At 66.6% G+C, this 106,903-nt stretch carries 99 protein-coding genes, 1 tRNA gene, 1 other RNA gene and 2 pseudogenes; 51 read left to right on the top strand and 52 right to left on the bottom strand.

Annotated elements, in window-relative coordinates; translation table 11 throughout:
* On the top strand, nucleotides 1–1,615 hold a 1,615-nt coding region (locus EIP75_RS18450; RefSeq protein ID WP_233584940.1), incomplete at its 5' end, for a cadherin-like domain-containing protein.
* 20 nt (nucleotides 1,616–1,635) lie between these two features.
* On the opposite strand, the gene EIP75_RS18455 is transcribed toward EIP75_RS18450, so the two are convergent.
* Nucleotides 1,636–2,799, bottom strand: coding sequence for a PA0069 family radical SAM protein (locus EIP75_RS18455; RefSeq protein ID WP_125244765.1), 1,164 nt, complete (start codon nucleotides 2,797–2,799; stop codon nucleotides 1,636–1,638).
* Nucleotides 2,800–3,016: 217 nt separating this feature from the next.
* On the opposite strand from EIP75_RS18455, the gene EIP75_RS18460 reads away from it, so the two are divergent.
* Nucleotides 3,017–4,951 carry a metallophosphoesterase family protein gene (locus tag EIP75_RS18460; RefSeq protein ID WP_125244766.1) on the top strand — a complete coding sequence of 645 codons (1,935 nt, stop codon included), beginning with the start codon at nucleotides 3,017–3,019 and terminating at the stop codon, nucleotides 4,949–4,951.
* Between the two features lie 51 nt (nucleotides 4,952–5,002).
* Here EIP75_RS18460 and dnaE read toward each other — a convergent pair whose 3' ends face one another.
* From dnaE to EIP75_RS18475, 3 genes are read right to left on the bottom strand one after another with little or no spacing between them, the layout of a single operon-like run.
* On the bottom strand, nucleotides 5,003–8,545 hold the full coding sequence (gene dnaE / locus EIP75_RS18465; RefSeq protein WP_125244767.1) for a DNA polymerase III subunit alpha: 3,543 nt from the start codon (nucleotides 8,543–8,545) through the stop codon (nucleotides 5,003–5,005).
* A gap of 54 nt (nucleotides 8,546–8,599) precedes the next feature.
* Nucleotides 8,600–9,955, bottom strand: coding sequence for a DUF1501 domain-containing protein (locus EIP75_RS18470; protein WP_158622906.1), 1,356 nt, complete (start codon nucleotides 9,953–9,955; stop codon nucleotides 8,600–8,602).
* A gap of 14 nt (nucleotides 9,956–9,969) precedes the next feature.
* Nucleotides 9,970–11,919 (bottom strand): DUF1800 domain-containing protein, encoded by a 1,950-nt coding sequence (locus EIP75_RS18475; protein ID WP_125244769.1) that lies wholly within the window; start codon nucleotides 11,917–11,919, stop codon nucleotides 9,970–9,972.
* 183 nt (nucleotides 11,920–12,102) lie between these two features.
* On the opposite strand from EIP75_RS18475, the gene EIP75_RS18480 reads away from it, so the two are divergent.
* Nucleotides 12,103–12,867 carry a sulfurtransferase gene (locus EIP75_RS18480; RefSeq protein ID WP_125244770.1) on the top strand — a complete coding sequence of 255 codons (765 nt, stop codon included), beginning with the start codon at nucleotides 12,103–12,105 and terminating at the stop codon, nucleotides 12,865–12,867.
* Between the two features lie 23 nt (nucleotides 12,868–12,890).
* Here EIP75_RS18480 and EIP75_RS18485 read toward each other — a convergent pair whose 3' ends face one another.
* Nucleotides 12,891–13,547: a TetR/AcrR family transcriptional regulator gene (locus EIP75_RS18485; RefSeq protein WP_158622907.1), complete on the bottom strand. Its 657-nt coding sequence runs from the start codon at nucleotides 13,545–13,547 to the stop codon at nucleotides 12,891–12,893.
* 103 nt (nucleotides 13,548–13,650) lie between these two features.
* Here EIP75_RS18485 and EIP75_RS18490 point away from each other — a divergent pair, with 103 nt between their 5' ends.
* The 5 genes from EIP75_RS18490 to EIP75_RS18510 are packed head-to-tail and all read left to right on the top strand — an operon-like array spanning nucleotide 13,651 to nucleotide 18,796.
* Nucleotides 13,651–15,162 carry a flavin-containing monooxygenase gene (locus EIP75_RS18490; RefSeq protein ID WP_125244772.1) on the top strand — a complete coding sequence of 504 codons (1,512 nt, stop codon included), beginning with the start codon at nucleotides 13,651–13,653 and terminating at the stop codon, nucleotides 15,160–15,162.
* Nucleotides 15,163–15,187: 25 nt separating this feature from the next.
* The gene (locus EIP75_RS18495) at nucleotides 15,188–16,114 is read left to right on the top strand and encodes an alpha/beta hydrolase (protein ID WP_158622908.1); all 927 of its coding nucleotides are present in this window, start codon (nucleotides 15,188–15,190) and stop codon (nucleotides 16,112–16,114) included.
* Nucleotides 16,115–16,137: 23 nt separating this feature from the next.
* On the top strand, nucleotides 16,138–17,013 hold the full coding sequence (locus EIP75_RS18500; protein WP_125244774.1) for an SDR family NAD(P)-dependent oxidoreductase: 876 nt from the start codon (nucleotides 16,138–16,140) through the stop codon (nucleotides 17,011–17,013).
* 56 nt (nucleotides 17,014–17,069) lie between these two features.
* A complete protein-coding gene (locus EIP75_RS18505) occupies nucleotides 17,070–18,017 on the top strand; it encodes an alpha/beta fold hydrolase (RefSeq protein ID WP_125244775.1) in 948 nt (315 codons plus the stop codon).
* Nucleotides 18,014–18,796, top strand: coding sequence for a 4'-phosphopantetheinyl transferase family protein (locus tag EIP75_RS18510; RefSeq protein WP_125244776.1), 783 nt, complete (start codon nucleotides 18,014–18,016; stop codon nucleotides 18,794–18,796). The genes EIP75_RS18505 and EIP75_RS18510 overlap by 4 nt, the downstream gene beginning before the upstream one ends.
* A 19-nt stretch (nucleotides 18,797–18,815) precedes the next feature.
* Here the strand turns inward: EIP75_RS18510 and EIP75_RS18515 are convergent, their stop codons facing one another.
* On the bottom strand, nucleotides 18,816–19,430 hold the full coding sequence (locus EIP75_RS18515; RefSeq protein ID WP_125244777.1) for an NADPH-dependent FMN reductase: 615 nt from the start codon (nucleotides 19,428–19,430) through the stop codon (nucleotides 18,816–18,818).
* Nucleotides 19,431–19,531: 101 nt separating this feature from the next.
* Here EIP75_RS18515 and EIP75_RS18520 point away from each other — a divergent pair, with 101 nt between their 5' ends.
* Complete coding sequence (locus EIP75_RS18520; RefSeq protein WP_125244778.1) at nucleotides 19,532–20,386, top strand: 23S rRNA (adenine(2030)-N(6))-methyltransferase RlmJ; 855 nt, start codon at nucleotides 19,532–19,534, stop codon at nucleotides 20,384–20,386.
* Here EIP75_RS18520 and EIP75_RS18525 read toward each other — a convergent pair.
* Nucleotides 20,359–21,087: a pirin family protein gene (locus tag EIP75_RS18525; RefSeq protein WP_125244779.1), complete on the bottom strand. Its 729-nt coding sequence runs from the start codon at nucleotides 21,085–21,087 to the stop codon at nucleotides 20,359–20,361. The genes EIP75_RS18520 and EIP75_RS18525 overlap by 28 nt on opposite strands.
* A 125-nt stretch (nucleotides 21,088–21,212) precedes the next feature.
* On the opposite strand from EIP75_RS18525, the gene EIP75_RS18530 reads away from it, so the two are divergent.
* A complete protein-coding gene (locus tag EIP75_RS18530) occupies nucleotides 21,213–22,151 on the top strand; it encodes a LysR family transcriptional regulator (protein ID WP_125244780.1) in 939 nt (312 codons plus the stop codon).
* Nucleotides 22,152–22,155: 4 nt separating this feature from the next.
* A complete protein-coding gene (gene gluQRS / locus EIP75_RS18535; protein WP_125244781.1) occupies nucleotides 22,156–23,073 on the top strand; it encodes a tRNA glutamyl-Q(34) synthetase GluQRS in 918 nt (305 codons plus the stop codon).
* 64 nt (nucleotides 23,074–23,137) lie between these two features.
* Here the strand turns inward: gluQRS and EIP75_RS18540 are convergent, their stop codons facing one another.
* On the bottom strand, nucleotides 23,138–23,563 hold the full coding sequence (locus tag EIP75_RS18540) for a cupin domain-containing protein (RefSeq protein WP_125244782.1): 426 nt from the start codon (nucleotides 23,561–23,563) through the stop codon (nucleotides 23,138–23,140).
* A 118-nt stretch (nucleotides 23,564–23,681) separates the two neighbouring features.
* Here EIP75_RS18540 and EIP75_RS18545 point away from each other — a divergent pair, with 118 nt between their 5' ends.
* On the top strand, nucleotides 23,682–24,431 hold the full coding sequence (locus EIP75_RS18545) for a response regulator transcription factor (RefSeq protein WP_233584941.1): 750 nt from the start codon (nucleotides 23,682–23,684) through the stop codon (nucleotides 24,429–24,431).
* Nucleotides 24,403–25,803, top strand: a complete 1,401-nt coding sequence (locus tag EIP75_RS18550; RefSeq protein ID WP_125244783.1) for a sensor histidine kinase — start codon at nucleotides 24,403–24,405, stop codon at nucleotides 25,801–25,803. Before EIP75_RS18545 ends, EIP75_RS18550 begins: the two co-directional genes overlap by 29 nt.
* Nucleotides 25,804–25,816: 13 nt before the next feature.
* Here EIP75_RS18550 and orn read toward each other — a convergent pair whose 3' ends face one another.
* Nucleotides 25,817–26,389 carry an oligoribonuclease gene (orn, locus tag EIP75_RS18555; protein WP_125244784.1) on the bottom strand — a complete coding sequence of 191 codons (573 nt, stop codon included), beginning with the start codon at nucleotides 26,387–26,389 and terminating at the stop codon, nucleotides 25,817–25,819.
* Between the two features lie 74 nt (nucleotides 26,390–26,463).
* Here orn and EIP75_RS18560 point away from each other — a divergent pair, with 74 nt between their 5' ends.
* The 4 genes from EIP75_RS18560 to EIP75_RS18575 are packed head-to-tail and all read left to right on the top strand — an operon-like array spanning nucleotide 26,464 to nucleotide 29,369.
* Nucleotides 26,464–27,750, top strand: coding sequence for a M48 family metallopeptidase (locus EIP75_RS18560; protein ID WP_125244785.1), 1,287 nt, complete (start codon nucleotides 26,464–26,466; stop codon nucleotides 27,748–27,750).
* 29 nt (nucleotides 27,751–27,779) lie between these two features.
* Nucleotides 27,780–28,103 carry a 4a-hydroxytetrahydrobiopterin dehydratase gene (locus tag EIP75_RS18565; protein ID WP_125244786.1) on the top strand — a complete coding sequence of 108 codons (324 nt, stop codon included), beginning with the start codon at nucleotides 27,780–27,782 and terminating at the stop codon, nucleotides 28,101–28,103.
* Nucleotides 28,100–29,062, top strand: a complete 963-nt coding sequence (gene rsgA / locus EIP75_RS18570) for a ribosome small subunit-dependent GTPase A (protein ID WP_125244787.1) — start codon at nucleotides 28,100–28,102, stop codon at nucleotides 29,060–29,062. Before EIP75_RS18565 ends, rsgA begins: the two co-directional genes overlap by 4 nt.
* Nucleotides 29,063–29,096: 34 nt before the next feature.
* Nucleotides 29,097–29,369 (top strand): hypothetical protein, encoded by a 273-nt coding sequence (locus EIP75_RS18575; RefSeq protein WP_125244788.1) that lies wholly within the window; start codon nucleotides 29,097–29,099, stop codon nucleotides 29,367–29,369.
* Nucleotides 29,370–29,988: 619 nt separating this feature from the next.
* Here EIP75_RS18575 and EIP75_RS18580 read toward each other — a convergent pair.
* Nucleotides 29,989–30,606, bottom strand: a complete 618-nt coding sequence (locus tag EIP75_RS18580; protein WP_233584942.1) for a TetR/AcrR family transcriptional regulator — start codon at nucleotides 30,604–30,606, stop codon at nucleotides 29,989–29,991.
* Nucleotides 30,607–30,754: 148 nt separating this feature from the next.
* On the opposite strand from EIP75_RS18580, the gene EIP75_RS18585 reads away from it, so the two are divergent.
* Both EIP75_RS18585 and EIP75_RS18590 read left to right on the top strand, forming a co-directional pair.
* Nucleotides 30,755–31,195, top strand: coding sequence for a hotdog fold domain-containing protein (locus EIP75_RS18585; protein ID WP_125244790.1), 441 nt, complete (start codon nucleotides 30,755–30,757; stop codon nucleotides 31,193–31,195).
* Nucleotides 31,196–31,225: 30 nt separating this feature from the next.
* Nucleotides 31,226–31,636 carry a PaaI family thioesterase gene (locus EIP75_RS18590; protein WP_233584943.1) on the top strand — a complete coding sequence of 137 codons (411 nt, stop codon included), beginning with the start codon at nucleotides 31,226–31,228 and terminating at the stop codon, nucleotides 31,634–31,636.
* Nucleotides 31,637–31,654: 18 nt separating this feature from the next.
* Here EIP75_RS18590 and EIP75_RS18595 read toward each other — a convergent pair whose 3' ends face one another.
* The 6 genes from EIP75_RS18595 to rpsP form a co-directional block, all read right to left on the bottom strand.
* The gene (locus EIP75_RS18595; RefSeq protein WP_125244791.1) at nucleotides 31,655–32,644 is read right to left on the bottom strand and encodes a CobD/CbiB family protein; all 990 of its coding nucleotides are present in this window, start codon (nucleotides 32,642–32,644) and stop codon (nucleotides 31,655–31,657) included.
* A gap of 35 nt (nucleotides 32,645–32,679) precedes the next feature.
* A complete protein-coding gene (locus EIP75_RS18600; RefSeq protein ID WP_125244792.1) occupies nucleotides 32,680–33,399 on the bottom strand; it encodes a CoA pyrophosphatase in 720 nt (239 codons plus the stop codon).
* 205 nt (nucleotides 33,400–33,604) lie between these two features.
* Entirely contained in the window at nucleotides 33,605–33,958 is a 354-nt protein-coding gene (rplS, locus tag EIP75_RS18605; protein WP_125244793.1) for a 50S ribosomal protein L19, read from the bottom strand.
* A 67-nt stretch (nucleotides 33,959–34,025) separates the two neighbouring features.
* Nucleotides 34,026–34,805 carry a tRNA (guanosine(37)-N1)-methyltransferase TrmD gene (trmD, locus tag EIP75_RS18610; RefSeq protein ID WP_125244794.1) on the bottom strand — a complete coding sequence of 260 codons (780 nt, stop codon included), beginning with the start codon at nucleotides 34,803–34,805 and terminating at the stop codon, nucleotides 34,026–34,028.
* A gap of 22 nt (nucleotides 34,806–34,827) precedes the next feature.
* Nucleotides 34,828–35,532: a ribosome maturation factor RimM gene (gene rimM, locus EIP75_RS18615; protein ID WP_125244795.1), complete on the bottom strand. Its 705-nt coding sequence runs from the start codon at nucleotides 35,530–35,532 to the stop codon at nucleotides 34,828–34,830.
* A 16-nt stretch (nucleotides 35,533–35,548) separates the two neighbouring features.
* Nucleotides 35,549–35,812, bottom strand: coding sequence for a 30S ribosomal protein S16 (rpsP, locus tag EIP75_RS18620; RefSeq protein ID WP_125244796.1), 264 nt, complete (start codon nucleotides 35,810–35,812; stop codon nucleotides 35,549–35,551).
* A gap of 217 nt (nucleotides 35,813–36,029) precedes the next feature.
* Between rpsP and EIP75_RS18625 the strand changes: the two genes are divergently transcribed.
* The gene (locus tag EIP75_RS18625; RefSeq protein ID WP_125244797.1) at nucleotides 36,030–36,539 is read left to right on the top strand and encodes a hypothetical protein; all 510 of its coding nucleotides are present in this window, start codon (nucleotides 36,030–36,032) and stop codon (nucleotides 36,537–36,539) included.
* Here EIP75_RS18625 and EIP75_RS18630 read toward each other — a convergent pair whose 3' ends face one another.
* Entirely contained in the window at nucleotides 36,540–36,905 is a 366-nt protein-coding gene (locus tag EIP75_RS18630; protein ID WP_199758649.1) for a DMT family protein, read from the bottom strand.
* Between the two features lie 104 nt (nucleotides 36,906–37,009).
* Here EIP75_RS18630 and EIP75_RS18635 point away from each other — a divergent pair, with 104 nt between their 5' ends.
* The 5 genes from EIP75_RS18635 to aroB all read left to right on the top strand — a co-directional run bounded on the left by EIP75_RS18635 (nucleotide 37,010) and on the right by aroB (nucleotide 42,150).
* A complete protein-coding gene (locus EIP75_RS18635; RefSeq protein WP_125244798.1) occupies nucleotides 37,010–38,134 on the top strand; it encodes an AIR synthase-related protein in 1,125 nt (374 codons plus the stop codon).
* Between the two features lie 257 nt (nucleotides 38,135–38,391).
* On the top strand, nucleotides 38,392–39,957 hold the full coding sequence (locus tag EIP75_RS24900) for a methyl-accepting chemotaxis protein (RefSeq protein WP_125244799.1): 1,566 nt from the start codon (nucleotides 38,392–38,394) through the stop codon (nucleotides 39,955–39,957).
* A 180-nt stretch (nucleotides 39,958–40,137) separates the two neighbouring features.
* Nucleotides 40,138–40,722 (top strand): chalcone isomerase family protein, encoded by a 585-nt coding sequence (locus EIP75_RS18645; RefSeq protein WP_125244800.1) that lies wholly within the window; start codon nucleotides 40,138–40,140, stop codon nucleotides 40,720–40,722.
* A 104-nt stretch (nucleotides 40,723–40,826) separates the two neighbouring features.
* An RNA gene (gene ffs / locus EIP75_RS18650) (signal recognition particle sRNA small type) lies at nucleotides 40,827–40,924 on the top strand.
* Between the two features lie 101 nt (nucleotides 40,925–41,025).
* Nucleotides 41,026–42,150, top strand: a complete 1,125-nt coding sequence (gene aroB / locus EIP75_RS18655; RefSeq protein ID WP_125244801.1) for a 3-dehydroquinate synthase — start codon at nucleotides 41,026–41,028, stop codon at nucleotides 42,148–42,150.
* 6 nt (nucleotides 42,151–42,156) lie between these two features.
* On the opposite strand, the gene EIP75_RS18660 is transcribed toward aroB, so the two are convergent.
* From EIP75_RS18660 to EIP75_RS18680, 5 genes are all read right to left on the bottom strand, one after another.
* The gene (locus tag EIP75_RS18660; protein ID WP_125244802.1) at nucleotides 42,157–43,368 is read right to left on the bottom strand and encodes a lipase family protein; all 1,212 of its coding nucleotides are present in this window, start codon (nucleotides 43,366–43,368) and stop codon (nucleotides 42,157–42,159) included.
* Nucleotides 43,369–43,482: 114 nt separating this feature from the next.
* Nucleotides 43,483–44,514, bottom strand: coding sequence for an ACR3 family arsenite efflux transporter (gene arsB, locus EIP75_RS18665; RefSeq protein WP_125244856.1), 1,032 nt, complete (start codon nucleotides 44,512–44,514; stop codon nucleotides 43,483–43,485).
* Between the two features lie 34 nt (nucleotides 44,515–44,548).
* Nucleotides 44,549–45,052, bottom strand: a complete 504-nt coding sequence (locus tag EIP75_RS18670) for an arsenate reductase ArsC (protein ID WP_125244803.1) — start codon at nucleotides 45,050–45,052, stop codon at nucleotides 44,549–44,551.
* Nucleotides 45,053–45,059: 7 nt separating this feature from the next.
* Complete coding sequence (locus tag EIP75_RS18675; RefSeq protein WP_125244804.1) at nucleotides 45,060–45,566, bottom strand: ArsI/CadI family heavy metal resistance metalloenzyme; 507 nt, start codon at nucleotides 45,564–45,566, stop codon at nucleotides 45,060–45,062.
* Between the two features lie 11 nt (nucleotides 45,567–45,577).
* A complete protein-coding gene (locus EIP75_RS18680; RefSeq protein WP_125244805.1) occupies nucleotides 45,578–45,922 on the bottom strand; it encodes an ArsR/SmtB family transcription factor in 345 nt (114 codons plus the stop codon).
* Between the two features lie 181 nt (nucleotides 45,923–46,103).
* On the opposite strand from EIP75_RS18680, the gene EIP75_RS18685 reads away from it, so the two are divergent.
* Complete coding sequence (locus EIP75_RS18685; RefSeq protein WP_125244806.1) at nucleotides 46,104–47,231, top strand: deoxyguanosinetriphosphate triphosphohydrolase; 1,128 nt, start codon at nucleotides 46,104–46,106, stop codon at nucleotides 47,229–47,231.
* 23 nt (nucleotides 47,232–47,254) lie between these two features.
* On the opposite strand, the gene EIP75_RS18690 is transcribed toward EIP75_RS18685, so the two are convergent.
* Nucleotides 47,255–48,748, bottom strand: a complete 1,494-nt coding sequence (locus tag EIP75_RS18690) for a glycosyltransferase (RefSeq protein WP_125244807.1) — start codon at nucleotides 48,746–48,748, stop codon at nucleotides 47,255–47,257.
* Nucleotides 48,749–48,850: 102 nt separating this feature from the next.
* Here EIP75_RS18690 and EIP75_RS18695 point away from each other — a divergent pair, with 102 nt between their 5' ends.
* The 13 genes from EIP75_RS18695 to EIP75_RS18755 all read left to right on the top strand — a co-directional run bounded on the left by EIP75_RS18695 (nucleotide 48,851) and on the right by EIP75_RS18755 (nucleotide 60,972).
* Nucleotides 48,851–49,915 carry a tetratricopeptide repeat-containing glycosyltransferase family 2 protein gene (locus EIP75_RS18695; RefSeq protein ID WP_125244808.1) on the top strand — a complete coding sequence of 355 codons (1,065 nt, stop codon included), beginning with the start codon at nucleotides 48,851–48,853 and terminating at the stop codon, nucleotides 49,913–49,915.
* Nucleotides 49,916–50,260: 345 nt separating this feature from the next.
* Nucleotides 50,261–51,262, top strand: coding sequence for a flagellin N-terminal helical domain-containing protein (locus EIP75_RS18700; RefSeq protein WP_125244809.1), 1,002 nt, complete (start codon nucleotides 50,261–50,263; stop codon nucleotides 51,260–51,262).
* 282 nt (nucleotides 51,263–51,544) lie between these two features.
* Nucleotides 51,545–52,513, top strand: a complete 969-nt coding sequence (locus EIP75_RS18705; RefSeq protein ID WP_125244810.1) for a flagellin N-terminal helical domain-containing protein — start codon at nucleotides 51,545–51,547, stop codon at nucleotides 52,511–52,513.
* Between the two features lie 129 nt (nucleotides 52,514–52,642).
* Nucleotides 52,643–54,112, top strand: a complete 1,470-nt coding sequence (gene fliD, locus EIP75_RS18710) for a flagellar filament capping protein FliD (RefSeq protein WP_125244811.1) — start codon at nucleotides 52,643–52,645, stop codon at nucleotides 54,110–54,112.
* Between the two features lie 95 nt (nucleotides 54,113–54,207).
* Nucleotides 54,208–54,693 (top strand): flagellar export chaperone FliS, encoded by a 486-nt coding sequence (gene fliS / locus EIP75_RS18715; protein ID WP_233584944.1) that lies wholly within the window; start codon nucleotides 54,208–54,210, stop codon nucleotides 54,691–54,693.
* The gene (locus EIP75_RS18720; RefSeq protein WP_125244812.1) at nucleotides 54,690–55,037 is read left to right on the top strand and encodes a flagellar protein FliT; all 348 of its coding nucleotides are present in this window, start codon (nucleotides 54,690–54,692) and stop codon (nucleotides 55,035–55,037) included. Before fliS ends, EIP75_RS18720 begins: the two co-directional genes overlap by 4 nt.
* Before the next feature lie 21 nt (nucleotides 55,038–55,058).
* On the top strand, nucleotides 55,059–55,793 hold the full coding sequence (locus EIP75_RS18725; protein ID WP_233584945.1) for a flagellar brake protein: 735 nt from the start codon (nucleotides 55,059–55,061) through the stop codon (nucleotides 55,791–55,793).
* A gap of 45 nt (nucleotides 55,794–55,838) precedes the next feature.
* The gene (gene hemC, locus EIP75_RS18730; protein ID WP_125244813.1) at nucleotides 55,839–56,777 is read left to right on the top strand and encodes a hydroxymethylbilane synthase; all 939 of its coding nucleotides are present in this window, start codon (nucleotides 55,839–55,841) and stop codon (nucleotides 56,775–56,777) included.
* 28 nt (nucleotides 56,778–56,805) lie between these two features.
* Nucleotides 56,806–57,606 (top strand): uroporphyrinogen-III synthase, encoded by an 801-nt coding sequence (locus EIP75_RS18735; RefSeq protein WP_125244814.1) that lies wholly within the window; start codon nucleotides 56,806–56,808, stop codon nucleotides 57,604–57,606.
* Nucleotides 57,607–57,653: 47 nt separating this feature from the next.
* A complete protein-coding gene (locus EIP75_RS18740) occupies nucleotides 57,654–58,793 on the top strand; it encodes a uroporphyrinogen-III C-methyltransferase (protein WP_233584946.1) in 1,140 nt (379 codons plus the stop codon).
* Between the two features lie 5 nt (nucleotides 58,794–58,798).
* Nucleotides 58,799–60,052: a heme biosynthesis HemY N-terminal domain-containing protein gene (locus EIP75_RS18745; protein WP_125244815.1), complete on the top strand. Its 1,254-nt coding sequence runs from the start codon at nucleotides 58,799–58,801 to the stop codon at nucleotides 60,050–60,052.
* A gap of 74 nt (nucleotides 60,053–60,126) precedes the next feature.
* Nucleotides 60,127–60,203 (top strand) — tRNA-Arg (locus EIP75_RS18750).
* A gap of 208 nt (nucleotides 60,204–60,411) precedes the next feature.
* Nucleotides 60,412–60,972, top strand: a complete 561-nt coding sequence (locus EIP75_RS18755; protein WP_125244816.1) for a DUF632 domain-containing protein — start codon at nucleotides 60,412–60,414, stop codon at nucleotides 60,970–60,972.
* Nucleotides 60,973–60,991: 19 nt separating this feature from the next.
* Here EIP75_RS18755 and EIP75_RS18760 read toward each other — a convergent pair whose 3' ends face one another.
* Both EIP75_RS18760 and EIP75_RS18765 read right to left on the bottom strand, forming a co-directional pair.
* Nucleotides 60,992–61,255 (bottom strand): DUF2024 family protein, encoded by a 264-nt coding sequence (locus EIP75_RS18760; RefSeq protein WP_125244817.1) that lies wholly within the window; start codon nucleotides 61,253–61,255, stop codon nucleotides 60,992–60,994.
* A 23-nt stretch (nucleotides 61,256–61,278) separates the two neighbouring features.
* A complete protein-coding gene (locus EIP75_RS18765) occupies nucleotides 61,279–62,049 on the bottom strand; it encodes a hypothetical protein (protein WP_125244818.1) in 771 nt (256 codons plus the stop codon).
* A 107-nt stretch (nucleotides 62,050–62,156) separates the two neighbouring features.
* Here EIP75_RS18765 and EIP75_RS18770 point away from each other — a divergent pair, with 107 nt between their 5' ends.
* A complete protein-coding gene (locus EIP75_RS18770) occupies nucleotides 62,157–63,029 on the top strand; it encodes an AraC family transcriptional regulator (RefSeq protein WP_125244819.1) in 873 nt (290 codons plus the stop codon).
* Here the strand turns inward: EIP75_RS18770 and EIP75_RS18775 are convergent.
* From EIP75_RS18775 to EIP75_RS18785, 3 genes are read right to left on the bottom strand one after another with little or no spacing between them, the layout of a single operon-like run.
* Nucleotides 63,010–63,258: a hypothetical protein gene (locus tag EIP75_RS18775; protein WP_125244820.1), complete on the bottom strand. Its 249-nt coding sequence runs from the start codon at nucleotides 63,256–63,258 to the stop codon at nucleotides 63,010–63,012. The two genes, EIP75_RS18770 and EIP75_RS18775, sit on opposite strands and share 20 nt — an antisense overlap.
* Before the next feature lie 38 nt (nucleotides 63,259–63,296).
* Nucleotides 63,297–64,664: an ATP-binding protein gene (locus tag EIP75_RS18780; protein ID WP_125244821.1), complete on the bottom strand. Its 1,368-nt coding sequence runs from the start codon at nucleotides 64,662–64,664 to the stop codon at nucleotides 63,297–63,299.
* Nucleotides 64,664–65,323 (bottom strand): response regulator, encoded by a 660-nt coding sequence (locus EIP75_RS18785; RefSeq protein WP_125244822.1) that lies wholly within the window; start codon nucleotides 65,321–65,323, stop codon nucleotides 64,664–64,666. Before EIP75_RS18785 ends, EIP75_RS18780 begins: the two co-directional genes overlap by 1 nt.
* A 286-nt stretch (nucleotides 65,324–65,609) precedes the next feature.
* Here EIP75_RS18785 and EIP75_RS18790 point away from each other — a divergent pair, with 286 nt between their 5' ends.
* Both EIP75_RS18790 and EIP75_RS18795 read left to right on the top strand, forming a co-directional pair.
* Complete coding sequence (locus EIP75_RS18790) at nucleotides 65,610–66,548, top strand: glycosyltransferase family 2 protein (protein WP_199758651.1); 939 nt, start codon at nucleotides 65,610–65,612, stop codon at nucleotides 66,546–66,548.
* Nucleotides 66,545–68,110: an ArnT family glycosyltransferase gene (locus tag EIP75_RS18795; protein WP_125244824.1), complete on the top strand. Its 1,566-nt coding sequence runs from the start codon at nucleotides 66,545–66,547 to the stop codon at nucleotides 68,108–68,110. The genes EIP75_RS18790 and EIP75_RS18795 overlap by 4 nt, the downstream gene beginning before the upstream one ends.
* Here EIP75_RS18795 and EIP75_RS18800 read toward each other — a convergent pair.
* Nucleotides 68,067–68,444, bottom strand: a complete 378-nt coding sequence (locus EIP75_RS18800; RefSeq protein ID WP_233584947.1) for a GtrA family protein — start codon at nucleotides 68,442–68,444, stop codon at nucleotides 68,067–68,069. The two genes, EIP75_RS18795 and EIP75_RS18800, sit on opposite strands and share 44 nt — an antisense overlap.
* 59 nt (nucleotides 68,445–68,503) lie before the next feature.
* Here EIP75_RS18800 and EIP75_RS18805 point away from each other — a divergent pair, with 59 nt between their 5' ends.
* Complete coding sequence (locus tag EIP75_RS18805) at nucleotides 68,504–69,367, top strand: ChbG/HpnK family deacetylase (RefSeq protein WP_158622909.1); 864 nt, start codon at nucleotides 68,504–68,506, stop codon at nucleotides 69,365–69,367.
* Here EIP75_RS18805 and EIP75_RS18810 read toward each other — a convergent pair.
* The 11 genes from EIP75_RS18810 to EIP75_RS18860 all read right to left on the bottom strand — a co-directional run bounded on the left by EIP75_RS18810 (nucleotide 69,329) and on the right by EIP75_RS18860 (nucleotide 80,924).
* On the bottom strand, nucleotides 69,329–69,787 hold the full coding sequence (locus tag EIP75_RS18810) for a phosphatase PAP2 family protein (RefSeq protein ID WP_158622910.1): 459 nt from the start codon (nucleotides 69,785–69,787) through the stop codon (nucleotides 69,329–69,331). The genes EIP75_RS18805 and EIP75_RS18810 overlap by 39 nt on opposite strands.
* Nucleotides 69,788–69,982: 195 nt before the next feature.
* A complete protein-coding gene (locus EIP75_RS18815) occupies nucleotides 69,983–70,543 on the bottom strand; it encodes a cytochrome b/b6 domain-containing protein (RefSeq protein ID WP_233584948.1) in 561 nt (186 codons plus the stop codon).
* Complete coding sequence (locus EIP75_RS18820) at nucleotides 70,530–70,802, bottom strand: PepSY domain-containing protein (RefSeq protein WP_125244829.1); 273 nt, start codon at nucleotides 70,800–70,802, stop codon at nucleotides 70,530–70,532. Before EIP75_RS18820 ends, EIP75_RS18815 begins: the two co-directional genes overlap by 14 nt.
* A gap of 30 nt (nucleotides 70,803–70,832) precedes the next feature.
* Nucleotides 70,833–71,516 (bottom strand): Fe2+-dependent dioxygenase, encoded by a 684-nt coding sequence (locus EIP75_RS18825; protein ID WP_125244830.1) that lies wholly within the window; start codon nucleotides 71,514–71,516, stop codon nucleotides 70,833–70,835.
* Entirely contained in the window at nucleotides 71,500–72,678 is a 1,179-nt protein-coding gene (locus tag EIP75_RS18830) for an alpha-hydroxy acid oxidase (RefSeq protein WP_233584949.1), read from the bottom strand. Before EIP75_RS18830 ends, EIP75_RS18825 begins: the two co-directional genes overlap by 17 nt.
* A gap of 64 nt (nucleotides 72,679–72,742) precedes the next feature.
* Nucleotides 72,743–75,157 carry a TonB-dependent receptor gene (locus tag EIP75_RS18835; RefSeq protein ID WP_233584950.1) on the bottom strand — a complete coding sequence of 805 codons (2,415 nt, stop codon included), beginning with the start codon at nucleotides 75,155–75,157 and terminating at the stop codon, nucleotides 72,743–72,745.
* A gap of 223 nt (nucleotides 75,158–75,380) precedes the next feature.
* A complete protein-coding gene (locus EIP75_RS18840; RefSeq protein WP_125244831.1) occupies nucleotides 75,381–77,771 on the bottom strand; it encodes a TonB-dependent siderophore receptor in 2,391 nt (796 codons plus the stop codon).
* Between the two features lie 16 nt (nucleotides 77,772–77,787).
* A complete protein-coding gene (locus tag EIP75_RS18845; protein ID WP_199758650.1) occupies nucleotides 77,788–78,750 on the bottom strand; it encodes a FecR domain-containing protein in 963 nt (320 codons plus the stop codon).
* A gap of 9 nt (nucleotides 78,751–78,759) precedes the next feature.
* Nucleotides 78,760–79,263 carry a sigma-70 family RNA polymerase sigma factor gene (locus EIP75_RS18850; RefSeq protein WP_125244832.1) on the bottom strand — a complete coding sequence of 168 codons (504 nt, stop codon included), beginning with the start codon at nucleotides 79,261–79,263 and terminating at the stop codon, nucleotides 78,760–78,762.
* 161 nt (nucleotides 79,264–79,424) lie between these two features.
* Complete coding sequence (locus EIP75_RS18855; protein ID WP_125244833.1) at nucleotides 79,425–80,117, bottom strand: TVP38/TMEM64 family protein; 693 nt, start codon at nucleotides 80,115–80,117, stop codon at nucleotides 79,425–79,427.
* A 159-nt stretch (nucleotides 80,118–80,276) separates the two neighbouring features.
* Complete coding sequence (locus EIP75_RS18860) at nucleotides 80,277–80,924, bottom strand: excisionase family DNA-binding protein (RefSeq protein ID WP_233584951.1); 648 nt, start codon at nucleotides 80,922–80,924, stop codon at nucleotides 80,277–80,279.
* Between the two features lie 191 nt (nucleotides 80,925–81,115).
* On the opposite strand from EIP75_RS18860, the gene greB reads away from it, so the two are divergent.
* Nucleotides 81,116–81,688 (top strand): transcription elongation factor GreB, encoded by a 573-nt coding sequence (greB, locus tag EIP75_RS18865; RefSeq protein ID WP_125244835.1) that lies wholly within the window; start codon nucleotides 81,116–81,118, stop codon nucleotides 81,686–81,688.
* Nucleotides 81,689–81,697: 9 nt separating this feature from the next.
* On the opposite strand, the gene EIP75_RS18870 is transcribed toward greB, so the two are convergent.
* From EIP75_RS18870 to EIP75_RS18920, 11 genes and pseudogenes are all read right to left on the bottom strand, one after another.
* Nucleotides 81,698–83,908, bottom strand: coding sequence for a RelA/SpoT family protein (locus EIP75_RS18870; protein ID WP_125244836.1), 2,211 nt, complete (start codon nucleotides 83,906–83,908; stop codon nucleotides 81,698–81,700).
* Nucleotides 83,909–84,064: 156 nt separating this feature from the next.
* Entirely contained in the window at nucleotides 84,065–84,268 is a 204-nt protein-coding gene (rpoZ, locus tag EIP75_RS18875; RefSeq protein WP_125244837.1) for a DNA-directed RNA polymerase subunit omega, read from the bottom strand.
* Nucleotides 84,269–84,322: 54 nt separating this feature from the next.
* Nucleotides 84,323–84,943 carry a guanylate kinase gene (gene gmk, locus EIP75_RS18880; RefSeq protein ID WP_125244838.1) on the bottom strand — a complete coding sequence of 207 codons (621 nt, stop codon included), beginning with the start codon at nucleotides 84,941–84,943 and terminating at the stop codon, nucleotides 84,323–84,325.
* A 101-nt stretch (nucleotides 84,944–85,044) separates the two neighbouring features.
* A complete protein-coding gene (locus tag EIP75_RS18885; RefSeq protein ID WP_125244839.1) occupies nucleotides 85,045–86,469 on the bottom strand; it encodes an efflux transporter outer membrane subunit in 1,425 nt (474 codons plus the stop codon).
* Nucleotides 86,466–89,672: an efflux RND transporter permease subunit gene (locus EIP75_RS18890; RefSeq protein ID WP_125244840.1), complete on the bottom strand. Its 3,207-nt coding sequence runs from the start codon at nucleotides 89,670–89,672 to the stop codon at nucleotides 86,466–86,468. The genes EIP75_RS18885 and EIP75_RS18890 overlap by 4 nt, the downstream gene beginning before the upstream one ends.
* 3 nt (nucleotides 89,673–89,675) lie before the next feature.
* Nucleotides 89,676–92,829: pseudogene (locus EIP75_RS18895) on the bottom strand (efflux RND transporter permease subunit).
* Nucleotides 92,830–92,855: 26 nt separating this feature from the next.
* Nucleotides 92,856–94,001 carry an efflux RND transporter periplasmic adaptor subunit gene (locus EIP75_RS18900; RefSeq protein WP_125244841.1) on the bottom strand — a complete coding sequence of 382 codons (1,146 nt, stop codon included), beginning with the start codon at nucleotides 93,999–94,001 and terminating at the stop codon, nucleotides 92,856–92,858.
* On the bottom strand, nucleotides 94,001–94,639 hold the full coding sequence (locus EIP75_RS18905) for a DUF4198 domain-containing protein (protein ID WP_125244842.1): 639 nt from the start codon (nucleotides 94,637–94,639) through the stop codon (nucleotides 94,001–94,003). Before EIP75_RS18905 ends, EIP75_RS18900 begins: the two co-directional genes overlap by 1 nt.
* Before the next feature lie 133 nt (nucleotides 94,640–94,772).
* Entirely contained in the window at nucleotides 94,773–97,295 is a 2,523-nt protein-coding gene (locus EIP75_RS18910; protein WP_125244843.1) for a TonB-dependent siderophore receptor, read from the bottom strand.
* A 118-nt stretch (nucleotides 97,296–97,413) separates the two neighbouring features.
* Nucleotides 97,414–98,421, bottom strand: coding sequence for a FecR domain-containing protein (locus EIP75_RS18915; protein ID WP_125244844.1), 1,008 nt, complete (start codon nucleotides 98,419–98,421; stop codon nucleotides 97,414–97,416).
* A gap of 2 nt (nucleotides 98,422–98,423) precedes the next feature.
* The gene (locus EIP75_RS18920) at nucleotides 98,424–98,924 is read right to left on the bottom strand and encodes a sigma-70 family RNA polymerase sigma factor (protein WP_125244845.1); all 501 of its coding nucleotides are present in this window, start codon (nucleotides 98,922–98,924) and stop codon (nucleotides 98,424–98,426) included.
* Nucleotides 98,925–99,139: 215 nt separating this feature from the next.
* Here EIP75_RS18920 and EIP75_RS18925 point away from each other — a divergent pair, with 215 nt between their 5' ends.
* Nucleotides 99,140–100,273 (top strand): J domain-containing protein, encoded by a 1,134-nt coding sequence (locus EIP75_RS18925; protein WP_125244846.1) that lies wholly within the window; start codon nucleotides 99,140–99,142, stop codon nucleotides 100,271–100,273.
* Nucleotides 100,274–100,282: 9 nt separating this feature from the next.
* Here the strand turns inward: EIP75_RS18925 and EIP75_RS18930 are convergent, their stop codons facing one another.
* Nucleotides 100,283–101,206, bottom strand: coding sequence for a YicC/YloC family endoribonuclease (locus EIP75_RS18930; protein ID WP_420797179.1), 924 nt, complete (start codon nucleotides 101,204–101,206; stop codon nucleotides 100,283–100,285).
* A 45-nt stretch (nucleotides 101,207–101,251) separates the two neighbouring features.
* On the opposite strand from EIP75_RS18930, the gene EIP75_RS18935 reads away from it, so the two are divergent.
* From EIP75_RS18935 to EIP75_RS18960, 6 genes and pseudogenes are all read left to right on the top strand, one after another.
* Entirely contained in the window at nucleotides 101,252–102,220 is a 969-nt protein-coding gene (locus EIP75_RS18935) for a serine/threonine protein kinase (RefSeq protein WP_125244848.1), read from the top strand.
* The gene (locus tag EIP75_RS18940; protein WP_125244849.1) at nucleotides 102,217–103,152 is read left to right on the top strand and encodes a PP2C family protein-serine/threonine phosphatase; all 936 of its coding nucleotides are present in this window, start codon (nucleotides 102,217–102,219) and stop codon (nucleotides 103,150–103,152) included. The genes EIP75_RS18935 and EIP75_RS18940 overlap by 4 nt, the downstream gene beginning before the upstream one ends.
* A gap of 96 nt (nucleotides 103,153–103,248) precedes the next feature.
* Nucleotides 103,249–103,986 (top strand): ribonuclease PH, encoded by a 738-nt coding sequence (gene rph / locus EIP75_RS18945; protein ID WP_125244850.1) that lies wholly within the window; start codon nucleotides 103,249–103,251, stop codon nucleotides 103,984–103,986.
* 31 nt (nucleotides 103,987–104,017) lie between these two features.
* Nucleotides 104,018–104,659: an RdgB/HAM1 family non-canonical purine NTP pyrophosphatase gene (gene rdgB / locus EIP75_RS18950; RefSeq protein WP_125244851.1), complete on the top strand. Its 642-nt coding sequence runs from the start codon at nucleotides 104,018–104,020 to the stop codon at nucleotides 104,657–104,659.
* Nucleotides 104,656–105,960, top strand: coding sequence for a radical SAM family heme chaperone HemW (gene hemW, locus EIP75_RS18955; RefSeq protein WP_338014944.1), 1,305 nt, complete (start codon nucleotides 104,656–104,658; stop codon nucleotides 105,958–105,960). Before rdgB ends, hemW begins: the two co-directional genes overlap by 4 nt.
* A gap of 112 nt (nucleotides 105,961–106,072) precedes the next feature.
* Nucleotides 106,073–106,903 (top strand): annotated as a pseudogene (locus EIP75_RS18960) (hypothetical protein); the annotation flags it as partial.

Here is a 106,903-nt window from a genome sequence, read left to right on the forward strand (position 1 = left end):
CACCTACCACTGGCTGCGCGACGGCGCAGACACCGGTGCGACGGGCAGCACCTACACGCTGACCCAGAACGATGTCGGCGCAGTGATCAGCGTGCGGGCCACCTACACCGATGGCCAGGGCACGGCAGAGGCCGTGGACAGCGCGGGCACGGCACCGGTGGCAGATGTCAACTTTCCGCCGGTGCTGGCGGTCAATGCCGGACTCACGGTGAACGAAGCAGGCCAGGCCATCCTGTCCACCGCCACCCTGCTGGCCACCGACCCGGACCATGGCGCGGCCCAGATCACCTACACCGTGAGCAACCCGCCCGTCCATGGGCGGCTGGAACTGGCTGGAGCCCCCGGTACCGCCATCAACAGCTTCACCCAGGCCCAGGTGGACGCAGGGCTGGTGCGCTATGTGCACGACGGCTCCGAGACCACCGCCGACAGCCTGGTGTTCACCGTCAGCGATGCGGCAGGTGCCGCCACCAGCGCCGCCACCTTGAACATCACCGTGACCCCGGTGAACGATGCCCCCACCCTGAGCGGCCCGGGCAGCTGGACCCTGCCTTTCGGCCAATCCCTGGCACTGCAAGGCAACGGCACCTGGCAGCTCGCCGATGTCGACGCGGGCAGCCAGATCCTCACGGCCACGCTGCAGTTGCAGTTCGGCACCTTGACCGGCAATGCAGGCAGCACCGCCGTGGGCATCACGGGCTCCGGCACCGGCACCGTGGTGCTGAGCGGCACCCTGGCCCAGCTCAATGCCTTCATGTCTGGCCAGCAGGGCGCCCGGCTCGTGTACGTCGGTGTGGGTCAGCAGTTGGGCGACCGCATGAGCGTGACGCTGAGCGATGGCCAGCCTGGCGGCAGTGCGACGCTGCAATCGAGCATCACACAGATCGTGTCGAACACCGACACCGGCCCCGAACTGCCGGACACGCCGGAGGCACCAGCCCCAGCGCCCAGCCCGGCGCCCGCTCCGCCCCCCGCACCTGCGCCGGTGCCGACCACCTCCGTTACCCCGCCGCCCGCCCCGGCAGAACCTTCGCCTGCGCCGGCACCCATCGTCGAGGCCGCCTCCCTGGTGATCCCACCAGCCTTCGACACAGGCCGCCCAGCCGACCATCTGAATTTCAGACCCACCGCCACGGCTTCGGCCAACGCCGATGCGCGCGACGGCGATGGCGGCTCGCTGGTCAGCCTGCTGGGCAACGCCGGAAACGTGAACGCATCGCTGATGACGGGCCTCGTGCCGATCAATGTCAGCGTCTCCCCCGGTGACGTGAGCCTGGGCAGGAGCGCAGCCACCCTTCCTTTGGGTGGTGTGGCAGACAACACCAAGCTGTTCAACATGGTGTCGGCCGAGACGATGCAGATGAGCGGCATGGCACTTTCGGTCGGTGCGGTGTGGTGGATCTCGCGCAGCGCCACCTTGCTGACCAGCCTGCTGATCAGCACCCCCGTGTGGCGCCAACTGGACCCGCTGCCGGTGTTCAACTCGGCAGACGATGATGAGGGTGGCGAGAAGGATGGGGACGGCGACAGCGCTCTGCCCGACCGCGATGCCATGCGCCGGGCCGAGGATCTGTTCGCGCCAGCCCGTCGCGCAGAGGCCTCCGAGATCAGCTGACGCCCGCGTCTGCCTCAGGCTCAGAACAGCTCAGCCTGCCCGTCCCCCGCACCCGCGGCACGCTGCCTTGGCTGCGCGGGAAAGGGCCTGAAAGCACTGCTGTCCAGCACCGGGCCCAGGCCCGTGATGCCCGCACGCTGCCGGGCGGCATTCACACGCTGGCGGATCAGGTCGGCCCAGACGCCTTGGCCCTTCATGCGCACGCCGAACTCGGCGCGGTAGTCGGCCCCGCCCCGCATGTCGCGGATGCGGGCCATGATGCGGTCGGCCCGTTCGGGCACATGGTGGCCCAGCCACTCCTGGAACAGCGGGTTCACCTCCCAGGGCAGGCGAACGATGGTGTAGTGCACGCTGCGCGCCCCGGCCTCGGCCGCTGCCGCCACGATGCGCTCGATCTCCGGCTCGTTGAGGAAGGGGATGATCGGCGCCACGTTCACGCCCACCGGCACGCCGGCCTCGCTCAGGCGCTTGACCGTCTGCAGCCGCCGGTGTGGCGCCGCAGCACGAGGCTCCAGCTTGCGGCTGAGCGATGAATCCAGTGAGGTGATGCTGATGAACACGGCCGCCTGCCGCCGCTGCGCCGCGAGCGCCAGCAAATCAAGATCGCGCTCGACACCACTGGACTTGGTGACGATGGTGAAAGGATGTTGGCATTCGGTCAGCACCTCCAGTACGCCCCGCGTGACGCGCAGTTCCCGCTCGATGGGCTGGTAGGCATCGGTGGCCGAGCCCACGTTGACGGGGCTGGGCTCATGCGAGGCACGCGACAGCTCCTTGCGCAGCAGCTCGGCGGCGTTGACCTTGGCCACCAGCTTGGTCTCGAAATCCAACCCGGGCGACAGGTTGAGGTAGCTGTGCGTGGGGCGGGCATAGCAGTAGATGCAGCCATGCTCACATCCCCGGTAGGGATTGATGGACCACATGAAAGGGATGTCGGGCGAATCGTTGCGCGACAGGATGCTGCGCGCCTGCTCATGGACCACGCTGGTGACAGGCACACCTTCGATGGCGAACTCGTCATCTCCAGCATGGTGGACGGGAGTGTTGTCGAGCTCTGATGCGCGCTGGGTGGATTCGAAGCGGTGGGCCAGGCGGGTCGCGGTGCCACGGCCTTTCAAGGGCACGGCACGGTGGCGATCGTCTGGCGTGGGCGAGAAAGGATCGTCCGGGGCAGGGTCGTCCATGGTCGGCTTCTCCTCATGTGATCGCGTGGTCCTCACGTCATTTTACTGTATATAAATACAGTATCTGAAAACAACAGGGTGCATCCATCAGGCCAGGCCTTGTCCGAAAACCTCGTTGCTGAGGGCTGCGCACAAGACCACACGACGTCACGTCAGTGTCATGCCCGCCGACAACACTGCGCGCTTGTTGTAACTGAACGGAAGTCGGAGAGCGAAGATGTCGAGAAGTACAAGGCGCTTTGGGGTCACATGCGGGCTGAGCCTGCTGGCGGCGGTGGCGATGACCGCCTGTGGCGGTGGCGGCGGAGGTGACAACCCCGCCCCTCTGGAGCCGCCCACGCAGGTGGCCACGCCCAAGACACTGAAGGTGGGCGTGCTGCCCGACACGCAGGGCGGCAACGAACTGGTGGCAGAGCACCCGATGCGCGCCTTGCTCGATCTCTATAAAGAGCAGGGCGTGAAGGTGGTGCTGGTGGTGGGCGACCTAGGCGAGAACGGCACCGCCGCCGAGCACCAGCAATGGCGGGCCGTGGCCGAGCCCTACCTGAAGGACATGACTTTCCTGCCGATCATGGGCAACCACGACAACAAGGGCAAGGACCAGGATTGGCACGACTGGATCGGCACGCTGATCCCGGTCGATGCCGAGCACATGGCCGGTGCGCGCAACAAGAACTACGCCGTGGTGCGGGGCAACGTGCTGCTGCTCAACATCTCCTACGGCTGGATGCCCTTCTCGTACGACTTCATCGAGCGAACCATCGCCAAGCACCGCGACAAGGTCGATCACGTTCTGCTGCAGACGCACAACTCCTTCGTCGGCAACAAGTACGGCTTGCTGCGCGAGCGCATCGTCGAAGGCTACACGTCCGAAGAAGGCGATGTCGCCTTCCAGGCCGTGTACGACAAGTACCGCCGCCTCTTCGCGGCCAACGATGTCATCTACATCTCGGGCCACGAGCACATGTACGCCCGCAGCGCGCTGCGCGATGACACCTATCGCCAGTTCACGCAGATCGTCTCGGGCAGTGCCTCGTACAAGGGTTATGAAAACCGTTACGGCGAGCATGAACAGGTGCAGAACACGCTGATGCTCAAGGCACGGGTCGAGTCCACCGGCACGCTGGACGTCAACGCCTCGATCTTCGACATCAGCGACGACCGGATCGACTTCAAGGCCTGGTACGCGGAGCACTCGGCGATGAACAACAGCAGCGGCGCGAAAGAACTGGCCACGCCCAACTGGCATTTGTTCGACCGCTTCACACGCAGCGCGACACGTTGCGAGAAGATCGTTTACCCATCGAGCATCCCGGCCGGCATCCAGTTCAACAACGCCTACGATTCGTCGTACCGCACCAGCGCCTGCGCCTCACCCAGTGGCGGCAGCGCGCGCATCCTCGATGGCGAGAACCGCACCTTCAACCGCCATGACACGCGCACGCGCACCATGGCGTTCGAGCCCGGCAAGACGGTGGCCACCAGCAACCGCGACATGCTGTCCATGATGTACCGCTTCATGTTCATCGAGAACGCCAGCTGGCGCCCGAACCTGAACAATAGCCAGCGTGCACGCCTTGTCAACGAGGGCACGTCGGATGAAGAAGTCGAGGTCCGCGCCACCACGATCGACCTGAAGAAGCAGGTGGTGCTGGCCTGGGAAGGCAAGACATCAGCCACCCTCTCCGACCGTCTGCACGTGAGCGGCATCGCGGCGCAGGGCGGCACCTACATCGATCCTTACGGCACCGTCAAGAACATCGAAACCGACACGGGGCTGCCGGGATCCCGCGGTGACAGCAGCGAAGCTGGCAAGGCACCGGTCGTGCTGCCCACCTGGGCATCGCGCAGCTGGACCTTGGACCCGGTGGCGCCGAATGACCCGTATGTGCTTGAGTTCAAGCTGCCGGCGGGCACCACCGCGGCCAGGGCCACCCTGGCGCGCTGGAATGCCGCCACCGGCACCTGGGAGCCTCTGGTCGCCAGCAACTGCCTGAGCCAGCAGGCCTACGTCGCCAGCCACCTCACCACCGCACCATCAGACCTGAGCGGCGCTTGTGTCGGCGATGTGGCTGTCGGCTTCGATGCCGCGCGCTCGGCCTTCTGGGCCCGCCTGCGCCAGGACGGTCAGTTCGCCATCGTGTCGCGCTGATCTAGTCTGATCGAAATGGACAAGGGCCGGCCGAACAGAAAGGCCGTGCCCTCATCCCTCGCCGTAAACGATCTCAGGCAATCCAGCAGGCATCAACTCCTTGATCCGGACCAGCGCCTGGTCACTCGGGAAGAACCGCGCCCCATCCCCCAGTTCCAGCTCGGCCCGCGCCGACACATCCGCCGCAACACGCTCCACCACCACCCGGATCGGCAAGCCCTGCACGGTCTCCGGCAGATCAGGCTGCGGCGCCGGCACCCGCCGCGCCGGGAACTCCCGCAGCACATCGGCCACCGGGCATTGCTGATCCTTCACCTTCACGCGCAGGAAGCGCGCAAACCGGCAACGCGCCGCCCCCAGGCTCCAGATCTGCTGCACGTTCAGCCGCAGCCCGCCCGAGAACCGGTCAGGCTGCACCTTGCCCTGGATCACCAGCAGCTCGTCGTCCTTGAGCAGATCGCGGTTGGCATCGAGCAGTTCCTCGTTGGCCACCGCCTCGATCACATCGCTCTTGTCGTCCAGCTTGAAGAGGGCCACGCGCCCGCGCACCCCGTTGATCACGCGCAGCTCGGTCACGATGCCCGCCGTCATCTGCGGATCGCGGGCATCCTGCAGATCACCCACGCGCTTGGCGAAGCGGCGCACTTCCTTCTCGGCCTCGTCGAACAGATGGCCCGACAGGTAGAAGCCGATGGCGGTCTTCTCCAGGCTGAGCTGCTCTTTCAGCGACCAGGGCTCGGCATGCACCAGCTCGGGCTCGTTGGTCGAGGCCGCATGGCTGTCGCCGAAGTCGAACAGGCCGCCTTGGTCGGCATTGGCCGCCAGGCTGTCGGCGTAGTCGAAGGCCAGCGGCACGCTGGCCAGCAGCCCTGCCCGGTGCGGCTCCAGTGCATCGAAGGCACCGCCCTTGATCAAGGCCTCGACCACGCGCTTGTTGACCGACTTGCGGTCCACCCGCGCACAGAACTCGAAGAAGCTCTTGAAGGGCCCATTGGCCGTGCGCTCGCGCACGATGGCCTCGATGGCGCCCTGCCCCGTGCCCTTGACCGCGCCCAGCGCGTAGCACACGGTCTTGTCGTCCACCGGCTCGAAGCGCCAGGCGCCCAGGTTCACATTGGGTGGCAGGAAGGTGATGCCGAAGTTCTGCGTGGCATCGTCGTGGAAGATCTTGAGCTTGTCCGTGTCGTCACTCGACACGCTCATGTTCCCCGCGAAGAACTCGGCCGTGTAGTGCACCTTCAGCCAGGCCGTGTGGTAGGCCAGCAGGGCATAGGCCGCGGCGTGCGACTTGTTGAAGCCGTAGCCCGCGAACTTCTCCATCAGGTCGAAGATCTCGTTGGCCAGGTCGGGCTTGATGTCGTTCTTGGCCGCGCCTTCGGCGAAGGTGGCTCGGTGGGCCACCATCTCCTCGAGCTTCTTCTTGCCCATGGCGCGGCGCAGCATGTCGGCACCGCCGAGCGAGTAGCCGCCCACGCGCTGGGCCACCTGCATCACCTGCTCCTGGTAGACCATGATGCCGTAGGTCTCCTCCAGCACCTCGGCCATCAGGGGGTGCAGATACTCCACCTCTTCCTTGCCGTGCTTGCGGGCGCAGAAGCTGGGGATCAGGTCCATCGGGCCAGGGCGGTACAGCGACACCAGCGCGATGATGTCCTCGAAGACGCTGGGCTTGGCATCTTTCAGCATGCCCTGCATGCCGCGGGATTCCAGCTGGAACACGGCCACCGTCTTGCCTTCGGACAGCAGCCGGTAGGTGGCTGCATCGTCGAGCTTGATCTTGGCGAAATCGAAGTCCTTCTGGTCCGGGTGCCGGGCCATGATGAACTCCTTGGCCGTCTCCAGGATGGTCAGCGTGGCCAGGCCCAGGAAGTCGAACTTCACCAGGCCGATGGCTTCGACATCGTCCTTGTCGTACTGGCTCACGGCGCTGTCGCTGCCGGGCTGCATGTACAGCGGGCAGAAGTCGGTGATCTTGCCCGGCGCGATCAGCACGCCCCCGGCGTGCATGCCGATGTTGCGCACCATGCCTTCGACGCGCTCGGCCAGGGCCAGCAGCGAGGCCACTTCTTCTTCGGCGGCTTCGCGCTGCTCCAGCTCGGGCGCCTCCTTGCGGGCATAGATCACGCCCGGGTCGGGGTTCTCGGGCACCTTGGCCAGCGTCACGGATTTGCCCGGCGGCGCAGGGATCAGCTTGGCAATGCTGTCCACATGACCATAGCCCATGCCCAGCACGCGGCCCACATCGCGCAGCGCGGCCTTGGCTGCCATGGTGCCGAAGGTGGCGATCTGGCTGACGGCGGAGCGGCCGTACTTGTCCTTCACGTAGTCGATGACGCGGTCGCGGTTGCCCTGGCAGAAGTCGATGTCGAAGTCGGGCATCGAGACCCGCTCGGGGTTCAGGAAACGCTCGAACAGCAGGTTGTATTCCAGCGGGTCCAGGTCGGTGATCTTCAGCGCATAGGCCACGAGCGAGCCGGCGCCCGAGCCCCGGCCCGGGCCCACCGGGCAGCCGTTGTTCTTGGCCCAGTTGATGAAGTCCGCCACGATCAGGAAGTAGCCGGGGAAGCCCATCTTCAGGATCGTGTTGATCTCGAATTCCAGGCGGCTCACGTACTCCGGCCGCCTGGCATCGCGCACGGCCCGGTCTGGGAAAAGGTGCGCCAGGCGCTCTTCCAGGCCCTCGAAGGACAGCTGGCGGAAGTAGTCCGCCATGGGCATGGGCTTGCCCGCGTCCGGTCCGTCCTGCAGGATGGGGGTGGGGAAATCAGGCAGCTGCGGCTTGCCCAGCACCAGCGTGAGCGCGCAGCGCCGGGCGATGGCCACCGTGTTGGCCACGGCCGAGGGGATGTCTGCGAACAGGGCCTCCATCTGCGCCTGGGTCTTGAAGTACTGCTCGCGGGTGAAGCGCTTGATGCGCCGCGGGTTGCCCAGCGTCTCGCCCTCGGCGATGCAGGTGCGGGCCTCGTGCGCTTCGAAGTCGTCGGGCGTGGAGAACTGGATCGGGTGCGTGGCCACCACGGGCAGGCCGATCTTCGCGGCCAGCGGCACGGCGGCGCGGATGTGCGCCTCGTTGGTCGGGTGACCGGCGCGTTGCAACTCGATGTAGAAGCGCCCCGGGAAGATGCCGGCCAGGCGCCGGGCCAGGGCCTCGGCACGGCCCGCATCGCCGTTCATCAGGGCCTGGCCCACGCAGCCCATCTCGGCGCCCGCGAGCGCGATCAGGCCTTCGGAGCGCTGCGCCAGCGATTCCCAGAACACCGAAGCGTGGGTGCGTTGGCCGGGCGCCGTCCAGGCTTCTCCCAGCAATTCGGACAGGTGCAGGTAGCCCTTGCGGTTCTGGATCAGCAACAACAGGCGCGACACGGGGCGGCCCGGCTCGTCGGCCTCCAGCCAGACATCGGCGCCGATGAGCGGCTGAACGCCTTTTTTGCGCGCCGATGAGTACAGTTTGATCGCGCCAAACAGGTTGCTCAGGTCAGTGACAGCCACGGCCGGCTGGCCATCCTTGGCGGCGGCCTTGACCAGGTCGTCGATGCGGACGGTGCCATCGACGACGGAGAATTCGGTGTGGGAGCGCAGGTGAACGAAAGCCATCCCGGGATTATCCCGCGAGCGCCCGGGCGGGCGCTGTCCGCGGCGACCTGGCGCTCAGGCTTTCATCAGGCCGAGCCCGGCGTCGAACTGCGCCCGGCGCGGGAAGATCTCGTCCAACGCGCTGTCGCCCGCGCCGAACCACCGCCCCAGGTCCGCACCGAACTGGTCCAGCGCCATGGTCGGGACCCAGTTGCCGCCGCCGATGTCGTCTGCCCCGCCGATCACATGGCTGGGGAAGCGGCCCAGCACCTGCCCGCCGTTCACGGCCCCGCCGACCACCAGGTGGTGGCTTCCCCAGCCGTGGTCCGAGCCCTGGCCGTTGGAGACCAAGGTGCGGCCGAAATCCGAGGCCGTGAACAGCGTGACCTGGTCCTGCAGGCCCATGCCCTGCAGCGCCGCGTGGAAACCGGCCACCGCCGCGTCGATCTCGGCGAACTTGTCGCGCTGCGTGGTGAGCTGGTCGGCACCGTGCGTGTCGAAACCGCCGATGGAGCAGAAGAAGCACTGGCGCTGCAGGCCCATCGTGTCCCGCGCCTGGATCAGCTTGGCGACCATGGCCAGTTGTTGGCCCAGCTCGGTGTTGGCCGGGATGCTGGCCGGCGCCGAGGCGCCTCCCAGCGCCTGCGTCAGCACGCGCTGGTTGTCCATCGAACGGCCCAGTGATTGCAGCCAGGCCGCCTCGAAGGGGTCACTGCGCGTCTGGCGCACCAGGCTGTCGAGCGCATAGGACAGGGCATCCTGCGAATCGGGCGTGTAGCCCTCGAAGCCGAAGGCGCCCGACACCGGCACCCGGTAGGGCTGCAGCGTGCCATCACCGGCGCCCCACAGCGCTCCACCCGACAACGACACGCAGGCATAGCCCCGGTGCGCCGCGCCGCCATCGACCAGGCGTTCGAGCAGGCGCCCGCCCCAGCCGCCTTTCAGGGAGGCGCTGAAGCTGTCCGTCTGCCAGGCGGCCTGCTGGTCGGCGTGCGAAAACAGGTTGGCCGGCAAGGCCACCAGGCCACGCTGGTAATCCACCTTGGTGGTGGGCACCACCAGCGGGCCCACATTGGCCAGCACCGCGGCCTGGCCGCCGTCGAACAGGCCTTGCAGGCGGGTGAACGAGGGGTGCAGCGCGAAACGCCGCCCCGCCGTGTTGGTGGGGGCCACGGGCAGTACACGCTCACGCGCCAGCCCCAGCACGCCGCGCGCCTGGCTGTAGAGGGCGTATTCATCGGGTTCATAGGGCAGCAGCAGGTTGTTGCCGTCGTTGCCACCATGCAGGAACACGCAGACCAGGGCCTTGTAGCCGCTGGCGCCGCTGGACGCATCGGCCAGCGCGTTCAGCTGCAGCCAAGGGTTGAAGGCAGCGCCGGCCACGCCAGCGGCCGCGGCCGATTTCAGGAAGAGACGTCGAGAGGGGTTCATGGGCACACCGGGTTTCATTTCTGGATCACGAAGTCGGGCGAGACCGCCGCGAAGATCAAGGCCTTGCGGATGCGCACATTCACACCCCAGTCGTTGCGGGGGCCAGGCGCGATCAGGCCGATCAAGGTGGTGCGGGTCGCCTCGCTCATCTGCGCGTTGAACAGCAGCACGTTCAGCCGGTCCACACAGGCTTCGGGGCTGGCCAGGGCCAGGGTCTCCCAGCTCTTGATGTCGAGGTTGATGCGGCCGCCCCCATCGCCGGTGCCTTCGTCCCAGCCATGGCCACTCCAGTTGACCAGGTGGGTGAAGGTGTTGAACAGCCCCACCACGGTGGCCTCGGTGGTGGCCTGGAACTCGGGCGCCACCAAGCCTGCCTGGGCCAGCACGCCGCCATGCCGGTAGTTGGGCGAGAAGAAGTTGAACACCGAGGGGGCCAGCAGCGGGCTCTGGCCCAGCAGGTCGCCGCCCTGGTCCGTGCGGTTCAGGTCGGTGCGGCCACAGGGGCTGGCGGTGCTGGCGCCCAGCGCGCGCAGCAGGTTGGTGAAGCGGATCACCGGCTCGCGCTGCTTGCCGAAACGCTCGCGCGTGGCGGCGTCGTCGCCCCGCGCCTCCGGGTCGAGCAGGATGGCCTGCAACACGGCGCGCAGGTCACCCCGCAGGCCCTGGCCGTTGTCGTTGAACACGGCCGTGATGCGCGCAATGTAAGCCGGGCTCGGGTTGCTGGTCACCAGGCGCTGGATGAGCTGGCGGCCGATGAAGGGCCCCACGTTGGGATGGGCCGCGATGGCATCGAGCGCATCGTCCAGGTCCTTCTCGGTCGACTGGCCGCCGGACAGCACGGCGCCATCGAGCAGTGGCTTGGGGCCGGGCTCGTGCATGGCCGCGAAGGGCAGCATCGGCGTGGTCCAGTTGGCCTCCAGGTCGATGCGGGCCCCATCGAAAAGCGAGGAGCTGGCGTTGCCCTGCCCGCCGAAGCTCCAACCCGTGAAGGCGCGCGCGAAACCCTTGACCACGCTCTCGTCGTAAGTAGGCAGCGGCTGGCCATCGGCGCCCAGACGCGTGCTGCCATCGGCGTTGAGCTTCACCAGGCCGATCGAGAACAGCTGCAGCACCTCGCGGGCGTAGTTCTCGTTGGGGTGCGTGCCGGCGTCCGGATCGGCCTTGCGGCTGCGCAGCATGTTCAGGTAGTAGCCCATGGCCGGGTGCAGCGTCACGGCGCCCAGCAGCGCGCGGAAGGTGCCGAAGGCCTGGCGGTTGAGCGTGTCCATGTAGGACGACAGCGCATACGCCGGCAGCGAGCCTGCCGCGTTCGAGATCACCATGATCTGCGACAGCGCGAAGGCCACGCGGGCACGCAGTTGGCCGTCTTCGAACAGCCATTGGCGCCACACGGCCTCATAGCTCATGAAGTCGAAGGCGCGGTTCCAGTAATCACGTTTGCGCTGCAGATCCAGGTAGGAGGTGTGCAGTGCGTAAGGCATCGCGAACTGCCGCCACAGCCAGTGCTCGGCACCTTCGGACATCAGGTCATCGACCTCGGCCGGCGTGCGGATGCCGAAGCTGGCCTGGGTGAGCAGGCGTGCCGCATCTCGCCGGCTCATGGGCGCGCGCTCAGGCTCCGTGGGGCGCGACGTCAGTTCGCCAAGCGCTATGCGCAACCCAGCAGACAGGGCCACAGAGGCCGGGATGACGGATGCGCCAGACGCTTGGGCCTGGGCTTGCGCCGTGCCAGCGGCAGAGCCTTCGGCCACGCTGTCGCCGCCTCCCCCACCACCGCCGCACGCGGCCAGCGCCAAGGGTGAAACCAGCGCAGCCAGCTTGGCAGCAGGAGCTGGGAGATCTGAAGCGAGTGTCTTGCTTGCGAGAGGATGGGGGGGCTGGGGGAGGTGCGTGCCGGTGTCGGCCACGCGTGTCGTTGGCGTGCCGTCCAGGCGGGAAGCCTTGACGGTCTGTTCGCTGATCATGGTTACCACCTTCAATTGCCCGAGGAGTCGGGTTCACTGCTGGCGGCTTGGGTGTGTGTGAAGGCTCTGCTTGTCGCGGGCTCGTGTCGGCCCGTCGTTGTGATGGCATCTTAGGAAGGGGTTTCTTGCGCGGGCGCAAGCAAAGGTAAGAACCAGCAGGCGCCTGTTTTCTACAATGGCGCCATGCGTGACGTACTCAACATTTCCGCCTACCGTTTCGTGACATTGCAGGATGCGCAAGATCTGCGCGAGCGCCTGCATGCCCATGCGCAGGCATTGAATCTCAAAGGCACCGTGCTGCTGGCGGAAGAAGGCATCAACCTGTTCCTGGCCGGCCCGGCAGACGCGGTGCGCGAATGGGTGCGCGAGCTGCGCCAGGATCCACGCTTCGCGCCGATCGAGCCCAAGGAGAGCTGGTCCGAAGAGGTGCCCTTCAAGAAGCTGCTGGTCAAGGTCAAGGGCGAGATCATCCGCATGAACCACCCGGCCATCCGCCCCGATGCACTGGGCGACGAAGGCCGTGCGCCGGCCGTGTCACCCGACACGCTCAAGCGCTGGCTCACCCAGGGGCATGACGACGAAGGCCGCCCCGTGGTCACGCTGGACACGCGCAACGCCTTCGAGGTGGACTACGGCACCTTCGACAACGCCATCGACTGGCGCATCGACAAGTTCAGCGAGTTCCCTGAGCAGGTGCTGGCCCACCGGGACGAGTTCAAGGGCAAGACCGTGGTGAGCTTCTGCACCGGGGGCATCCGCTGCGAGAAGGCGGCGCTGGTGATGAGCGAGGCCGGCATCGACCACGTCTACCAGCTCGACGGTGGCATCCTCAAGTACCTGGAGCTCACCGACGGCACGCACTGGCACGGCGAGTGTTTCGTGTTCGATGGCCGGGAGTCGGTGGACAACGGACTGGAGCCCGGCCAGGGGCCAAGCCGCCGCGCTTGATGCGCGCGCGGCCAGGGCCGGACTCAAGACGCCTGCACCAGCGAGATCATGCCCATGTAGGGCAGCATGTTGGTGCGCACCACCTTGTCGATCGGGGTGGTGAAGTCCTCCTGCATCCAGCGCGACGCCAGCAGGATGTTCAGGCCGATCATGCCCTCGGCCAGCAGGTCGATGTCGATCTCCTGCAGCATGTGCTCGGGCACCAACGTGACCAGGTGGGCACGCAGCAGGCCTGAGTAATCACGCGCGGTCTCGCCGCTGATGCGGGCCATCTCGCCGTCCACGCCCAGTGAATCGACCAGCATGATGCGGCCACGGCGCGGGTCGTCGCGGATGAACTCCAGGAAAGTGCGAAGCCCCGGGTCCAGCAACTCCAGCGGCGTGGGATTGGCCTGGCGCAACGCCAGCAGCGTCTTGTCCATCAACTGCTCGCGCAGGTGGCTGTACACGGCAATGAACAGCTCGGACAGGCTCTTGAAGGATTCGTAGAAGTAGCGCTCGGTCAGGTGCGCGGCCAGGCACACCTCGCGCACCGTGGTGCCGTGGAAGCCCTTGGTGCCGAACACCTCGATGCCGCCCTCGACCAGCTTGTCGCGGCGCTGTCGCTGGCGTTCTTCCGGCAGCACACCGCCATAGCGGCGCCGGTTCGGGGGGGAGGCGGCGGAATTCGTGCTGTCCATAGGGATGTCTATATTGACATGAACCATTGTCAAAGATATTCTGACATGAATTCTTGTCACAAATCAAATTGCATCCAGCCGTCACCACAGGAGCGCCAGTGCCATGAAACCCCAGGAATTCAGCCAGCCCCGCACCGGCCAGCCCGGCGGCTCGGGCATTGAACGTGCGCGCGTGATCGTCGTGGGCACGGGCTTTTCAGGCCTGTGCATGGGCGTCAAGCTGCGCGAGATGGGCGAGGACGACTTCCTGATGCTGGAACGCGCCAATGACGTGGGCGGCACCTGGCGCGACAACACCTACCCCGGCTGCGCCTGCGACGTACCCTCGCACCTGTACAGCTTCTCGTTCGAGGCCAACCCCGAGTGGTCGCGCATGTACGCGCCCCAGCCCGAGATCTACGCCTACCTGCGCAACTGCGCGAAAAAATACGACCTGCTGCGCCATGTGCGTTTCAACACCAACCTGGTCGGCGCCCGTTATGACGAAGCCCGCGCCAAGTGGGTGGTTCAGTCCGAAGACGGCCGCACCTTTGAATGCGATGTGCTGGTGTCCGGCATGGGTGGCCTGAGCAACCCCATGGTGCCCAACATCCCCGGCCTGGAGCGCTTCGAAGGCAGCACCTTCCACTCCGCCAACTGGAACCATGGCTACGACTTCACCGGCAAGCGCGTGGCCGTGATCGGCAGCGGCGCCAGCGCCATCCAGTTCGTGCCGCAGATCGCTCCGCTGGTCGACCAGCTCGACTACTACCAGCGCACGCCCGCCTGGGTCGTGCCCAAGGACGACCGGCCGCTGAGCGACAAGGAGAAAGCCGATTTCAAGGCCAACCCCTGGCGCCAGCGCATGCAGCGCACCAAGCAGTACTGGATGATGGAGGCGCGCTTCCTGGCCTTCAAGTTCAAGCCCGAGTGGATGAAGCTGGTGGCCAAGGTGGCCAAGCACAAGATCGCCCGCGCCATCACCGACCCGGCCGTGCGCGCCAAGATCACGCCCGACTACACACCCGGCTGCAAGCGCCTGCTGATCTCCAACGACTACTACCCCGCCCTGGGCCGCACCAATGTCGACGTGATCACCGAAGGCATCCAGGCCGTCACGCCGCGCGGTGTGATCACGCAGGATGGCGTGGAGCGCCCGGCCGATGCCATCGTGTTCGGCACCGGCTTCAAGGTGCAGGATCCGATCCCGCCGCGCACGGTGTTCGGCCGTGGCGGGCAGGATCTGTCCGTGGTGTGGAAGGACGGGCCCGAGGCCTACAAGGGCATCGCGGTGGCCGGCTTCCCGAATTTCTTCATCCTGATGGGCCCCAACACCGGCCTGGGCCACAATTCGATGGTGTTCATGATCGAGTCGCAGGTGCACTACGTGATCGAAGCGCTCAAGACCATGAAGGAACACCGCCTCAAGGCCCTGGACGTCAAGCCCCAGGCCCAGCAGCAGTTCATCGACAAGATCCAGGAAGATTTGAAGTCCACCGTTTGGAGTTCCGGCTGCAAGAGCTGGTACCTCAACGACAAGGGCCGCAATGTCTCGCTGTGGCCCAGTTTCACCTTCTCCTACCGTCTTCGCACGCGGTCTTTCGACCTCGCCAAATACAACGCGGAGCGTGCATGAACGCCCGCACCGCCAAGGCCCAACCATGAGCATCCAGTCCACTCTCACCAACCTCGTGCTGCGCTGGCAGTTCAAGAACGGCAGCAAGGGCCCGCTGAACGTCGGCGCCGCCCGCCACAAGGTGGACAAGCTGGCCCAGCGCTACCCGGCGCCGCCCAAGGACATCACGCACACGCCCCTGCCCGCCAACCCGGCCAAGGGCCTGTGCCCGGCCGAATGGCTGAGCGTGGCCAAGCCGCAGCGCACGGTGCTGTACTTCCATGGCGGCGGCTACTTCTTCTGCAGCCTCACCACGCACCGCCCCACCTGCGCGTACCTGGCCCGCACGGCCCAGGCCCGCGTGCTGTCGGTCGACTACCGCATGGCGCCCGAGAACCCCTTCCCCGCCGCCGTGGACGATGCCGTGGCCTGGTGGAAGGAGCTGCTGGCACAGGGCACCAACCCCGCTGACGTGGTGTTCGCAGGCGATTCGGCCGGCGGCGGCCTGGCCCTGGCCTGCCTGCTGGCCTCGCGCGACCAGGGCCTGCCACTGCCGGCCGGCGCCCTGCTGTTCTCGCCCTGGGCCGACCTGACCTGCAGCGGCGAAACCATGAAGTCCAAGGCCAAGGACGACGTGATGTTCAACCCGCACCTGCTGCCCGAGGCTGCCGCCTTGTACCTCAAGGGCCATTCGGCGCAGGATCCGCTGGTCTCGCCCGTGTTCGGCAACCTCGCCGGCCTGCCAGAGCTGTTCATCTTCGCCAGCGAGCACGAGATCCTGCTGTCGGATTCCACCCGTCTGCACGACAAGGCCCGCCAGCAGGGCGTCAAGAGCACGCTGACCCTGCACCCGCGCCTGCCGCACGTGTGGCCCACCATGCTGATGCTGCCGGAAGCCCGCCGTGACCTGAAGGTCTCGGGCGACTTCATCGCCCGCGTCACGTCCCGCGCCCCGCAGGCCCGCGCCGCCTGAGCACCCAACCGCACCAAACCACCATGAAGAACTTCAAGAACCAAGTGGCCGCCATCACCGGCGCCGCCTCCGGCATGGGCCGCACCCTGGCCGTTGAACTGGCCAGGCGTGGCTGCCACCTGGCGCTCAGCGACGTCAACGAGCTGGAACTGGCCAAGACCGCCGAGCTGGCTGGCCGCCATGGCGTGCGCGTCACCCTCACCCGCCTGGACGTGTCCGACCGCGCCGCCGTCTTCGCCTGGGCCGACCAGGTCGTGCAGGACCACGGCAAGGTCAACCTGATCTTCAACAACGCCGGCGTGGCCCTCAGCGTGAACGCCGAGCACGTCAAGCAGTCCGATTTCGAGTGGATCATGGGCATCAACTTCTGGGGCGTGGTCTACGGCACCCAGGCCTTCCTGCCCCACCTCAAGGCCTCGGGCGACGGCCACATCATCAACACCTCCAGCCTGTTCGGGCTGATGGCCGTGCCCACGCAAGGCACCTACAACGCCAGCAAGTTCGCAGTGCGCGGCTACACCGAAGCCCTGCGCATGGAGCTGGAGCTGGAAGGCGCGCCCGTCAGCGCCACCTGCGTGCACCCGGGCGGCATCGCCACCAACATCGCGATGGCCGGCAAGATCGACCCATCGCTTGAAAAACTCACCGGCGTCAACGCCGAAACGCAAAAGCGCCGCGCCAACAAGCTGATCAACGTGACCACGGCCGAATCCGCGGCGCTGCAGATCCTCACCGCCGTCGAGAAGAACGCCCGCCGTGTGCTGGTGGGCCCCGATGCCCGCATGCTCGACAAGATGGTGCGCCTGCTGGGCTCGTGGTACCAGCCACTGGTGATGCGCCAGCTCAAGCGCATGAACGCCAAGTCGCGCCAGCGCGACAACTCCACCGCCCGCGCCTGAAGGGGTAGGAGAGAATCCGGCGGATCCTCTCCTACTTTCTCGAGACCTGTCTACACATGAAATGGCTCAAGCGCCTGTGGTGGAGCGCCGTGCTGATGGTGGTCGGCCTGGCGCTGGCCGTGTGGGCCACCTGGGAGCCAGACCGCCAGCTCGGTGACCTGGTGGCCCGCTGGGCCCCGCCGCCGTCCATGTTCGTCGAACTCGACGGCATGCAGGTGCATGTGCGCGACACCGGCCCGCGTGACGACCCACTGCCCATCGTGCTGCTGCACGGCATGGCCTCCAGCCTGCACACCTGGGAGGGCTGGCGCCTGGCCTTGGAGAAAGACCGCCGAGTCATCTCCGTCGACCTGCCGGGCTTCGGCCTGACCGGCCCCAGCCCCCAGGGCGAATACCACATCGAGGGCTACACCCGCTTCGTGCTGCGCCTGCTGGACAACCTGGGTGTCAAGCGCGTGGTGCTGGTGGGCAACGCCCTGGGCGGCGAGATCGCCTGGCAGACCGCGCTGCTGGCCCCTGACCGGGTGCGCAAGCTGGTGTTGATCGATTCTGACGGCTACCAGCTGTCGCCCATGTCGCAGCCCATCGCGTTCCAGATCGCGGGCGCCCGCAGCATGCGCTGGGTGGCCGAGCGCATCCTGCCGCGCAGCGTGATCGAATCCAGCGTGCGCAATGTGTTCGGGCACCCGGAGAAGGTCACGCAGGACCGAGTCGACCGCTACTTCGAACTCAGCCTGCGCGTGGGCAACCGCCGTGCGCTGTTCCAGCGCATGGACCAGAGCGAATCCGGCGCCAAGGAACACCAGATCCGCCTGATCAAACAGCCCACGCTGGTGCTCTGGGGTGAGCGCGACGGCATGGTGCCGGTGGCCTTCGCTGATCGCTTCTGCGGCGACATCGCCGTGTGCCGCAAGGTGGTGTTCCCGGACCTGGGCCACATCCCGCAGGAAGAGGCGCCCGCACAGACGCTGGCGCCATTGATGCACTTTTTGTCCACGCCATGACGCCCCACGAGGCGCAGCTGTGGTGCTTCTTCTATGAAGACGCCTGGGCGGCTGATGCCTCGATCGCCGCAGCCTATGACGCCCTGATCACGCCCGACGAACGCCAGCGCGTGCAATCCTTCCGCTTCGAGAAGCACCAGCGGCAATGCCTGGCCGCACGGGCACTGCTGCGCACCGTGCTGTCGCTCCACGCCCCGGTGGCCCCTGCCGACTGGCGCTTCGACACGGGCCGCAACGGCAAGCCCTTCATCGCCTCGCCCGCCGCTCACCAGGCGCTGCATTTCAACCTGGCCCACACGCAAGGCCTGGTGGTCTGCGCCGTCAGCTGGACGCATGCGCGCCTGGGGGTGGATGTGGAGACCTTCGACCGCGGCGCCAGCGCCGCCGAGATCGCCGACAGCCATTTCAGCGCCGATGAGAACGCGCTGCTCAAGCGCGTGCCCCCGGAGCACCACCACCATGCCTTCATGCGGCTGTGGACGCTGAAGGAATCCTTCATCAAGGCCACGGGCGAAGGCCTGAGCACCCCGCTGAACCAGTTCGGCTTCGAGATCGACACGGCCCCCGTGGAAGGGCCGGGCGCCGTGCCCGTGCGGTTTCACGCGCCCCTGCAGGAGCGGGCCACGCAGTGGCGCTTTGTGCAATGGGCGCTGCGCGGGCGGTTCGCCGTGGCGCTGGGGGCCGACACCGGCGGAGCACCTCTGCACTGCCGCGTGTTCGACACCGTGCCCCTGCGAGGTCACTCAGAGCGACCCGACCAGGCCTTCACCACCGCCTGAGCGGCGTTGCGCGCGCAGCTCAGCCGGCGGCGCGCGCGTCCCGCAGCCAGGCCGCCTGGCGCATCACCGACACCACCAGCTTGCCCAGCACGGCATCCAGCTCGGGCTTGAGCAAGGCGCCTTCGGCATCGAAGGCCTTGTCGGCCGCCGGCAGCCCCAGCTGCTCAGGCACCACCACCATCGCGAAGTTGGTGCTCAGGAAAGTGCGCACGATGGGCAGTGCGCGCAGGCCCCCGAGGGCACCGGGCGACGCGGCCATCAGCCCTGCCGGCTTGCCCGCCGTGGCGCCCGTGCCGCCCGGCAGCCCATCGGCCGCCGGCATGACGGACAGCCAGTCGAAGGCATTGACGAACATCGGCGTGGGCAAGGCGTTGTACTCGGGGCTGGACAGCAGCAGGCCATCGTGGGCGGCGAACAGTTCGCGCAACTTCAGGGCTCCCGGCGGGTGGCCCTGCGCGGCGTGATGGTCGGCATCGAACACCGGCAGGTCCAGGCTGCGCAAGTTCACGTGGGTGACCTGGGCGCCCAGCGCCTCGGCCTTGCGGGCGGCCAGGGCCAGCAGCTGCTGGTTGTGGGAGCCATCGCGGGCGCTGCCAGAAATGGCCAGCAGCTTGACGGGAACTTGGGAAGACATCTGGGTACCTCTTGGTGAAATCAGCGAATCATTGAACAGGGATTGTCCTGCCTGAGCCTGCAAAAAGGCCGTCGGGCCCAATTCGCGGTTACCCTTGCGGCATGTTCAGTTATCGACACGGATTCCACGCCGGCAACCATGCCGACGTGCTCAAGCACACGGTGCTGGTGCAGCTCCTGGAGCACCTCACCCAGAAAGACCGGGCCTTCTGGGTGTTCGACACCCATGCGGGCGGGGGCCTGTACGACCTGGCCGCCGCCTATGCCGCCAAGAGCGGCGAGGCGGAGGGCGGCATCCACAAGGTGTGGGCGGCCCGCAAGGACCCGGCCCTGCCGCAAGGCCTGCAGGACCTGCTCGAGCAGATCGAGGTCTGCAACACCGGCGACGTGCTGCGCTGGTACCCGGGATCGCCGCAACTGGCGGCGCAGATGCTGCGCCCCGGCGACCACCTGCGCCTGTACGAGCTGCACCCCACCGAAAGCCGCGCCCTGAAGGCGCACTTCGCCGACGTGAAGCGCGGCGTCAGCATCGAGGTGGCCGACGGCTTCAACGGCCTCAAGGGCAGCCTGCCCCCCCCGCCCAAGCGCGGGCTGGTGCACATCGACCCGCCTTATGAGCTCAAGGAAGACTACCGCCGCGTCACGGCCAGCCTGAAGGAGGCGCTGGCGCGTTTCCCAACCGGCGTGTACGCGGTGTGGTATCCCATCGTGGCCCGCCGCGAAGCCGATCTGCTGCCCGACCAGCTCAAGCGCCTGGCGCCGGGCAAGTGGCTGCACGCCAGCCTGCGCGTGAAGGCCAACACCCGCGATGGCCTGGGCCTCAACGGCAGCGGCATGTTCATCGTCAACCCGCCGTGGACGCTTTACCAGACCCTGGCCGACGCCCTGCCCTGGATGGTCGAGAACATCGGTGTGGACGACCACGCTGGCTACGTGCTGGAAACCGACGTGCCCTGATCCGGGCCCAGGTCGAACACCAGCACCTCGGCGCCCTGCCCTTCCGACAGGCTCAGCAGGGGCTCGCTTTCCAGCATCAGCGCATCGCCCTGGTCCAGCACCTGGCCGTTGGCCGTGATGCGGCCACGCGCCACCTGCACATAGGCCTTGCGCTGCGGCGCCAGCGCCAGCCGCGCGGTCTCGTCGCCCTCGAACAGGCCGGCGTACAGGCGGGCATCGGCGCGCATCGACACCGAGCCTTGTGCGCCATCGGGCGACGCCACCAGGCGCAGGCGGCCGCGCTTGTCTTCAGCGCCGAAGTGCTTCTGCTCATAGCCCGGCGCAATGCCCAGCTCGCTCGGCAGGATCCAGATCTGCAGGAGGTGCAGCTCGTCGTACAGGCTGGGGTTGATCTCGCTGTGCTGGATGCCGGTGCCCGCGCTCATGCGCTGCACGTCGCCGGGGTGGATGGTGGTGCCGTGGCCCAGGCTGTCCTTGTGCGCCAGTTGCCCTTCCAGCACGTAGGTCAGGATCTCCATGTCGCGGTGGCCGTGCATGCCGAAGCCCCGGCCGGGCGCGAAGCGGTCCTCGTTGATCACCCGCAGCGGGCCGAAGCCCATGTGCTGGGGATCGCGGTATTCGGCGAACGAGAAGCTGTGCTGGGCAAACAGCCAGCCGTGGTCGGCCTGGCCCCGGTCGTCGCTGCGTCGCAAGGTCTTCATCGCGGCTCCTCATCGTCTTGATTCAATCCTGATGCGGTCACTGTAGAAGCCAGCGCCTGCCCGGCCATCGCACGGCGCTGATGGCATCATTCGATTTATTTGAACCCGCAGAAGGACAAGGGCCCATGAGCGATCGACGCCACGTGCTGACCCCCGAGGCCCTGGAGATGATGGACACCATCGAGCGCACCGGCAGCTTCGCCGCGGCCGCGCGCGAACTGGGCAAGGTGCCCTCGGCCCTCACCTACAGCGTGCGCCAGTTGGAGGATGCGCTGGACGTGCTGCTGTTCGACCGCCGCTCGCGCCAGGCCCAGTTCACGGCCGCCGGCCAGGAGCTGCTCAACGAAGGGCGCCGCCTGCTGGCCCAGATCGATGCCGTCGCCAACCGCGTGCAGCGCGTGGCCTCTGGCTGGGAGACGCAGCTCACCATCGCGGTGGACGGCATCGTCAGCCACGGCCCGCTGCTCGACCTGGTCCAGGCCTTCCACGAGACCTCGCCGCCCACCCGCCTGAAGATCCGCGACGAGGTGCTCACCGGCACCTGGGAAGCCCTGGCCGCCGGCCATGCCGACCTGGCCCTGGGCATCAGCGCCGGCCGCCCGGGCATCAGCGACATCCACATGGACACGCTGGGCGATGTCGAGTTCGTGTTCGTGGTCGCGCCCTTCCACCCGCTGGCCGCGCAGACCGAGCCGCTCAGCGCGGCCGAGCTCACCGCGCACCGCATCATCGCCGTGGCCGACACCACGCGCCGCACCGAGAGCGCCACCGTCGGCATCCTGCCCGGCCAGGACGTGCTGACGCTGTCCACCATGGGCGACAAGCTCGAAGCCCTGCGGCGCGGCCTGGGCTGCGGCTTCCTGCCGGAATACATGGTGCGCAACGACGTGGAGGCCGGCCGCCTGCTGCGCAAGGAAGTGGCGCAACCGCCGCGCATCACCCGCGCCCACTACGCATGGCGTCAGGTAGGGCCCCAGCCCGGCAAGGCCCTGGCCTGGTGGCTGGCGCAGCTGAGCAGCCCTACCACGCGCGAGGCCCTGCTGAGCGTGCCCTGCCTGGGTTGAGCGCATGGCACCCTGCATCGGCCGCTTCGCCCCATCGCCCACCGGCCCGCTGCATGCCGGCTCGCTGGTGGCCGCGCTGGCCAGTTGGCTGGATGCGCGCGCCCAGGGCGGCCAGTGGCTGGTGCGCATTGAGGATGTGGACCTGCCCCGCTGCCAGCCCGGCGCCGACCAGACCATCCTGGCGCAGCTGGCCGACTGTGGCCTGCACCCCGATGGCGAGGTGCTCTACCAAAGTCGGCGCGGGACCACTTACCAGCGTGCGCTGGATCAGTTGGTGGCCGCAGGCCACGCCTACCCCTGCGCCTGCACCCGCGCCGAGATCGCCGCCGAGCACGCGCGCCTGGGCCTGATCAAACCCCGCCATGGCGAGCTGGTCTATCCCGGCACCTGCCGCCCCACCGCTCCCGGCCAGGACGGGCTGCACGGCCGCCCCGCCCGTGCCTGGCGTGTGGCGGTGCCTCAGGGCCCGCAGGCGAATTGGCACTGGCACGACCGCCGCCTGGGTGAGCAGCAGCAGGCGCTGGACACCGAGGTCGGCGATTTCGTCGTTCGGCGCGCCGATGGCTTGTGGGCCTACCAACTGGCCGTGGTGGTGGACGATGCCGACCAGGGCATCACCGACATCGTGCGAGGCGAAGACCTCGCCGACAACACGCCGCGCCAGCAGTGGCTGCAGCAACTGCTGGGGGCGCCCACGCCACGCTATCTGCACACGCCCCTGGTGCTGGACGCCCGGGGTGAAAAGCTGTCCAAGCAGCACGGCGCACCGGCACTGGACACCGGTTCAGCGGCGCACGTGCTGCAGGCCTTGCGAGACGCCGGTGCAGCGCTCGGCCTGCCCGCGCTGCCTGGACCCACCGCGAAAGACTGGCTGGCCCAGGCGGTGAACGCCTGGCCTTGGAGAAGCCTGAACACGGGCTGACAAAGCCCCTTCATCCGTTCAGCCTCGTTCAGGTGATCGGGCCTTGCCCTGGCCCGATGGCAGCTCAGCGCTCGACCACCACGAAGTGCTTGCGCACCGGTTCCAGCACCTCGAACGCCCCCTCGAAACCGGCCGGGATCACCGCCCCCTGCCCGGCCACCACCTCGGTCACGCCGCCCTCGGCATCGTGCAGGCGCAGGCGCCCTTGCAGCACGAAGAAATACTCGTGCTTACTGGGAGAAAAGGCGATTCGCCAGCGCCCGACCTCGCACGTCCAGAGGCCGGCGGACACCCCATCGGGGCCTGATTCGTACAGCATCCAGGTCTCGCGCCTGGGGCACCCCACCTCGCGCCGATCCTCGCGCGGATGGTCGATGGCCGGTGGCGTGTCGGGCGCGTCGAATCTCACGATGCGCGACGCCTCGCGCACCGCAGGTGCCTGTGTCAGCGGATCGCCGCCCTGCGGCGTTGTCTTCGATAGGGAACTCATTGCACACCCGTCCACACCAAACCGACATGAGCCCAGCCCAGGCCCACCCCGGCGCAAAACCGCGCACTCTAGCAGCCCACCTCTGCCTCATGCCGCAACACCCTGGTGTGAACAGGGCATGAACAAACACCCCCTCGAAGTGATGACAATCCCCACCACGGGCCCCGCCAGCGCCCCTCAAACGCTGAGCCGCACGCAAGCCACTCCCATGCACCTGCTTCTGCTCGAAGACGACATCGACCTCGGCCAGGCCGTGGCCGAACACCTCGAGGCCCAGGGCCACACCGTCAGCTGGCTCAAGACCTGCGAACAGGCCGACCGCGCCATGGCCCAGCCCGACATCGAGCTGGCCCTGCTGGACCTGCGCCTGCCCGATGGCGACGGCATCGAGCTGCTCAAGAACTGGCGCGCCCGTGGCGACCGCCGCCCCGTGCTGATGCTCACCGCCCGCGACCAGATCAGCGACCGCATCAAGGGCCTGCAGGCCGGCGCCGACGACTACCTGGTCAAGCCCTTCGACCTGGACGAGATGGTCGCCCGCATGGAGGCCGTCAGCCGCCGCGTCGGCCTGAGCCAGGCACCGGTGCTGCGCACCAACCGCGTCGCGCTCGATTTCGACAACAAGGTGGCCCGCCTGGACGGCCACCAGGTCACGCTCACGGCCATGGAATGGTCGCTGCTGTCCTGCCTGGCCGCGCGCCCCGGCCACACGCTGTCGCGCCAGCAGATCCGCACCGCGCTGTTCCAGCCCGGCCGCATCGAGGCAGAGAGCAACTCCATGGAAGTCATCATCAGCCGCCTGCGCCGCAAGCTGGGAACCGAACTCATCAGCACGCACCGTGGCCTGGGCTACCGACTGGACCTCTGAGGGCTGGAGCCTCGAGCGGCGGCTTCGAAACCGCCTGCTCGCCGCCATGACCGGGCTGTGGCTGCTGGGCTCCGGCCTGGCCCTGTACGCCCAGTGGCGGGAGACCAACCGCGTGCTGGACACGGCCCAGGAAGAGATCGCCACCACCCTGCTGCGCTTGCCCACGCCGCCGTCGACCGACAGCACCACCATCGTGCTGCCGCATCCGCCCACGCACGACCAGGCCATGCTGATGCAGGTCTACACCAAGGACGGCCGCCTGATCTGGCGCACGCAGCAGGCCCCGACCACGCCGCTGGCCGTGCTGGACAAGCACCTTTCGATCAGCGAAGGCGACTGGCACATCGTCGTGCTGCCAGCCCCTCACCTGGACCGCGTGGCGGTGGTGGCCGCGCCCATGCACGACCGCCGCGAGGCTCTGCTCAGCGGCGCCCAGGCGCTGCTGCTGCCGCTGCTCGCCCTGCTGCCATTGACTGCGCTCACGCTCACGTGGATGCTGCGCCGGGTCTTCCGCCGCCTCGATGACCTGAACCAGGACCTGCGCGCCCGCGACCGCGGCGAGCTCGACCCGGTGGCCGTGACCGGCCTGCCCCGCGAACTCACCCCGCTGGCCGAAGGCCTGAACCAGCTCTTCGAACGCCTCACCCAGGTGCGCCAGGCCGAACGAGCCTTCGCCGCCAACAGCGCCCACGAGCTGCGCACGCCCATCGCAGCCGCGCAGGCCCAGTTGCAGCGACTGATGCACGAGTTCTCCAACAGCGCCACCATGCAGGGAGAAGAGCGCACCGCCATGCTGCAGCGCATCGACGCCCTGGCGCGCCAGCTCACCCGCCTGCACCACCTGTGCGTCAAGCTGCTGCAACTGTCGCGGGCCGATGCGGGCCTGGGCCAGCACACCGAACCCGTCGACCTGGTCGATGTGGCCCAGCTGGTGCTCGAAGAATTCAACCAGCCAGAACAACAGGCGCGCCTGCACCTTGAACTGCCGACCTCCGTGGTCGACGACGCCGGCACCGATGCGATCACCAGCGACAGCGTGATGGTTCAGGGCGATCTGGATGCCCTGGGCATCGCCCTGCGCAACCTGATCGAGAATGCGCTGCTGCACAGCGGGCCGTCACAACGGGTCACGGTGCGCATCACACCCCAGCCCTCCATCGACGTGATCGACGAGGGCCCGGGCATCCCGCCAGACCGCCTGGACACCGTGCGCCAGCCCTTCGAGCGGGGCGAAAGCCCCTCACCCGGCCACGGCCTGGGCCTGGCCATCGTGAGCGCTGTGGCCCGGCAGATGGGCGGCACCCTGCAACTGATCAGCCCGCACACCGAGGGGCACGGACTGCACGCCAGGCTGATGCTCCGACCAGCCTGAGAGGCGCGCGGGGTCACTTCACCAGGAAGTGCTCGCGGTAGTACACCAGCTCTTCGATCGACTCGTGGATGTCGGCCAGCGCGGTGTGCTTTTGCGCCTTCTTGAAGCCTTCGCTCAGGCCCGGCTTCCAGCGGCGCGCCAGCTCTTTCAGCGTGCTGACATCCAGGTTGCGGTAGTGGAAAAAGGCTTCCAGCTTGGGCATGTAGTTGGCCAGGAAGCGGCGGTCCTGGCAGATCGAATTGCCGCACATGGGCGACTTGTTGGCGCCAATGTACTTCTTGAGGAAGTCGATCACCTGCTGCTCGGCTTCGGCTTCGGCCACGGTGGACGCCTTGACCCGGTCGATCAGGCCGCTCTTGCCGTGGGTGCCCTTGTTCCAGGCGTCCATCTTGTCCAGCGTCTCGTTGCTCTGGTGCACCGCGAGCACGGGGCCTTCCACGCGCACGTTCAGGTGCGGGTCGGTCACCACCACGGCGATCTCGATGATGCGGTCGCTCTCAGGCTTGAGCCCCGTCATTTCCAGATCGATCCAGATCAGGTTGTGCTCGCTTGGGGCCAGGGTGGCGGTGGGATTGGGAGTGCTCATGAAACCTCGGTATTGACTAGCCTACCCCCGATTGTGGCGCAGGCGATCCAGGGCTGAACGTACACTTCGGCCCTATGAACACCCCTATTGTTCCCGCTGAAGGCGTCACCCTGGCATTGGCCCTGTTGCTGGTGGCCTCTTTGCTGGTCAAGTTCTGGCTGGCCAGCCGCCAGGTGCGCCACGTGGCGCTGCACCGCGGCCAGGTGCCGGCCCCCTTCGCCGACACCATCACTCTGGAGAGCCACCAGCGCGCCGCCGACTACACCATCGCCAAGCTGCGCCTGGGCATGGTGTCCAACGCCGTGGGCGCCGTTGTGCTGCTGGGCTGGACCCTGCTGGGCGGGCTCGATGCCCTCAACACCTGGCTGGTCGACGCCTGGCTGCCCACGCTGGGCCCGCTGGGTTACCAGTTGGCCCTGCTGGCGGCGTTTTCCGTCATCGGCGCCGTGATCGAGCTGCCGCTGGAGCTGTGGAACACCTTCCGCCTGGAGCAACGCCACGGCTTCAACCGCATGACATTCAAGCTCTGGCTGGGCGACCAGCTCAAGGGCACGCTGCTGGGCGTGGCCATCGGCGGGCCCATCGCCGCGCTGATCCTGTGGCTGATGGGCGCGGCCGGCAGCCTGTGGTGGCTGTGGGCCTGGTGCGCCTGGACGGGCTTCTCCCTCTTGATGATGGTGATCTTCCCCACCCTCATCGCCCCGCTGTTCAACAAGTTCCAGCCCCTGCAGGACGAGGCCCTCAAGGCCCGTGTCGAGGGCCTGATGCAGCGCTGCGGCTTTGCCTCCAAGGGCCTGTTCGTGATGGACGGCAGCCGCCGATCCGCCCACGGCAACGCCTACTTCACCGGGCTGGGCGCGGCCAAGCGCGTGGTCTTCTTCGACACCTTGCTGGCACGCCTGAACCCCGGCGAGGTCGAGGCCGTGCTGGCGCACGAGCTGGGCCACTTCAAGCACAAGCACGTGCTCAAGCGCATGATCGCGCTGTTCGCCATCAGCCTGGGCGCTTTTGCGCTGCTGGGCTGGCTGTCTCAGCAACTGGGCTTCTATGTGGGCCTGGGCGTGCGCCCCAACCTGGATGCGCCCAACGATGCGCTGGCCCTGCTGCTGTTCATGATGGTCGTGCCCCTGGTGGCCTTCTTCGCCGCACCGCTGATGGCCATCACCTCGCGCCGCGACGAATTCCAGGCCGACGCCTACGCCTGCGCACACGCCCAGGGCAGTGATCTGGCCCGTGCCCTGGTCAAGCTGTACGATGACAATGCCTCCACCCTGACGCCCGACCCGTTGTACGTGCGCTTCTACTACTCGCACCCCCCGGCTTCCGAGCGACTGGCCGCCCTGCGCACGCAGCCTGCCTGATCTTTCCTGACGATGTTGTTGCCTACGCCATGAGCCCCCCCCTGCACCTTCAGCGCTGCCAGCACCAGGCCGGCCCGGCCCTGGGCCCGGCCGAACAGGCCGCCCTGCTGCCGCAGGTGCCGGGCTGGACCATCGCCGACGGCCTGCTGCAGCGCCGTTTCAAATTCCCCGATTTCCACCACACCATGGCCTTCGTCAATGCCGTGGCCTGGATCGCCCACGAACAGGACCACCACCCCGACATGGCTGTGAGCTACAACCACTGCACCCTGCGCTGGAACACCCATTCCGCCGGCGGGCTGTCGATCAACGATTTCATCTGCGCCGCCCGCGTGGACGCCCTCGCCTCATGAAGCGCGCCAGCGCAGCAGGCCGCGGTGGCCGGGCAAGGCCCAACAAGAGCGCGAGCGATGCCGGTGAAGGTGGGCTGGTCGTGGCCACGCACGGCCGGCACGTCGTGGTCGAGACCGACGAAGGCCAGCGCCTGATCTGCCACCCCCGCGGCAAGAAGAGCGAAGCCGTGGTCGGCGACCGTGTGCGCTGGGAACACACGCTGGAAGGCGGTGACGAGGGCGTCATCATCAACGTGGCCGAGCGCAAGAACCTGCTCTACCGCCAGGACGAATGGCGCAGCAAGTCCTTCGCGGCCAACCTCGACCAGTTGCTGATGTGGATCGCGGTGGAGCCCGTGTTCAGCGAGGCGCAGCTCACCCGGGCCCTGATCGCCGCCCGTTCGGCCGACATCCCTGCCACCATCGTGCTCAACAAGACCGACCTGCCCGGCACGCCCACCGCGCGTGAGCGCCTGGCGCCCTACGTCGCCATGGGCTACCCGGTCGTCGAGATCTCGCTCAAGCAGGACACCGAGGCCGCACGTGCCCAGATGGAGCCGCTGCTGGGCGGCCGCGCCACACTGGTGCTGGGCCCCTCGGGCGCCGGCAAGAGCACCCTGATCAACACCTTGCTGCCCAACGCACGCGCCGAGGTGGGCGAGATCTCACAGGCACTCAACTCCGGTCGGCACACCACCACGTCCAGCCTCTGGTACTGGCTCGATGACACCCGCCAGGGCGCCGTGATCGATTCGCCGGGCTTTCAGGAGTTCGGTCTGCACCACATCGCGCCGACCGAGCTGCAGCGCCTGATGCCCGACATCGCCGCGCACATGAACGATTGCCGCTTCCACAACTGCACCCACCGGCAGGAGCCGGGCTGTGCGGTGCAGGCGGCCGTGGCGAAGGGCGAGATCAGCGAGATGCGGCTGAGCCTGTACACCGCCCTGTTCGACGAACTCAGCCAGCCACGCTGGTGACCATGCCCATCCTTGCCGCCCTCAGGACCAGCCCATGAGCGACCACCTTTCCGCCCTGGAACCCACGCTTGACGACGCAGCCCAGGGCCGCCTGAGCATGCAGGAGCTGGCCAGCCAGTGGCGCGATGCGGCCAAGCAGCACCAGCCCTCGCTGCCGCCACGTTATCTCGATGTGCTGGACCGGGTGCTGAGCCAGCTGGAATCCAGTGCCTTGTTCACTGAAGAGAGTTGCTCTTTCAGCCAGGCGGACATGCTGGGGGCTTTGCGGGATTGGCTGCACAAGGCTCGGGCTTTGGGAGCGCATTGAACAGTGTGTTGTCCTTTGTCTGGCCCGCTCTGGCGTATGGCCGCCTGGGTTGGCAGGCCCTGTCAGGCAGAGCCTGCAGGAAGCCCAAATCGCTGCATGCCCTCTCTGCGCATGCCACCAGCGGGGCAAAAAAGGGATGTGGGGGCAGACGGCCGGACGCCTTGTTGGCGCTGAGCAGCGCAGTGGCGAGGTGGGCATGTGCGCAGCACATGCTTCGTGAACTGACTGGCCGCCCTTGTTTGAACGGAGCGCCCACAGGGCGCGTAGTGAGTTGGGCGGCGCCACCTCGCCGCGAGCAGCGCAAGGCAGTCACGCCGCAGGCGTGACCGGCAACATTGAAGCCCGGACGGCTGCCACCACATCCCGTGCCCCGCGCTGCCACGACAAAACGCTCAACACCAGAATGCCGCCAGGAAACGGCGGCGGCAAGCGTTCANCCCACAGGGCGCGTAGTGAGTCGGGCGGCGCCACCTCGCCGCGAGCAGCGCAAGGCAGGCACGCCGCCGGCGTGACCGGCAACATTGAAGCCCGGCCGGCTGCCACCACATCCCGTGCCCCGCGCTGCCACGACAAAACGCTCAACACCAGAATGCCGCCAGGAAACGGCGGCGGCAAGCGTTCAAATTCCAGGCCGAGCCACCGAACTCCAGGCCGCCTCAGCCAGCATCTCCCGATACTGCCCCGGCGACGACTTCACCCGCCCCGACAACCAGGCCCGGCAGTAGTTCTCCGCCTGCCCGATGATCAGCGAAGGAAACAGCTCAGCCGGCCAATCACGCAACTGCGCCAAACGCTCCGGCTGCGTGAACCAGGCCATCAGCGCCTTGCCCAGCACCCGGTTGCGCTGCAGCAACTCCGGCCCATGCGGCCCCTTGGCCACAGCCGATCGTGCCTGGAACACATAGCGCGCCAGCTCCGGCTGCGCCACCACCCAGTCCACATAGCTGTAGACCAGCGCCGCCACGCCTTCCCGGAGGTCTTGCGCCTGCGCCATGCGCTCATCACGCAATACCGTCTGGTCGTCCATCGCGGCAAAGAACAGTGCCGCCACCAGCCCCTCCTTGCTGCCGAAGTGGTGGTACAGGTTGCCCACGCTGGCATCGCAGCGCTCCTTGAGCATCTCGATCGTGGTCGGCTCGATGCCTTGCTCGTTGAAGCAGGCCAGCGCCCCGGCCAGGATGCGCCGCTTGAGTTGCGCGCGTGCCCCCGGGTAGGCGCGCTCCAAGACGGCGGACACACCGGAATTCATCGACGACTCCTCGCACACGAACGGTTCATGGGTGCATATTTGACACCGAATAATATTCCAGAATATTATTCTGTTCAGATGCCGACCCTGCACAGCCCAGGCATCCCACCGTCCACCCACCTTCCTTGGAAAGCCCATGAGCCAACTTCTCGCCCTCTACAACAGCGCCGGCCCCGACCAGTTCACTGCCGCCGTCTGCCAGTTCGCGCCCTACTTCAGCACCATCACGCCCAGCTTCACCGAGCTGCGCCCTGGCCACGCCGAGGCCACCGTGCCCTTCCGCCGCGAGATCACCAACCACCTGGGCACCGTGCACGCCATCGCGCTGTGCAACGCGGCCGAACTCGTCGCCGGCACCATGACCGATGCCTCCATCCCCGCCGGCCACCGCTGGATCCCCAAGGGCATGACGGTGCAGTACCTGGCCAAGGCCAAGACCGGCGTGCGCGCCGTGGCCGACGGCAGCCAGGTGCCGTGGACGGAGCCCGGCGACCACGAGGTGCCCGTGGACATCTTCGATGACAGCGGCACCAAGGTCTTCCATGCCCGCATCCTGATGAACATCAAGGCCGCCTGACCCACACAGGCCAGCACAAGGAGAGCCACCATGATGGACATGCTCGCCCTCGGCCAGCAGGTGCTGGCCAGCCAGGGTTTCAGCCGCCTGCTGGGCACGGAGATGACCGCCTACAGCCCCGAAGGGGTGGAACTGCGCCTGCCGATGCGGCCCGAGCTGCTGCAGCAGAACGGCTTCGCACACGGGGGCGTGGTCAGCTACCTGGCCGACAACGCCCTGACCTTCGCCGGAGGCTCCGCCCTGGGCATCGCCGTGCTCACGGCGGAGTACAAGATCAACTACCTGCGACCGGGCGTGGGCCAAGCCCTGGTGGCCCGCGCGCAGGTGATCTACGCCGGCAAGTCCATGGCCACTTGCCGCTGCGATGTCTTCAATGTGATGGACGATGGCACCGAGAAGCTTTGCGCCACCGCGCAAGGCACCATCGCCAAGGTGGGCTGAGGCCGGGCCTGGGCCTGATCAGCCGATCAGGTTGGCCAGCGACAGCAGCGCCAGCAGCAGCATCCACAGCACCACTGATCGCCAGATCAGGGCCACCACATTGCGCAGGTGGTCCATCTGCGGCAGCACGCCTGCAGTGCTGCCCACGGCAGCGGCGGCCTCGGCACTGTCGCCTTCGCTCAAGGTACGGGACACGTCCTGGCCCGCTGCGGGGGCCGATTGCCCACCCAGTTGCACGCCCACCGCGCCGGCCGCGGCCGACAGGATGACGCCCTCGTTGGGCTGGGTCCAGAGAGCGGCATAGCGCCGCCACGATTCGATGGCCTCTTCGAAGTTGCCGACCACGGCGAAGCCGAAGGCGGTCAGGCGTGAGGGCAGAAAATCGATCAGGTCGAACAGGCGGCCGGACAGCTCGCGCAGGCGATCATGCGTGGTGGCACCCGTGACATGGCTGCGGTAGGCCCAGTAGCGGCTGGTGAACTCGGCCATGCGGTACATCACCGCGCCCATGGGGCCCAGGCCCACGGTGGACAGGGCCACGAACCAGAAGAACACGCCGAACACGTGGCGGTGCGCGGCCAGCAGGGAGTACTCGATCACATGGCGCAGCAGTTCGCGCCGCGGCAGGTCACTGGCATCCACGTGGCGCCACTGGGCCAGCAGCTCGCGGGCGCGGTCTTCGCGGGCTTCGTCCAGTGAATCGCGGATGGCGGTGAAGTGGTGGCTGAACTGGCGAAAACCCAGTGTCATGTAGAGCACGACCACATCCCACACCAGCGCCAGCACGGTGCTGTAGTGGTTGACGGCCACATAGGCCACACCGATCAGCAGGGCCGGGGCCACCACGGTGATGGCCCACACCACGCGCGCGTGCACGTGCGCACCCGCATCGAAATTGCGACCGACCCAGCGCACCCAGGCCGTCAGTCCCTGATGGACCGGGTTGTGGTTCGGCAGGGGCTTGAGCTGCTCGATCAGCAAGGCGAACAGCACGGCGAAAAAGCTCATGCCCCAGATCATAGCGGGGCTGCCCGGCACACGCTTCAGGCGGCCAGGAAACGGTACAGATTTCGCAACATCGCGGCGGTGGCGCCCCAGATGAAGTAGTCCTCCTCGCGGCCGGGCCCATGCCAGGGCATCGAGAAGAAGCGCATGTCCAGCTCGCCCGATTGCGCGGCACGCTGCTGGTGGTTGGCCGGGTTCATCAGGAAGGCCAGCGGCACCTCGAAGATCTCGGCCACCTCGCAGGGCTCAGGAGTCAGGTCCAGTGCGGTGCCCTCGTCAGGGCGGGCGTGGATCAAGCCCACCACGGGCGTGACCACGAAGCCGGTGCCTGTGATGTAAGGGGGCAGCTCGCCGATCACCTCCACGCGCTCCGGGGGCAGGCCGACCTCCTCCTGCGCTTCGCGAAGCGCGGTGGCCACGGCGTCGACGTCGTCCTCGTCCTTGCGCCCGCCCGGAAAGCTGATCTGGCCGGCATGCGCCTTGAGGTGGGCGGTGCGTTCGGTGAGCAGCACGCTCAGCACGGCCGGCACATCGGGCGTGGCCTGGCGGATCACCAAGGGCACCAGCACCGCTGCGGGCACAGGCTGCGCCGAGCGCCACCAGCGTTCGACCTCCGTGTCGGCCTGCCACTCGGGCGGCTCGGCGAAGCGGGCGCGCAAGGCCTCGGGCATCAGGCGCAGAGGGTCCACCAGGGGCAGGTCCTCCACGGGCGGCAACAGGGTCGCGGTACGGGGATCGAAAGGCAGGGGCAGGGCCATAACTTCACATGGTAGCCAAAGGCGTCATCCCGCATGGGCGGCGGGGCTCGGTGTAAGCACCCGGTCGGTGCGATGCCCCATGGGAATTCGGGCAGCGCGGACGGTTTTTCAGCGCTTCGGCGAACAGGCATGAAAAAACCGCCTGGGCAAAACGCCGAGGCGGTTTTCTGAGCCGGTGGCCAGAGCGGGACGAACCCGCCCAGACTCAGGCCAGCTTTTCTTTGATGCGTGCCGACTTGCCGCTGCGCTGACGCAGGTAGTACAGCTTGGCGCGACGCACATCACCACGACGCTTGACGTCGATGGAGGCGATCAGGGGGCTGTACAGCTGGAACGTACGCTCAACGCCTTCGCCGCTGGAGATCTTGCGGACGATGAAGCTGGAGTTCAGGCCGCGGTTGCGCTTGGCAATCACGACGCCTTCGTAGGCCTGCACACGCTTGCGGGTGCCTTCAACCACGTTGACGCTGACGATCACGGTATCGCCAGGGGCGAACGCGGGGATGGTTTTGTTCAGGCGAGCAATTTCTTCTTGCTCGAGCTGACGGATCAGATCCATAGGTGCTCCTAAAACGATCATGCTTGCGCAAACAGAAATGCCAGGCAGAGGATCGCGAAACCGAAGATTATAGCAAAGACTTGAGGAATTGCTCGTCGTCTTTCGACAAGCGGCCAGATTCACGTGCCGCGTCGATCAATTCAGGGCGCCTGCGCCATGTCAGCGCCAGCTGCTGCTGGCGCCGCCAGCGGGCGATCTGCGCGTGGTGGCCCGACATCAGCACCGGCGGCACCGCGGCATCGGCCCCGGGCAACTGGGCGCTCAATGCCTCGCCCAGCACCTCGGGGCGGCTGTAATGCGGGCAGTCCAGCAGGCCGTCGGAGAAGCTGTCCTGCTGGTGCGAGGCCGCGTCGTGCAGCACACCAGGCTGCAGGCGCGTCACGGCATCGATCAATGCCAGTGCCGGCAGCTCACCGCCGGAGAGCACGTAGTCGCCCAGGCTGATCTCTTCATCGACATGCGCGTCGATGAAGCGCTGGTCGATGCCTTCATAACGGCCGCACAGCAGCACGGCACCGGGCGAAGCAGCCAGCGCCTCGACCCGCGGCTGCGTGAGAGGCCGGCCAGCGGGGCTGAACAGGATCACGGGCAGGCGCGGGCCGCCCGCCGCGTCCTGGTCGGCGCGGATCGTGCCCAGCGCGCGCGCCAGCGGCTCGACCAGCATCACCATGCCGGGGCCACCGCCGAAGGGGCGGTCGTCCACGCGGCGATAGGTGTCCTCGGCGAAATCGCGCAGCGGCCACAGGCGCACATCGACGGCCTTGCTCTCGAACGCACGGCGCGTCACGCCCACACGGGCGAAAGGCTCGAAGAGCTCCGGGAACAGGGTGATGACATCGAAGCGCATGGCGCCAGGCCTGCGGCCGGGATCAGTAATCGAGGCCCCAGTCGGCCACGATGAGGCGCTCGGCCAGGCTGACCCTGTCGATGTAGGCCGACACGAAGGGGATCAGGCGCTCGGCGGCATCGCCCGGCTTGGCCGTTTCGGTGGGCGGAAGCGAGCAACGCAGCACGCAGTGAGGGCCGGTGTCGAGCAGGTCGATCACGGTGCCCAGCGGCTGGCCGTCGCGGTTGACGACGTTCAGGCCGATCAGGTCGATCCAGTAGAACTCGTCGTCGCTGTCGGGCGTGGGAAAGGCGGAACGCGACACGAACACGCGCGCGCCCTTGAGGGCTTCGGCGCCGGTTCGATCGTCCAGGCCATCGATGGTGGCCACGATGACGTCGCCCTGCTCCTTGGCCGATTTGACACGCAGCAGCACCGGCTGGCTCAGGCGGGGCGGGGTGCGGTCATCAGGAGAAGAGGAAGAAGCGGTCTTGCGGGCGGGCAATGCGGCTGAAGCCGCTGTGCCGGCAGGCTTGCGCACGGCGCCTGCCTGGGGCACGGCCGGTTGCACGAACCACTTCTTGGTGCAGAACAGCGCCTGGGGGTCGGATGAAAAGGGATGCAGCTTGATGCCGCCCTTGACGCCCCAGGCGTCGATGACGCGAGCCACTTCGATGGCATCGTCGGGCCAGGGGGTACCGTCAGCCAGCACCAGTCCCTGTGTCGACGCCACCGCGCGCTCGGTCATCTGTCAGTGCGCTGGTTCAGGCGGCGGGAGCTGCGGCCTTGGCCTTGGCATCCTTGACCAGACGGGCCACGGTCGGCGAGACCTGGGCGCCATGGCTGACCCAGTGCTCCAGGCGGTCGAACGCCACGCGCAGGCTTTCAGCCTGACCCGAGGCCACGGGGTTGTAGAAACCCACGCGCTCCAGGAAGCGGCCGTCACGGCGGTTGCGCGCATCAGCGGCAACGATGTTGAAAAACGGGCGCTTCTTGGAGCCGCCGCGAGCCAGTCGAATCACGACCATGATGTGTCCTTCAGATGATGATGCGACGGCCAGTCCGGGGAGACACTCTCGCACGGACCGTCATGAGGCGCCAAGCCTGACAGGGATCAACCCGTGTCATGAAAAGACGCCAGCCTTCCCGCTTGACTAGATACGCGCAGCCTCAAGGGATGCCCAAGCCGGAAAATCGAGCATTATAGCGGGCAAGGCCACCCGTGGCAAACGGCATTCGTGCACCATGAGCAGCAGTACCTCCCACACCGCCCCCATCCCCGTCGGCGCCCCAGCCAGACAGCCCCGCTACCGGTCCAAGACACTGGCGGCCTGGCTGGGCCTGCTGAGCGGTCCGCTGGGGCTGCACCGCTTCTACCTGGGCGGGCTGGCCGATCCCTGGGGCTGGCTCTACCCCCTGCCCACCCTGCTGGGCCTGTGGGGGCTGCACCGCATGGACCAGCTGGGGCAGGACGACCACCTCGCCTGGGTGCTGATGCCCCTGCTGGGCCTGGCCTTTGCCGCCGCCATGCTGCAGACCATCCTGATCGGGCTGACGCCGGACGAGCGCTGGCACGCTCAGCACAACCCCAGCCTGGCAGGACGCGAGGACGCGCCCGCTGCCGGCTGGCCGGCCGTGATCGCCGTGATCCTGGCCCTGGTGCTGGGCGCCGGGGTTCTGATGGCCACCATCGCCTTCAGCGGCCAGCGCTACTTTGAATACCAGGTCGAAGAAGCCCTGAAGATCAGCCAGTGATCAGGTGCGGAACATGAAGTACGCCGCTCCCACCAGGCACAGCGCCGCCCAGATGTAATCCAGCTTGAACGGCTGCCCCAGGTAGAACACCGCGAAGGGCACGAACACGCTCAGACTGATCACCTCCTGCATGATCTTGAGCTGCCCCACGCTGAGCTGCTGCACGCCGATGCGGTTGGCAGGCACCTGCAGCAGGTACTCGAACAGCGCGATGCCCCAGCTGATCAGGGCCGCCACGATCCAGGGCTTGCTGGCCAGGCTTTTGAGATGCCCATACCAGGCAAAGGTCATGAAGAGGTTGGACAGCACCAGCAGCAGCGCGGTCTGCAGCGGGATCGGCAGGGATGACAGCAGGGAGGTGTTCATGCGCCCAGTCTAGATGCGGGGCCTGAATTGGCGCTGAGCGCGCCCCGCGTGTCGGATAATCCTGCTTTTGCCGCTCCGCCGCCCTTCAGCCGCACCCCGCCGCCATGAGCTCGACCACGCCCCCGACCAACACCCCGCTGACCTACGACCAGGCCGGCGTCAACTACGACCTGATCGACCCGCTGAAGATCGCGGCACAGCGCGCGGCAGCCGCCACGGGCAGCCACCTGGGCGCACACGGTTTCAGCGAAGTGGGCGCCTCGCGCGGCGAATCGGCCTACGTGGTCGATGTGGGCCCGATGTACCTGGCCTCCATCGTCGAGTGCCTGGGCACCAAGCCCCTCGTGGCCGACGACATGGCCAAGCTCACGGGCAAGAGCTACTACGACGGCATCGCACAGGACACCATCGCCATGGCCGTGAACGACCTGATCACCGTGGGCGCCACGCCCCTGGTGGTCCAGGCCTACTGGGCGGCCGGCGGCTCCGACTGGTTCAACGACGCGCAGCGCTCGCAGGCCCTGGTGGCCGGCTGGAAGAAGGCCTGCGACACCTGCCAGGTGGCCTGGGGCGGTGGCGAGACGCCCGCCCTGGCCGGCATCGTGGCCGATGGCCGCGTGGACCTGGCGTCGTCCTGCACCGGCATCATCAGCCCCAAGAGCCGCCTGTCGGTGGGCGACAAGCTGGGCGCGGGCGACGCCATCGTGTTCCTGGCGGCCAGCGGCATCCATGCCAATGGCCTGTCGCTGGCACGCAAGCTGGCCGAACGACTGCCCCAGGGCTACCTGACCGACATCGGCAACGGCCAGAGCTACGGCGAGGCCCTGCTGGTGCCCACCGTGCTGTATTCGCCCGTTACCGAAGCCCTGGCCAAGGCCGGCATCACACCGCACTACTGCGCCAACGTCACCGGCCATGGCTGGCGCAAGCTGATGCGCCACCCCAAGGCACTCACCTACCGCATCACCAGCGTGCCCCCAAAAACCGCCGTGCTCGACTTCATGCAGCGCGAATGCCAGCTCGACGACCACGAGGCCTACGGCACGCTGAACATGGGCGCGGGCTTCGCGCTGTACCTGGCCGCCGACCAGGCCGAGCGCGCCGTCGAGATCTCGCGCAGCCTGGGCATCGACGCCTGGGTGGCTGGCCGTGTGGAAGAGGGTCCCAAACGCGTGGTGATCGAGCCCCTGAACGTGACCTTCGACGGCGACGAACTGCAGCTGCGCTGATCAACCACCGATGAACGGATACCGTTGATCAACCAAGCAAAAAAGAGGCCTGCACGGGCCTCTTTGCACATGGGAGCGCCAACAAGGTCACGGTTTGTCCTGATTCCCCATGCGGGATCCTCCCGGGGTTCAGTTTTGCCATTTCCAGGTCGAAAACACCTTGAGTGCCGCTGTAAGGGCTTTGCCCCCAGAGCGCAATTGGTTCGACCGCGCCAACGGCCCGCATCAGCCATCGGCGCCCACGACAAGACTGACGCATGAACATCCGCAACATCCGCATCGGACAACGCCTGACCATCGGCTTCGGCCTGGTCATCGCCCTGCTCATTCTGCTGGCCGGCCTGGCGCTGATGCGCATCCAGAGCCTGAGCAGCGAGGTGGGATCGCTCACGCAGACCACCTACCCGCGCACGGTGATCGCCAACAACATGAAGGCCGACCTCAACGAGATGTCGCGCAGCATGCTCAGCATCCTGGTGATGACGGATGACGAGCAGATCAAGGGCGAGCTGGCCAACATCGAAAAGTACAACAAGATCCACGAGGCCCACGTCGCCAAGCTGCAGCAGGTGATCACCGACCCGCAGGGCCAGGAGATGCTCAAGACGATGGAAGCCCTGCGCGCCAAGGCATTCAAGGGTCAGAAGGCCTTCGTGGGGCTCATCAACGAGAACCTCAAGGAAGACGCGATGACGAAGTTCCTGTTCTCGGTGCGCTCGGCCCAGACCAAGTACTTCGCCGCGCTGGACACGCTGATCGAGCAGCAGAACCGCAGCATGGAAGAAGCCGGCGAGAAATCGACCGCCCAGGCCCGCGCCACCATGGCCTTCATCCTGGCGCTGGCCGTGGCCGCCGCCCTGATCAGCGTGGTCGTGGCGCTGCTGGCCACCCGCAGCATCACCCTGCCGCTGAACCGTGCCGTGAAGATCGCGCAGCAGGTGGCCAAGGGCGACCTGACCAGCACCATCGTCACGCGCAGCCAGGACGAGACCGGCCAGCTGATGCAGGCGCTGGACCACATGAACCGCAGCCTGCAGGGCATCGTGGGCAATGTGCGCCAGGGCACCGAGATGATCGCCTCGGCCTCCACGCAGATCGCCTCGGGCAACTCGGACCTGTCGATCCGCACCGAACAGCAGGCCGCCTCGCTGCAGCAGACTTCGGGCGCGGTGACCGAACTGACGCGCATCGTGCGGCAGAACGCCGACAACGCCAGCCAGGCCAACAGCCTGGCCAGCGAGGCTTCCACCATCGCCACTCAAGGCGGCGAGGTCGTCTCGCGCGTGGTCGACACCATGGGCTCGATCGACGCGTCCTCACGCAAGATCGTCGACATCATCGCGGTGATCGACGGCATCGCCTTCCAGACCAACATCCTGGCACTGAACGCGGCAGTGGAAGCCGCGCGGGCCGGCGAGCAAGGCCGCGGCTTCGCCGTGGTGGCCGGCGAGGTGCGCACCCTGGCCCAACGCTCGGCCCTGGCCGCCAAGGAGATCAAGACCCTGATCCACGAATCGGTGGAGAAGGTGGAGCTGGGCAGCCAGCTGGTCACCAAGGCCGGCAGCACCATGCAGAACGTGGTGTCCAGCGTGCAGCGCGTCAGCAACATCATCAGCGAGATCACCGAGGCCAGCCGCTCGCAGAGCGATGGCATCGAGGCCGTGAACCGCAGCATCCTGCAGATGGACAGCGTGACGCAGCAGAACGCCGCGCTGGTGGAGCAGGCCGCCGCCGCCGCCGAGTCCATGCAGAACCAGGCCGCCGGCCTGGCCCAGGTCGTGAGCGTGTTCAAGCTGGAAGACTCGCCTGCCACGGCCGGTTGACAGGCCAGCCCGCCAACCGGCTGTCCATGCAGGCAAACCCCAGGCGGGAAATGGCAGGCGGTGTCCACCGAAGCCGGGACGCTCGCGTTTAATACATATCCTCAACCGCGCGTCCTGATGGGCGCGCTTCGCATCGGGCCCACGCGCCCTGTTCCACGGACCACACGACAAGGACACACCATGAAACGCTTCACCCTTTCCGTTCTGACCGCTGCTGCCCTGGCCTTGAGCGCCGCCATGCCTGCCCAGGCCGTCGAGGTCGGCGGCGTCAAGCTCGAAGACACCATGACGGTGACGGGCAAGAACCTGGTGCTCAATGGCGCCGGCCTGCGTGTCAAGGCCATCTTCAAGGTCTATGCCCTGGGCCTGTATCTGCCCGAGAAGAAGAACACGACGGAGGCCATCCTCGCCCTGCAAGGCCCCAAGCGCTTCAAGATCGTGATGCTCCGTGACCTGAGCGGCGAAGAGTTCGGCGACGCCTTCCTGACCGGCATCAACAAGAACCTGGACAAGGACGAAAAGGCCAAGTTCGTGAACCAGTTGGTCAAGCTGGGCGATCTGTTCCAGGAGGTCGGCGGCCTCAAGAAGGGCGACATCATCCTGGGCGACTGGAACGGCAGCAACACCGTGTTCCAGGTCAACGGCAAGACCGTGGGCAGCGCCCTGCCCGATCCGGCCTTCTACAACGCCATCCTGAAGATCTGGCTGGGCGCCAACCCGGCCGACTCGTCGTTGAAGCCCGCACTGCTGGGCGAAGCCAAGTAAGCAGGTCTTCCAGGCCTTCGGACACCTGACTACTGCACGGCCCCGGCCCTGTTTCACGACAGGCCGGGGCCGCGGTCTTTGCGGCATGCCTTACAATCACCGGTGACGGGCCTCCTCGCATGGGGGCGCGGCCAAACGGGTCAGGTCGGGAACGAAGCAGCCCTAACCGTTAGCCTTCAGTGCCGGGGTCAGGCTCGTCACCCCCATTCAACAGATGCCCCCGCGTCGCGCCGGGCAGCGGACCGCAGGGTCTGACCGGCCCGGGCACCGCCCCAGCCGCGCGGTCGGGCTCACAAGGTTCCCATGGCATCGATCCCCGCGCAGCTTTCGCCCTCCCCCAGCACGTCCGGCACCGCCACGGTGTCCATCGACCTGGGCGACCGCAGCTACGACATCCTGATCGGCGAAGGCCTGCTCGATGAGCCCGCCACCTATGCCGGGCTGCCCAAATCATCCACCGCGCTGATCGTCACCAACACCACGGTGGGGCCGCTGTATGCGGCACGCCTGCAAAAGGCACTGGCCGGCCATCACAAGAAGGTGCTGGTGACCGAACTGCCCGATGGCGAGCAGTACAAGGACTGGCCGGCGCTCAACCAGATCTTCACCGACCTGCTCGAACAAGCCGCCGACCGCAAGACGGTGCTGTACGCGCTGGGCGGCGGCGTGGTGGGCGACATGACCGGCTTTGCAGCCGCCTGCTACATGCGCGGCGTGCCCTTCGTGCAGGTGCCGACCACGCTGCTGGCGCAGGTCGATTCCAGCGTGGGCGGCAAGACGGCCATCAACCACCCGGCCGGCAAGAACATGATCGGGGCCTTCTACCAACCCCAGCGCGTGGTCTGTGACCTGGTCACGCTGGACACCCTGCCGCAGAACGAGCTGCTGGCCGGCCTGGCCGAGGTGATCAAGTACGGCCCCATCGCCGATGCCGAGTTCCTGGGCTGGCTGGAAGCGAACATGGACGCCCTGCTGGCACGTGACCGCGCCGCCCTGCGCCATGCCATCCGCCGCTCGTGCGAGATCAAGGCCTGGGTGGTGGGCCAGGACGAAAAGGAGTCCGGCCTGCGCGCCATCCTGAACTACGGCCACACCTTCGGCCACGCCATCGAGGCGGGCATGGGCTACGGCGCGTGGCTGCACGGCGAGGCCGTGGGCTGCGGCATGGTGATGGCCGCTGACCTGTCAGCCCGCCTGGGCCTGATCGACGAGGCCACCTCGCGGCGCATCCGCCACCTGATCGAGCGCACCGGCCTGCCCGTGCGCGGCCCGGCCCTGGGTGCCGACCGCTACATCGAGCTGATGCAGGTCGACAAGAAGGCCGAGGACGGCGAGATCCGCTTCGTGGTCATCGGCCCGCTGGGCCAGGCCGGCATGCGGCCCGCACCCGATGCGGTGGTGCGCGACGTGATCGCCGCGCACACCTGAACCTGCTTACTTGCAGGTGTTCGGCGCGGCCTTGCCATCGAACCGGTCCAGCAGGTAGTTCAGGCCACCGCTGAGGTACAGGCCACCGAGCACGTGGTCGGTGCCCGCCACGCGCTTGTACTCCACCTTGACGCGCTTGCCGCAGTAGTTGTCCACCAGGGCGTCGACATCGGCGATGGGCATCAGCTGGTCACCCACGCTCTGGAAGATCTGCAGCGGCACCTGGGGCACGAACTGTCCCAGGGTGTTCTCGCGGTTGATGGCCTGCATCACGGGCAGATCAAGGAAGTTGGGATCCTTGTAGTAGGCCGAACCCTTCTTGTAGGCGTAGGCCGTGAGCAGGTTGGGGAAGCCCGTCAGGCAGCGCGTGCCGGCATCCTTGACCGCCTCGATACCAGCAGGGGTGGCGTAGTCCTCGATCTTGATCTCGGGGTAGCCGCGCGACAGGCCGACCACGGCGCCGATGTAGGCACCGGCCCAGAATGTGCCATCGACCTTCTTGGCCACATTGATCGGGTTGACCGGCAGACCACCCTGGGCCGCGCCCACGATCTTCAGCTCAGGCGCATACGTGGGCGCATATTCGGCGGCCCAGGCCGTGGCGAAACCGCCGCCCGAGTAACCCAGCATGCCCACGGGCGTGGCGGCGTTCAGGCCGCTCTTGCTGAAGCGCTGCACGGCACGGATGCCATCGAGCACGCCATGGGCGGTGTTGCGCGCCACGATCCACTGTGAGTCCAGGCCCTCGTAGTCGGCCAGGGCCACCACATAGCCCTTGTTCAGCGCCGAGTTGAAGAAGGTCTTCTCGATCAGGGCGTTGGACGTGGCCTGGCCGGAAGGCGAGCAGTTCAGCGTGAGGCTGTCGTAGAAGGCCTGGTAGGACAGCAGCTTGCGGCCGGTGGCCGGGGCGCTCTTGGGGATCAGCACGGTGGTCACCATGGCCACCGGCAGGTTCTTGTTGTTGTTCGACCGGTACATCAGTTGCCAACCTTCTTTGAGGTTGGACGACAGCGCGCTGGCCGGAAGGGCGCGGTAACGCAGCACATTGCCCGGCGCGGCAGAGGCCAGTTCAGCGGCCGAAGGCGAGGTGTAGAACGAGTCTTCGGTGGGCTTGAGCTTGGCGTCGACCGTGGGGTAGATCTGCTGGGCCTGGGCCAGGCCGGACAAGGCCAGGGTGCTCAGGGCGGCCAAGCCCGCGAACGTGGTGGAGAGTCTCATGTTGTCGCCATGTTGTTGTTAAACGATGGCCGATATTGACAAACCACTCCGTGGGGGTGACGCGCGTTTTCCCGGTGAGTTGAGGGAAAACGCGCCCACCGGTCAAGGGGGCTCTCACCCCGAGGCGGCCCGGGCCTCGTACCAGCCTTTGCTCTGGTTGACCACCCGCACCACCAACAGCATCACCGGCACCTCGATCAGCACGCCGACCACCGTGGCCAGGGCGGCGCCCGACTGGAAGCCGAACAGGCTGATGGCCGCCGCCACGGCCAGTTCAAAAAAGTTGCTGGCACCGATGAGCGCCGACGGACAGGCCACGCTGTGAGCCTCTCCGAGTTGGCGGTTGAGCCAGTAGGCCAGCGCCGAGTTGAACAGCACCTGGATGAGGATCGGCACGGCCAGCATGGCAATGACCAGCGGCTGGTCGATGATGGCCTGCCCCTGGAAGGCGAACAGCAACACCAGCGTGGCGAGCAACGCGGTGATGGACCATGGCCCGATCCGCGCCATCGCAGCATCGAAGGCCGATGGCCCGCGTTGCAGCAGATGGCTTCGGATGAGCTGCGCGATGATCACTGGCACCACGATGTAGAGCACCACCGAGGTCACCAACGTGTCCCATGGCACCGTGATGGACGACAGCCCCAGCAGCAGGCCCACCATCGGCGCGAAGGCAAACACCATGATGGTGTCGTTGAGCGCCACCTGGCTGAGCGTGAACAGGGGATGCCCATTTGTCAGCCGGCTCCAGACGAACACCATGGCCGTGCAGGGCGCTGCCGCCAGCAGGATCAAGCCGGCGATGTAGCTGTCGAGCTGGTCTGCCGGCAACCATGGGGCGAACACTTCCCGCACGAACAGCCAGCCCAGAAAGGCCATGGAGAAAGGCTTGACCGCCCAGTTCACGAACAGTGTCACGCCGATGCCTCGCCAGTGCGCCTTGACCTGGGACAGGCTGGCGAAATCCACCTTGATGAGCATCGGGATGATCATCACCCAGATGAGCAGGCCGACCGGGATGTTGACCTGAGCGATCTCCATGAGGCCGATGGCCCGGAAGGGTCCCGGCGCGAGCTGGCCAAGCCCGATGCCGACCATGATGCACAAGAAGACCCAGACGGTCAGGTAACGCTCAAAGACGCTCATCGGTTGGGCTTTGGACTGCGACACGATGGGCCCTTCAGCTCTTGGCAATGACGGCCAGCGCATCAGCCAGCGCGGACCTGTCCATGGCGTCCAGTGGCAACGCCAGAAGCTGCAACATCTTGAAGCCGATCGCTTGGCGGGTCAGCTCAAAGGCCTTGAGCTTTTCATCATCACCCCCTTCGGCGTTCGACGGATCCGGGTAGCCCCAGTGGACTTGGACCGGCTGGCCATTCCCACCGAAGAACACCGGGCAGGCTTCAGCCGCCGCACCGTCGCACACCGTGATCACGGCGGACAAGGGCGGCGCCTCGGGTCCCGTGAACTCGTCCCAGTTCTTGCTTCGATAGCCTGCGGTATCGATGCCTGCAGCTTGAAGCACCTGGACCGCAAGGGGGTTGAGGCGGCCGCTCGGCGCGCTACCGGCGCTATGGGCCACCACGTCCCGGCCGAGCCGGGCGGCCAGGTGATTCAGCATGCCCTCGGACAGGATGCTCCGAGCCGAATTGTGGGTGCACAGGATCAGCACATGGACCGTCATGATGCCCTCAGCAGCAGCCCGTTGAGCCGGCCTTCACAGGAATGCCGACTGGTTTGCCCGACATGTTCGGAGTGCAGCGGGCCGAGTTGGGGGCGGCGACCTCGGGGAGCTTCGTTGCAGCCACTGCAGGCTCGCCTTCGCTGAAGACGGGGATGTTGCCAAGCGTGCGGAAATGCTCCCATGGCAGGCCTTGAGGGTCCACGATCCAGTGCTTGTCGCTGCGGGCATAGCAGCAGGACGTTGCGCCTTGGTCGATGAGCGTCATGTCGGCCGTCTCTGCCCGCGCCTTCATCGCGCTCAGGTCGTCTTCGCTGTCCACCTGGATGCCCAGGTGGTCCACGCCGAGGCGGCCATGACCTCTGGTGGAGATGGCGAAGTTCACCGCCGGCTCATCCAGCATCCACTTCGCGTAATCCACCTCGAGGCGGGCCGGTTGGGCACCGAACATCGCAGAGTAGAAAGAGACGTTGCGGTCCAGGTCATCGACGTGGACATGCACGTGAAAGCGCTTCATGAGGGTTCCTTTCAGCAAGTGATGCAGCTTGGGGCTGCAGAGTGATCGGGGTTGGAACCGGGGGCACAGGGACGCCCCTGGCAACAGTGCTCAGTGAGGTAGCCGATCAGGCCGTTCATGTGCTCATAAGCTGCGCGGTAGATGAGGTGCCGGCCATCACGCTCCTGGGTGACCAGGCCGGCATTCACCAACTCCTTGAGGTGGAAGGAGAGCGACGTGGCGGCCACGCCGATCTGTTCGGTCAGCGCTCCGGGGGTGAGGCCTTCGGGGCCCGCCACCACGAGCGCACGGAACGCCCTCAAGCGGCTGGCCTGGGCCAGCGCGGCCAGGGATCTGATGATGGTTTGCTCTTCCATATTTCAATGATAGTTGAATTATTGAAATAATCAAGTGCGATGGCCCGCAACCCAGAACCAGTTTGGCGCACTGCCATGACCAGGCTTGTGCGTGATAAGCGGGTGAGGCCGCCCCGAGGCCACTATCATGTGGCGCACGATCACCAGTGTCTCAGCCATGGCAGTTTGAGATCGACAACCCATGTGGCTCGCACCTTACGCATCCCACCCCGACAAATCCAAGGGGCGCAAACGGCCTGAAACGCCCGATTCAACGCGCAACTGCTTCCAGCGCGACCGCGACCGCATCGTGCACAGCACGGCGTTTCGCCGGCTGGTCTACAAGACGCAGGTGTTCCTCAACCATGAGGGCGATCTCTTTCGCACGCGGCTCACGCACTCGCTGGAGGTGGCGCAGTTGGGCCGCTCCATCGCGCGCTCGCTGGGGCTGAACGAGGATCTGGTCGAGGCCATCGCGCTGGCACATGACCTGGGCCACACCCCCTTCGGCCATGCCGGCCAGGACACACTGAACGAATGCATGGCCGCGCATGGCGGCTTCGAGCACAACCTGCAGTCGCTGCGCGTGATCGATGCACTGGAAGAGCGCTACCCCGCCTACGACGGCCTGAACCTGACGTTCGAGGCGCGCGAAGGCGTGCTCAAGCATTGCTCGCGCCGCAATGCCGAACTGCTGGAGGCGCAGGAGCCCGGCGGCATCGGCAGGCGCTTTCTCGAAGGCACGCAGCCCAGCCTGGAGGCCCAGTTGTGCAACCTGGCCGACGAGATCGCCTACAACGCGCACGACATCGACGACGGCGTGCGCTCGGGCCTGGTCACGCTGGAGCAGTTCGAGTCCGTGCCCCTGTTCGTGCACTTCCGCGACGAGACCCTGCGCGAGTACCCGGATGTGCGCGGGCGGCGCCTGCTGTTCGACAGCATTCGCCGCATGCTCTCGCAGCAGGTCTATGACGTGATCGACGCCACGCGCGGCGCCATCGCCGAGCACATGCCCGTCAATGCCGACCAGGCGCGGCGCTGCCCGCCGCTGGTGCGCTTCAGCCCGGGCATGCGCGAGGGCAGCACGCAGCTCAAGCGTTTCCTGTTCAAGGAGCTCTACCGCCACCCGCAGGTCAACGAGACCACGCTGCGCGCCAAGCAGGTGATCAGCGAGCTGTTCGCGGCCTACGTGACGCAGCCGCGCGAGATGCAGGCGGGCTTTGCCGAGCGTGATGATCTGCACCGTGCAGTGGCCGACTACATCGCCGGCATGACCGACCGCTTTGCACTGCGCGAACACGAACGCCTGACAGGCCAGCGCCTGTTCTGAGCCCGGCCTGGGCAGGCCACGCCTCAAGCGCCTGGGGTGATCTCGCAGACGCCCTTGCCGAAGCTGAGTGCACGCGCCTGCAGCTCTGGCGCAGCCACCAGCCAGCGGCGCACGATTTCCTGCTCTTCGGCACGCTCGTGGTCGTCCAGGTAGACATGGAAGCCCTGGGCGGACAGGTGGGCGGCCACGGCCGGCAGCGCCGGCAGCCTGGCCAGCTCGCAGGTGCGGGCTGGCGGACCATCGACGATGACGATGTCGAAAGCATCGGTTTCGGCCAGGAAGCCCATGTCGTAGAACAGACCCGGCTGCCCCATGAACTCCGTGTCGACCAGGGGCCGATGCACCACCTGGGCATGCGCATCCAGGCCATGGGCCGCGAACTCGCCGCCCGTGCGGGCCGCCCACGCCGGGTCGTGCTCGACGCAGACCAGGCGCCCCCCGCGGTTGGCCACCAGGCGGGCGAGCATTTTGGAGCCCCGGCCGGAGCCGAACTCCAGCACGCGTGGATGCTGGTAGCGGTTCATGGTGTCGGCCAGGTGGTCCAGCAGACCCACGTCCAGCGCCCAGGCGCCGGATTCACGCAGCCAGCCCAGGGGGATGTCTTCGCTGCGCACCAGGCGCTCCATCGCCAGGTGCACGAAAGGCGCCTCACGGACCTGCTGCTCCAGCGATTCGAGCCGGGCGAAGCACTGCGCCACATCCACATGCACCTGCTGCAGTTTCACGGCCAGGCCGTGGTTCATGGCCACCTGGTGACTGTGCACCGGCCGCCAGCAGGGCAAGGGCGGCTTGGCCAGCACGGTGGCCGCCGCCGCGCGCTGGCGCGGTGAGCTCAGGCTGCCAGAGGGTTCGCCCTGCAGATGGTGCGACAGCGGGTTGAGCGTGGTGTAGCGGTAGCTGGTGCGCGGCAGGTAAAGGTAGCGGCGGGTCTGGTCCAGCACCGGGTAGGCGATGGCGAAGTCGCAGGCGCAGTCCAGCCACTGGCCTTGTTCATCCTGGAAATACGCGGCCGGCACGCGCGCCAGCAGGGCCTGGCGGCAGCTGAAGAAGTGGCTCGTCTGCCAGCCTTGCGAGCGCGGTGAATCGAAGGGGTCGAGCGGGCCGTTGCCGCCGTCCACGCCCGTGTCGGTCACGAAATTGGTCCACACCACGTCGAAGCCATCGCCATAGGCGTGTGCCAGATCGCCCAGGATGTCCGGGTCCACCAGTTCGTCATCGCCATCGAGCACGGCGATGAAGTCGGCGTCGGTGCGGCCGGGCAGTTGCTCGAAGGCGTGGCGGGCCTTGCCCTTGCGCTCGGTGCTGCTCACCAGGGTGTGGCGGCCGGCAAAGTGGGCCTGGAGCAGTGCACGCGCCAGCGCGGCCGTGCGGTCCGACGAGGCATCGTCGATGAAGAGCACATCGAAATCCGCGCTGCGCTGCGCTGCCAGGCCGAGCAGGCAGCGTTCGACATACGGCTCGGCATCCCGTGCACACACGAAGACCAGCCCCCGGACAGCCTGTGATTTCTCCAGCATTTCGCTTCACTCCACGACAGTGCGCTCACCATAATGCGGGAAGGCCGGCGTGCAAATGCCGATAAGCCACGCCCTCCCCCCGCACTTCACCGCCTGCCTGCCATGTACCGCACCGCCCTGGTCATGATCGCGCGCAACGAGGCCCGCTGCATAGGCCGCTGCCTGGCCAGCGTGCAGCCCTGGGTGGACGAGCTGATCGTGCTGGACACGGGCTCCACCGACGACACCGTGGCCATTGCACAAGCGCTGGGTGCGCAGGTGCACCACTTCACCTGGTGCGATGACTTTGCGGCAGCGCGCAACGCCGCCCTGGCCCACAGCACGGCCGACTGGCACATCGTGCTCGATGCCGATGAATGGCTGCAATCCGGTGGGGAAGCGTTGGCAGCGCTGCGCCGCCAGCCCCCCGAGCATGTGGGTGCTGTGGCCGTTTGCAGCGCTTTCACGGCGCCGGGCGACAACCAAGACCAGACCCACGCCAGCAGCTGGATCTCGCGGGTGCTGCCACAAGGGGTGCATTACCAGGGCTTGATCCATGAGCAACCCCAGCACCAGTGGCCAGTACAACGACTACCGGTGGTCATCGGGCACGATGGTTATGCGCCCGAGGCCATGCAGCTCAAGGGCGACCGCAATGCCCGCCTGCTGCAGGCCGCATTGCAGGCCAGCCCGCATGACGCCTACCTGCTGTACCAGCTGGGCAAGGACCATGAGGTGCATGACCGCTTCGAGCAGGCCCACCAGGCCTATGCGCAAGCCTGGCCCCTGTGCCCGCACGAAGCCGCCTGGCGGCACGACCTGCTGATCCGCTGGCTGTTCGTGCTCCAGCAGACACATCGCCTGGACGAGGCCGTGGCGCTGGCCGAGGCCGAGATGCCGCATTGGTCGCATTCGGCCGACCTCTTCTTCACGCTGGGCGATGTGCTGCTCAGCCAGGCCATGGCCCAACCCGAGGCCGCCCAAGACCTGCTGCCCTTGATCGAATCGAGCTGGCTGCGCTGCCTCGAGCTGGGCGACACGCCCGATCTGGAAGGTGCTGTCGCAGGGCGCGGCAGCCACCTCGCCGCCCACAACCTCGTGGTCTTCTACGACAGCCTTGGACAGGCCGAGAAGGCCGATCCCTACAGGGCTCTCGCCTCAGGGCACGGCGCCGTACACACCCGCTAACACACTCGGTTCAGCACGTTGATCCGGGCGCCTCAAGTCGGCAAAAGGCGCGTCGATAACTGGGACTGCACTCAGGTGTCGGCGGTTTCAGGAATCTTCAGAAACCCGCTGTCAAGCCAAAAAAGTCACTCAAGTGACCCACAGCTTGGTCGATAACCTGAGCAACGGCACTTGACAAAGGTGTCGGGGTCCGGTTAGCCGGCCAGGTTGTTCAAGAGAGGCATTCCTCCTTGGCAAACACGGTTGACTAGCGTCGGGCAGGCAAACGCCGCAGTGGGCAACCACTTGAACGTGTTCGCCGGCGCTATTCGCCGGGTAGTTAATTTTGACCATTAGGAGCGCACCATGTCGCAGTCTGTCAACACCAACATCATTTCCCTGAACGCCCAACGCAACCTGAACTCGTCGCAAAGCACGCTGTCCGCTTCGATGCAGCGCCTGTCGTCGGGTCTGCGCGTCAACTCTGCCAAGGACGATGCCGCCGGCCTGGCCATCGCCGAGCGCATGAGCGCCCAAACCCGCGGCATGAACGTCGCTGTGCGCAATGCCAACGACGGCATCTCGCTGGCTCAGACCGCTGAAGGCGCCCTGGGCAAGATGGGTGACAACCTGCAGCGCATGCGTGAACTGGCTGTCCAGTCCCGCAACGCCACCAACAGCACCGGCGACCGCGCCAACCTGCAGAAGGAATTCGTCGAACTGCAGAAGGAAATCGACCGCACGCTGACCAGCACCAAGTTCAACGGCAAGGCCCTGTTCACCAGCGCCGGCGGCGACCTCGAGTTCCAAGTGGGCGCCGGCACCTCTGCCGATGACCGGATCACTGTGGCTGGCGCCGAACTGACCGGTGGCACCGCCGCCGCCGCCGCCGACAAGACCGCTGCCAAGACGCTGACCGACACCTACGACGACGCCACCGACGAAGCCACCCGCACCACCGCCGCCACCAACATCCTGGCCACGATCACCTCGGGCACGGGCACCACGGCCGGTGAATGGACCGCCGCCGCCGGTATCGGTATCGCCGCCCAGGATTCGGCCGGCGCGGACGTGACCGCCGTCGGTGACAGCATCGACGCAGCCATCGACGTGATCGACAAGGCCCTGGACATCGTCAACGACAAGCGCGCCTCCTTCGGTGCAGCGCAGAACCGCTTCGAAGCCGTGATCGCCAACCTGAACACCGGCATCGAGAACCAGTCTGCTGCCCGCGGCCGCATCATGGACGCCGACTTCGCCACCGAAACGGCCAGCCTGTCGCGCTCGCAGATCCTGCAGCAAGCCGGTACCGCCATGGTGGCCCAGGCCAACCAGCTGCCCCAGCAAGTGCTGTCGCTGCTGCGCTGATCGACACAGCGGCCGGGCAACCGGCCGCGCGGTGAAGGGCCCCGGCCCTGCTTGCCGCACTCCGAAAAAAACGGACCACACGCCGCTTCCAGCCTTCGCGCTGGAAGCGGCTTTGTTCTTTTGAATTGGCCACCTTAAGGGGCGCACATCAAGGGTTTGCTGCACTCAAGTTTTTTCGACAATCCGTCTAACAGGTCAAAGGATTTCAGTCCTTAGCCTGCAATCACAGCAGGCCGGCTAGACGGGCCGAGATCCTTGGATTCTTTTGGTTAGGAGTGCAACATGCCCCAAACGATCAACACCAACATCGTGTCGTTGAACGCGCAGAGAAATCTCAACACCTCTCAGGGGTCGCTGGCCGTGTCCATGCAGCGCCTGTCCTCAGGGTTGCGAGTGAACTCCGCGAAAGACGATGCCGCCGGTTTGGCCATTGCCGAACGAATGAACTCGCAGGTGCGCGGCATGAATGTCGCCATCCGCAATGCCAACGACGCGATCTCGCTGTCGCAGACGGCGGAAGGGGCGCTCGGCAAGATCGGCGACAACCTTCAGCGCATGCGGGAGCTGGCCGTGCAGTCGCGCAACGCCACCAACAGCGAGGGCGACCGCTCGAACCTGCAAAAAGAGTTCCTGGCCGTGCAGGATGAAATCAAGCGCACGATCAACGGCACCTCTTTCAACGGGCAGAAGCTGTTCAACGGCGAAGGCAACGACCTGGACTTCCAGGTGGGCGCCGGCACCACCACCGATGACCGCATCACCATCGCCGAAGTCGACCTGTTCGGCACCGGCTCGGCAGAGGGCAACAAGGCCGGCGTGTCTGACACGGACCCCGCCGTGCGGGCCGCCCTGTCCGATGCCGTCGTGATGCAAACCGTGATCCTGGGCTTCTCAGATCCCGCCAACCCTGCCAACGGCATCGCCATCGGCGGTTTCCGTGAAGACGGCACCACGGCGATCGACGGCACCGACATCGACGCCGCCATCAACGTGATCGACGAGGCCCTGAACCGGGTGAACGACACGCGCGCCACCTTCGGTGCGGCTCAGAACCGCTTCGAGGCCGTGATCTCGAACCTGCAGACCAACGTGGAAAACCAGGCCGCAGCACGCGGACGGATCATGGACGCCGACTTCGCGTCCGAAACCGCCAACCTGTCGCGCTCGCAGATCCTGCAGCAGGCCGGCACAGCGATGGTGGCCCAGGCCAACCAACTGCCACAGCAGGTACTCAGCTTGCTGCAACGTTGATCCACGGATCAGACGCAATTGTTTACGACTCATTTCGCTAAAGTTTGACGACGATGCGCCGATTCACAGGCTGTCCAGGCGGGTAACTCTGCCCCCTGGACCGTTCTGCATTTGTGAAGGGACTCCATCATGGCCACCATCAGCTCACTGGGCTCCGCCGCCGGCATCGATGGCGAGGCCATCATCAAGCAATTGCTGACCGTCGAGAGTGCGCCCAAGACCAAGGTCCAGACTGAAAACAGCACGCTCAGCACCAACCTGTCCACCTGGGGCCGGATCCAGAGCGCTTTTTCCGCAGTCCGGGACACGGCCAATGCCCTGAACAAGGACGATTTCTGGAAGGCCACGACCGCCAAGTCGGCCGACGACACCGCCGTGTCGGTCACGTCCAGCACCAGTTCCACCGCCGGCAACTACAGCGTGGCGGTGCAGTCGCTGGCCCAATCGCAGTATGTGGCGAGCAACGCTTTTGCCGCCAAGACCGATGTCGTGGGTGAAGGCACCCTGACCATCGAACTGGGCACTTTCACGGACAATCCCGCCGCCCCGCCTGCCGCGACCTTCGCAGCCAAGGCCGCCGCCACCGCCGTCAACATCAACATCGGCCCCGGCGACAACACGCTGGAGAAGATCCGCGACAAGATCAACGCCGCCAATGCCGGCGTGACCGCCTCCCTGATCACCGACGCGTCGGGTGCCCGCCTGGTCGTGCGCGGCTCGAACTCCGGCGCCGAGAACGCCTTTCGCATCAGCGTGGCCGACGCCGACGGCACCAACAGCGATGGCTCGGGCCTGTCGGCCCTGGCCTACGACCCGTCGGCCGACATCACGAACATGACCCGGTCTCAGAAGGCCAGCAACGCCAAGGCCACGATCAACGGCCTGGAAGTCACCTCCGACAGCAACACGCTCAAGGACGTGGTCGATGGCCTGACCATCAAGCTCAACAAGGTCACGGACACCGCCACCGAGAGCAAGCCGATCGAGCTCACGGTGAGCCAGGACACGGCCAGCATCCGCGCCGGCATCGATGCCTTCGCGAAGGCCTACAACGAAGCCATCGGCCTGATCCGCACGCAGACCATGTACGACGCCGAGAGCAAGACCGGCGGCCCGCTGCAGGGCGACTCCACCGCCGTGGGCCTGCTCAACCAGTTGCGCTCCATGGCCAGCGCCGGGACCAGCGCATCCAGTGTGTACGGACGCCTGTCCGACATCGGGCTGCAGATGGGCAAGGAAGGCACCTTCACCACCAACGGCACCAAGCTGGACAAGGCCCTGACGGACAACCTTGGCGAGCTGCGCAAGTTCTTCTCCACCAGCAACGATGCGGACCCCAATGCCGCCGGCATCGGCCAGCGCTTCTACAAGATGGCCAACCAGATCGCGGGCAGCGATGGCAGCATCGCCGCCCGCACGGATGGCATCAAGAGCACCATCAAGCGCAACGAGAAGAAGATCGACGACATCGACAATCGATTGACGCTGGTCGAATCCCGCCTGCGCGCGCAGTACACCGCGCTGGACAACCAGATGACCAAGCTCAACGGCCTGTCCGCCTATGTGGCGCAGCAATTGAGCGTGCTCACCAGCAGCTGAAACCTGCTGAAACAACTGGCTGGAACTAGGCGGCTTTTTTCTGCTGTCCCCGGGTCAAGCCCCCACATCCACGGCCGATAACAGGTATATCCAACATGCCCAAGCCGAGATCCGAGATGTACGCACCCGCCAGCCCCTTCTCCCGCCCCATCCCCTCCGCCGGTTCGCGCTCGCTGTCCGGTGTCTATCGCCAGGTCGGCGTCGAAACCAGCGTGTCTGGTGCGACGCCCCATGAACTGGTCAAGCTGCTGCTCAACGGCTACTTCGACGCCCTGGCCGAAGCCAAGGGTGCCCTGGCCGCCGGCAGCATCGAGATCAAGGGCCGCGCCCTGAGCCGCGCCATCCGCATCGTGGAAGAAGGGCTCAAGTGCAGCCTGGACACCACCATGGGCGGCGAAGTGGCCCAGAACCTGAACATGCTGTACGGCTACATCTCGCTGCGCCTGACGCATGCGAACCTCAAGAACGACGTTGCCGCCATCGACGAGTGCGTGCAGCTGATGACCCCGATCCGCGAAGCCTGGCAAGGCATCGCCTCTCAGGCCAACACGGCCCAGATCCACAAGGAGGTGGTGGCATGAACGCCCCCGAACTGATCATCGCAAGCGTGGAAGAAGACCACCGCACTCACGGCCTGCTGGGCTATTACGAAGCCATCGAGCAGGCCAGCCAGGACATGCTGGAAGCCGCCCGCACCGGCGACTGGGACACCGTGGTCCGCCTCGAAGGCGCCTGCGCTGTGCTGATCGCCCAGCTCAAGCACGCGGCCAACGCCAGCCCGCTGCCTGCCGAAGAGATCGCCCTGAAGGGCCGCATCATGCAGCGCATCCTGCGCAACGACGCCGAGATCCGCAACCTGGCCGAGCCCTGGATCAACGAACTCAGCCGCATGACCGGCCACCCGGACGGCGAACGCCTGCACTGACCCACCTACGGAGACCAACCCATGCCTTTGGGGTTGATGCGAGAACAAGAAGACCTGGACGACTTTCGCATTGCCTCGGCCGTGGAGATCCAGGCCATCCTGCGCAAGCTGCTGGAGACCAACACCATGGTCACCCTCAGCAGCCCGGGCGGTGCCAGCTACACCACGCTGCTGTGGGCCGTGGACACGGCACGGGGCATCATCTGCTTCAGCGCGGAAACCGGCGATCCGCGGCTTCAGCAACTGCTGGAATCCAACGAGATCGTGGCCGTGGCCTACCTGGACAGCATCAAGGTGCAGTTCGATGTGGACGGCGCGGTGATGGTCCGCGGTGGCGACACCGCCCTGAACGCCAATTTCCCCAACCAGGTCTACCGGTTCCAGCGGCGCTCGAGCTTTCGCGTCAAGCCCCTGCTCAGCCACACGCCCACAGCCCATTTCCGCCACCCCGCCCTGCCGGACATGCAGCTGTCGCTGCGCATCCTGGACGTGAGCCTTGGTGGCGTGGCGCTGGCCTTGCCCAAGGACGTGCCCAACTTGGGCGCCGGCATCCACATCCGCCGCTGCCTGCTCGAGCTCGATGCCGACACCCAGCTGGATGTGGGCATCACGATCCACCACGTGACCGTACTCAACGAGAACCAGGGCGCCCGTCTGGGATGCGAGATCGATGGCCTGCACGGCAGCGATGAACGCGCCCTGCAAAGCTACATCAACCAGACCCAGAAGCGCCGCAACGCGATGACGATCGGTTGATCCGGCGCGCCTGCCGCACCGGCTCCGCGCTGGTAGCATCAAGGCATGCACGCCTCTCCCGCTCCCTGGATCATCGCCACCCGCGAAAGCCGCCTCGCCCTTTGGCAGGCCGAACACGTTCGCGCCCTGCTCGGCGGCCTGTCACCGCGGCCCGTCGAACTGCTGGGCATGACCACGCGCGGCGACCAGATCCTGGACCGATCGCTCTCCAAGGTGGGCGGCAAGGGACTGTTCGTCAAGGAACTCGAAGTCGCGCTCGAAGAAGGCCGCGCCCACCTGGCCGTGCATTCGCTCAAGGATGTGCCCATGGAGTTGCCTGAAGGCTTCGTCCTGGCCGCCGTGATGGAGCGCGAAGACCCCCGCGATGCCTTGGTCTCGAACCGGCACGCCACGCTCGACGCCTTGCCGCAAGGCGCCGTGGTCGGCACCTCGAGCCTGCGCCGCCTGGTGCAACTGCGCGCCCTGCGCCCCGACCTGCGCATCGAACCGCTGCGCGGTAACCTCGATACCCGCCTGCGCAAGCTGGACGAAGGCCACTACGACGCCATCGTGCTGGCCGCGGCCGGCCTGAAGCGCCTGGGCCTGGCCGAGCGCATCCGCCAGGTCATCGAGCCGGCCCACATGCTGCCGGCCGCAGGCCAAGGTGCCCTGGGCCTGGAGATCCGCACCGAACAGGCCGAACTGCACCAGACCCTGCAGGCCCTCAACCACACGCCCACCCTGTGGGCCGCGCTGGCCGAACGCGCCGTGTCGCGCGCCCTGGGTGGCAGTTGCTCCATGCCGCTGGCGGCGCACGGCACCTGGGATGGCGACACACTCACCGTGCGTGCCCTGCTGGGCCACCCCGAACGGCCTGGCCTGCTGCATGCCGAAACCCAGGGCCAGCCCACCACGGCCGAAGGTGCCGAGGCGCTGGGCCTGCTGGCAGCAGACCGCCTGATCGAAGCCGGTGCCAGGGACTGGCTCGCGGGCACCATCTCTTGAGCGGCCCCCAGAGGATGGCCCGCGCCGCATGAAGATCCTGGTCACCCGCCCCGAGCCCCAGTCCTCCGAATGGGTGGCGCAACTGCGGGCCCTCGGAGAACCGGCCGAAGCCCTGCCCCTGATCGAGATCGGCGCCCCTCTTCAAGCCGATGCGGTGCACGCTGCGTGGGCGGCCTTGCCCGGCACGCGCCTGGTGATGTTCGTCAGCCCCAACGCCGCGCTGTGGTTCGCCCGGCAGCGCCCCCCACACCTGGCCTGGCCCGCCACCACCCTGGCCGCCGCACCAGGGCCCGGCACGGCCAACACCGTGCGCCAATGCCTGGCCGACGCGGGGCTTGGCGACAGCCAGCTCATCAGCCCCTCGCCCGACAGTGACCAGTTCGATTCCGAGCACCTGTGGCCTTTGCTGGCCCCTCTGCCCTGGGACGGCCAGCGTGTGTTGATTGCCAGCGGCGGCGACCAGGGCGAGGCGCGCGGGCGCCAATGGCTCACGCAGCGCCTGCAGGAGCGTGGCGCCCAGGTGTCGGCCGTGCTGGCCTACCAGCGCCAGGCAGCACGCTGGACCGACGCCCAGCAGCAACTGGCCCGCGAGGCGCGCCAGCAGCCCGCCCGGCATGTGTGGCTGCTCAGCAGTTCCGAAGCCATCGAACACCTGCAGCAGGCCTGGGCCGGCCAGGGCGGCCTGCCCGGGGGCGCCCTGGCCCTGGCCACCCACCCTCGCGTGGCCGAAACCGCCAGGGCAGCCGGCTTCTCACAGGTGCGTGACACGCGTCCGACCCTTGAAGCAGTGGCGCATGCACGACGAACCTGGGCCGCCGAAGCCGCCTGAGCACCCCGAGCCCGGCACGGCCCGGCCTCGGTCGATACAATGATTTCGTGACCGATACCCTGCCTGTACCTGCCACCCCTATCCTGCCGCCTGCCGCCAAGCCGCCGCAGCAGCCCGCCGTGGCCCGTTGGACCGCTTTGGCGGTGGCCCTTGTGGCCCTGGCCGGCGCCTGGCTGGGCTGGAGCGCCCAGCAACGCCTGCAGCAACTCGAAGCCGAACTGGTCAAGCGCCAGGAGCAAAGCCAGGACGAGGCCAAAGAGGCCCGGCTGCTGTCCAAGCAGGCCCAGGACGATGCCCGCGACGCGGCGGCCAAGGTGGCCCTGCTGGAAACACGCCTGGCCGAGGTGACCCTGCAGCGTGGCCAGATCGACGATCTGGTCAAGTCCATGAGCCGCTCACGCGACGAGACCCTGGTCATCGACGTCGATGCCAACCTGCGTGTGGCCTTGCGTCAGGCCACGCTCACCGGCAGCGCCGAGCCTCTCGTGTCTGCCTTGCAAACCGCCGATGAACGCATTGCCAGGGCGCAGCAACCTCGCCTCGAGTCCGTGCGCCGCGCCATCGCCAAAGACCTGGACCGCCTGAAAGCCACCCGTGTGGCCGACCTGTCCGTGCTGGCCGTCCGCATGGACGAAGCGGTGCGCATGGTCGACGAGCTGCCCTTGCTGAGTGATCCGGGCGATCGCGCGGCCGATGCCGCGGCACCGCAAGCTTCCGCAGCTGCCCGTGTCAGCGCACGCAAGGCGGCCAAGGCCGCCCGTGCCGCCAGCCAGCCCGCCTCGGCCCCGATGACGGACGATCCGGCCTGGTCGGAACGCGTACTGGACTGGAGCCAGAAGGCCGGCCAGACGGTCTGGCAAGAAGCCCGCTCGCTGGTGCGCCTGACCCGCATCAACCAGCCTGAAGCCATGCTGATCGCCCCCGAGCAGGCCTTCTTCCTGCGCGAGAACCTCAAGCTGCGGCTGCTCAATGCCCGCCTGGGCCTGCTCAGCCGCCAGACCGGCACCGCTGGCGCCGACATCCAGTCGGCCCAGGCCTCCATCAAGCGTTACTTCGACCCTCAGTCGCGCAAGACCCAAGCCCTGCAGAGCCTGCTGGCCGACATCGCCACGCAAAGTCCTCAGACCCAGCTGCCACGACCGGACGACACGCTCGCGGCCCTGGCCACGCTTTCTGCAGGCCGCTGAGCACCATGCGCACGATCGTCTGGATGCTGGTGCTGGCCGTGGTGGCGGTGGTGGCCGCCACCGCCCTGGGCAGCAACGATGGGGTGGTCACCATCTACTGGCTGAACTGGCGCACCGACCTCTCGCTGAACCTGTTCCTGCTGTCCATGGTGGTGATCTGCCTGGCGGTGTATTCATTGATACGCGGCCTGGACGGCCTGCTGGGCCTGCCTGAACGTGCGCGCCTGTGGCGCACCACGCAACGCGACCGCGCTGCGCAATCGGCCCTGCGCGAGGCCCTGGCACTGTATCTGGCGGGCCGCTTCACGCGGGCCCACAAGGCCGCCCAGCGTGCCGTGGCCATCCAGGCCGACACGCCCGATCTGCAGCCCGATGCCGAGTTCACCGCGCTGGCCCACCTGCTGTCGGCCGGCAGCCTGCACCGACTGCAGGACCGCAGCCGGCGCGATGAACACCTGCAGCGCGCCCTGGACATCGGCCGCCTGACCCGCAAGCCACGCGCCACCGAGGAAGGCGCGCGCCTGCTGGCCGCCGAATGCGCCATCGACGACCACGATGCCCCGCGTGCGCTCAAGGACCTGGCCGAACTGCCACCCGGCGTGGCACGCCGCACCCAGGCCCTGCGCCTCAAGCTCAATGCCGCCCGGCTGGCGCACCAGCCCATGGAGGCCCTGCGCACGGCCCGCCTGCTGGCCAAGCACCAGGGCTTCACGCCGGTGGCGGCGCAAGGCCTGCTGCGCACGCTGGCCTGCGAGGCGCTGGCCACCAGCCGCGATACCGATCAGTTGCGCCTTCAATGGGCGCAGCTCGATGCGCATGACCGCACCGACCCGCTCGTGGCAAGCCGGGCCGCCATCCGCATGGCCGAGCTGGGCGCCCCCGACGAAGCCCGCCGCTGGCTGGCGCCGCTGTGGGACAACATCGGGCGCTGTTCCGCCGAGGCCTGCGATGCGCTGGCCCTGGCCTTGAGCCACAGCGTGGCGGGCCTGGAGGCCGAATGGCTGCCGCGTCTCGACAAGGTGTCGACCACCGCGCTGCGCACGCCTTCTCTGGCACTGGCCGTGGGCCTGGCCCTGGCCGAGCGCCAACTGTGGGGCAAGGCCCGCACGCTGCTGTTGTCGGCCGCGAACGACGTGCAGCTCGATGGCCCGCGGCGCCGCCAGGCCTGGGTGGCCCTGGCCCGCTTGGCCGAGCAAGAGCAACGCACCGAAGAGGCCGCGCGCTACTGGCGCTCTGCCGCTGTGGCAGGCGAGCGCTGAGCACTGAAGAAATCTCAAAAAAAATGAGCCGATTGGACAGAAGCGCAGAAACCATGCTATAGTTTCACCTCTCAGCGGCTGTAGCTCAGTTGGATAGAGTACTTGGCTACGAACCAAGGGGTCGTGGGTTCGAATCCTGCCAGCCGCACCAAATGACGAGGGTCAGCAAGTGAAAACTTGCTGACCCTTTAGTCTTTCTGGATGGGCTCTTTTCAAGAGCTTTCCATGCAGAACGCCCAGCACAAGCCAAAGCCCCGCGCTTGGGCACCAAAAACCGCCTTCCACGGCGCTTTGCTCAAGGCGGCCGGGATCATCATGCATTCACCTGGATGCAGTAACCATACCAACTCCCTGGGGTGATGATGATCATTCACGGCCTTCGCAACGCCGCTGCCACCTATGCGGCTTCGGCCCCAGCAGCAAGCAAGCAAAAACCTCTGGACTCGTTCGGCTTGACAGAGGCGCGAACCGCCAGCGCCCAGCTTACCTTGTCGGAACAGGCCAGATCCCTGGCCGCATCTGATTCGTCGAACTCTCAAGCCAGGCTCGAAGCCATTCGAGCGAAGCCCGAGGCCGCCAGGACTGCCGACGACATCGACCACCTGCAAAAGACGGGAGGGCTGGTCAACACGATGGCCAAGCTGTCGCCCAGTGAGAAGAAGCTCTACGACGAACTGGTGGCCCAGGGCAACACGGAGGCCGTGCGCGGCATGAACCTGCTGGCCCTTTCACGCATGGGCAGCGGCGATGTGACGCTGCCCGACGGCAGGACCTTCGATCCCAACAAGACCGAGGTCACGCCACAGAACATCAGGCAGCTGTTCAGCCAGATGTTCGTGAGCACAGACGGTGAGGATGCGCGGAGCTTCGAGGCACTGGCGTCGTACTTGGACAGCCAGCAGAGCCAGACCGTGGCCTAGGCCAGGCTGACGCTGCGCGCTAGCCGCAGTTCTCCATTTCGATGATCGCAAAGCCGGTGCTCGCGATCTCCTGCTCGACCTCTGGGTTGGCAGACTCCATGTGGCAGTAGTTGCACTTCTCTGCCATCAGGCTGGCAGGCGCCACCCCCTTGGCTTCCAGGTAGCGCCGGCCATACTGCAGTACCAGTTCTCGATCGCTGATGTCCGATGGAACCAGGATGTCGAAGTGCATGCGCCGGCCATCGGCGCGTTGAACATGGGTGTCATAGACCGAGATGCGCATGATGTGCTCCTGGCTGCCTGGTTTCACTGGTTGACCTTGCCGGGCAACGACAGATCGCCCGACGCCACCTTGAAGACATCCACCACGCAAAGCAGCGGGCTGTGCACGCTGGCATTCACGCGAAGCGCTGCAGCCACGCCATCAAAGCTCGCCGTGTTGACCGCACCGATGTCATCGAAGGGCACTCGGACCTCCAGCGTACCGCCCTTGAAGGACGGAGACCAACCGGGGCTGTCGATCAGGATGGGCAGGCCGGGCCAGGTCTTGGGCAGCCTTGGCTTGGCATCCTTGGGGATGTCGACCACCTTCAGCGCCCCCTTGCCGCAGGCCTCGTCAGGCTGCAGCACCACCCAGTGCGAGTGCCACAGATCACCATCGTTGTCGGCACGGCCATCGCCGTTCTCGTCGAACAGCGGCGTGTCGTCAAAGTCGGGATGCGAGGTCACCGCGAAAGCCAGTATGCCGCTCTTGGGCTCGAAGCCCACGGTCGATGGATCCAGCGATGTCGGCCACACGTACGAGAACACCTGGCTGCCAGCGAGCTTGCCGCTTTTCGCGGGTTTGCTGGCGCCGGCCTTGCCAGACACGTGCATGTGGAACACGGCCACATTGCCGTCGGTGCTGATCTTGGTGTGGACGATGTCATAGGGGGCCTTCACGGCCGTCGCGGGCTTGCTCTGGATGCCGCCGGTGTGGGCTGCATCATGGGTGCCGTCATGCGCAACGGCCAGATGGCACAGGCCGGCGCAGGCCAGTGCAGCGATGAGCTGCGAGTGTGATGGAAGCTTGGTCATAGGTCCTCGTGGTGGTGTGGGAGATGCAAATGGCACGAGGACAGTGTGCTGGCGACATGGATATCATTGGGTTCAATTCATCCACTCAACATACCCATTCGTCCAAAATGAACCGTGATGCACCAGCGCCCCTGGACCGGCTGTCGTCCCTGCTGGACCGCTTTCGGGTGTCGGCCCAGCTGTTCCACACAGGTGCGCTGTGTGGCGTGAGCACCTTCGACGCGGAGCCAGGGCGAGGCTTCCTGCACGTGCTGCGGCAAGGCGAGCTGGTGGTCACCCACCGCAAGGGCGCGGGGGTCACGCGCCGGATCGAGGCCCGTGAGCCCACGCTGTTCTTCTATCCCCAGCCCCTGACGCACCAGTTCCACAATGCACCGAAAGAAGGGGCCGACTTCACCTGTGCATCGGTGCACTTCGAAGGAGGTGCCACACACCCACTGGTGCGGGCCTTGCCACCCCTGGTGGTCTTGCCTCTGTCCAAGGTCCCCGGCCTGGACGGCGCGCTGACCCTGCTGTTCGACGAGGCCGATGCGGTGCAGTGCGGCCATCGCCTGATCGCCGACCGGCTGTTCGAGGTGGTACTGCTGCAACTGCTGCGGTGGCTGTTGGACCACGCCGATGAGGGCGGTCTCTCCATCGGGCTGGCCACCGGCCTGGGTGATCCTCAGCTCGCACGCGCCTTGACCGCCATGCATGACAGCCCCGAGTACCCGTGGACCGTCGAACTGCTGGCGCAGCAGGCGGCGATGTCGAGAAGTGCCTTCGCCAGCCGCTTCAAGGAAACCGTGGGCGAGACGCCCGCCGATTACCTGACCGGCTGGCGCATGACCATCGCCCAGAAGCTGCTGAAGCAGGGACAGGCTGTGAAGTCCATCGCGCCAGAGCTTGGCTATGCCAATGCATCGGCCTTGTCGCGTGTGTTCGCGCAGCGGACGGGCCTGTCGCCGCGGGAGTGGCTGCTCAAGGCGTCTGCTGCCTGACCATCTCCAGCATCCGCTCACCAAACCCTGTCTCGGCGACGACGTAGAAGCAAGCGGCCACGAACAGCATGAACAAGACCAGGGCTTCTCCGGCACCTTGGATCCACAGCTCCCCCGCCATCGCCAAAGCGACACCGGACAGTGCACTGCTCAGAATCGTCGCGCGCAGGCACTGGCGAGGCGACCAGCAGCCCTTCTTTCCATGAACACTTTTTGAAGTATCAGGCATGGGATCTCCGTTGAACTCCTGCGGGACATGACGACAGTTCAGCTGCTTGCAGGAGGGCTTGCCGGTTGACAGAACAGCACACGGACCACCAACCCTTGATGCGCTTCGGGCACATGGAGGCTGACCGTTGCCGAATGGCGCTCCGCCACGGCCTTCACGATCGACAGCCCCAGGCCACTGCCACCGGCGTCGGCAGCGATCTGCTGGGCATCGGCCCCTCTGTAGAAGCGGTCAAACACGCGTGGCCGCTCATGCTCAGAGATGCCCGGCCCATTGTCAGCAACAGACAGCCAGGGATGGCCGTCCTGCAGTCCCACCTCGACATCCACTGTCCCGCCCTGGGGGGTGTACCTGAGCGCGTTCTCCACCAGGTTGTTCAACAGCACCTGCATTTGTTCCGGATCCCCCTGGAGCGCAACAGGCACATCGGCACGGGCCCCGAGGTCGATGCCTCGCTGCTCCGCCTTGGCGTTGAACGCAAGGACAGTGGATTGAACAAGCTGGTCCAGCCTCATGTGCTGGAACGTCATCACCTGCGTGTCCGGGTCGGAGCGGGCAAATGCCAGCAGCTGTTGAACAAGCCGCTGCGCGCGTTCAACACCACGCTCCAGTTCCTGCATCGAGGCTTCCCGGCCTGCATCATCCGGCGAGCGCCGCAACAGCTGCAACTGCAGCTTGAGCGCCGTGATCGGCGTGCGCAGTTCGTGGGCTGCATCGGCCAGGAAGCGGCGCTGCGCCGAGAAGGCCGTGGCCAGCCGCGCGAGCAGGTCATTGATGGAGCGAACCAGCGGTTTGATCTCACTGGGCATCGCTTGGTCGGAGATGGGGGCCAGCGAGCGGGCGCTGCGGGCCTCCACATCGCGAGCGGCCACGTCCAAAGGCGCCATGCCGCGCCGCAGTCCATACATCAGAAGCCCCCCCACCACCACGACCAGGATGAACACCGGGGGGAAGACCTTGGCACCGGACTCGGCCGCCATCTGCTCACGCTGGGACACCCGCTGCGCGGCCTGCGCCACCCCTTCGGTGCCAACGCTGGCGTAGACGATCCACTCCTCGCCATCGACCAAGGGGCTCGACATGCCTTCCTGGCTCGAGAAGGGCACCTTGACCCGCGGATCGGATGTGTAGATGCGACGCCCCTGCGGGCTCCATGCGATGGTGACGATCTCGACATCCCGGGGCACATCGGTGCGCTGCGGGATGCTGATGTCGTCCTGCCGTGTCAGGGCATACGCCGATCGATGATAGCGCCCGACCGACTTGGCGATGGTCTCGAGGTCGGCATCGAACACCTCGTTCATCTCGTTCAGGGTGACCACGTAGGTCACCAGGGCGATCATCACCCCGCCCAGCAGCAGGGCGCCCATCATCCAGGCCAGCAGGTAACGCTTGATCGAGCGCATCAGCCCTCCACCACGCAGTAGCCCACGCCGCGGACATTCTTGATCACGGCCGAACCCAGCTTGCGGCGCAGCTTGTGCAGGTGCACCTCGATGGCGTTGCTGCCGATTTCATCGCCCCAGCCATACACGGCCTCCTCCAGCCGCTCACGCGAGAGCACAGCGCCCGGCCTGTGCATCAAGGCCTCGAGGATCGCAAACTCCTTGGGAGACAAGTTCACCGGCACGCTCGCCTGCGTCACCACCCGGCGCACGGGATCGAGCACCAGCGAGCCGACCTCCAGTTGCGGCACACCGCTGCCGGCATGCCTGCGGACCAAGGCCCGAACGCGGGCCACGAGTTCATCCAGGTCGAAGGGCTTGAGCAGGTAGTCGTCTGCGCCAGCCTCCAGCCCGGCGATGCGGTCCGCGACGGTGTCACGGGCTGAAATGATCAGGACAGGCAACGAGTTGCGCGAGGCCCGAAGGGTGCCCAGCACCGCCATCCCATCCTTTTTGGGCAGGTTCAAGTCCAGCACCGCCAAGTCATACACGCCATTGCCCAGCGACAGTTCGGCAGCACGGCCATCCGTGACCCAGTCCACGGCGAAACCAGCCTGGGACAGGCCTCGGTGAACGGCCCGCCCGATCATGTCGTCATCCTCGATCAGCAAGACTCTCATGGGGGCATTCGCTTCGCAGGTCGGCATCCAGGATGCCATGGGCGCCAGTGTGGCAGGACAAGCCCCAGCATGCCACCCGGAGACTTAAGTGTTCTTTAAGGCACTGAGGATGACACTGCGCGACACTCGATACACCGCAGAGGTCGGAATGAATTCCATCGCTCCAGCGCAATCCCTGGCGAACCACCGCCAGGCGCTCGATGCCACGACATCGCCGGGCACCCAGTTCGTTCAGGCCGCCTTGTCCCGGGCCGCGGCCACGACCCCTGCGCACGATGTGCCGTCGATGTCTTGTGTCGTGCCCTGCCGCAACGAAGCAAGCAACCTGGATCAGTTGCTGACACGTCTGACAGACGTGCTGTGCGCCTGCACTCGCCAGTGGGAGATCATCATCGTCGATGACGGCAGCACCGACGCCACGCTCACGACCTTGCTTCCCTGGACACAGTTCCCGGGCATCCGCGTGGTCCAGCTGTCCCGCAACTTCGGCAAGGAGGCCGCGCTGACCGCAGGGCTGCAGGCCAGCGGCGGCGACCTGGTCGTGATGATGGACGCGGACCTGCAGCACGAGCCCGAACTGCTGCCAGACATGCTGGGCAGGTGGCGCGACGGGGCCGACATGGTCTATGCGATCCGGGCTCACCGCGACGATGAAAGTGCGCTCAAGCGCATAGGAACACGCCTGTTCTACGCCATGGTCAATGCGGCAGACCGCATCGACGTGCCAGCCGACGCTGGCGACTTCAGATTGATGAACCGCAAGGTGGTCGAGGCCATCCTGGCACTGCCCGAGCGAAACCGGTTCATGAAGGGCCTGTACGCCTGGGTGGGCTTCAAGGCCGTGGCCTTGGCCTACACCCCCGCCCCCCGCGCCAATGGCCACAGCCACTTCAGCCTCTGGCTCCTGGTCAAGCTGTCGCTGGATGGGCTGACGGCCTTCACGACCTGGCCCTTGCGCGCAGTCAGCCTGATGGGCTTTGTCCTGGCCGGACTGTCTTTTCTCTACGGAGGCTACCTGACCGGCGCCTACCTGCTCTTCGGCCACGCCGTGAGCGGCTGGACCACCATCGTGGTCAGCCTGATGCTGTTCTCGGGGATCCAGATGATGTCGATGGGGGTGGTCGGTGAGTACGTGGGACGCATCTTCGAAGAGGTGAAGGGGCGGCCACTGTATGTCGTCAAGCGAGAGCTGGGACAAGGGCTGAAGACGACCGGGCACCCATGAACGCCCGGAGAACCACCCTGCCCCGCGACGTGGCCCGGGGGCTGGCGGTGTTCCTGTGGCTGTCCATGCTGGCGTGGGCCCGCCCGCTGATGCTGCCGGACGAAGGCCGCTACGTCGGCGTGGCCTGGGAGATGCTGCGTTCGCACGACTGGCTGACGCCCACGCTCAACGGCCTGCCCTATTTCCACAAACCGCCGCTGTTCTACTGGATCACGGCATCGTCGCTCTTGCTGTTCGGCCTGCATGAACTGCCGGCCAGACTGGCCTCGCTGCTGGGAGCCTGGGGGGGCGCGATGGCATTGTTCCTCTTCGTGCGGAAGTGGTCAGGAGAGCGCATCGCCAACACCAGCCTGCTGGTGCTGCTGTGCCAGCCCCTGTTCTATGTCGGAGCCCAGTTCGCCAACCTGGACATGCTCGTGGCGGGGCTCATCACGGCCACGGTGTGCCTGTTGGCCGATGCGGCCTTGTCCATCGAACACCGTGAGCCTTGCGCTAAAGCGCTGGCGGCCGCCTATGCCTGCGCAGCACTCGGTGTGCTGGCCAAGGGCTTGATCGGCTTCGTGCTTCCGGCCCTGGTCATCGGCCTGTGGCTGGTGCTTCGAAGTCAGTGGCGTACCTTGTGGGCCCTGATGTGGTGGCCAGGCGCCGTCATCTTCGCCTTGCTGGCTGCGCCCTGGTTCCTGGCCATGCACCAACGCTTCCCTGCGTTCCTGGATTACTTCTTCGTCGTCCAGCACTTCCAGCGCTTTGCGGGCAGCGGGTTCAACAATGCGCAACCACTCTGGTTCTATCCGGCTGTTCTGGCCCTGTTGACGGCGCCATGGCTGCCATGGCTGCGATCACTGTCGCTGCGGGCTCCGCGCGAGCAGGTCGCGCCGGCGCACTTGCGCGGACTCTGGCTGGCCTGGATCGTCGTGGTCGTTGTCTTCTTCTCCATTCCCCATTCGAAACTGATCGGCTACGTGCTGCCAGCCGTACCGCCTCTGGCCGCATTGATGGCCGAAGGCATCGCGGCATGGAAAGCCCGAGCGGGCCCGCGCCATGCGCCATGGCGCATGGCCTGCAGCATGGCGATCTCGCTGTTGACCACCTTCGCGGTCGTCACCTGGCTGGCGATGCACCCCATCAGATCCACCAAACCCCTCGCACAAGACCTGCGGCACGCCATGGCCCAAGGAGAGCACGTGGTGATGCTCGAGGACTACTACTTCGACGTGCCCTTCTACGCAGGATTGAAGACGCCGGTCGCGATCGTTGACGAATGGAAGGATGCGGGCGCACACCGCGACAACTGGCGCAAGGAACTGGCCGATGCCGGCCGCTTTGCACCAGGCGTGGCCCGCGCCGTGCTGCAGCCGGCGCCAGGATTGGTGAGCTACCTCTGCCAGCAACGCCATCCCGTGTGGATCATGGGCAGCACGTCGTCTGCATCTCGATCAGGATTGCCCGTCTCGTCCAGTGTCGTGGCCCAGCAAGGCGAAACGACCCTGTGGCGGTGGCAGCCGCCCGAGCCCGGCGCTAGGGACCAGCAGGAATGCGCAGGAAGGCCCACCGATGGCTGAGCAAATAGGTCAGCCCTGCGACCAGTGCCAAGGTGAGGGCCAGCCAGAGGCCGTAGTGCGCCGGATCCCAGTGCAACAACAGGGCATAGATGACAGCGTTCAAGCCGAAACCCGTGGCGGAGACCGCAGAGAAGCGTATCGCAGCGATGTGCAAGGGGGTGCCATGGCCGCGAAACGTCAGTCGGTAGTGGCCGGCAAAGGACACGCTCAGGGCCAGCAACCATCCGAACACATTGGCCCACCTTGGCTGCACGCCACAGCGCTCGATCAAGACCACGGCGAAGGCCCAGTGCACCAGCGCTGCCGTGCAGCCGACCAGGACGAACCACAGCATCCTGCGCCATCGGCCATGAGCATCCGGATGCTCAAACCCTGTTGAAAGAGGCATCGCTCTTGAACTCCGAACAGCGTGTTTCCAAAACACGGATCTGCATCTGCGTTGATGATTTCGGCCTCAGCGAAGGCGTGAACACGGCCGTGCTCACACTCGTGGCCCAGCGCCGGGTGCATGCCACATCATGCATGGTGTTCGCACCTGCGTGGGTGGGTGGTGCGGCTGCATTGCACCAACTGGATGGCCACCGCATGGACATCGGGCTGCACCTGGATTTCACCGAGTACACCTCCCAACCCAGCATGCGCCACTCGCTGCGGGCGCTGATCGTCAAGAGCATGTTCGGGCTGCTCGACACCGCGGAGATCCGTGCGGAAATACAGGCCCAGTTCGACGCGTTCGAACGCGCCATGGGCCGCCGGCCCGACTTCATCGATGGCCACCAGCATGTTCACCAATTGCCGTGCATCCGAGACATGCTGGTGGCAGAAATGCAGCAGCGATATGGCCACGCCAGGCCATGGATACGGATCTCACAGGGACTTCCGTTCGGCGCCGAGGTCAGGACATCGGGCTGGCGTGTGGCGGTCAAGTCTGCAGTGATCAGTGTGCTGGGGTCTCGCGCCCTGTCCGGCCTGGCGCGTAGGGCGGGCATCGCTCGCAATGGGCGATTGCTGGGCATCCATGGCTTTGGCTCCGACGAAGAGGGATACCGGTCGCAACTCGAAAAGTGGTTGAATGCGGCAACCGACACCGACCTGCTCATGTGCCATCCGAGCGCACAGGCCAGCGCTGACGACCCCATCGGCGAGGCCCGTGAAATCGAGTTTTTGGTGCTCCAGGGGGCAGTGCTGCCAAGGATGCTGGCAGAGCGTGGCATCTCGCTACTTCCCATGAGTCAGATGCGCTGCACGCAACGCTGAGGCCATCGAACAGCCGATGGCCACCGGCAGGGACGCCAGCACGTCGTACGGAAAGTGCTCGCCGGTGTACACCCGGCTCCAGCCAACCACCAACGCCAGGGTCAGCAAGGGAAAACCGAGGAGGTCCAGTTGGCGCGCAGCGAAGGCAGACAGGCCCATGGCCAGGAGAACCGCTACTTCGTCGCTGGGCATCGCCGCACCGCTCAAGGGCCAGGGGCTGAGCTGAACGCCCATGTGCAGTGCCGCGGGCCTGGGCTGCGGCCACAAAAGGCCCCACAGATGGGAGACCAGCAAGGCGGTTACCGCCGCCGTGGCCACCATGACCAGGTCCTTGCGCCCAGACGCGCCCGAGAGCCGCCAAAGCACCAGGAGCAGGGCGCCCACCAGCCACACCGTTCCGTAAGCCAGCGACAGGCCCACCCATGCCCAGCCATCCCCGTGGCTGGGCTGGCATTGATCATTTCGAATAGCTGGTGGTTGCTCAAGCTCATGCCTCGGGCCCTCCGTCGCCAGACGACATGCTCACCGAGTCTGACTTAACAGCGGCTTAAGCAGCGCTGTTGCGAATGGAGGGTGCCGGCCCTTGAAGCCGCCCCGGCGGATCAGGCCGGTGCGTCAATCAACGTCGAAGGGCCCGGCAGACGGCTTGTGGCCGTTGAGCATCGCCTTGACCAGGTTCTCGCGGTGCTTCAGGCTGGTGAACACCACGCCAGACACGTGCAGTGCGATCAGGCCCAGCAAGGTCCAGCCCAGCCCGGCATGCAGGTTGGCGAGCCAGCCGTATCCCCAGAACATGTCCGTGGTGTAGAGCCAGCCGGTGAAGCCCAGGGCGCCCACGCAGGTGATCAAGGCCACCACCATCCAGCCACCCAGGGGGTTGTGGCCGATGTAGCGCGGGGCCTGGCCGCGGAGCATGCTGCGCAGGTAGGCCAAGGTAGGGCGAATCGGCCGCACGAACTGTGCGAACCGCGCATAGCGCCCGCCTGCAAAGCCCCAGATGAGCCTCACGCTCACCAAGGTCAATGCAGCATAGCCCCAGTAGTGATGCACGTCATCCAGATGGTGCCGCGTGATCCATGCGCCAGCCACCGAGGTGACCAGCGTCCAGTGCATCAGCCGAACCGGCCAGTCCCACACCCGAAGGCGAGGCCTGGCGCCGGGATCACTCTTCAACACGCTCGAAGGTCTTGGGATCGAAGAAGGCCTCGATGCGCTTGCCCTTCGGATCCTTGGCATAGACCTCGTAGCAGGTTGCCGTCTTCTCCATGCGGCGGATCACCCAGCCTTCCGCCGTGAGCTTCTTGGCCAGCTCTTCGTGGGATTTCCACTCTTCCTTGGGATGGGCGGGGCACTTGACGTCGCCGTGGGCCCAGGCGCTGCCTGCGGTCAGGGCCAGCAGTGCGATGGCGCCAGCGGGAATGATGCGTTGGATCATGGTGATTGGTCCTTGATGGAAATGCGGTGCTCAGGTGATGGTCCAGCGCCTGAGCAGGTTGTGATAGGTGCCTGTGAGCTTGAGCAGGTGGGCGTCGTCCGCCGGCACCTTGGGTGTCAGGCCCTGGATGGCCTGGTCCAGATCGAACAGCATCGTGCGCTCGCCGTCGTCACGCACCAGGCTCTCGATCCAGAAGAAGGAAGCCACGCGGGCACCCCGGGTCACGGGCGCCACGCGGTGCAGGCTCGATGATGGATAGAGCACCAGATCCCCCGCCTCCAGCTTGACGGCCTGCGCGCCGAAGGTATCTTCGATCTCCAGCTCACCGCCGTCGTATTCATCGGGCTCGGACAGGAATAGCGTAGCCGACAGATCGCTGCGCATGCTCTGCCCCGTGCCGGGGATCTGCATGACGGCACTGTCCACGTGCACACCGTAGGTGCCGCCATCCGCATAGCGGTTGAACTTGGGCGGGTAGACCTTGTTGGGCAGGGCCGCCGAAATGAACAGGGGCTGCTGTCCCAGCTGACGCAAGATGTGCTGTCCCAGGGCCACGGCCAGGTCGGAGCCATCGGCCAGTTGCTGGTTCTGCTTGACGTTGCGGGCCAGGGGGCCTGCGGTATGCGCGCCATCCTGCCAGTCGGCCTGGTCCAGCTTGGCACGGAAGGCGTGCACATCGTCTTTGCTCAGGACGTTTTCAATGGTGATCAGCATGTGGCAAGGCCCCCGGTTGATGCGGCACGATGCCGGTGGAGTACAAAGTGGTGGGCTGGACATGAGCCAAGGTAGCGCAGCCCGCCTGCGCCATGCAGATCTCCAGCTCATCGCGCAGCAGTTGCAGCATGTGGGCCACACCCAGGGCACCCGCCACGCTCAGTGCATACACCTGCAAGCGGCCGATCAGCACGGCATTCGCACCCAGCGCCAGCGCCTTGAATGCATCGGCACCGCTGCGGACGCCCCCATCGAACAGCAGGGGAAATGATGCGCCCACAGCCTCGCGGACCAGAGGCAACATGCGAAGGCTGGCCGGTGCACCATCGAGCCCCCGGCCCCCATGGTTGGAGACCACCACACCTGCCACGCCACGGGTCTGCAAGGCACGGGCGTCATCGGGATGCAGCACGCCTTTGACCCACACGGGCAACGATGTCTGCGAGAGCAACCAGTCCAGATCTGCCCAGCCCGGCGACTCTGACATCGCGCCCTGGAAAATGCGGCTGTGGCCGGGTTGCAGCGCCACTGCACCGGGCGCGGGCTGGCCCGCCACATTGACTGCAACCACATGCGCAGGCATGCGAAAGCCCGCACGCAGTGCATGCAGGCTGGGCACCTGGATGGAGGCATCGAGCGTGAGCACGATGGCGCCGTAGCCTGCTGCCTCTGCACGCCTGAGCAAGGCCAGCGTGGCGTCACGCGTGGGTTGCAGATACAGCTGGAACCAGCGCGCTGCTCCAGCATGACGGGCGATGTCTTCCAGAGTCTGAGAGGCGAGTGTGCTCACGACCATGCCGCTGTGCGTGGCCTCGGCGGCCTGTGCACTGGCCAGCTCGCCCAGGGGGTGCGCCAACCTCTGGTAGGCCACAGGAGCCAACAGCAGCGGATGCGCCAGAGAAGGAGCGCCCGGCAAGGCCAGCCGCGTGTGCCCGGAAGACACATCGGCCAGCACGCGCGGGCAGATCGCCCATGCAGCGAAAACATCTCGGTTGGCGAGGGCCGTCACGTCATGGCCGCTGCCACCGGCCACGTACGCATGGGTAGGCCCGGCCATGAAGCTGCCCGACAGTCGCTCATAGTCAGCCGCGCAAAACACCCCATCAGGCAGGTGATCCAGCGGCGGCAGCAGGTACGGCGAAGAGGTGTCGTGGCTCATCATCACGGAAAAATGCCGGGCATGCCCGGCATCTTATCGAGTCGACTGCACAGGGTACTGCGCTTGGTCAGAACTCGTAGTTCACCGTCACGCGGGCGGCTCGGCCATCACCCTTGTACAGGAAGGAGCCCGAACGGTACACGGCGGTGTAGTAATCCTTGTCCTCCACGTTCAGCACGTTCACGCGCACATCCAGGCGACGGCTGAAGCGGTAGGAACCGAACAGATCGTAAACGGTGAACGAAGGCACAGGCTGGTTGCAGCTGCCATTGGCATAGCTGACGGCCGTGTCAGGCTGACCACCGCAGCGACCGCTTTCATGACGCGCGGTTGCGCCAAGCGACAAAGCCGAGGTGATTTCGTACTTGCCTTGCAGCGAGAAGGTCTGGTCGGCGAAGTTGGCCAGCTCGCGGCCCACGTTCACGGCCGTGAAGGACTTGGTTACCTTCGACTTCATGAAGGCTGCACCAGCCTGCACAGTGAACTTCTCTGTCACATTGCCGACCAGGCCGAACTCCATGCCACGCACACGATTTCCGCCAGTGTTGAAGGTGCCGGAGGTGGTGTAGTCGGCATTGCTCAGGCCTTCCATCACATTGCTCTTGTCCGTGTGGAAGTAAGCGGCCGTGAACAGCAGCTTGTCATCCAGCAGGTTCCACTTGGTGCCCAGCTCATAGCTGACGGACTTTTCCGGAGAGGAGCCTGCCTGACCTGCGGCGTTGACCACCAGGCCACCATAGCCGGCGCTCGTGCCGGAATCAGGCTCACCGCCATTGACGTCCTGCGCGGAAGCCCAGCTGGCGTAGACGACGCCCTTCGGCGCAACCTTGTAGCTCACACCCAGGTGCCCGTTGATCAAGGTTTCATCGTAGCTGTAGGCTGCCGTCTGTGCGCCCGTGCCGTTATTGAAGCGGTTCAGCGTCAGGTTGAGCTGGTCGAAGCGCACACCGGCGAAGGCCGTGAACTTGTCGGTCAGGTCCACGGTGTCCATGACCGAGGCGGCCAAGGTACGGGCATGCCACTCCTGCGTCTTGCCCAGGCGCACCGGGTTGCGTGTGGCCAGACGGCTCAGGTCGCTGACTGCCACGCCAGACGGAGCGATGAAGCAGTAGGCATTGAGCGCGCCGGTGATGACCACGGGTGTGCCCGCAGGCGAGCCCGCAGGGGCTACAGGATTGCGGCAGTTGTAGCCCGACGAATTCAGGTTGTAGCTGCCGGACACCACCGTGTGATCGGTGTACTCGGCCCCCAGGATGAACTCATTCTTCTTGCCACCGATCACGCGATCCAGGCGCAGGTTGGTCTGGTGGGCGAAATAGTTCACGTCCTGCCAGCCCGTATGACCGGCGTCGATGTAGGCCGTGTTGTAGGGCGTCGTGGTCGTGCCGTTGTAGCGCGCACCGTAACTGGCCCCTGTGGTGATATAGCTGTTGCGCGACGAGCCATAGCGGGTCAGGCTGTTGATGCTCGTATCGGGCGACACGCGGAACTTGATCCGCGCCGTCAGCGTGTCCTGGTTCGAGCGAAGGAAATCGCTGTCCTGTGCATAGACCGGCACGTCGGCTGCGGGTTTGCGATTGGGCACGGTGCCCACCAGGTAGCTGCCCAGATCGGGCTGGTCATCTTTGCCACGCAGACCGTAGTAGTCGATGGTGACCGACAGGTCGCTGTTGATCTCCCACAGGCCGGACAGGGCCAGGCCCTTGCGGGCGCGGCTCGACGGCGAACGATCGGGCACGTCTTCGTCGCTGTACAGCACGTTCGCACGCAAGGCAAACTGATCCGTGAAGGCCTTATTGACGTCCGCACTCAAGCGCACATGCTTGTCGGTGCCCACGCCCGCCGAGACACGGTTGAAGTCCAGGTCCAGCGTAGCTTGCTTGGTGATGGCATTGACAGCCCCGCCCGCCGAGCCGCGACCAGCGAAGGTGGAGCTAGGGCCCTTGGAGACTTCGACCTGCTCGATCGCGAAGCTCTCACGGGTGCTCATGCCAGGATCGCGCAGACCGTCCACGAAGACGTCGCTGCGGGCTTCCTGGCCGCGGATGATGTAGCGGTCGCCGAAGGCGTTGCCGTTTTCGCCGGTGCCCAGGGTGATGCCGGGCTGAGCGCTCAGGATCTGCTTGAGGTCGGTGAAGCCGGAATCGTCGATGGCGGTCTTCGTGATCACCGAGATGGTCTGCGGCGTCTCGGCCAGCGGACGGGTGTGGCGCACATCGCCCGAGGTCTTGGCCTTGTAAGGCACGCCCACTTCAGCGTTCGGGTTCGGGTCGATCGCCTTGGCCTGCACCTTGATGGCAGGCAGTTCGGCATTCTGCGTCGGCTCGGTCGGGGTCTGCTGAGCCATCACGCCCAGCGGCACCAGCATGGCGGTGGACAGGCTCAGGGCCAGGCCGCTCTTCGCGACGGCGGGGGCAAGCACTGCGCCGGTTTCCTGGCGCAGGCTGCGTGGCCGGCGGGTCTTGCTGTGGTGCTGCTTCACGGATGACTCCTAGGTGATTTCAAAAGACAAGAAAAATGGAAAGCGAAATGCGAATGCCAATCAATGAACACGCGAGGCGCCAGAGGGCCTTGGCGGCGTCATGTCGGCGCGCCTGTTCGGGTTGGCGAACAGGCGCTCTGATGGATTGCCAATCAAGTCCGGAGAAAGGGAACCCGAGGGTGTTAAAATTTTTAGACCACGCGATCTAGTCGTTTCCCAACGATCAGAAGGCTGTGATCAGGCTCAGTCGAAACGCACGAGGAGAGCCGGGCGTGATGTTGTTGTTGCTGTGCGCGAAGGCAAAGTAGCGCTGGTCAAGCAGGTTCTCGGCATTGAGCTGCAGCTTGAGCGCCGGGCCAGACTGGTAGTACAGGGCCCCATCCACACGCGCATAGTCAGGCAGCACCACCGTGTTGTCGGTCGAGGTGAACACCCGCCCGCGGTAGCTGACACCCAGCCCTGCGGCCCATTGAGGGCTCAATGAGAAGCGGCTCCACAGCGAGGCGCTGTGACGCGGCAAGTGCGCCAGCGTAGCCCCCTCCCTTGCCGCCGGAGAGGTGGTGCTCAGCAGGCGGGCATCCTGATAGGCGTACCCGCCCGACACTTGCCAGCGCGAGCTGATCGCACCGCTGAGCCCCAATTCCAGCCCACGGCTTCGTTGACCTTCGACCAGATCGAACCGGGGGGTCGTGGCCGGGTCTCCGATCGCGACCGCCACGTTGTGGCGCCGAGACTGGAAAGCCGCCACAGTGGCGTCCAGGCCCTCGCGCACCGTCCATTTGGCCCCCACCTCGAGGTTCACGTACTTCTCCGGCGTCAGGGCCTGGTTCCGGCTGTTCAACGAGAGCAGTTGTTCGCCCGCACGCGGCATGTAGCCGATGCTGTGATTCACATAGGCCGACACGGTGGGCACGGGTTGATAGATCAGGCCCGCACGGGGGGACCACAGCCTGTCGCGGCTGCCTAGATCAAGGCCCTGGCGGCGGTCTCGCACGCGCGTGTCCAGGTGATCGTGGCGCAGGCCCAGCACGGCCAGCCACTGCGGCGACCAGCGGATCTGGTCCTGGAGGTAAACAGCCGCCGTCTCACTGCGGCTGTGGCTGTCGGGATCATTGGTCGATGCCCGAAAGCTCACAGGATCATGCGAGGTGGGATCGCTCAAGGGCACCGTGTAGGGCGACCTCGTGAAGTAACCGGTCTGCCGCCAGTTGTCGCCATCCTGCACGCCCAGCTCCAGGCCAGTCAGCAGCAGGTGTCGCCACCGCCCCCATTGCACAGGCACAGTCAGGTCGGTCTGGTTGAACAGGTTGCGGCGGTGCGTCTGGCTGTCATGGGCCGTCAGGATCACATTGGCCCCATCCTGCGTCACAGCGCCCGCGAACACATTGCGGAAGAACTTGTCGTAGTAGGCGTAGCGCGTGCGGTTGCTCAGGCTGCGCCCTTCTCCCAGGTCGTGCTCGATCAGGGCATTGGCAGCGTCCATGCCGATGCGGCTGATGCTCTGGTCGGGGTTGCCGAAGAAGGTGCCCCGCCCCGTGCTCACCGGCTTGCCCGTCCATGAGGGGATGCCTCGATCGTCCAGGCGCTCATCTTCGAAGTGCTCGACACCCACCGTCACCCTCGTGTCGCGCGACAGGCGCGCAGCCAGCACCGGGTTGACGCCGCTGCGGCGCAGCCAGAAGCCATCGCGCCAGCTGTTGGCGCCCTCGGCCATCACGTTCAGGCGGCCAGCCAGGGTGTCGCTGAAGCGCTGCTCCCAATCCAGCGTGGCACGGCGCTGCGCCCACGAGCCGGCCTGCACGGCCAGTTCACGGTGCGTGCGCCACTGAGGCTCCTTGCCCACGCGGTTGATGAGGCCGCCCACGCTGCCCTGCCCCTGCAGCATGGCGTTGGGCCCCTTGAGCACTTCCACCCGCTCGATGTTGTAGAAATCGCGGTAGTACTGGACATCGTCCCGCAAGCCATCGAACAGGAAGTCCGCCGTGGACGAGGTGCCGCGGAAAACGGGCGTGTCCCGGTTGCCCTCGCCCTGGGCCGCGCCCACACCCGGTACCCAGCGCAAGGCCTCGGCCATGCTGCGGGGGGCCTGGTCGTCCAGCAAGGCACGCGGCAGCACGGTGACCGATTGCGGTACATCGATCAACGGTGTGGGGGTTCGAAGCGCCACCTCGGCGCGCTGGCTGTGGTAACCCGCGCCCTGGGTGCGCGCCTGTGCGGTCACCGGGGGCAGCTCACTGAGTTGAACCGGCGCCTCGACAGGCCTCAGGCCGAAGCGCATACCCTCCTGCACCAGAGCCAGCCCGGAGCCCTCCAGCGCACTCGCAAAGGCCTGGCGCAGTCCATAGGTGCCCTGCACCCCGGGGCTGGTCTTGCCCTGGATCAGGCGGGCATCGGCCACGAACAGCACGCCTGCCGCATCGGCCAAGCGGTTAAGCACGCTGCCCAGTGGCCCCGGTTCGATCTGGTAGACACGCTCATCAGCGGATGCGGTGGCCTTGTCGACCTGAGGGCCGGCGCCTGGTGAATGCATCTGTGCCTGCGCCTGCTGCATCCACAGGACGCACGACAGCGCTAGCCACAGAACGCGAGCCCATGCGGTGAGGCTTGACGGCATGGGGCGCTCCGCCCGCTCAGGCCGCGTCAACCTGGCGCCACCACGGCAAGGTGCGCGTGACCTTGACCGGCAAGGCGCGCTCCAGCGCGGCGTAGACCTGGTCGATGTCGGTCAGAGGGAACACGCCGACCAGGCGCAGATCGGCCACCTTCGGCGAACAGGCCAGGTAACCCACCTGGTAGCGCGCCAGCTCTGCCACGAAGTCTCCCAGGCGCATGTCTTCGGCCACCAGCAGGCCGCGGGTCCAGGCCTCCCGCACCGGGCTGGCCGGCTCGGAAGAGCCCAGCCCCTGTGCCGTGAGGCTCAATTGATGGCCGGCTTGCAGCACGGCACGGTGCTCGCGCTGGCCGGCGCTCACCTCGACCACGCCATGGAACACGGACACCTGGCTGCGCCCGCCCTGGCGGTACACGCCAAAACGTGTGCCGAGTGCATGCACACGCCCTTCCGCGGTGCTCACCACCAGCGGGCGGCCGGCCTCGTGCGCAGTCTCCAGCAACAGTTCGCCATGAAGCAGCTCAAGGTGGCGCTCGCTCGCCTTGAAGTCCAGCCGCACGGCGCTGGCACTGTTGAGCCACAGACGGCTGCCATCGGCCAGCGCCACCTGCCGCTGTTCGCCCACATGGGTGCGGTGGTCGGCGCGCAAGGGGTACAGGCCCTCATCACGCGCCACCAGCCAGCCGGACAAGGCCCCCACCCCGGCCACGCCCATCACCTTGAGCGCGCCACGGCGGCCTGCGCCCTGCGCACGGTGCAGGGCATGAGACGCTGCCGGGCGATCGGTCTGGGCCGGCAAGGTGTCGAAGCGGCGGCTCATGGCTTCCACACGTGCCCAGGCCCGGGCGTGACGCGCATCGGCGGCCAACCAGCGTTGCCAGCCAGCACGGTCAGCCTCGGACACCTCATCGGCCTGCAGCAGGGCATACCAGTTGGCCGCCTGCTCGAGCACGGTCGTGCCCATGGATTCGGATCCGCTCATGGCCGGCGATCAGGCGCCGTCATCGGCCAGCAGCAACTGGTGCATGGCCTGGGCCATGTACTTCTTGACCATGCGGTCGGACACCCCCAGGCGCTCAGCGATCTCGGCATAGCCCAGCCCTTCCAGGCGGGCCATCAGGAAGGCCCGGCTGGCCTTGGGAGGCAAGCGTGCCAGCAAGGCGTCGATCTGGCAAAGCGCTTCGAGCACCAGGGCGCGATCTTCTGGCGAAACGGCCATCTGCGGCGCCTGGTGGCCGATGGCGGCCACGTAGGCGCGCTCGATCTCCAGCCGGCGCCAGTGGTTCACAACCAAGCCATTGGCCACCGTGCTCAGGAAGGCACGGGGTTCTTGCAACAACGGGGCGCCCTGCGAAACCAGTACCTTCATGAAGGTGTCCTGGGCCAGGTCTTCAGCCTTGTGGTCACACCCCAGCTTCTTGCGCAGCATGCCGAACAGCCACCGGTGGTGGCTGGCGTAGAGCGTGCCCAAGGCATGCCTGTGCTCGTTGTGCATGGCGAAAACCGGCGGGGGTGGAAGCACGCCTGGCGGGGGAGGAGCAGATCGGCTCACCTCATCAGGCGTGAATGATATAGATTCTCATTATAGAAGCCGCAACATTCATTCACACCTCCGGGACCGGGGGGGGCCTCAGGCCGAGCTGTTGCGCAATGCCGTCAAACAGCGGCCGAGGCCTTGCCCTTGAGCAGCCGCCTCACCAGCCACGCCAGCAGCACACCGCCCACCACCACCGCGGCCAGAGCCGTGTAGGTGCCCGCATCAGGCGACGCCAGGGCCGCCGTGAGCCGGTCCATGAACAGCGAGATCAGGATGGTGCCCGGCGCCAAGCCCAGGAAGGTGCCCAGCACATAGTCGCGCAGGCGCACCCGGAAGGCACCGGCTGTCATGTTGACGACGATGAAGGGTGCCAGCGGCACGGCACGGATCACGATCACGGCCCACAGGCCACGCCGCTTGATGGCGCCCACCACTGCATGCACACGGCCATCGGCCGCGAAGCTGTCCACCCACTGCGCGCCGGCCAGCCGGCCCAGGCCGTAGGTGGCGGTGGCACCGGCCACCATGCCGACCAGCGCATAGGCCATGCCCGGCCAGGGTCCGAACACCAGGGCCCCCACGGTGATGAGTGCGGCCACCGGCACGGCCAGCAGCACGGCCACCACGTAGCCGAGCAACACCAGTACAGGGCCCATCGGCATGTCCAGCAGGTCGCGGCCCAGGCGCGCCAGTGCTTGCGGCTCCAGGTAGGGACGCCAGTCAGGATCGCGCCAAGCCAGCATCACCCCGACGATCAAGGCCAGGTACAGCCCGATCAACAGCCAGCGCGCCCAGCGCACGAAACGCGGCAAGTTCAACTCATACCCTCACGAAGACACACGGGCAGCCACCTTTTTGGCTGCGTAGGAGCAGGATCTTGGCGCAGGCCGTCTACCGTTGCACGGGGACTTACCTTCAGCCACACCCTCGCTCCCCCGCACTTCAGGGGGTGAAAAACACCAGGGGTGGATTCACTCCTGGCGCAGGTCGCGCCGGATGTTGTGCTCGGTGGATTGGCGGGCCAGTACCCAGCGGCCGGTGCGAATGGCCAGGGCCTCGGGGCTGACCGGCAGCGACAGGGTCTCGACCATGGGCGGCAGACCGCCGCGCGCGCTGAGCTGTTCGGGCGTCTGGGACGTCAGCGCCCACACACGCATGCCGCCCAGGGACTCGCAGGTTTCCAGGGTGCTGAGCATCTGCAGGCCGTCCATGCCCGGCAGCTCCAGGGTGGTCACCAGCAGGTCGGGCGGCTCCTGGCCGATGCGCAGCAGGGCCACATAGCCGTTGTCGGCGGTTTCCACCGCCACGCTCTCACCGAACACCTCCAGCGCCGAGACACAGGCGGCCAGCCAGGGGCGCTCCTGTGCCACCAGCACGATGCGCAGGGGGCGCACATCGGCATGCTGGGGTGGCGCCGCACTGGCGACCGTGGGCGCCACGCCCGGGCTGCCAAGGCTTTCCAGGCCCATGCTCATCGCCAGGGCCTCGACGGCGTTGTAGGGGATGCGCCGATGGCCACCAGGGGTGCGCGCCGCCGGCAGGATGCTGGCCTCGACCCACAATTGCACGGTCCGCAGGGACACCCCCAGGCGTGTGGCCGCCTCACGGGTGGTCAGCATGCGGGACGCGGGTCCCAATGGGATCACTTGCGACATGAAAAAGCCCCTTTCACGGATGGCTTGCGCCAGCTTGCTTTCATTGTTTTGAGAGTTATGTCAGCGTCTCTGGTTATCGGCAGCGCTGCCGCAAGTCTTGACATCAGGCGACGCCTACAGACGCCGATGCATGCCTTTGTGCACAATCAAGGCCCATGAGCAAGGCTTTCACCAAGGAATCGGACAGCGCAGGCGACGAGGACGACGAGATCGGCGGCCTGCCGCCCCTGCCCGCCGGCACCCGCAACTACCTGACACCGCAGGGCTACCAGCGCCTGCGCGATGAACTGCTGAGCCTGATCGACGTGGAACGCCCCAAGGTGGTGGAGATCGTGCACTGGGCCGCGTCCAATGGTGATCGATCCGAGAACGGCGACTACATCTACGGCAAGAAGCGCCTGCGCGAGATCGACCGCCGCATCCGCTTCCTGACCAAGCGCCTGGACATCGCCGAGGTGGCCGACCCGTCACAACATCGCGGCAACGATCAGATCTTCTTCGGCGCCACAGTGACCTACGCCAACAGCCGTGGCGAGGAGCGCACCATCACCATCAAGGGCATCGACGAGGTCGACAACCTGCAAGGTGAAGTGAGCTGGATCTCTCCGATCGCCCGGGCCCTGCTGAAGGCGCGCGAAGGCGATGAGGTGCAACTGATGACACCGGGCGGTCTGGAGAAGCTGGAGGTGCTGGACGTGCAATACCCAGCGCCCTCCCCCACCGCTTGAAGCCCTCGCTCAGGGGCTGACGCGGTTGACCTTGAGCACCACCGGGCAGCGCTTGAGCGTGCGCAGCACGTCCTGCAGGTGGTCGGTGTCGCGCACCGACAGCGAGAGCTTGAGCTCGGCGGTCTCGCCCAGGCGTTCATCGCCCATCTCGATGTGCGTGATGTCGGTCTCGGCGCTGCTGATGGAGGCGGCCACCTGGGCCAGCACGCCCTTGCCATTGGCTACCAGCACCTGGATGTCGGTGTCGAAGGTGCGCGTGGGCTCGTCGGACCAGCCCACGTCGATCCAGCGGTCGGGATCGCGTTCGAACAAACGCTTGCCCACCCCGCACATCTGCGTGTGCACGACCAGGCCCTCGCCACGGCCCAGGTAGCCGGCGATCGGGTCGCCCGGGATGGGCCGGCAGCACGGCGCCAGTTGCACGGTGGCGCCTTCGCTGCCATCGATGATGACCGAGCCCTGCGTGGGCGATTCGATCGCAGCAAAGCGGCCCAGCGTGAGCGTGAGCGCATCGGGGCGCTCGCCGAACTCGGCCATGATCTGCGCGATGCGCTTGGCCACCATGGGCGCGATCTTGCGGCCCAGGCCGATGTCGATCAGCAGGTCGTCGCGGGTGCGGTTGCCGCCCCAGCGGACCAGGGCCTGCCACAGTTCGCCATCCTTGCCTTCGGTGTGTTCGTCGCCGCGCGGCAGGGTCAGACCCTCGGGCCGCAGGGCCTGCGACAGCAGCTTCTCGCCCATCTCCAGAGACTCTTCGGCCTCCATGTTCTTGAGGTGGGCGCGGATCTTGGACCGGGCGCGGCCCGTGCGCACGAAGCTCAGCCACCCGGGGCTGGGCTTGGCCGTGGGCGCGGTAATGATCTCGACCACGTCGCCGCTGCGCAGCTCGGCGCGCAGCGCCACCGGCTCGTCATTGACCTTGGCCGCGACGCAGTGGTCGCCCACATCGCTGTGGATGGCGTAAGCAAAATCAACCGGCGTGGCCCCCTTGGGCAGAGCCAGGATGCGTGATTTGGGCGTGAACACGTAGACCGATTCGGGGAACAGGTCGATCTTGAGGTGCTCGAGGAACTCGGCCGAATCACGCGTTTCGTGCTGGATGTCGATCAGAGACTGCAGCCACACGGCGGCCTGGTGCGGCGCGACGCCCGAAGAAGCCTCTTCCTGCGTCTTGTACATCCAGTGGGCGGCAATGCCCTTCTCGGCCACGGCATGCATGGCCTGCGAGCGAATCTGGAACTCCACCGCCGTGCCCACCGGGTTGACCAGCGTGGTGTGCAGCGACTGGTAGCCGTTGGCCTTGGAGATGGCGATGTAGTCCTTGAAGCGGCCCGGCAGCGGCTTGTAGAGCTGGTGCAGCACGCCTAAAGCGCGGTAGCAATCGAGCAGCTCGCGCGTGACGATGCGAAAGCCGAAGATGTCGCTGACCTGGGCGAAGCTCAGGTGCTTGTCGCACATCTTGGTGTAGATCGAGAAGATGGTCTTCTCGCGGCCGTAGGTCTCGACCACCATGTCGGCATCGCCGAAGGCCTTCTCGACCTCGCGCTGGATGCGGTCGACCAGGTCGCGGCGGTTGCCCCGGGTCTTCTTCACCGCCTTGGCCAGGATGCCGTAGCGCCACGGGCTGATGTACTTGAAGGACAGCTCCTGCAGTTCGCGGTAGGTCTGGTTCAGGCCCAGGCGGTGCGCGATGGGCACGTAGATGTCCAGCGTTTCGCGGGCGATGCGGGTGCGCTTGTGGGCCACCATGGAATCCATGGTGCGCATGTTGTGCAGGCGGTCGGCCAGCTTGATCAGGATGACGCGCACATCGCGCGCCATGGCCAGCAGCATCTTGCGGAAGGACTCGGCCTGGGATTCTTCCTTGGTGGAGAACTGCAGCTTGTCCAGCTTGGTCAGGCCGTCGACCAGCTCGGCCGTGGGCGCACCGAAGCGCTCGATCAGCTCGATCTTGGTGACGCCGCAGTCTTCCATGGCGTCGTGCATGAGCGCGGCCATGATGGCCTGGGCGTCGAGCTTCCAGTCTGCACACAGGCCGGCCACCGCGATGGGGTGGGTGATGTAGGGCTCTCCGCTGGCGCGGAACTGTCCCAGGTGGGCCTCGTCGGCGAAGCGATAAGCATCACGGACGCGGCGGATGTCCGCCTCGTCCAGGTAATCCAGCTTGTGCAGCAACGCGGCAAACGACGCCGCTGAGGCTTCTTGGTGGGCTTGGGACATGTGGCTAACTTTAGCGCGTCTGCAACATCCATGACGCGGGGCGTGCCTGGGAACCGTGCTGGTCGAGAAACGCAAAAACCCGCCGGGTGGCGGGCTTGTGCGTGCAGGAAGGGACGCTGACCGGCCGCAGGGCCGTCTGGCGATGCCCTGCCTGGATCAGGTCGGGACCTTGCGCAGCATTTCAACCCCGACCTGGCCGGCGGCGATCTCGCGCAGCGCGGTGACGCCAGGCTTGTTGCGCGATTCGATCTTGGGCGTGTGGCCTTGGCTCAGCATGCGGGCACGGTAGGTGGCGGCCAGGACCAGCTGGAAGCGGTTGGGGATCTTCTGCAGGCAGTCTTCGACGGTGATGCGGGCCATGTGGTGCTCCAGTGAATCGTTCAGGGGCCTTGCGGCGCAGGGATCAGGCGTGGGTCAGAGCAGGTTGAGGGCCTTGAACACGGACGACTTGTTGCGACGCTGAGCAGAGTATTTTAACCGCTGCGCGTGGACAATGGTTTTCAGATCGAACAAAGCCGATTCGAACAGGGCGTTGACCACCACGAAATCGAAGTGGCGGGCCTGGCCGACCTCGGTGCGGGCGTTGGTCATGCGCACGTCGATCACGTCCTGCGTGTCCTCGCCGCGGCGGTTCAGGCGCTGCAGCAGTTCTTCGTAGCTGGGCGGCAGGATGAAGATCAGGATGGCGTTGGGGAAGATCTTCTTGATCTGCAGGGCGCCCTGCCAGTCGATCTCCAGCACCACGTCCTCACCGCCCTTGATGCGCTCTTCGATGGCCAGACGAGAGGTGCCGTACAGGTTGCCATGCACCTCAGCCCATTCGAAGAAATCGCCGTGCTCGACCTTGGCCTGGAAGTCGGCCGGGCTGATGAACCAGTATTCGCGCCCGTTCTGCTCCTGGCCACGCGGGGGCCGGGTGGTGTGCGAGATGGAAACCAGCAGGCGCGAATCGAGCTCCAGCAAGGCCTTGACGAGCGTGGATTTGCCGGTGCCGCTGGGCGCGGCGACCACGAACAGATTGCCTGGGTAGTCCATGGTGATGGCACCTTTCGGGGCGGCCACGCCGCCGGGATGAATTGCTTCGCCTCGTTATCGGCAGCTGTGTCAGCCGATGAAGGGCAAGATTTTACATGGTGTCACCCGTTTTCGGCACCCAGGCCCTGCCAGCCGCCTCCCAGTGCGGCGATCAGGCGCACGCTGGCCACCAGCCGCTCGGCCGTCACGTCCAGCGCCGTGCGCTGGCTTTCCAGGGTCAGGTTCTGGGCCACGACCACCTCCAGGAATCCGACCAGGCCGGCCCGGTAGCGGGTGGTCACCACGCGCTCGTTCTCTTCGGCCAGGGCCACCAGGCGGGCCTGCTGCTCAGCCTTGGCGGCCAGTTGCTGCAGGGTGGCCAGGGCGTCGTCCACCTCGCGCAGGCTGGTGAGCACGGTCTGGCGGTAGGCGGCCACGGTTTCCTCGTAGCGGGCCTCGGCCAGGTCCACGCCGGCGCTGCGGCGGCCACTGTCCAGCAGGGTGGCGGCCAGGGTGGGGCCCAGCGACCAGTAGCGCCAGGGGGCCTGGAACAGCTCGCCCAGGCGCGGGCCGGTGCCGCCGCCGGTGGCGCCCAGGGTGATGTCGGGCCACCAGGCGGCCTGGGCCACGCCGATCTGTGCGTTGGCCTGGGCCACGCGGCGCTCGGCCGCGACCACATCGGGGCGGCGGGTCAGCAGCAGCGAGGGCAACTGAACGGGCGCCACCGGCACCGCAGGCAACAGCGTGGCCATGGCCGGCAGCGACAGGTCGACCGGCGCCCGCCCGCTCAGCACGGCCAGCGCGTGCTCGTGCTGGACACGCTGCAGTTGCAGATCGTGCACGCGGGTGCGCAGGGTCTGCCACTGGGTCTCGGCCTGGATCACGTCGGCGCGCGCGGCCAGGCCGGCGTCGTACTGGTGGCGCGTGAGGGTGAGCGAGCGCTCGTAGGCAGCCAGGGTGCGAGCCAGCAAGGCCAGTTGCTGGTCCAGCACACGCAGGCGCCAGTACTGCTCGGCCACGTTGAGCTGGGTGCTCAGGCGGGCGGCGGCCAGGTCGGCCGCGGTGGCCTGCACATGGGCGCCGCTGGCGTCCTGCTCGCGGGCCAGGCGGCCCCACAGGTCCAGCGCCCAGCTGGCTTCGAGCGCCACGGCGTAGCTGTTGTGGCCATTGGCGCTGGACGATTCGGTGCGCAAGGCCGAGCCCGAGAGCCCCAGTTGCGGGCGACGGGCGGCACCGGCCTGGCGCCACAGCGCGCGGGCCTGGCGGTCACGGGCGGCGGCTTGGGCCACATCCAGGTTGTCGGCGTTGGCGGCCTGCATCAGGCGGTCCAGCTCGGCGTCGCCGAAGGCCTGCCACCATGCTGCGGTGGAGGCCAAGGGCTGCGATGGCATGGGCTGCCAGCCGGCCTGGTGCTTGAAGCTGGCGGCGGCAGCCTCGGACAGCTCAGCCGAGGGCGGCGGGTGGGCCGGGCCGGCCGCACAGCCGGCCAGCAGGGCCACGCACACGCCGATCAGCGCAGAGGACAAGGCGGAGAACGATGGGATCATGGCTTGGGACTCACCTCGGCAAAGGCGGGGGTCGCGTCATCGGGGGAGGCGGGCGGTTCATCGTCGGCACGTGCGGGGCCTCGTGCCAGCACGCGCTGGCGCCAGCGCTCCAGGGTCAGGAACACCACGGGCGTGGTGTACAGCGTGAGCAGCTGGCTGACGGCCAAACCGCCCACGATGGCAATGCCCAGGGGCCGGCGCAGCTCAGCGCCTTCACCGAAGGCCAGGGCCAGCGGCACGGCGCCCAGCAGGCCCGCCAGATTGGTCATCAGGATGGGGCGCAGGCGCTGCACCGCAGCCTGGTGGATGGCCTGGCGCGGCGGCAGGCCCAGGCGCCGCTCGTTGTGCAGCGCCACGTCCACCATCAGGATGGCGTTCTTCATGACGATGCCGATCAGCAGGAACAGGCCCAGCAGCGCGATCAGGTTGAACTCGCCACCGACGAAGCGCAGCGCCAGCAAGGCACCCACGCCTGCAGAGGGCAGCGTGGACAGGATGCTCAAGGGGTGCAAGGTGCTTTCGTACAACACGCCCAGCACCAGGAACACGGCCAGCACCGCCCCCAGGATCAACCAGGGCTGCTGCTTGATCGCGCCGCCAAAGCCCCGGGTAGCGCCATCGGGGCGCACATACACGCTGGACGGCACCATCAACCTGGCCATCATCGCGTCGATGGCCTGGTGGGCCTGCTGCACCGTGATGCCCGGCGCCAGTGCATAGCCCACGGCGGCCGCCGCGAACTGGCTGTCGTGGTAGACACGGTCGGCCGACAGGCCATAGCGCCACGTGGCAAAAGCGCTCAAGGGCACGCGCGCTCCGCCGCTGGTCAGCACCTGCAGATCGGCCAGGGATTCGGGGCGCTCGGTCTGGCGCGGCGAGAACTCCATCACCACGCGGTACTGGTTCATCGGATCGAACAGCGTGGCCACCTGGCGCTGCGAGAACGCGTTGTTGAGCACAGAGGCCACCAGGGCCATGTCCACGCCCAGGCGACGCGCGGCCTCGCGGTCGATGTCCAGCACCACCTGCTGCGCGGCCTCGCCCGAATCGCTGTCCACATCGACCAGTTCGGGCATCTCCTTCATGGCGTCGGCCACCTTGCGCGACCAGGGGCGCAGCACGTTCAGGTCGTCCGACAGCAGCACCAGCATCTGCTCGCTCTGGCCGAAAGGCGAGTTCAGCTTCAGGTCCTGGTCCACGCTGATCATCAGGAGGCCGCCGGGCACCTTGGGCGCCTTGGCCCGCAGGCGCTGCACCACCTCTTCGGCCGACACGCCACGCTCGGCCAGGGGCTTGAGGCGGATGCGAAGCCACGAGTTGCTCAAGCCGCCACGACCACCGCTGGTGCCGGCCACGTCCTGCACGGCGGGGTCGGCCAGCACGGCCTGGCGGAAGGCTTCGATCTTGGGCTGCATGACCTGGAAGGAGAAGCCATCGTCGCCGCGCACCAGGCCGCCGAGCTGGCCCGTGTCCTGCGCAGGCAGCAAGCCCTTGGGGATTTCGATGTAGAGGTAGACGTTCAGGCCGACCACCACGGCCAGCAGGGCCAGCACGACGGCACCGTGCCCCAGGGCCCAGTCCAGGCTGCGGGCGTAGGTGCTTCGCAGGCGATCGAAAAGCATGGGGCCGACGCGCGCCATGAAGGCTTGCAGCCGTTGCCACTGTACGGCCGGGCCACGGCGTGGGGCCACGGGCGCTTGTGCAGGCACGTTCCCGGCGCCACGGCGAGCCCGCAGCCAATGGGCACACAGGGCCGGCGTCAGTGTCAGCGACGCCATCAAGGACACGGCCATCACGCCCACCAGCGTGATCGAGAACTCGCGGAAGAAGCGCTCCACCAGCCCGCCCATGAACAGGATGGACACGAAGATCACCATCAGCGAGCCGTTCATTGCGAGCAGCGTGAAGCCCACCTCACGCGCACCGCGCAGGGCCGCCCGAACAGGTGACAAGCCAGCCTCGATGTGCCGCTCGATGTTTTCCAGCACCACGATGGCATCGTCCACCACCAGGCCGGTGGCCACGATCAGCGCCATCAGGCTCAGGTTGTTGAGCGAGAAGCCGCACAGGTACATGACCACGAAGGCGCCGGCCAGCGACACCGGGATCGCCAGGCTGGGGATCAGGGCCGCATGCGCACTGCCCAGGAACAGCCAGACCACCAGCACCACCAGCACGGACGACAGCACCAGTGTGAGCTGCGCATCACGCAAGGTGGCGCGGATGCCAGGCGAGCGGTCCATCACCACGGTCAGCGAGGTGTCGGCGGGCATCAGGGCCTGCAGCGCGGGCATCTGGGCCTTGATGGCGTCGATGGTCTCCACGATGTTGGCGCCGCCGCGCCGGCTGACCAGCAGCATCACGGCCGGCTTGTCGTTGTGGAATCCAGCGCTGTAGCGGTCTTCCGTGGCATCGACCACCTGCGCGATGTCGGCCAGGCGCACCACCGCGCCGCCCTGCTCGCGCACGACCAGCGCGCTGAAATCGGCCGCGTTGCGCAGCTGGTCGGCCAGGTGGATCTGCCAGCGGCGATCGCCCTGCTCCACCGCGCCCCAGGCCTGCTGCGCATTGGCATTGGCCAAGGCCTGGCGCACCTGATCGGGTGATATGCCATGGTGCATCAGCGCATCGGCATCGAGCTGCACGCGCACGGCCGGCAGCGAGGCCCCGCTGACACTGACCTCTCCCACCCCGGTGATCTGCGACAGCTTCTGCGCCAGCACGGTCGAGGCGATGTCGTACAGGCGGCTGGGCGGCAGGTGGGGCGAGGCCACGGCCAGCGCCAGGATGGGTGCCTGCGAGGGGTTGACCTTGCGGTACGACGGGTTGCCCGGCATGCCCGATGGCAACTGGCCCCGCGCCGCGTTGATGGCGGCCTGGACCTCGCGCGCGGCCTCATCGACATGGCGGCCCAGGTCGAACTCCAGCCGCACCTCGGTGGCGCTCTGGTTGCTGGACGAGGTGATGGCATTGACGCCAGCGATGCTACCCAGCGCCCGCTCCAGCGGCGTGGCCACGGTGGCGGCCATGCTGTCGGGGCTGGCCCCGGGCAGGCTGGCACTCACGGTGATGACCGGGAAATCCACCTGCGGCAGCGGTGCCACGGGCAGCAGCCGCCAAGTCAGCAGTCCGACCAGCAGCACGGCCAACGCGATCAGCGCGCTGGCCACGGGGCGGCGGATGAACAGGCGCGCCAGGTTCATGGTTCAGCGCACGGGCTCGCTGGACGGATCGGCAGCGGCCTTGCCCGCCGCCCAGCGCTTGGACAGGCGGTCGAAGAACAGGTACACCACCGGCGTGGTGAACAAGGTCAGCACCTGGCTGACCAGCAGCCCGCCCACCATCACCAGGCCCAATGGCTGGCGCAGTTCGGCGCCGGAGCCCTGCGCCATCATCAGCGGGATGGCCCCCACCAGCGCGGCCAGCGTGGTCATCAGGATGGGCCTGAAACGCAGCAGCGCGGCCTGGCGGATGGCCTCGTGCGGCGCCAGGCCCTGGCGGCGCTGCGCATCGAGCGCGAAGTCCACCATCATGATCCCGTTCTTCTTGACCAGGCCGATCAGCAGCACGATGCCTATCACGGCGATCAAATCGAGCGGCCGGCCCGTGAGCACCAGCGCCAGCAGCGCGCCCACCGCTGCAGAGGGCAAGGTGGACAGGATGGTCACCGGGTGGATGGTGCTCTCATACAGGATGCCCAACACGATGTACATGGTCAGCACCGCTGCCAGGATCAGCCACAGCGTGTTCGACAGCGACGAGCGGAAGGCCTGGGCCGCGCCCTGGTAGCGGCTGTCGATGCTGGCCGGCATCTGCAGTTGCGCCTGCTCGGCATCGATGGCCTGCACGNTAGCGGCTGTCGATGCTGGCCGGCATCTGCAGTTGCGCCTGCTCGGCATCGATGGCCTGCACGGCCTCGCCCAATGACACGCCACCGGCCAGGTTGAAGGACACGGTGCTGGACGGGAACTGCCCCTGGTGGCTGACCAGCAGCGGCGCATGGCGCTGCGTGACGCGCACCACCGCGCCCAGCGGCACGGCCTTGCCGCCGGGCGTGGACACGAAGCTGTCCAGCACGGCGTCCAGGCCCTGGGCCTGTTTGGGATCGACCTCCAGCACCACGCGGTACTGGCTGGACTGCGTGAACAGCGTGGCCACCTGGCGCTGGCCATAGGCATTGCGCAAGGCGGTGGCGATGTCGGCCACGCTCACGCCCAGGCGGGCGGCGGCATCGCGGTCGATTTCCACATGGGCCTGCAGGCCCTGGCTCTGCAGATCGCTGGCCACATCGGCCAGCTCGGGCCGCGCGCGCAGGCGCTCGATCAGGCGCGGCACCCATTGCTCCAACTGGCCGGCCTCCGGCGCGGTCAGCGTGAACTGGTACTGCGTGCGGCTGACACGGTCCTCCATGCTCAGCTCCTGCACGGGCTGGAACCAGGCGGTGATGCCCTCGACCTGCGGGATGCGCTGACGCAGGCGCTCGATCACCTCCTGGGCCGAGGCCGAGCGATCGCCATGCGGCTTGAGGTTGATCAGCATGCGCCCGCTGTTGAGGCTGGCGTTGCCGCCATCCACCCCGATGAAGGACGACAGGCTGGCCACATCCGGATCCGTCAGGATCTCCGCGGCCAGGGCCTGCTGGCGTTTGGCCATGGTGCCGAAGGACACGCTTTGCGGCGCCTCGGTCACGGCCTGCAGCACGCCGCTGTCCTGCACCGGGAAGAAGCCCTTGGGCACCCAGGCATACAACAGCGCGGTCAAGGCCACGGTGGCCAGCATCGCGCCCATGGCCAGCGGCTGGCGGGCCAGCACCCAATCGAGGCCCTGCGCATAGCGCGCCACGATGCGGTCCATCCAGTCGGGCTTGCCCGCATCGTGCGGCATGCTGGGTAGCATGCGCGCGCACATCATCGGCGTGAGTGTGAGCGAGACCACCAGCGACAGGCCGATGGCCACGGCCAGCGTCACGGCGAACTCATGGAACAGTCGCCCCACCACATCGCCCATGAACAGCAGCGGGATCAGCACGGCCACCAGCGACACGGTCAGCGACACCAATGTGAAGCCGATCTCGGCGGCGCCCTTGAACGCGGCCTCCAGCCTGGAGGCGCCAGCCTCGCGGTGGCGCGCCACGTTCTCCAGCATCACGATGGCGTCATCGACCACGAAGCCCGTGGCGATCGTCAAGGCCATCAGGCTGAGGTTGTTGACCGAGAAGCCCGCCAGGTGCATGACACCGAAGGTGCCGACCAGCGACAGCGGCACGGCCACGCCCGGGATCACCGTGGCAGGCAGGTTGCGCAGGAACAGGAAGGTCACCATCACCACCAGGGCGCAGGCGAAGACCAGCTCCTTCTGCACATCGCGCACCGAAGCGCGGATGCTGCCGGTGCGGTCCGTGAGCACAGCCACGTCGACCGCGGCGGGCATGGTGGCCGTGAGCTGCGGCAGCAGTGCGCGCACCTGGTCGGCCACAGCGATCACATTGGCGCCAGGCTGGCGCTGCACGTTCACCAGCACGGCCGGGGCCTTGTCGGCCCAGGCGCCCATGAAGCGGTCTTCGGCGCCATCGGCGATGGTGGCGATGTCGCCCAGGCGCAGGGGCGCGCCATCGCGCCAGGCCACGATCAGGCCACGGTAATCATCGATCGACCGGATCTGGTCGTTGGCATCGAGCATGGTCGAGCGGAAGGGCCCGTCGAAGCTGCCCTTGGGCTGGTTGCTGTTGGCACCGGCGATGGCCTTGCGCACGTCTTCCAGGCTGAGCTGGTGCGAGGCCAATGCCGCCGGCAGCACCTGCACGCGCAAGGCCGGGCGCTGGCCGCCGGCCAGGCTGACCAGGCCCACCCCCGGCACCTGCGACAGCTTCTGCGCGATGCGGGCATCGACCAGGTCATGCACCTTGGGCAGGGGCAAGGTGGCCGAGGTGATGGCCAGGGTCAGGATGGGCGCGTCGGCCGGGTTGACCTTGCGGTAGATGGGCGGCGTGGGCAGGTCTTCCGGCAACAGCGTGCCAGCCGTGTTCAGCGCGGCCTGCACTTCCTGCTCGGCCACGCCCAGGTCCACCTCCAGCGCGAACTGCAGTGTGATGACGGACGCGCCTGCCGAACTGGTGGACGACATCTGCGCCAGGCCCGGGATCTGCCCCAGGCGGCGCTCCAGCGGCGCGGTGATGGTGCGGGCCGTCACGTCCGGGCTGGCGCCCGGCTGGAAGGTGAAGACCTGGATGATGGGCACATCGACCTGGGGCAGTGCCGACACGGGCAGTTGCCGCCACGCCAGCAGGCCGGAGATCAGCAGGGCCAGCATCAGCAGCGCGGTGGCCACCGGCCGCATGATGAACGGGCGGGAGATATTCATCGGATGGTCATCAGGACTGGGGTGCGTCAGCTGCCTTGCAGGATCACGGGCTTGCCGTCCCTGAGACGGTCCAGACCTTCGAGCACCACCTTGTCGCCCGCGGCCAGGCCCTGGCTCACCGCCACGCGTTCGCCCGAGACGGGGCCCAGCGTCACCGGGCGCACCTTCGCCTTGCCATCCTGGATCACGTAGACATAGTCGCCCTTGGAGCCATGCTGCACGGCGTCGGACACGATGGTCACGGCCTTGGACAGCTGGCGCACCTGCAGGCGCACGTTGACGAACTGGTTCGGGAACAGGCCGTCATCCGCGTTGTCGAAACGGGCCTTGAGCTTGAGCGTGCCGGTGGGCGTGTCGATCTGGTTGTCCAGCGTGTTGAGCCGGCCAATGGCCAGCTTGTGGGCCTCGCCGCGGTCCCACACCTCGACCACCAGGGGCTTGCCGGCGGTGTGGGCCTCGCGCACGGCAGCCACCTGCGCATCAGGCAGGTTGAAGCTCACGTTGATGGGGCGCGTCTGCGTGATGGTGGTCAGCGCCTGGCCATTGCCGGTATCTGCAGCGACCAGGTTGCCCGCATCCAGCTGGCGCAGGCCGATGCGGCCGGCGATGGGCGCCACGATGCGTGTGTACGACAGCTGCAGCGTGGCCTCGTCCACCTGGGCCTGGTCGGACTGGCGCGTGCCGCGCAGCTGGTTGACCAGGGCGCGCTGGCGGTCCACCAGCTGGCGCGCGATCGAGTCCTTCTCGAACAGGCCCTGGTAGGTGGCCAGTTCTTCTTCGGCGTTCTTGAGCTGGGCCAGGTTCTGCGCCTGCTGGCCCTGTGCCTGGGCCAGCTTGACGCGCAGGGGCTCGGGGTCGATCTCGGCCAGCAACTGGCCGGCCTGCACCTGCTGGCCTTCCTGGAAATGCACACGGGCCAGTTGGCCGGCCACGCGTGGGCGCACCGTCACCGTGTTGTACGGCGTGACGGTGCCCACGGCCTTGACCCACAGGTCCATGTCCTCTTGCGTGGCCGAGATCACCCGCACCGGCACGGGGCCGGCCCAGACATTGATGTCGGCAACAGGCGCAGCCTGCCCACGCCAGACGAAGAAATACAGCGCGCCGGCGACCACGGCCAGCGCGATCAGCGCCAGGCGGGCGGCCGGCCGCTTGCGGGCCGGCAGGGTCATCAGGGCACCAGGAAGGTCAGCGTGGAGACATGGCGGGTCTGGGTGTAGGGCTTGCCTTCCCACTGTCCACCGGCTTCCTTGTCGAGGTGGCCGACCTCGACCACGTACTGGCCGGGCCAGGGCGTGGTGATGGTGACGCGGCCTTCCTTGTCGGTGTGGAAGGTCTTGCTCCACTTGGGCGGGCCGAAAACCACCACGTCCTTGGACGGCACCGGCTTGCCATTGAGCAGCAGCGTGAAGCTGTTGCTGTTGGCCGCCGTGGGCACCAGCTCCAGCGCGTGGCGGGCGGCGGTCTCGGTGCGGCCGCTCTTGGGTTGGTAAAGGCTCAGCACGCCCTTGTCGTTGAGGTAACCGGTGACCAGGCGGGCATCGCCCGTGGCGGGGCCCTTGAGGGTGAGGTGGTCGTTGGCACGGGTGACGCTGACGGACTTCTCGTCGGCCGCCACGCCACGCGGCGCGGTCAGCAGCTTGAGGTAGCCGGATTCGGTCTCGCGCACGTCGTCGGCCCATTCGCCGAAGTAGGCCTTGGATTCGCCGGGAGTGGCAGATGGTTCCAGCCACACGAAGTGGGCCTGGGCGGAGGCAGAGATCAGGGCGGCGGCCAGCAGCAGCGGCTTGAATGCAGAGAAACGCGTCATGGTGGTTCCTTGGTCCTTGGTCCTTGGTGCGAAAGTGCAAAGCGGCCCCTCGTGGGGCCGCCGAATCTCAGGATTTCTCAAGAATGATTCTTATTTGAATTATGAATCAACAATGAACACTCGCTGTCCGAAATCAGAATTGATATTTGACGGTGAGGTTCACATTGCGCGGCGCGCCGTAGTACGTGGACGAGGTTGATGTGTAGTAGGTCTTGTTGAACGCGTTGCCCAGGTTCACGCTGGCCGAGAGCTTGTCGCTGAAGGGGTAGCGGGCCATCAGGTCCACCACGGCGTAGGCGGGCTGGGTGAAGCGCTGGTTCCGGCTCGGGCCCACCCGGTCCGTGTAGGCATCGCCCATGTAGACCACGCCGCCACCCAGGGTCAGGCCACGCCCAACGTGGGACAACCGATAGCTGGAAAACAGCTTGAACTGCTGCTGCGGCACGTTGGTCACCAACGCATCGCCTTCGCGGTCACGCGACTTTGAGAACGTGTAGCCCGCCGAGAGTTGCCAACCACGGGCCAGCTCACCGGACACCTCAGCCTCATAGCCCCGGGTCACGGTGCCGGGCACCGCCATGTAGGGCTGGTTGCCATTTTCCAGGGGGGGCGCCGTCGGATTTTCCACTGCAAAGTTGTCCTGGCGGATTTCGAACACCGCCAGGCTCACATTCAATCGCTCCTTGAAGAAGGAGGCCTTCGTGCCCACCTCGTAGGCCTTGCCCTTGAGGGGATCCAGGTACTCCGTCTCAGACACCATGTTGTCCTGCGGCTTGAAGATGCCTGTGTAGCTGCCATACACCGACCACTGAGGCATCACATCGACCACCAGGCCGGCGTAGGGCACCAGCTTGCCCTTCTCGCTTTGGCTGATCGGTGTTGACGCCGAGCCGTCGTAGTTCTTGTCCCGTGTGCTTCGCTCCCAGTCGGTGATACGCGCGCCCAGGATGACGGCCAGACCGTCCGCCGGCTTGAGCCTCACGGTCGAATACCAGCCAGCCTGACGTTCGCTGAAGTGCGTCATGCTCGAAGCAACGAACGGGGCAATCGCTGCTGTGCTCCCATCCCAGTCGAACACGTTGGGGACCGCATTGGCCAGCACACGCCACGAGCCATAGCCTGGCGCGTCATAGGTGGTACGCGACACGTTGTAGCCCGCCACCAGCTCATGCTTGCGTCCAAACAGCTCAAAGGGTCCGGAGGCATAGAGATCCAGGGCCCGTTGCGTCGGGGCAGAGTTCCACTTGTTGCCATACACGCCCAGGCCGGCACCCGTGACCCGGTCAGGCGCCTGGTAGATGGCATAGCCGATCACGTCATCGTATTCACGGCGTGACTGGTTGAAGTTTGCGCGCACGGCCCAGCCCGAATCGAACTGATGGTCCAGCGACACGAAGAACTGCTTCTGCGTCTGGCGAGAGTAGGCCCAGTTGGTCGCGCTGCTCGATGAGCGGGAGAAGTGGGTCGGCGTGCCATCGCTGAAGAACAGTGGCAGACCACTTCGCGCCCCTTCGTCAGCATCATGCTGTTGATACTCCAGGCCACCCGACAGCTTGGTGTTGCGCCCGAGATCGGCCTCCACGATGCCGTAGAACAGGCGCTTTTCTTCCTTCAGACGATCGACCCACGACTCGTTTTCCTGGAGAGCCACGGCCACTCGGCCACGCACACTGCCGCTGTCATTGAACGGGATCGAGATGTCGGCCTCGACACGGCGCTTGTCCCAGGAGCCGACGGTGCCCGTCACCGAGGCCTGAAAGTCTGCAAAGGGGCGCTTGCGCACCAAGTTGATCGTGGCGGCCGGTGAACCGACGCCATTAGTTAGGCCGTTGGCACCGCGGATCACCTCCACGCGATCGTAGGCGATCATGTCGGCGGTCTGGGTCAGCCAGTTGCTCAACTGGGGCACCCCATCGATCTGGTAGTTGTCCACCTCGAAACCCCGCGAGTACACGGCGTTGTTGTCCGTGCCCTGGCTGCCGACCTGCACGAAGGTCAGGCCCGTGGTCTGACGGAAGATGTCATCCATCTGTGTGATGCCTTGGTCTTCCATGCGCTGCTTGGTGATCACGGTCACCGACTGCGGCGTCTCACGCAAGGTCATGCCCAGCTTGGTGGCGGACGTCACCGGCGCTATGCTGGTGTACGAGCCCGTGCCTTCGCTTTCTGCGGTGCGGCGGCTGCGCACCGTCACGCCGGGCAAGGCACCAGCAGCATCCGCCGCCGAGCTTTGGATTGAGCCCTTGCGCAGCACATAGCTGCCCGGCCCACGCGATTGCGCCTCCAGACCCGTGCCCTGCAGCAGCAGAGAGAAGCCACCCCACACCGTGTGCTCACCTTGCAGGCCAGCCGATTGCAGACCCTGCACCTGTGAAGGCTCAAACGACAGCATCACGCCCGAGCTGGCGGCAAAGGCAGTCAGTGCCTTGTCCAGCGAGCCGGCTGCAATGCTGTAGTGGCGACTCTCCCCCACCGATTGGGCGTGCGCTTGCCCAGGCAGCATCGGCAATACGGCCGGGACCAGCAGCGCAGCACCCAGCACGGAGCGCAGTACGGCCTCCGACACGCCGCGCAACGGCGAAGGGCACAAGGCCGGAGAAGGGTTGGCGGCGCGCACTGAAGTGCGACGCAGACGCGAAGAGCGCTGCGAGGTCATGGGGGAAATCCTTTCGTGGCGGATGCGGTGGTGATGACTGAAAACGAGGCGGTCACACCGCCCTTACTTGGTGGGCCGAACAAGCCTCGAAAAAAGCAACCCCGCGCCAGAAAATAGTTCAGGCAGCCGATACCCGCGTCCACCACCGCCCCAGCCGCTGTACACGCACAGACAGCGAACCTGTCAGGTTGTGCAGCACAGCCTCGGGCTGGTCCAGGCGGAAAACGCCCGACACCTTGAGCGCTGCCACGGCGCTGTCACAAGTCAGCACACCTGGCGTGTAGCGCCCCAGTTCACGCAGGAACTCGTCCAGCCGCCAATCCAGCGCCACCAGCATGCCGCGGGACCACGCGTCTTCATAGGCCGAGGCGGCTTGAAGCGCCCCGACCTTGTCCGCTGACAGCAGCAACTGCTGGCCCGCCTCGACCTTCACGGCCTGGCTCGATGCCTGGGCCGGCTGTGCGAGCACCGCGTGCTCCAGCACGGTCAGCCGGGTGACCCCATCCATCTGCCGCACGATGAAGCGCGTGCCCAGCGCCGTGAGCCGCCCCTGGCGCGTCTGCACGACGAAAGGCCTGACCATGCCCCCTGGATCAGGATGCGTCGTAACCAGGATCTCGCCTTCGTGAAGGCGCAACAGGCGCGTCTGCACATCAAAGGCCACATCCACGGCACTGCCCGTGTTGAGCTCCAGCATCGAGCCATCGGCCAGACGGTAGCTGCGTCGCTCGCCTGTGCCCGTGCGGCAGGCGGCGCCCCATACCTGCCAGGGCGCCTGCTCGAACACCTTCCAGCCCGCGGCACCCAGCGCACCCGTGCCCAGCACCACCCCAAGCGTCTTGAACGCCCCCCGCCGGCTGGTCATGCCAGCCGCCCGGGCCTTCAGCGTCGGCACCGCGATGTCGACCGGTACACGGCCCATGCGGGCCTGCAGCCTGCGCACCCGCTCCCAGGCACGGCGATGGGCTGGCGCCTCATCAAGCCAGTGCTGCCAGGATCGCGCCTGCGAAGAAGCGGCTTCGGCAGTCTCATCGCCTTGCAGGCGGACATACCAGCGCGCGGCCTCTTCCAGCACGGCACGGTCGATCGGGCCGCTGTCCGTGGCTTGGGTTGCAGGAGGCGGCATGCTCAGTCGTCCACCAAGGCCAGGCAATGCGCCATCGCCTTGACCATGTGGTTCTTCACCGTGGTGACGGAAACACCTATGCGCTGGCCGATCTCGGCATAGCCCAGGCCTTCGAGCTGCGCCATCAGGAAGATGTCGCGCGAGCGGGCGCCCAGGCCATCGAGCATGCGATCGATCTGGGTGAGCGTCTCCAGCATGATGGCGCGCTCTTCCAGCGACAAGGACAGGCTGTCGGCGCGGCAGGCCAGCGCATCCAGGAAGGCTCGCTCCAGCGCCTGACGCCTGTACCAGTCCACCACCAGCCCGCGGGCGATGGTGCTCAAGTAGTCACGCGGTTGGCGGATGTCCTGCGCGTTGGCACCCTTGAGCACCCGCATGAAGGTGTCCTGCGCCAGATCGGCGGCGTCAAAGCCATTGCCCACCTTGCCGCGCAGCCAGCTTTTCAGCCAACCATGGTGGTTGACATACAAGGCTTCGAACGATGAGGAGGTGGAGGCGGACATGCGGGCGACGCAGGCATGGCTGCGCCGCGCTGGGTCAGTCGCTGACGGTTGCGCTGAGCAGCCACCCCTAGATAATGCGAATCATTATCAATTTTAAACCACTTCAGGCAGGCCTATTGTTCATGGTGCATCACTATTTCTGGCAGTGAAGCCACGTGCGGCTTCATGGCGAGGTGGCCGCTATCATGACCACGCCTCTCGCGCCGCCCCTTCCCATGACCACCCAACTCGCCATCACCCCCACGCCGGAGCAGCCCCTGACCCCGGCGCAGAAGAAGTTCAATCAGTTGCTCAAGAAGATTGAACAGGCCCGGGCCGAGCTGCAGGCGTGGGACGAGAACACTCCGATCTTCGCCCAAGGGCATGCCCAACAGGTTCGACCGCTGCAGCAAGAGGTGGACGGCTGCCGGCACACCCTGGTGCTGCGGCTGGACGCCATGCTGGCCAGCCCCAAGGGTTGGACGAAGAAGGAACGCGCCACGATGCGTGAGGTGCTGTGCCACCTGGCCGCCGACCTGATCGACAGCGAATTCATCGATGCCACGCAGGCGGCCGAGCTCAAGGCCCTGTACGACACCCACGCCGAGGTCGATTTCGCGACAGAGCAGGCCCAGTCCATCGAGGAGATGAAGGCCGCCCTGCAGGACATGACGGGGCTGGACCTGGGCGATGACACCTTCGAATCCCCCGAAGAGCTGTTGCAGCACATGCGGGCACGCCTGCAGGACGAAGCCAGAGCTGACCCCAATTTCGCCCTGCCCGATGAAGACGACAGCCCTGCCTCTGAGCGCCCGCGCCCCACGGCCGCCCAGCGCCGCCGAGAGCAGGAAGCGCAGGAGGCCTCGCAATCCGTGCGCGAGGTCTACCGCAAGCTGGCCAGCGCCCTGCACCCGGACCGCGCCAGCGACGATGCCGACCGTGAGCGGCGCACCGCGCTCATGCAGCGGGCCAACCAGGCCTACGAACGCGAGGATCTGCTGACCCTGTTCTCCATCCAGCTGGAGATCGAACAGGTCGATGTGGCCCAGCTGGCGCGCGCCACTTCAGAGCGGGCACGCCAGTTCAACCTCTTGCTGAGCGAACAGCTCCAGCAATTGCAGGACGAACTGGCCATGCGCGCCGAAGCGCTGCGCATGGCCTACCGGCTGCCCCAGCGGGCGCGCCTCAAGCCCAACAAGCTGACCGTGATGCTGACGCAGGAGATGCGTCACTGGCATGCCGTGGCGCAAAGCGCCAGGCTGGACCTGCGGTGGCTGGACACGCCAGCCATGGCCAAGCATTGGCTGAGGCAGCAGGCCAGGGAACTCAGGGCCATGGAAGACGACATGCTGTTCGACTTTCCGTATTGAGGCCCGAGCTCACTCGATGTTCTGCACCTGCTCGCGCATCTGCTCGATCAGCACCTTCATGCCCACCGAGATCTGCGTCAGCTCCAGCGCCGCAGCCTTAGAGCCCAGGGTATTGGCCTCGCGGTGCAGCTCCTGGATCAGGAAATCCAGCCGCTTGCCGGCCTCGCCGCCCTTCTTGAGTAGGCGCTCGATCTCATCGAGGTGGGCCTTGAGCCGTTGCAGCTCTTCGTCCACGTCAATGCGCAGGGCATAGGCCGCCGCCTCTCCCAGCGCACGCTCCTGCGCCGCCTCGGGCGTGACCGAACCGCCCACGGCCTGCAGCGCCTCCTGGTACTTCTGCAGGAAGCGCTCCTGCTGGCGCTGCACGGCCTGCGGGATCAGCGGGCCGGCCTGGGCGGCCAGCTCACGCAGTTGCCCCAGCTTGTCCAGCAGCACCGCCACCATGCGCGCGCCCTCGACCGCGCGGGCCTCTTTCATGGCCTCCACGCAGCGGCGCACCGCATCCAGCGCCACCTCGTCGAGCTTCACGGCCGGCGCGGTGCCACGGCACCAGTTCAACACCTCGTTCACGCTCAGCCCGGCGGCATTGGGCAGCCAGTTCTGAACCGTGCTTTCCAACCGGGCCAGGGTGTGCAACTGCTCGGTCTGAGGTTGCGGCCACACGTTGTCGGCCACGCGCTGCGGTTGCAGGCGCAGCTCCATCTTGCCGCGCTTGAACGCGGCGGTGAGCAGATCCCGGAAGGCGGGCTCCAGCGCCCGGAACTCGTCCGGCACCTTGAAGCTGAGGTCCAGGAAACGGCTGTTGACGGAGCGCAGTTCGGCCCCGACACCGCCTTCGGCGGATTTGCGTGCAACGGCCGGCGCACCGGCGTCCTCGGTGTTTTCACCGACGTGGTCTGCCACCGACGCCACGGCACTGGCATAGCCGGTCATACTGTAGACTGACATGGCACCTTTCACAGCAGACAAAACCTGATTATGTCAAAGCCTAAACCCGCTCCGTTGCCTTCGGGCACCGTCGTGGGAGGCTACACGGTTGTGCGCAAGCTCGCCGCCGGTGGTTTTGGTGTGGTGTACCTCTCCGAAGACCCCGACAAGCGCCTGGTGGCCCTGAAGGAGTACCTGCCCGCATCGCTGGCCGAGCGCGCGCCTGGCGAGCTGATCCCGCGCGTCAAGCCCGACAAGCAGCCGCTGTACCGTCTGGGCCTCAAAAGCTTCTTCGAAGAAGGCCGGTCTCTCGCGCAGATCTCGCACCCCAGCGTGGTCTCGGTGCTCAACTTCTTCCGCGAGAACGAAACCGTCTACATGGTGATGAACTACCTGCAGGGCGACACCCTGCAGGACTTCATCGTCACCGCACGTGATCTCAAGCGCGACAAGGTGTTCCGCGAGTCCACCATCCGCAGCCTCTTCGACGAGATCCTGCGCGGCCTGCGCATCGTGCACCAGCACAAGATGCTGCACCTGGACATCAAGCCGGCCAACATCTTCATCACCAACGACAACAAGGCCGTTCTGCTGGATTTCGGCGCCGCCCGCGAGGTGCTTTCAAAAGAAGGCAATTTCATCCGCCCGATGTACACGCCGGGCTTCGCCGCGCCCGAGATGTACCGCCGCGATGGGTCCCTCGGCCCCTGGACCGACATTTATGCGATCGGAGCGTGCATTTATGCATGCATGCAGGGCTATCCGCCCAATGATGCACCGCAGCGTTTGGAAAAGGACCGTTTAAGCTTGTCTCTCTCGCGACTGCGCAATGTCTATTCTGACAACCTGTTGGAAGTGACGGAATGGTGCATGTCGCTGGACCCGCTGGCTCGCCCGCAAAGTGTTTTTGCATTGCAGAAAGAACTGGCCCGCGAGACCGAGCGCCGCTACACCAAACTTAGTTTTTCCGAACGCGTCAAGCTTCAGCTTGAGAATCTGAAATCGGGCACGAAGGCATGAGGTTCTCTGTCTACCAGGTCAGCCGCAAGGGCGGCCGTGAAAAGAATGAAGACCGCATGGGCTACTGCTACACGCGGGAGTCCGGCCTGTTCGCGCTCGCCGACGGCATGGGTGGCCACCCCGAAGGCGAAGTCGCTTCGCAATTGGCCCTGCAGACCATCGCCGCGCTTTTCCAGCGCGATGCGCGCCCTGCCCTGGCCGATCCGATCCGCTTCCTGCAGGACGCCATCATGGCGGGCCACCACCAGCTGCTGCGCTACGCCAGCGAGAAGGGCCTGATCGACACGCCGCGCACCACCATCGTGGCCTGCATCCTCCAGGGCGACACGGCCTACTGGGCGCACTGCGGCGATTCCCGCCTGTACATGGTCCGTGGCGAAAAGCTCATCGCCCGCACGCGCGATCACTCCTACGCCGAACTGCAGGACACGCTCTCCACCGTGGTGCCCATGGTCGAGCGCTACAACCGCAACGTGCTCTTCACCTGCCTGGGCAGCCCCGGCAAGCCCGTGGTCGACACCGCCGGCCCGCTGCTGCTGCAAGAGGGCGACCGCCTGCTGCTGTGCTCCGACGGCCTGTGGGGCACGGTCGAAGACGACGTCATCACCCGCCACATGGCCACGCGCGCGATCTCCGATGCCGTGCCCGAGCTGGTCGAAGAAGCCCTGCGCAATGGCGGCCCCAAGTGCGACAACGTCACGGTGCTCGCCATGGAATGGGAATCGGCCGCCAATGAAGAGCCGTCCAGCATCTCAACCGAGGCCCTGGGCGATGAAGTCTTCGCCTCCACCATCCAGGCCAGCGTGGGCGGCGCCGGCCCCGGCGACACCGTCGAGCCCGACGACCTGGACGAGGCCGAGATCGAGCGCTCCATCCGCGAGATCAACGAAGCCATCCGCCGCTCTTCGCAGGCCGCCTCCAAGAAGACCTGAGCGCAGCCACCATCAGGCGGCTGGCGCCCACCCCCTATGATCCGGTCCTCGCGACCGGATTTTGTTTTTCCTTCCCCAGCTTTTTCTGAGATCACCATGGCCTACCAACGCACGCAAGCCCGAGCCGCCGACGCACTGCGCCCGCTCACCATCACCCGCGGCTACACCAAGCACGCCGAGGGCTCCGTGCTGATCGCCTTCGGCGACACCAAGGTGCTGTGCACCGCCTCCGTTGAAGAGCGCGTGCCACCGCACAAGCGCGGCAGCGGCGAAGGCTGGGTCACGGCCGAGTACGGCATGCTACCCCGCTCCACCCACACCCGCAGCGACCGCGAGGCCGCCCGCGGCAAGCAGAGCGGCCGCACGCAGGAGATCCAGCGCCTGATCGGCCGCTCGCTGCGCGCCGTGTTCGACCTGAGCAAGCTGGGCGAGCGCACCATCCACCTCGACTGCGACGTGATCCAGGCCGACGGCGGCACCCGCACGGCCGCCATCACCGGTGCCTACGTGGCCGCCATGGACGCCGTGAACTGGCTGCTGGCCCAGGGCAAGATCACCGCCAGCCCGGTCACGGACAGCATCGCCGCCATCAGCGTCGGCATCGTCCAGGGCACGCCCCTGCTCGACCTGGAATACACCGAAGATTCGGCCTGCGACACCGACATGAACGTCGTGATGACCGGTGCCGGCCACTTCGTCGAGGTGCAGGGCACGGCCGAAGGCGCAGCCTTCACGCGCACCGAGATGGACCAACTGCTGGCCCTGGCCGACAAGGGCATCCGCGAACTGGTACAACGCCAGAAAGAGGCGCTGGCACAGACGCTGGCCGCCTGATCTCCGCTTCATCCCGCCCCGAGGACCCGACATGACGCCCCACCTGCGCCTGATCCTGGCTTCCAACAACGCCAAGAAGCTGCGCGAACTGCAGCCGTTGCTGGGGCCGCTGGGGCTGGACCTGATCAACCAGGGCGCCCTGGGCATCCCCGAGGCGGAAGAGCCGCACATCACCTTCGTGGAGAACGCGCTGGCCAAGGCGCGCCACGCGGCACAGGTGGGTGGCGGCGCCGCCATCGCGGATGACTCCGGCCTGTGCGTGCGTGCCCTGGGTGGCCTGCCCGGCGTGCGCTCTGCGCGCTATGCGCAGGATGCCGGCCGCCACCCTGCCGGCGTGCCCCGAGAAGCGGCCGACCACGCCAACAACGCGCTGCTGCTGGAGACCATGCAGGGCAAGGCCGAGCGCCACGCGCATTTCACCTGCCTGCTGGTGGCCGTGCGCCATGCCGAGGATCCGGAGCCGCTGATCGCCGAAGGCCACTGGGCCGGGCAGTTGGTTGAATCAGGCCGCGGCACCGAAGGCTTCGGCTACGACCCGCTGCTGTGGCTGCCCGACCATGGCTGCACCGCCGCCGAGATGAGCGCCGAACAGAAGAACGCCATCAGCCACCGCGCCATCGCCTGCCGACGCATGCGCGAGCTGATGGCCCTGCATTGGGGCCTGCGCGCGTGATCACCTTGTCCCGGCCCGGCCACTTGGCCGCGCTGCCGCCGTTGTCGCTGTACGTGCATTTGCCGTGGTGTCTGCAGAAGTGCCCCTATTGCGACTTCAACTCGCATGAGTTCGCCCCCAAGACGCCTGCGGCGTCGGCCCCCCAAGGGGGCGCGTCCGGCTTGGGGCGGCCCGGCGCCGGACCTTTCGCCCTCAAAACGCCTGAGGCGTCGGCCCTGCCCGAATCCCGCTACATCGACGCGCTGATCGCCGATCTGGAATCGAGCCTGCCCTTGATCTGGGGTCGGCGCGTGCACACCATCTTCATCGGTGGCGGCACGCCCAGCCTGTTCTCACCTGCCGGCATCGACCGCCTGCTGGCCGACATCCGTGCGCGCCTGCCGCTGGAAGCCGGCTGCGAGATCACGCTGGAGGCCAACCCCGGCACCTTCGAGAAGGACCGCTTCAAGGGCTTCCGTGACGCAGGCGTCAACCGCCTGTCCATCGGCGTGCAGAGCTTCGACGATGCCAAGCTCAAGGCCCTGGGCCGCGTGCACAACAGCGACCAGGCCCGCGCCGCCATCGAAGAAGCCCGCAGCGCCTTCGACACCTTCAACATCGACCTGATGTACGCGCTGCCCGGCCAGAACCTGGCGCAATTGCAGACCGATGTGCAGCAGGCCCTGGCCTTCAAGCCGCCGCACCTGTCGCTCTACCACCTCACGCTCGAGCCCAACACCCGCTTCGCCACGCAGCCGCCACGCGACCTGCCCGACGAGGACACGGCCTTCGACATGCTCGACCACCTGATCGAGGCCACCGAAGCCGCCGGCCTGCGCCGCTACGAGGTGTCGGCCTTTGCCCAGCCCGGCCACCAGTGCCAGCACAACCTGAACTACTGGCAGTTCGGCGACTACCTGGGCATCGGCGCGGGCGCGCATGGCAAGCTCAGCTTCCCCGAGCGCATCGTGCGCCAGGTGCGCTGGCGCGAGCCGGCCACCTACATGGACAAGGCCCTGCAAGGCCAGGCGCTGTCCAATGAGCACGACATCCCGCTGGATGCGCGCCCCTTCGAGTACATGCTCAACAGCCTGCGTCTGCGGGACGGCTTCGAGCTGGCCCGCTTTGCCGAGCGCACCGGCCTCACGCTGGCCGCGATCCAGCGCCCGCTGGCCGAGGCCGAGGCCAAGGGCCTGCTCGAGCGCGACCTGCAGCGCGCGTGGCCCACCACACGCGGCCTGGATTTCCTGAGCGATCTGCAGGCCATGTTCCTGCCGGCGGAGGCCTCGCAGCGCAACACGCTGCACGTGCCGCACAACTGACCGGCAGGGCCGTCGGGCTAACCCGGCCCTCAAGCACGGGACACCCCTGGTTTACCTTAACGTCAAGCACACCGCGGGCGGCCACCATGTCGAAAACTCTTTCTGACATCCCATGCTGTCCCGTCGTCGTTTCCTGGGCTACTCGGCCCTGCAATGGGCCGCCAGCGCCGGCCTGAGCGCCCTGCCCGCCTTGGGGCTCGCCACCGCGACCGGTGCGCGCACCTTCAACACCCCCGCCAGCCGCCCGGCCACCCCGCTGGCCACCCTGGGCCGCGTGCCCAACGTCGTGGTCGGCACGGGCTACGGCAGCGCCGTCACCGCGCTGCGCCTGGCCGAAGCAGGCCACCGCGTGGTGATGCTGGAGATGGGCCGCCTGTGGACCGAGCCCGCCAGCGATGGCGGCATCTTCACGAGCACCCTCTCGCCCGATGGCCGTGCCATGTGGTTCAAGGACCGCACCGAAGCGCCGCTCAAGACCTTCCTGGGCCTGGACATCATCAACCGCAAGATCCCGCAGTACGCGGGCGTGCTGGACCGGGTCAACTACGACGAGATGTCCGTCTACGTCGGGCGCGGAGTGGGCGGCGGCTCACTGGTCAATGGCGGCATGGCCGTCACACCGCGTCGCGATTACTTCCAGCACATGCTGCCCGGCGTCGATGCCGCGGAGATGTACGCCAAGTGGTTCCCGCTGGCCAACCGCATGCTGGGCGTCAACAGCATCGACCCCGACTGGTTCGAAAAAGCCAACTGCTATCGCTACGCCCGCGTCTCACGCGACCATGCCCACCAGAGCGGCTTGAAGACGGTGTTCGTTCCCAGCGTGTACGACTTCAAGTACATGGCGCAGGAGGAGCTGAAGAAGGTGCCCCGCTCGGCCCTGGCGCAAGAGGTGATCTACGGCAACAACCAAGGCAAGCTCAGCCTGGACAAGACCTACCTG

It is taken from the genome of Aquabacterium soli (assembly GCF_003933735.1).
In the GTDB taxonomy this organism is placed as follows: Bacteria; Pseudomonadota; Gammaproteobacteria; order Burkholderiales; family Burkholderiaceae_C; genus Aquabacterium; species Aquabacterium soli.

Excerpts from the sequence above, each read along its gene's own strand:
- EIP75_RS18585 (WP_125244790.1), top strand. The coding sequence starts at position 30,755 with ATGAGCCAACTTCTCGCCCTCTACAACAGCGCCGGCCCCGACCAGTTC.
- EIP75_RS18695 (WP_125244808.1), top strand. The coding sequence starts at position 48,851 with ATGTACCGCACCGCCCTGGTCATGATCGCGCGCAACGAGGCCCGCTGC.
- EIP75_RS18840 (WP_125244831.1), bottom strand. The coding sequence starts at position 77,771 with ATGCCGTCAAGCCTCACCGCATGGGCTCGCGTTCTGTGGCTAGCGCTG.
- rdgB (WP_125244851.1), top strand. The coding sequence starts at position 104,018 with ATGACGCCCCACCTGCGCCTGATCCTGGCTTCCAACAACGCCAAGAAG.
- EIP75_RS18725 (WP_233584945.1), top strand. The coding sequence starts at position 55,059 with ATGCCTTTGGGGTTGATGCGAGAACAAGAAGACCTGGACGACTTTCGC.
- EIP75_RS18825 (WP_125244830.1), bottom strand. The coding sequence starts at position 71,516 with ATGCTGATCACCATTGAAAACGTCCTGAGCAAAGACGATGTGCACGCC.
- EIP75_RS18920 (WP_125244845.1), bottom strand. The coding sequence starts at position 98,924 with ATGTCCGCCTCCACCTCCTCATCGTTCGAAGCCTTGTATGTCAACCAC.
- EIP75_RS18775 (WP_125244820.1), bottom strand. The coding sequence starts at position 63,258 with ATGCCTGATACTTCAAAAAGTGTTCATGGAAAGAAGGGCTGCTGGTCG.
- EIP75_RS18635 (WP_125244798.1), top strand. The coding sequence starts at position 37,010 with ATGAGCTCGACCACGCCCCCGACCAACACCCCGCTGACCTACGACCAG.
- EIP75_RS24900 (WP_125244799.1), top strand. The coding sequence starts at position 38,392 with ATGAACATCCGCAACATCCGCATCGGACAACGCCTGACCATCGGCTTC.
- EIP75_RS18905 (WP_125244842.1), bottom strand. The coding sequence starts at position 94,639 with ATGACGCGTTTCTCTGCATTCAAGCCGCTGCTGCTGGCCGCCGCCCTG.
- EIP75_RS18480 (WP_125244770.1), top strand. The coding sequence starts at position 12,103 with ATGCGTGACGTACTCAACATTTCCGCCTACCGTTTCGTGACATTGCAG.
- EIP75_RS18720 (WP_125244812.1), top strand. The coding sequence starts at position 54,690 with ATGAACGCCCCCGAACTGATCATCGCAAGCGTGGAAGAAGACCACCGC.
- EIP75_RS18860 (WP_233584951.1), bottom strand. The coding sequence starts at position 80,924 with ATGCTGACCACCCGTGAGGCGGCCACACGCCTGGGGGTGTCCCTGCGG.
- EIP75_RS18625 (WP_125244797.1), top strand. The coding sequence starts at position 36,030 with ATGAGCAGCAGTACCTCCCACACCGCCCCCATCCCCGTCGGCGCCCCA.
- rpoZ (WP_125244837.1), bottom strand. The coding sequence starts at position 84,268 with ATGGCCCGCATCACCGTCGAAGACTGCCTGCAGAAGATCCCCAACCGC.
- EIP75_RS18735 (WP_125244814.1), top strand. The coding sequence starts at position 56,806 with ATGAAGATCCTGGTCACCCGCCCCGAGCCCCAGTCCTCCGAATGGGTG.
- gmk (WP_125244838.1), bottom strand. The coding sequence starts at position 84,943 with ATGGACTACCCAGGCAATCTGTTCGTGGTCGCCGCGCCCAGCGGCACC.
- EIP75_RS18940 (WP_125244849.1), top strand. The coding sequence starts at position 102,217 with ATGAGGTTCTCTGTCTACCAGGTCAGCCGCAAGGGCGGCCGTGAAAAG.
- EIP75_RS18595 (WP_125244791.1), bottom strand. The coding sequence starts at position 32,644 with ATGAGCTTTTTCGCCGTGCTGTTCGCCTTGCTGATCGAGCAGCTCAAG.
- EIP75_RS18590 (WP_233584943.1), top strand. The coding sequence starts at position 31,226 with ATGATGGACATGCTCGCCCTCGGCCAGCAGGTGCTGGCCAGCCAGGGT.
- greB (WP_125244835.1), top strand. The coding sequence starts at position 81,116 with ATGAGCAAGGCTTTCACCAAGGAATCGGACAGCGCAGGCGACGAGGAC.
- orn (WP_125244784.1), bottom strand. The coding sequence starts at position 26,389 with ATGAGCACTCCCAATCCCACCGCCACCCTGGCCCCAAGCGAGCACAAC.
- arsB (WP_125244856.1), bottom strand. The coding sequence starts at position 44,514 with ATGAGCGTCTTTGAGCGTTACCTGACCGTCTGGGTCTTCTTGTGCATC.
- rpsP (WP_125244796.1), bottom strand. The coding sequence starts at position 35,812 with ATGGTCGTGATTCGACTGGCTCGCGGCGGCTCCAAGAAGCGCCCGTTT.
- EIP75_RS18795 (WP_125244824.1), top strand. The coding sequence starts at position 66,545 with ATGAACGCCCGGAGAACCACCCTGCCCCGCGACGTGGCCCGGGGGCTG.
- fliD (WP_125244811.1), top strand. The coding sequence starts at position 52,643 with ATGGCCACCATCAGCTCACTGGGCTCCGCCGCCGGCATCGATGGCGAG.
- aroB (WP_125244801.1), top strand. The coding sequence starts at position 41,026 with ATGGCATCGATCCCCGCGCAGCTTTCGCCCTCCCCCAGCACGTCCGGC.
- rplS (WP_125244793.1), bottom strand. The coding sequence starts at position 33,958 with ATGGATCTGATCCGTCAGCTCGAGCAAGAAGAAATTGCTCGCCTGAAC.
- EIP75_RS18830 (WP_233584949.1), bottom strand. The coding sequence starts at position 72,678 with ATGATGAGCCACGACACCTCTTCGCCGTACCTGCTGCCGCCGCTGGAT.
- gluQRS (WP_125244781.1), top strand. The coding sequence starts at position 22,156 with ATGGCACCCTGCATCGGCCGCTTCGCCCCATCGCCCACCGGCCCGCTG.
- trmD (WP_125244794.1), bottom strand. The coding sequence starts at position 34,805 with ATGCGCTTCGATGTCATCACCCTGTTCCCGGAGCTCTTCGAGCCTTTC.
- EIP75_RS18705 (WP_125244810.1), top strand. The coding sequence starts at position 51,545 with ATGCCCCAAACGATCAACACCAACATCGTGTCGTTGAACGCGCAGAGA.
- EIP75_RS18700 (WP_125244809.1), top strand. The coding sequence starts at position 50,261 with ATGTCGCAGTCTGTCAACACCAACATCATTTCCCTGAACGCCCAACGC.
- EIP75_RS18515 (WP_125244777.1), bottom strand. The coding sequence starts at position 19,430 with ATGTCTTCCCAAGTTCCCGTCAAGCTGCTGGCCATTTCTGGCAGCGCC.
- EIP75_RS18505 (WP_125244775.1), top strand. The coding sequence starts at position 17,070 with ATGAAATGGCTCAAGCGCCTGTGGTGGAGCGCCGTGCTGATGGTGGTC.
- EIP75_RS18540 (WP_125244782.1), bottom strand. The coding sequence starts at position 23,563 with ATGAGTTCCCTATCGAAGACAACGCCGCAGGGCGGCGATCCGCTGACA.
- hemC (WP_125244813.1), top strand. The coding sequence starts at position 55,839 with ATGCACGCCTCTCCCGCTCCCTGGATCATCGCCACCCGCGAAAGCCGC.
- EIP75_RS18885 (WP_125244839.1), bottom strand. The coding sequence starts at position 86,469 with ATGATCCCATCGTTCTCCGCCTTGTCCTCTGCGCTGATCGGCGTGTGC.
- fliS (WP_233584944.1), top strand. The coding sequence starts at position 54,208 with ATGCCCAAGCCGAGATCCGAGATGTACGCACCCGCCAGCCCCTTCTCC.
- EIP75_RS18935 (WP_125244848.1), top strand. The coding sequence starts at position 101,252 with ATGTCAAAGCCTAAACCCGCTCCGTTGCCTTCGGGCACCGTCGTGGGA.
- EIP75_RS18600 (WP_125244792.1), bottom strand. The coding sequence starts at position 33,399 with ATGGCCCTGCCCCTGCCTTTCGATCCCCGTACCGCGACCCTGTTGCCG.
- EIP75_RS18630 (WP_199758649.1), bottom strand. The coding sequence starts at position 36,905 with ATGAACACCTCCCTGCTGTCATCCCTGCCGATCCCGCTGCAGACCGCG.
- EIP75_RS18745 (WP_125244815.1), top strand. The coding sequence starts at position 58,799 with ATGCGCACGATCGTCTGGATGCTGGTGCTGGCCGTGGTGGCGGTGGTG.
- EIP75_RS18930 (WP_420797179.1), bottom strand. The coding sequence starts at position 101,206 with ATGACCGGCTATGCCAGTGCCGTGGCGTCGGTGGCAGACCACGTCGGT.
- EIP75_RS18910 (WP_125244843.1), bottom strand. The coding sequence starts at position 97,295 with ATGACCTCGCAGCGCTCTTCGCGTCTGCGTCGCACTTCAGTGCGCGCC.
- EIP75_RS18685 (WP_125244806.1), top strand. The coding sequence starts at position 46,104 with ATGTGGCTCGCACCTTACGCATCCCACCCCGACAAATCCAAGGGGCGC.
- EIP75_RS18510 (WP_125244776.1), top strand. The coding sequence starts at position 18,014 with ATGACGCCCCACGAGGCGCAGCTGTGGTGCTTCTTCTATGAAGACGCC.
- EIP75_RS18545 (WP_233584941.1), top strand. The coding sequence starts at position 23,682 with ATGAACAAACACCCCCTCGAAGTGATGACAATCCCCACCACGGGCCCC.
- dnaE (WP_125244767.1), bottom strand. The coding sequence starts at position 8,545 with ATGGCTTTCGTTCACCTGCGCTCCCACACCGAATTCTCCGTCGTCGAT.
- EIP75_RS18890 (WP_125244840.1), bottom strand. The coding sequence starts at position 89,672 with ATGAACCTGGCGCGCCTGTTCATCCGCCGCCCCGTGGCCAGCGCGCTG.
- EIP75_RS18785 (WP_125244822.1), bottom strand. The coding sequence starts at position 65,323 with ATGAGAGTCTTGCTGATCGAGGATGACGACATGATCGGGCGGGCCGTT.
- EIP75_RS18900 (WP_125244841.1), bottom strand. The coding sequence starts at position 94,001 with ATGACCCTGCCGGCCCGCAAGCGGCCGGCCGCCCGCCTGGCGCTGATC.
- EIP75_RS18460 (WP_125244766.1), top strand. The coding sequence starts at position 3,017 with ATGTCGAGAAGTACAAGGCGCTTTGGGGTCACATGCGGGCTGAGCCTG.
- EIP75_RS18845 (WP_199758650.1), bottom strand. The coding sequence starts at position 78,750 with ATGAGCGGATCCGAATCCATGGGCACGACCGTGCTCGAGCAGGCGGCC.
- EIP75_RS18760 (WP_125244817.1), bottom strand. The coding sequence starts at position 61,255 with ATGCGCATCTCGGTCTATGACACCCATGTTCAACGCGCCGATGGCCGG.
- EIP75_RS18765 (WP_125244818.1), bottom strand. The coding sequence starts at position 62,049 with ATGACCAAGCTTCCATCACACTCGCAGCTCATCGCTGCACTGGCCTGC.
- EIP75_RS18870 (WP_125244836.1), bottom strand. The coding sequence starts at position 83,908 with ATGTCCCAAGCCCACCAAGAAGCCTCAGCGGCGTCGTTTGCCGCGTTG.
- EIP75_RS18525 (WP_125244779.1), bottom strand. The coding sequence starts at position 21,087 with ATGAAGACCTTGCGACGCAGCGACGACCGGGGCCAGGCCGACCACGGC.
- EIP75_RS18850 (WP_125244832.1), bottom strand. The coding sequence starts at position 79,263 with ATGCACAACGAGCACAGGCATGCCTTGGGCACGCTCTACGCCAGCCAC.
- EIP75_RS18660 (WP_125244802.1), bottom strand. The coding sequence starts at position 43,368 with ATGAGACTCTCCACCACGTTCGCGGGCTTGGCCGCCCTGAGCACCCTG.
- EIP75_RS18530 (WP_125244780.1), top strand. The coding sequence starts at position 21,213 with ATGAGCGATCGACGCCACGTGCTGACCCCCGAGGCCCTGGAGATGATG.
- EIP75_RS18475 (WP_125244769.1), bottom strand. The coding sequence starts at position 11,919 with ATGATCAGCGAACAGACCGTCAAGGCTTCCCGCCTGGACGGCACGCCA.
- EIP75_RS18470 (WP_158622906.1), bottom strand. The coding sequence starts at position 9,955 with ATGAACCCCTCTCGACGTCTCTTCCTGAAATCGGCCGCGGCCGCTGGC.
- EIP75_RS18560 (WP_125244785.1), top strand. The coding sequence starts at position 26,464 with ATGAACACCCCTATTGTTCCCGCTGAAGGCGTCACCCTGGCATTGGCC.
- EIP75_RS18565 (WP_125244786.1), top strand. The coding sequence starts at position 27,780 with ATGAGCCCCCCCCTGCACCTTCAGCGCTGCCAGCACCAGGCCGGCCCG.
- EIP75_RS18680 (WP_125244805.1), bottom strand. The coding sequence starts at position 45,922 with ATGGAAGAGCAAACCATCATCAGATCCCTGGCCGCGCTGGCCCAGGCC.
- EIP75_RS18800 (WP_233584947.1), bottom strand. The coding sequence starts at position 68,444 with ATGCTGTGGTTCGTCCTGGTCGGCTGCACGGCAGCGCTGGTGCACTGG.
- EIP75_RS18690 (WP_125244807.1), bottom strand. The coding sequence starts at position 48,748 with ATGCTGGAGAAATCACAGGCTGTCCGGGGGCTGGTCTTCGTGTGTGCA.
- EIP75_RS18755 (WP_125244816.1), top strand. The coding sequence starts at position 60,412 with ATGATGATCATTCACGGCCTTCGCAACGCCGCTGCCACCTATGCGGCT.
- rimM (WP_125244795.1), bottom strand. The coding sequence starts at position 35,532 with ATGACCGAGCGCGCGGTGGCGTCGACACAGGGACTGGTGCTGGCTGAC.
- EIP75_RS18520 (WP_125244778.1), top strand. The coding sequence starts at position 19,532 with ATGTTCAGTTATCGACACGGATTCCACGCCGGCAACCATGCCGACGTG.
- EIP75_RS18675 (WP_125244804.1), bottom strand. The coding sequence starts at position 45,566 with ATGAAGCGCTTTCACGTGCATGTCCACGTCGATGACCTGGACCGCAAC.
- EIP75_RS18820 (WP_125244829.1), bottom strand. The coding sequence starts at position 70,802 with ATGATCCAACGCATCATTCCCGCTGGCGCCATCGCACTGCTGGCCCTG.
- rsgA (WP_125244787.1), top strand. The coding sequence starts at position 28,100 with ATGAAGCGCGCCAGCGCAGCAGGCCGCGGTGGCCGGGCAAGGCCCAAC.
- EIP75_RS18495 (WP_158622908.1), top strand. The coding sequence starts at position 15,188 with ATGAGCATCCAGTCCACTCTCACCAACCTCGTGCTGCGCTGGCAGTTC.
- EIP75_RS18770 (WP_125244819.1), top strand. The coding sequence starts at position 62,157 with ATGAACCGTGATGCACCAGCGCCCCTGGACCGGCTGTCGTCCCTGCTG.
- EIP75_RS18575 (WP_125244788.1), top strand. The coding sequence starts at position 29,097 with ATGAGCGACCACCTTTCCGCCCTGGAACCCACGCTTGACGACGCAGCC.
- EIP75_RS18670 (WP_125244803.1), bottom strand. The coding sequence starts at position 45,052 with ATGACGGTCCATGTGCTGATCCTGTGCACCCACAATTCGGCTCGGAGC.
- EIP75_RS18490 (WP_125244772.1), top strand. The coding sequence starts at position 13,651 with ATGAAACCCCAGGAATTCAGCCAGCCCCGCACCGGCCAGCCCGGCGGC.
- EIP75_RS18455 (WP_125244765.1), bottom strand. The coding sequence starts at position 2,799 with ATGGACGACCCTGCCCCGGACGATCCTTTCTCGCCCACGCCAGACGAT.
- EIP75_RS18645 (WP_125244800.1), top strand. The coding sequence starts at position 40,138 with ATGAAACGCTTCACCCTTTCCGTTCTGACCGCTGCTGCCCTGGCCTTG.
- EIP75_RS18500 (WP_125244774.1), top strand. The coding sequence starts at position 16,138 with ATGAAGAACTTCAAGAACCAAGTGGCCGCCATCACCGGCGCCGCCTCC.
- EIP75_RS18780 (WP_125244821.1), bottom strand. The coding sequence starts at position 64,664 with ATGCGCTCGATCAAGCGTTACCTGCTGGCCTGGATGATGGGCGCCCTG.
- EIP75_RS18925 (WP_125244846.1), top strand. The coding sequence starts at position 99,140 with ATGACCACCCAACTCGCCATCACCCCCACGCCGGAGCAGCCCCTGACC.
- EIP75_RS18915 (WP_125244844.1), bottom strand. The coding sequence starts at position 98,421 with ATGCCGCCTCCTGCAACCCAAGCCACGGACAGCGGCCCGATCGACCGT.
- rph (WP_125244850.1), top strand. The coding sequence starts at position 103,249 with ATGGCCTACCAACGCACGCAAGCCCGAGCCGCCGACGCACTGCGCCCG.
- EIP75_RS18485 (WP_158622907.1), bottom strand. The coding sequence starts at position 13,547 with ATGGACAGCACGAATTCCGCCGCCTCCCCCCCGAACCGGCGCCGCTAT.
- EIP75_RS18790 (WP_199758651.1), top strand. The coding sequence starts at position 65,610 with ATGTCTTGTGTCGTGCCCTGCCGCAACGAAGCAAGCAACCTGGATCAG.